Genomic DNA, 108,695 nt, shown 5'->3' on the forward strand with positions numbered 1-108,695 from the left:
TCACAGGCTCTGAGGCGCGCAGCCCATAGGGCGGAGCCTCGAAGGACACGCTCCAACGCTGCTCCTTGCATCCATCAGCGTCAGTGCACCCGCCCCCTCCTTCGAGGCCCCTTCGGGCCGCCTCAGGATGAGGCTCTCGTTGGCGTCGATCACCGACGCCGCCAGCGCCACCGGATATCCCGAGCACCTGCGGTTCCCTTGCCTCATTTTGCCGGCAATGGTATTGCAATCCCGCAACCTTTCGAGAAAGGAGGATCACGCAATGCAGTATTATTTCCGGTTTAATCGCCAGCGTGGTCCCGTCAACGCCCTGCAAATGCGTTTGCAGGGCTGACCAGAGACCGTTTCTCGACATCTCTTCCTGGTCTGCCCTCGTGGCCAATGCGGCGCCGTATCGTAAGGTTCGAGCGCGCATTCCTGTAATTTCCCGGGCCAATTACCCGCAACCCCGTGATGGCTGAACGCCCCGGGTCGCGCCCCGGTCAAGACCAGAGAACGATCATGACACTCATCAATATCCGCAATCTCGGCGTGACGCTGGGCAATCCGCTGTTTTCCAAACTCAATCTCGTTGTCAATTCCGGCGACCGCATCGGCCTTGTCGCCGCCAACGGGCGGGGAAAATCGACGCTGCTTGCCTGCATCACCGGCGCACTGGAACCGAGCGAGGGCGAGATCACCAAAGCGCGCGGACTGACCGTCGGCCACGTCGCCCAGAATGTGCCGCCCGCACTGTTCGACACGCCGTTTTACGATGCGGTGCTGCAGGCGCTGCCGGCCGATCAGGCCGAAAGCGAAAGCTGGCGCGTCGACGTGGTGCTGGAATCGCTTGAGGTGCCGGAGGTTATGCGCCGGCGGCCGCTGAAGCAGTTGAGCGGCGGCTGGCAGCGGCTCGCCATGCTTGCCCGCAGCTGGGTGAGCGAGCCCGACGTGCTGCTGCTCGACGAACCGACCAACCATCTCGACCTCGAAAAAATCGCGCAGCTGGAGGGTTGGCTGAATGGCCTGCCGCGCGACGTGCCGGTTATCCTTTCCAGCCACGACCGCGCCTTCCTCGACGCAACGACCAACCGGACGCTGTTTCTGCGGCCGGAGCAATCGCCGGTCTTCGCCCTGCCCTATACCCGGGCGCGCGCCGCCCTCGACGAGGCCGACGCCTCCGAAACCCGGCGCTATGAGCGAGACATCAAGGTGGCGGAGCAATTGCGCAAGCAGGCGGCGAAGCTGAACAATATCGGCATCAATTCCGGCAGCGACCTGCTCGTCGTCAAGACAAAGCAGCTCAAGCAACGGGCGGAGAAGCTGGAGGATGCGGCAAAACCGGCGCATCTCGAGCGCTCGGCCGGCGCCATCCGGCTTACCAACCGCGGCACGCATGCCAAGGTGCTGGTGACGCTGGAGGATGCGGCAGTGACGACGCCGGATGGAACGCTGCTGTTCAAGACCGGCCGGCAATTCATCTGCCAGGGCGACCGCATCGTGCTGCTCGGCCTTAACGGCGCCGGCAAGTCGCGGCTGGTCTTGATGCTGAAGCAGGCGATCGAAAGACCGGAGACCGCGCGCGACAGCATCAAGGCGACGCCGTCACTGGTTCTCGGCTATGGCGACCAGGCGCTTGCCGATCTTGCCGACACCGACACGCCGATCGGCACGATCATCCGCCGCTTCGACGTTGGCGACCAGCGAGCCCGCGCCCTGCTTGCCGGGGCCGGCATGACGATCGACATGCAGGCAAAACCGATCGGCCAGCTTTCCGGCGGCCAGAAGGCGCGGCTCGGCATGCTGGTGCTGAGGTTGACGGAGCCGAATTTCTATCTGCTCGACGAGCCCACAAACCATCTCGACATCGAGGGACAGGAAGCGCTGGAGAGCGAGTTGATGGCGCACGAAGCCAGCTGCCTGCTGGTATCGCACGATCGCAGCTTCGTGCGGACGGTGGGAAACCGGTTCTGGCTGATCGAGAGGAAGCGGCTGGTGGAGGTGGAGAGCCCGGAAGGGTTTTTTGCTTCGGTTCGGGGGTGATGGATGGTGCGATCCGGAGGGTGATTGTTGTTGGCGGCGTGCCGTGCAGCCCCCTCATCCGCCCTACGGGCACCTTCTCCCCGAGAGGGCTATTAGATTCACACATTGTCGAAAGCGGAGAGGAGGAGGTCTACGCCGCGCTTTGCGGCTTGGAACTGCTGCCATCCGTCGAGCATGACGATTGGCCCAGGCTTGCCGTAGTAGCCGGTCCATCCACCGAGGCGGGCGCAGACCCAGGCGGCATAGGCCAGCGACCCTTTGGGATGCGGGTTCTTCTGTTTGGCGGTGTTGCCCTCCAGCTTGGCGCAGAAAGCTTCCAGCAGCGGTCGGTCACTTGGCTGGAAGGCGTCTTCGATGGGACGCAAGGTGGAGCCGGGCGGAGCGCCGTCGCGGGCATGAACCAGTTGCTGCACGATGACGGCGGCGACGAAGGCAGCCGTCACCAGGTTGCTCAACGCCCCCTCGTCCTCGATGCGCAGGCCTTCGATATCGAAGCCTTGGGTCTTCAGGGTGCGGAACAGTTGCTCGATCGTCCAGCGGCGCGATAAAGGGCGATGACCGCCGCCGCCTGGTCGGCATCCGACACCGCATAGGTCGTTAGCAGCCGCCAATGGATCGGCGTCTCGCCCGGTGGCGGCGTGCTCTCGCGCACATCCACCAGATAGAGGCGCACCTCATCCGGGGTCTTCTTGTAGATACCGTTCTTCGGGTGCGGCAATGTCACCGCGCTGAAGCGGATCGCTAATTGCGTGTCGCGCTCCTTGCGGCCCGGCTTGGCCGGCAGGGTGAAGGCAAGGTTTGCCGCAACCGGCAAGGCATCGGCCATGGCAAACAGCGACGGCTGGTCTTTGCCGAAACTGCGGTCTTTGGCGGCGCGCACGACAAGGTCGACATTGGCAGGCTTTCGGGTGAAGGCCTCGTAGATATCGCTTTCGCGGTCGGCAATGACGGTGATGTGGCGCGCCGCCGCACAAACCTTTGCCGCCCGGTCGGCGCCCTCCAGCCAGCGATAGCTCTCCTTCTCCTCGATCGGACGCGCACGCTGGGTGCCGCGCTTGCCCTGGTCGCGGCTTAGAAACTGTCCGTGGATCGCCCCGACGATCGCGCCATCGCCGGCGTCGACCCCGATCATCGCATGCAGATAAAGGCCGCCACCGCCGCTGGAGCGGACCACCGTCGTATCCTGAATAGCCAGGATATGCCGATCCGCGCAGCGGTCCGCCGTGCGCAAGGCCGCTTCATCGATCATCGCCTGCGGATCGACCGCTCCATTGCGCAAGAACCGGGTCAAGCGGATCTCTCCGGCCCGATTGCCTCCGAGCTTGCGCACCCGCATTCCCTGGCCGGCCGTCGCAACAAGGCGCCCCAGCAAGAACGCCCCCCTTTTTCCAGGCGACGGTCGCCAAACCGCCCCAGGCTCAAATCATCCATCGCTCAATTCTCCTGCTTGCAGCAAGAGAATCAGAACACCATTCCATAGGCAATTCTAAATGTGTGAATGCCATAGCCCCGAGAGGGAGAAGGGGGAATCGAGACGTCGCCACGAGTCTCTTCTCCCCTCGGGGAGAAGGTGGCGGCAGCCGGATGAGGGGGCCTCACGGCACGTCGCCAACAATGCGTCAAAACCTACCGCTTCGGTGCGACCAGGCAGAAGAAGGCGCCTTGCGGGTCCATGGCCTGGATGATCCAGCTGCCGCCGGGGACCTCCATCGGGCCGTGGACGACCTTGCCGCCGCCGGAGGTGACGCGTTCAATCGCGGCATCGAGGGTCGGCACGATGAAATAATAGCTCCAGAACGGCATCTGGATGTTTTCCGGCTTGGTCATCATGCCGCCGATCTGCTTGCCGTTGTGGGCGAAGAGATAGTAGACGCCCATTGGACCCATGTCCATTTCGCTGTCCTTTGTCCAGCCGAACAGCTTGGAATAGAAGGCGACAGCGTCTTTGCCGTTGCCGGCATAGAGTTCATGCCAGCCGATATTGCCTGGCGCATCGGGGGCCAGTTCCGGCCAGGTTTTGTCCATCGGCGCCGGCGTCATGATGCAGAGCACTGCCCCATGCGGATCGGCGACGACGGCGAAGCGGCCGACACTCGGGATGTCGTCCGGCGGACGGCGGACCGAACCGCCATTGGCGGCGAAATCCCTGGCCGACTGGTCGACGTCATCAACGCCGACATAACCCGTCCAGTTCGGCGGGATGCCCTTGCCCTCGAGTTCGGCCGGAAATTCCATCAGGCCGGCGACGCCGATGCCGTTCGCCTCGAAGATCGTATAGGGCGGCATGCCCTCCACTTGCATATCGGAAGTGGTCCAGCCGACGACCGAGCTGTAGAATTTCGCGGCGGCCGATGTGTCGGGGGTCATCAACTCGCACCAGATGAACTTTCCATGCGTCGCAGACATCATACTCTCCCTTAAGACGCTTGAGCGCCGTGACTGTCAGATCTTGCGGGTGTAATGCGCTTCCATGAACTGTTTCCAGGCACCATCCGGCTGCCTGACGCTGGAGATGAAGGTGCGGTGATCGGCATCGACGAAGGCAATCTGCTCGCGGTAATCGGCAAGCCCTTCGCTATTGAAGTCGGGCCCTGTCGTATAGAGATCCAGAATGTTGCCCGAAGCGTCGAGCTCGCCGTCGTAGACCCACATATAATCCATCATGCTGCCGATCCAGCTGCCGACATATTTGCCTTTGGCGGCGTTGTAGCCGAGAGTCAGGATGCTGGTGCCTTGCTTGCCATCCGGCATGCGGCCGGTACCTTCGGCAACCCACCAGATGCCATGCAGCGAGCGGACGGTTTCGGTCCAGGGCTCGTCGCCGGACATTTCGGGTGCGGTGACGGTCCATTCGCCGATCAGTCTTTCCAGGAAGGAATGTTCCTTCAGCACTTCAGCGGTCTTCATCCTTCTCTCCCTTGCGTGATGTTGGCCTTATTTCAGTGACAGCAGGATGGCGCCTTGGCAGCCTCCTCATATTCGTCGTGGCGACGCACGAAATTCATCGTGCTGTCCTCGTTGCGGCCCTTCGGCGCCCGGTCGAGGATCATCAGGGTACCGATCAATTCCTCCGGCCCGCGGGCATAACTCGAATAGGTATGGAAGACTTCGCCTTTGTCGTTGCGGTAGAAGGCGCTGAGACCCGGCAGTTCGTCATTGGCATCAGCCGGCTGCATGGCAGTGAAATTGTAAAAGACCTTGTCTTTGGCAAGATCCCCCGGGCTGAAAGAGACGTGATAATCGAAATTGAAATCGCTGCCGAAGGAGGAGACCCAGGGAAATTGCCAGCCCATGCGGCTCTTGTAGGCGGCGATCTTTTCGAGCGGCGCGCGTGAGACGGCGACCCAGGTGACGTCGTGATGGTTCAAATGCGGCAGAGCGCCATCGACATGATCCGACAGGAAGGAGCAGCCGGCGCAGCCGGCATCCCAATCCGGGCCGAGCATGAAATGGTAGATCAGCAACTGGCTGCGGCCGTCGAAGAGATCGGCGAGCGACCTCCCGCCTTCAGGCGTTTCGAAGACATAATCCTTGTCGACCTTCACCCAGGGCAGCGCCAGGCGCGCGGCGTTGACGCTGTCGCGCAGCCTCGTCGCCTCTTTTTCTTTTGCCAGAAGGGCACGGCGGGCTTCGAGCCATTGCTCGCGGGAAACAACCTCATTCTGCATGAAATGCGCCCTCCTCCGGCGCCTGCCGGTGAAGCCGGCTCATCTCCTTCTCCTTGACTAAATACATTGATATCAATAGAAATGAAGCATGTCAAATTCGATCGAGATTCCCTTTTCCACGACGCTGCTGGTGCGCGACACCTGCCTCTGCCTGCATGTGCAGCGAGCGGCGCGGGCGCTTGCCCGGCTGTTCGACGATGCGCTGAGGCCGGCCGGGCTGACCAACGGGCAATTTTCACTGATGATGTCGCTGAACCGGCCGGAGCCGCCGCCGATGGGGCCGGTCGCCGCCCTGCTCGCCATGGACCAAACGACGCTGACAGCGGCGCTAAAGCCGCTGCAGCGCAAGGGCTGGGTGAGCGTGATGGAGAATCCGAAGGACCGGCGCGGCCGGCTGCTTGTTCTCACCAGCGAAGGCAAGGCGGTGCTGGCAAAGGCGCTGCCAATCTGGAAAAGCACACATGCGACGCTCGACAGCACGCTGCCAGAGGGCGGTCCCGCACGATTGCGACAGGATCTGCAGGCTGTGTCAGGGATGACGGCGGAGGTCCCGAAATCAAGTCGTTCGCCGCGCCGGCTCCGTCAGAGTGCAACAGCCGAATAGGACATCCCACTGCCCCACGAGATCGCGGCAGCCGATAGGGCTGCCGCGTTTCAGAGAAGATCAGGCAACCGTGACCGGCACTTCGGTCGAGGTGCGCATGGCGTGGCTGTAGGGGCAGACGATGTGGGCCGCGGCGGCGAGCTTTTCGGCTGTTTCGCGATCGAGACCGGGGATATTGACCGTCAGCGCCACTTCGATGCCGAAGCCGGTGCCATCTTCACGCGGGCCGATGCCGACCGTGGCGGAGACAGTCGTGTCCTCCGGAATCTTGACCTTCTGCTGGCCCGCGACAAATTTCAACGCACCGAGGAAGCAGGCGGAGTAGCCGGCAGCGAAGAGCTGCTCGGGGTTGGTGCCGGTCGCGCCATCGCCGCCGAGTTCCTTCGGAACGGTCAGCGTCACGTCCAGAACACCGTTTTCGGAAACGGCGCGGCCTGCGCGGCCGCCGGTGGCAGAGGCTTTGGTCGTATAGAGAATAGGCATGACGATCTCCTTTGATTGGCCCTTCGTTTGGGTTGGACTTTTAATATTGCACAATTAAATCGTACGCAAGTGAATTTTGCAAATTGCATTTCGAATTCGAAAAGAGGACAATCGGACCACTAGCGCATCGAGCTTTCCGAAAATCGAAATCGATTTTCGGAAAGCTCGATGCGTAGATTCAAAGTGTTACAGCGTCCTTCGCGTGTCTGAAAAGACGCGCGGCGCTGTAGGGATGATGGATATGAAAGCGCACACGATAAAGACGATGGAGATACCGCAAGAGGAAAAGCGGCTGGAAAAGCAGTTGTGCTTTGCGGTCTACGCGACGGCGCATGCGTTCACCCGCGCCTATAAACCGATTCTCGACAGGGTCGGCCTCACCTATCCGCAATATCTGGTGATGCTGGTGCTGTGGGAACGCGGCGAGCTGCCGGTGAAGACGATCGGCGAGCAGCTGGATCTCGATTCCGGCACGCTGTCGCCACTGTTGAAACGGCTGGAACAAAACGGACTGATCAAGCGCATCCGCGACCTGCGCGACGAGCGGCAGGTGATCGTGTCGCTGACCCCGAGAGGTGAGGCTATGAAAGGGGAGATCGATACGATCATGACGGCAATCGGGCAAGCCGCCGGCTGCACGCTCGAGGAAATGGCCGCGATGCGCGACATGCTGCATCGGCTGCGGGGCAATCTCGGCCGGGCCGGCACGAGCGGCGGTTGAGCGCATCCACCCCGTCAGCCTAAGAGGGTAGAACCTAACGGATTTGAGCCCGAGGATTACGGCCGCTTCGCAGCCGCCTTGGCCGGCGACCGGCGCTTCTTTGCAGGTGCCGCTTCAGGTCCGGCTTCAGCCTCTTGCTGCAGGCGCATGGCCTTCAACTTTTCCGTCTTCTTGTCACGGGCCGAGGCCTCGGCCGCGATAATGGCGCGCGCCGTGTGATCGGTCGCTTCCGCCTTGTCGCGAGACGAAAGCTTGGCGGGATTGAAAAATTCTCCCTTGGTGGCGGTCATGTGCCCCTTTCTCAGGTGATGACGGCTGAATTAGGCGTGATTCACGGCCGAAACCATGGTTGCCGCGATTCCGCGGCCAGGCCATGACCCTTACGGTTGGCCGCAATTCCGCGACCTGGCCGTAGATCTACAGTTAGCCGTGATTCAACGTTGGCCGCAATTCCGCGGCCGGACCGTGATTCCGGCCGGGTTAGCGGGCGCGGAGAACCTTCTTCGGCGCCGGCAGCAGGCCTTCGCGCTGCAGCTTCTTGCGGGCAAGCTTGCGCTGGCGGCGAATGGCTTCGGCCTTTTCGCGGGCGCGCTTCTCGGACGGCTTTTCAAAAGCGCTGCGCGCCTTCATTTCCCGAAACAGGCCTTCCCGCTGCATCTTCTTCTTGAGCACGCGGAGAGCCTGATCGACGTTGTTATCCCTGACGAGTACCTGCAAAGTGATATCCTTCCTGTCACGGCGGCGAGGCCGCACTGTCAATAATGAAACGGCGAAACTACTTGCCCGTTCTGATGCTCGAAAACGTCAGCCAGGGCTCGGCGCCGTCGGACTTGGCCGCCATCTCCGGAAGTGCCCTGGATGGCGATTCCCCGGTATCGATATCGGCCTCGGTAATGCGGCGTTCGAAATTTCTGCGTCGAAACGGACGCGATATTGCACATGCCCGTGATCGTTGGGCAGGATGCTGGCGATCCGGCAGCGCTTTACGGCCTTCGCCGTGCGGGTAAGACCGGATTTCAGCACGATCATATCGCCGATCTTATAGTTTGGCCTGCCCATTTCAGCGTCCCTTCGACTCTTCGGCTGCTCACTGGTCAATCAGAACGACCGAGGTCGTTCAAGAACGACCTGGGCCATTCGGAAAAGCCCAGCGATCAAAGCAAAAAGGCCGGGTTGGCACCCGACCTCTTCCAGTCACTCAGCCATTTCGCTGGCATTACGGCCAGCACAGGCGAATGACAAATCATGCGGCCTGAAGGTTGTCGGCCGAATTCTTGCCCGACTTCTTGTCGCGGACGAGATCGTAGCGGATCTTCTGACCTTCAACGAGTTCGCGCATACCGGCGCGTTCGACCGCTGAAATATGGACAAAAACGTCCGTAGAACCATCATCAGGCTGAATAAAACCAAAACCCTTGGTGCCATTGAACCACTTGACGACGCCTGAATTCATAACGATCTCCTTTTCAACCGTTTGTGTTTCGCCTGCGGAATGTCCGACAAGCCGTATCGATGTTGAGAGGATATCTGACGGAGCGCTTCAGCGCGTGGACAAAGGTCGCAAGCAATTCGATACGCACCATGTAGGATATTTAGCGAATTAAGCAATGGTTTTTTGAAAAATAAATCCCTCGCGGGCGCAAAATGGGCCGTTTCACCGGGGAAAACGGAGCAACCCGAGGCGGCCGGTTGACGGCCGCCTCGGCGACATTACTGCAAGACGACGATCGGCGCTTTCGTCGGAGCGCGATCGTAGAGATCGATGATATCCTGGTTCAGCAGCCGCACGCAGCCCGAAGAGACGGCCTTGCCGATCGAGCGCCAGTCGGGATTGCCGTGCAGGCGGTAGAGCGTATCTTCCCCATTCGAGAAGATATAAAGCGCGCGGGCGCCGAGCGGGTTCTTCAGGCCCGGCTCCATGCCGCCGTTCTCGATCGAATATTTGACGAGTTCCGGCTGGCGGGCGACCATCTCGTTCGGCGGCTTCCAGCGCGGCCATCTCTGACGCCACTGGATGACGCCTGAGCCCTGCCAGGCGAAACCCTCGCGACCGATGCCGACGCCATAACGCATCGCCATGCCGTCACCCTGGACGAGATAGAGGAAGCGCGACGGCGTATCGACGACGATGGTGCCGGGAGGCTGGCCGGTGGGATCGAGGACGCGCTGGCGATAATAGCGCGGGTCGATCTGCTCGTAGGGAACGGCGGGGATGAGAAAGCCGCCGTCCTCGACGGGGCCATACATGACGGCAAGCTCGGCCCCACTCGGCGCACTCGACGCTTCCGGGGACTGGAACAGGCGCATGGGCGAACGGTAGGTGATCGTCGTATCGCCCGATGTTACCGTATTGGCGGAAGAGGCACAGCCGGTAAGCGCGGATGCTGCGGTCAATGCCGAAAAGGAAAGAAAGCTGCGGCGGGAAAGATGTCTATCGAAGCTCATGACGCGGGACTGATTTCCTCTGATGCGGGAAGCTGGACGCGACGCCGGGTAAACCGGCGATTCGCCCGAAGCCGATAACAACAACATCAGAAGATCTATCGGCTTGCGCCAAATAAACCATAGCTTCACGCAGACGTGTCCGGCCTTGAGCAGACGATATCAGCGGCGCTGTTGCAGCGCTACATCACAACAATCTCCGCCTTAGCGGGAAGACGGTCATAGAGGTCGACGACGTCCTGGTTCAGCATGCGCACGCAGCCAGACGAGGTCGCCTTGCCGATCGACTGCCAGTCGGGCGTGCCGTGGATGCGATAGAGCGTATCCTGCCCGTCCTTGAAGATATACATGGCGCGGGCGCCGAGCGGGTTCTGGAGTCCCGGATTCATGCCGCCGTTTTCCGCGGCAAAGGGGCGAACCTCGGGCTGGCGCGAGACCATTTCGACCGGCGGCGTCCAGCGCGGCCATTTCTGCTTCCACTGGATGACGCCGCGGCCGGACCAGGCGTAACCATCGCGGCCGAGGCCGACGCCGTAACGCATCGCCTTGCCGTTCGCTTCGACGAAATAGAGGTAATGCGCCTGGGTATCGACGACCACGGTACCGGGGCGCTCAGTGGTCTGGTAGTCGACCTCCTGGCGCAGAAACTGCGGCTGCACACGACTTACCGGGATCGCCGGCAGGGTAAAATCTTCGTCGCGAAGCGCACCGTACATCGCCATGTGCACCGGATTGGTGACCGGCAAGCCGTAGGTCTGATGAAACTGGGTCTTGTAGAGTTCGCGCGTCTGCGGCACCGGTTGATCGGGGATCGGCCGTACCCGGCGCGGATCGACACCCGGCGGCTGATAGAAGACCGGTGAAGTTTCCTGAACGAAGCGGGCAGGCGAATCGGCGGCGACATCGGGAATGAGGATGTTGCAGCCGCTCAGCGACGCAACGACCGCCACCAGCCCGGCAATCGGCAAGACCCGGCGCAGAAAATTCATGGAACCACCCTTATCAACGATCGGCAAGACAGCGACATCTGCCAGGACGATGGCATTCGCGGCTGGCGCGAGGCTGGTGTTGAGGTGGAATCAGGAGACGAGCAGAACACCGTTGCCGTAGGCGGCAGCCAGATCGCGGATCAGGCGCATCAGATCACGCCGCCACCCCGTGGAAGAAGCGGATGCTCTGTTCGATCTCGGCCGGCAGCGCCGAGGTGTGATTGCCGGCGACGGTTTCGGTCTCGATATGGATGCCGGCGGCGCGGGCGCGGCGGGCCAGCAGATCGGCGCGGTCGTTGAAATGCGGCTCCTCCGTGCCGTGTACGACACGGACCGGACATTTGAAACTGTGGGCGTAACATAGCGCCGACCGCACCTCGAATTCATGCGTATTGCTGTCGTCGAAACGGATATCTTCAGGATAGCGGTTGAAGAAGCGGAACGCGTCGGGATTGCCCGATATCGGCGCGGCGGCACGGAATTTCTGCGTGCTCATCGCCGTCAGCATGGTCAGCGTGCCACCGATGCTGTGGCCGGCGATGAACAGGCGTTGGGGGTCGACACCCGGCAGATGCGCCAGGCGCTCGGTGGCGGCGAGAACGTCATCGACCTCGTCGTAGAAGCCGGAGAAATTGCCCATCTGACCGTTTTCGCCGCGCAGCGACGGCATCATCACGACATAACCGGCATCTATATAGGGTTTCATCAGCTGCCAGTGGCCGACCCCCATGGCGTTGCCGCCGTGCAGGAAGAGCACGGCCGGCTTGGCGGCGCGCTCGCGTTTGTATTTCGAGACCCAGGCGGCCAGTTCCAGCTCGCCGTAGCCGGAGCGATAGAAAATCTTGTCGGCATCGGCAGGCGCGCTCAACAGTTCGTACTTGTCGGGCGCCGGGCCCTTCAGCAAAAGCTTGGTGCGGAAATGGTGGCGAACCTTGGCATAATCGCGCTTGGCAAGCCGCGGTTCATCCGGAACATCGAACGCCGCCGCCATTTGTGGCAGGACGAGTGTGCCGGCAAGACCGGCCAGCACGGCACGGCGTTGGAGGAAAAAGGAATTCCGTTCATGCGAGCTCATAACGCAGCACCCAAATCATTTCCCCGGCACGCAAGATTTGCACCGGAAGATCGTTGCCGCCAATACACATCCTGTTGAAATTATGGGACTGCGGCATTGTTGCACAGGGGGATTTGTCCCTCACCCCGGCTTGGCGTCGATCATGGCGATCAGCGTGCGCAGCCGGTCGGCCTCATAGGTGGGTTTGTCGGGGCGAAGGCGGGCAATGCGGGGGAAGCGCATAGCGACGCCCGATTTATGCCGGGTCGAGCGATTGATGCCTTCAAAGGCCACTTCGACGACGAAGCCGAAATCCTTGTCGGCGCGCACCGCCCTCACGGGGCCGAAACGTTCGGTGGTATTGTTGCGCACGAACTTGTCGAGCACTTCCAGCTCGGCATCGGTGAAGCCGAAATAGGCCTTTCCCACAGGCACCAGCTGTTCGCCGTCCTCGTCATCGGCCCAGACGCCGAAGGTGAAATCGGAATAGTAGCTCGAGCGCTTGCCGTGGCCGCGCTGGGCATACATCAGCACAGCATCGACGTTGTAGGGATTGCGCTTCCACTTGAACCAGGGGCCTTTCATACGGCCGGCCTGGTAGATGCTGTCGCGGCGCTTGATCATCACGCCCTCGATGACCGGATCGGGCGGGGCGGCGCGGAGACGGTCGAGCTCATCCCACGACGAGAACGGCACGAGCGGCGACAGGTCGAAACGGTCGTGAGGCGCGCGGTCGATGATCTCGGTCAGCCGGTCGCGCCGATCGATATAGGGGCGGCCGCGCACATCCTCCTCATCGTCGAAGAGCAGGTCGTAGGTGCGGATGAAGGCGGGGTAATCGGCCAACATCTTTGCCGTCACCGTCTTGCGGTTCAGGCGCTGCTGCAGGTCGGAAAAGGTGCGGGTCGGGCTGTTGGAGCGGGCGGTGCCGCCGACCAGCAATTCGCCATCGACGACGCCGGAAAAACTGATTGCATCGAGAATATCGGGAAAGGCGCCGGATATGTCGTCGCCGGAGCGGGAATAGATCTTGCGCCGATCGCCGGAGCGGGAGAGTTGGACACGGATACCGTCCCATTTCCATTCGGCGGCGTAGCTGGCCGGATCGAGACTGGTGAGATCCCCCTCCTCCACCGGATTGGCAAGCATGACCGAGTGGAAGATCGCCGGTGTGGCCAGCACCGGCTTTTCGCCACCAGCCGCCAGCCATGCGAACAGCGTTTCATAGGGCGGCTGCAGGCCGTGCCAGAGGGTTTCGATCTCGGTGACGTCCTTGTCGCCGAGGTCGGCCAGCGCCTGCTTGGCAAGCCGGGCGGAAACGCCGATGCGCATGGCGCCGGTCGCCAGCTTGATGAAGGCGAAGCGGCCGGAGGAATCCAGCCGGTCGAGCAGGTCGCGGACGAAGCCGCGCACTTCGGTGCGGCCGAGTGCGTTCATGCCGGCGACCACCTCGCCGAGACGCGGCTGCGAAAGGGCCGCGCGGTCGATATCCCGCTCATTGTCCCAGACGAGCGAGATGGTTTCGGCGAGATCGCCGACATAATCGTAGGAATAGCGGAACAGCACCTCGTCGATGCGCTCCAGCACCAGCTCGCGCAGCATGGCGGGCTTGACGTTGCGCACCTCCAAGGTGCCGGCGATGGCGGCAAGACCGTAGCCGCGATCCGGGTCCGGCGTGTCGCGGAAATAATCGGTGAGCAGTTTCAGCTTGCCGTTGCGGCTGGGGGTGAGGACGAGGCGGTCGAGGAGGTCGGCGAAGGCTTTCATGCTGGCCTCCTCGTTCTGGGAGAAAACCCCTCCCCAACCCCTCCCCACAGGTGGGAGGGGCTACCCTGCGGCACTGCCCCGCCCTCTTTCGGCCTCCACGTTTTCGGCGATGATTTTGTAGTGGGACAGCGCGACACATTAAGCCCCTCCCCCTTGTGGGGAGGGGTTGGGGAGGGGTTTTGGCGCAGCACGCAGCTCATCTCAATCCGCCTCATCCTCATAACCCACCAGATGCAGCGGTTTGGCCTTGATGTTCTGCAGCTGGCACCAGCGTACCAGCGCCTCCTCGCGGCCATGGGTCACCCAGACCTCGGCCGGGTGCAGTTCCCGGATGGTTTCCGTCAGTTCCGGCCAGTCGCAATGATCGGAGATGACGAGCGGCAGTTCGACGCCGTGCTGTTTGGCGCGCTGGCGCACCATCATCCAACCGGAGGCGAAGGCCGGCAGCGGCTCGTTGAAGCGGCGAGCCCAGCGGTCGGCGAAGGCCGATGACGGGCCGATCACAACCGCACCCTCGAAAGCGGATTTGTCGCGGCTTTCGACTGTGGCCGGCAGCAGCTCGCCGAGAGCGATGCCTTGTTCGACATAATAGTCGCAGAGTTTTTCCATGGCGCCGTGGATATAGATCGGTTCGGCATAACCGGCATCGCGCAGCAACCGGATGACGCGCTGGGCCTTGCCCAGCGCGTAGGCGCCGACGAGATGGGTGCGCTCGGGAAATTGCCTGAGCGAGGCCAGCAGTTTGCCGATCTCATCCATCGGATCGGGATGGTGGAAGACCGGCAGGCCGAAGGTCGCCTCGGTGATGAAGACATCGCAGGGGAGCGGCTCGTAGGCGGCGCAGGTCGGGTCGGGGCGGCGTTTGTAGTCGCCGGAGACGACGATCCGGGTGCCATTCTTCTCGATGGCGATCTGGGCCGAGCCGAGCACATGGCCCGCGGGATGGAAGCTCACCTTGACGCCGTTGACCAGCAGCTGCTGGCCGAAGGCGGCAGCCTGCTCGCTGGCGCAGAAACCGTCGCCGTAACGCAGCCGCATGATGTCGAGCGTCTGGCGGGTGGCAAGCACATTCACATGGCCCGGCCGGGCGTGATCGGAATGCCCATGGGTGACCAGCGCCTGCTCAACTGGCCGCACCGGATCGACATAAAAGCCGCCTTCCGGGCAATAGAGCCCTTCGGGGGCGGGATAGAGCAGCGCATCAGGTCTCATGAAACGAGAGATAGCGGGAAATGGACGCGAGGCCAGAGGGCGAAAACAGGGATTGTCGAATGCGCCGGAAACGAGCAATGCACAAGCGCGTCTCGCTCGGACGCTGGTCGACATAATTCGGACAGTAACAAGAATGGCCGCCGTTCCTCAAGACGGCCATGATGATCTCCTTGGCGGTGACGCAAGCCGGTTGCTCAGACGACCGGCGTCATCAGCAGACTGGTTCTGTCGTGGCCAACCAGCATGTCCAGCGAGGTCCCCGCACGGACGTCTACCGGTTGCGGGAAAGTGTGAAGAACCTGGAGCCAGCCGCCACCATGATAGTCGTCGGGGTGATTGCTGAAAACCACGCCCTCGATCAGATCGACTTTCATCCACTGGACGACCCCGACGGCGGTGCCGTTTGCGTGAACCGGCACCGATATCTTGCGCAACGCGGCAGCATGTTTGCGAGCGGTGAGATCCACTGCAGCGATCTCGAAATCGTCCGAAAGCCTGGTCCAGTCGGTCATCGTGCCGTGAACCGGCAGACGCAGCGGGGCGAGCGCATTGAACTGCGACATGTCGAAGCCGGAGACTTCGCCGACTTGGGCATAGTTGGAGAGCGTTTCGCTGGCAACCAGGCAGCCCATGGCCGCGGCGGCGCGAGGAATGACGATGGCGTCCTCGCGGACCAGTCGGGCGTGAGCGTCCTCGAAGGTTTTCAGCACGTCTTCGGCCAGGAGATCGCTCGAAAGGATCTCGGAAATCAGGATATCGGCGCGAGCTTTCATCTCCTTGCCGACAGAAAGTTCGGTCGAGGGCTTTTCGAAGATGTCGATCTGTTCGCGATAGCCATTGGCGGCGATGATCTTTTCCGCGGCCTGCGCTATGACAGGCACACTCTCACAGCTCGCGATATTGGTGGCGCCGGCGCGCGCCGCCATCATTGACAGCAGGCCGCTGCCCGCGCCGATATCGAGGATCTGCGCATCGGCTCCGCGCAGCTCTATGGCACGGCGGATCGCCGCTTCGAAAGCGTCGTTGCGTCTGGTGTCGTTCATCATGGCGATGTGCCAGAAGGGCACGATCGATGAGGAGATACGCCTTATCTGATGCCAGGCATTGATATTGTCCGGCTGCAGCCGCAGAACATGACGAAACTCGGCAAGCGCCTCCGGCTGTCGGCCGGAATCGGCGAGCGCCACGGCGAGGTTGTTGCGCACGACAGGATTTTCGGGCGACAGGCCACGCGCCATCTCATAACAGCCGACCGCTTCCGCCGACCGGCCGAGCCCGCGCAGCAGCGCACCCTTTTCCATGAGGGCGACGAGATGGCCGGGATTGAGGCCGAGCAGCTTATTCCAGTAGTAGAGAGCGGTTTCGGCATCGCCTCTCTTTGCGACGACACCCGCCAGGAGCGGTAGAATATCTATCGTGCGATAGTCTTTGTGCAGGACTCTGACATAGGCTTTCTCGGCACTTTCGAGATCACCCGACGCCTGAAAACCCATGGCGTCGTTCAGCGATTTGCGCGCGATCGAAATTCTTTCTTCCATATCGATACTGATCATTCCGGCTCCCTGGCCTTCTCAAGTCAAGCGGGGGAGCCGCGGATCGAACACAGCCATCGAGCCGCATAATCCGCCCATGCATCGGAAGTCGCATGGGTGGACGGCGGCCCGAAGGTTTCCGTGAACGAACGACAAACGATTCCTTCCCAGAAGATCCTACGTTTGCGGTTCAGAAAAAGTTACTGAATTCTTAAGAAATTTCGCTGCCGCGGCTCAACGCCGCAAGCCTTGATTTTTTTGTGCGTCGATGCCGTCAAGGAAGTCGAGCACCGCGGCATTGAATTCCGCCGGCCGCTGCAGCGGCGCAAAATGGCTGACGCCGGTGAGATAGATCATCTCAGCGTCGGGAATGGCGCGGGCCAAATGTTCGGCATGATCGGACTTGATGAATTCGTCATGTTCGCCCAGCACGATGGCGACCGGCACCCGGATCAGGCCGAGGTCGGCAGCCTGATAATTCGGCTCCGTCCGCATCATCAGGCTGACCGCTTCGACGAAGAGGTGAAAATCGTCTGATGTTGCGGACAATGCGGCATAATCCCTGGCATGCCGGCTGAAACAGCGGTCGATGACCGGCGTCGGGACGAACTCCAGGGTGCCGCTCGGATCCATGTTGCAGGCGAAGAAGAACACGCCCTCGACACGTGCCGACGCCGTCATGGCGAGGGTCAAGGCAATGCAGGCGCCGTCGCTCCAGCCGACGAAGGCCGCCTTTTCGAGAGAGAGTTCGTCCATGACGGCAAGAACATCCGCCGCCATCAGCTCATAGGTATAGGGACGGGAATCGCGGGTGCTTCTTCCATGGCCGCGACTGTCGATCAGCACGACGCGGCGGCCGCTGCTGAGGAGCGCCGGCACCTGGTAGCCCCAGTTGCCGCTATGGCCGAGGCCGCCATGCAGCAGGATGACCGGCGGTCCGGCGCCATAGGTCGCATACCAGATGCGGGCGCCGTTCAGCCCAACATGACCTTCGACTGCAGCCGGCGGCAGAGGCGTCGCGCCATGCGCTTCGAAATGGATGAGTTCGTCGTCCTGTTGTTCCATGGCGATGACATCCTCTCCGGCCTCTCCGGCGAATAGGCCATTGGCATAGAAAAGCCGGAAAAGAGCCCAAGAACAACCAGAATCGCTTTCTAGCTGTTGAATCTCCAGGTGCAATCAGGAGGAGCGGCATTGGGCAGGAAGCTTTTCTATTGCGCCGGTGCAATCGCGCTTGCTGCGGCCGGCATCTACCTCGCCAATACCAGCCTTCTGGCGGAGCATCGTCCGGGAAAGCTTGAACTGCTCGCCCATCGCGGCATCGCCCAGCGGTTCGACGAGACCGATCTGAAGAACGATACCTGCACGGCAAGCCGTATGCTGCCGCCGAAACATGATTACCTCGAGAATACCATCCGCTCGATGCAGGCAGGCTTTGCGGCCGGCGCCGATATTGTCGAGATCGACGTGCATCCGACGACGGACGGCGCTTTCGCCGTCTTCCACGATTGGACACTCGACTGCCGCACCGACGGGCACGGCGTCACGCGCGAACATTCGATGGCGGAGATGCGAAAACTCGACATTGGCTACGGCTATACCGCCGATGGCGGCAAGACGTTTCCGTTTCGCGGCCGCGGCATCGGCATGATGCCGACGCTTGCCGAGGTGCTGTCGACCTTTCCGGATCGGCGCTTCCTCATCAACGTCAAGAGCCGCGATCCGTCCGAGGGTGAAAAGCTCGCGGGCGTGCTCAACGGGCTATCGGCCACAAGACGGGCTGAGATCATCGTCTATGGCGGCGACGAGCCGATCGATGTGCTGCGCCGGCTCGTGCCCGATCTCAAGACCGCCTCGCGCAAGAGCCTGAAGACCTGCCTTACCGGCTACATCGGCTATGGCTGGACCGGCGTGCTGCCGGAGGCCTGCAAACACGCCATGATGCTGGTGCCGATCAATATCGCGCCATGGCTCTGGGGCTGGCCGGACCGCTTTCTCAACCGGATGCAAGATGCTGGAACCGAAGTCTTCGTGCTCGGCCCCTATCGCGGCAGCGACTTTTCCACCGGCATCGACGACCCCGCGCTCCTGGCGCGGCTGCCGCCAAACTATGCGGCAGGCATTTGGACGAACGAAATCGAGGCGATCGGCAGGCTTGTGAGATAAGCCTCAGAGGTCTCGCGCCCGCAGCAATGCCGGAATTTCTTCTGGCGAAACCGGCTTGGAAAAACGATAGCCTTGCGCCTCCTCGCAGCGCGCGTGACGCAGGAACTCCATCTGGGCGTCGGTTTCGACGCCTTCGGCGAGAACCGAAAGCTTCAGCGTCTGCGCCAGCGAAATGACCGCCGATGCAATGGCGACGGCTGTTTTATCGCCAGGCAGGGCTTCGACCAGCGAACGGTCCATCTTCAGACGGTCGAAAGGGAAGGTCTTCAGTGCTGCCAGGCTGGAATAGCCGGAGCCGAAGTCGTCGATCGACAGGCGCACGCCGAGCGCCCGCAGCGATTCCATCATGGCGAGCGCGCGGTCGGCATCTTGCATCACCACGCTTTCGGTGACCTCCAGCTCCAGCCAGCGCGATTGCAGGCGGTGGCGCTCCAGCGCCTCGGCCACATGGGTGGCAAAATCCGGATCGGCGAATTGCTTGGTGGAGACGTTGACGGCGATCGTCAGCGGCGTCAGGCCCATATCCTGCCATTGGCGCGCCTGGCGGCAGGCCTCGTTCAGCACCCAGAGACCGAGGGGAACGATGAGGCCGGTCTCTTCAGCAAGCGGGATGAAATTGACCGGCGGCACCCTGCCCTTGGCCGGATGGTTCCAGCGCACCAGCGCCTCGATCCCGGTAATGCGGCCGGTGGCGACATCGACCTGTGGCTGGTATTGCAGGAAAAGCTGGTCGCCGGTGATCGCCTGGTGCAGTTCCTCTTGCTCGCCGAGCGGCATTCCCACAGGCGCACTGCCGCCATCGTGGTGCTGCAACGTGTTGCGGCCGAGCTCCTTGGCGCGGTACATGGCGCGGTCGGCATTGGCGAGAAGCACTTCCGAGGTGGCGCCATCGAAGGGGAAGGCGGCGACGCCGATGCTCGAAGTGACGGTGATCTCGCCGCCGTCGCTGCGGATCGGCCGGTTGATCGCCTTCTGCAACTCGCGCAGGCGACGCGTGATGCCGGCATCGTGGCTCGACTGGTGGACAAGCACGACGAGGAATTCGTCGCCGCCGAGGCGCACCACCATATCGGATGCCCTGACGCTGTTGGCCATGCGGGCGGCGGTTTCCTTCAGCACCTCGTCGCCGGCGGCGTGACCGCGGCCGTCGTTAATATCCTTGAAGTTGTCGAGATCGATATAGGCGACGGTCACCTTGCGGTTATGGCGACGGGCCTGGTCGAGGATACTGGCCAGCCGTTCCTTCAGGAAGGCACGGTTCGGCAGGCCGGTCAGATCGTCGTGATGGGCCATGAAGTGGATGCGGTCATCGACACGCTTGCGCTCGATGGCAATGCCGGCAATGTGGGTGGCGAGCGCCACCAGCGTCATCTCGTGCTCGGTCGGGCGGCGGACTTGTCTGGAATAGAGCGCGAAGGTGCCGAGCACATTATTCTGCGCGGTGGCGATCGGCGTCGACCAGCAGGAGCGGAAGCCGAACGGGGCAATCAACGCGCGGAAATCCTCCCAGAGCGGATCGCTCATCACGTCATCGACGATCACGGTCTGGCCGCGCCAGGCGGCGGTGCCGCAGGAGCCGACCTTGGGACCGATCGTGACACCATCGATCAGGCGGCTGTAGCCGCCGGGCAGGTTGGGCGCCGCGCCGTGGTAAAGTCTGGTGCCTTCGCTGTCGAGCAGCAGCACTGAGCCGTCGATATCCGTCAGTTGCTCCTCGATCATCAGCACGAGCGCCTCGAGGATCATCGGCAACGGCTCGTTGCGGGCGATCATTTCGAGCAGTTTCGCCTGACCGCGATGGAGATCCTCCTGAAGCTTGCGTTCGGTGATATCACGGGAGACGCCGATCAGGCCGATGATCTCGCCGCGATCGTTGCGCAGCGGTAACTTCGAGGTCAGCCTGCAGATCGGCCTTTTGCCGCCGGGCAGGACGTAGCTTTCCTCCATGTCGATGCGGGCTTGCCCCGTCGCCATGATCTGCTGCTCGATATCGAAATGGCGGCGAGCCGTCTCGAAATCGAACAGGTCGAAATCACGCTTGCCGGTGATCAGATCAGCGCTCTCGAGGCCGAGGCTGCTGGCGGTGACGGCATTGGCGAAGACGAAACGGCTGTCCCGATCCTTGACGTAGAGGAAATCCGGAAGTTCGTGGACGATTGCCTTGAGACGCAGGTTCTCGATGCCGTCGGAAAGGTGATGGGCGGTCGAGGCCATCATCGCCTCCGTCGCGGCGACGATGCGCCGCGTTTCGGCCGACAGGGCATCGGTCGATTCCCATCGGCTGGCACTCGGTTCCTGCATGCCGCCATTCTCCCCGGCGGGCCGAAGGCCCACACCCCGCATAATCACCCCGTAAATTTCCCTTCAAAGTAGTCCCCATTCCCTTCGGCTTGCTTAAATGAAAGGGTGAACAAGACGACAAAATCCGCGGCGATATCCTGCCGTTACCGATGGCCATAAGCGCAATTTGGGCCGCCTGCGCCAGAAAGAGACAGGCCCCCTGGCACGTTTCCTGCTATGGACATGAATGAACACGCCATGATCAGAAAGCCCTAGATGCCTTCACGCCGCGATATGCTGCTCTTTCTCGCCGCCTCAGCGGTTGCGGGCGGGGCATCGCGTGCGCTGGCCTCGCCGCGGACGGCGACAGCCGAGCCCAATCTGCGCGGGGCGATCGACGCGGCGGAATATCGCGCCATTCCCGAAAGCGGCGACCGCAAAAACCGCAACCTGGAGCAGATGATCAAACAGGCGGCGCGCGAAAACGTGCCGGTCTTCCTGCCGCCCGGCACCTACCGGATCTCCAACCTGGCCCTGCCCGACAATACGCGCATATCGGGCGTGCCCGGCGCCTCGCGGATCGTCTATACCGGCGAAGGCCAGCTGTTTTCGGCCGAGAACGTGCGCCGCATCGAGCTTTCCAATCTCGTCATCGACGGCGGCAATCGCTCGCTCGGCGACTACGCCGGCGGTCTGTTGCAATTTACCGGCGTCGACGAGGTGCTGATCGACAACTGCGAGATCGGCGGCAGCCGCAAACATGGCCTGCAGCTGGAGCGCTGCGGCGGGCGGATCGAGCGCAGCCGTATTTCCGGCGCTGCGCAATCCGGGCTTTATGCGGTCGATTCCGCCAATCTTTCGGTCACCGGCAATACGATTTCCGATTGCGGCAATGGCGGCATTCTGGTGCATCGCTGGAAGAAGGCGGAGGACGGCACAGTCGTTTCCGGCAACCGCATCTCCAACATTCGCGCCAATGACGGCGGCACCGGCGAAAACGGCAACGGCATCAATATCTTCCGTGCCGACGGGGTGATGGTGGTGAATAACCACATTTCCGACTGCGCCTTCACGGCGGTCCGCGCCAATTCGGCCTCGGACATCCAGATCAGCAGCAACCAGTGCCGGCGATCCGGCGAGACGGCGATCTATGTCGAATTCGCTTTCGAGGGCGCCGTCGTTTCCGCCAACATGATCGACGGCGCGGCAAACGGCATCTCGATCGCCAATTTCGACGAGGGCGGCAGGCTGGCAAGCGTCACCGGCAATGTCGTGCGCAACCTGACGCTGAAAGGGCCCTACCAGCACGAGGTCGGTTTCGGCATCGGCATCGCGGCGGAGGCCGATACGCTGATCTCGGGCAATGTGATCGAAGGCGCGCCGCGCTGGGGAATGCAAATCGGCTGGGGTCCCTATCTCCGCAACGTCGTCGTCAGCGGCAATGTGGTGCGCAAGGCGCCGGTGGGATGCGCCGTCTCGGTCGCAGATGGCGCCGGCACTGCCGTCATCACCGACAACATCTTCCAGGAAACCACGGAAGGCGCGGTTTTAGGCTTCCAGTGGGAGAAGAAAGTGTCGGCCGAGATGGCCGGCGGCGGCTCGCCCTATGCGCAACTGACCGTTGAGAGAAACCGCGTCTCGTGACGAGCTTCCCGACTCATGGAAATGTGCTCTATGCCGCGACCGACGTTGCTTAGTTTCGCTCGCAGATAGCATTCCTGACACGGACGTCAGCGCGGTGAGTGGTTCCTTCCCCCGCCCCTTGCTCCGTCATGCTCGGCCTTGTGCCGAGCATCTGCACCGTATCGATCAATCGCCACGGGCATAGATCCTCGGCACAAGGCCGAGGATGACGGAGGGTGGGGGCGCGATTCCGCCAAACTCGCACCGGCCGACAGCCCCCCCCGACTGGGTGCTTGTCAGGCACTCACCTCTCCTCCGGCCTGTGAAAACCGCCGCGCGGTTTGTGCAACTGAGCACTTTTTTACCGGAATTGCTTTGGCGCATCAAAAGCTTTCATCATCCCATAAGCGCCAGGGACTTCTCGCAGCCCGATCCGGCATTTACGGTCTTTGGACATATCGAGGGGATACGGTCATGCTGACAATCTACGGAGTTTATCGGTCACGCGCCTCGCGCGTCTACTGGATGGCGGAGGAGCTTGGGCTGGAGTTCCGCTCGGTGCCGGTGCTGCAGGCCAGGCGGCTCGCAGACCCGCTGGCATCAGAGGCGCCGCTCAACACCCATTCAGCGGATTTCGCCAACGTCAATCCGATGTCGCAGATCCCCAGCATCAGGGATGGCGAGCTCGTCATGCACGAGTCGCTGGCGATCAATCTCTACCTCGCCCGCAAGCATGGCGGACCGCTTTCCGGACAAACCGTCGAAGAAGACGGATTGTTGACGATGTGGTCGATCTGGGCGGCCTCGCAGGTCGAACCGGAGACGGTAAGAATCGTCCTGACCTATGATAACGGCCTGGAAAACAGCGACGAGGGCAAGCAGGTAATCGCCGCCGCCTGCCGCGCGCTGCGGCGGCCGTTCGCGGCTCTCGAAAGCCACCTTGCCGGCCGGCAGTGGATCGTCGGCGACCGCTTCACTGTTGCCGATCTCAACATCGCCGAGGTGCTGCGCTACGCCCAGAGCGAGGAGGCGGTTTTCAACGCGCATCCCAACATCAAGGCATGGATCGAGCGCTGCCAGTCTCGCCCGGCCTACAAGGCGATGCAGGCGGGCCGCAGCCAAGAGCCGGCCGAGGTCTGAGTTACCGGAACAGCGCCAGGGTACCGGCCATTTCCTCACGTATCCAGGCTTTGAAATCCCTCACCTTCTTCGGCTCGCGTGCGCTTTCGGCAGTGACGAAATAATGGCCGAAGCCGGTTCGGGCGCGAATGCCGAAGGGGGCGGCGAGCCGGCCTTCGGCGAGCGCAAAGGCGGCCAGCGTCTGCCAGGCCAGCATGACGCCCTGCCCGGCGATCGCCGCATCGAGGCAGAGCGAGGCGTCGTTGAAGACGTGGCGCGTCGCGGGTGTCGCGCCCGATAGCCCCGCCTCGCGCATCCAGACCTCCCAGGTGAACATGGCGCGGCCGTCGACGACGGCAGGCAGCGCCAGGATATCGGCAGGGTCTTGCAATCTCGCCGCCATCTCGGGAGAACAGACCGGAAAGACCTCCTGCTCCAGCAGAAGTTCGGCCTTCACATCAGGCCATTTGCCGGTGCCGACGCGGATGCCGATATCGACGTCGCAAAGTGCCGGGTTGACGAGATTGGTCGTTGCATCGAGCCGCAGCTTGATATCGGGATGACGCTCGGCAAAACGATCGAGCCGGTAGACGAGCCAGCGGGCGGCGAAAACCGGCGCCACCGAAATGGTCAGGATCGTATCGTCCTTGCGGCTTGCAATCGACACCGCCGCCGAGAGGCGGGCAAAACCCTCGTCGAGCGCCAGAAGCACCGGCCGGCCGGCTTCGGTGGCGATCATTCCCCGGGCAGTGCGCTCGAAGATCACCTGGCCAAGCTGGGCTTCGGCCTTGATCACCTGCTGGCTGACAGCACCGACCGAGACGCCGAGCTCATCGGCCGCCGCCTGCAGCGAGCCGAGACGACCGACGGCGTCGAGCGCCCTGAGGCCGTTGAGATGGATCGTGTTCAGATTCCGCATATAGTTTTTCTATAGCAGCGCCCTATTAATCTCAATTGAAAATCCGCATGGTGGAGCAGACATTACAGCCTGCGGTGACGAACCCCGCACCGCTGGAGAAAGCGAGACATGCCATGTCGTTGCTGAAGTTTTTCTTGAAGCCTGCTCTTGCCGTGAGCGGCGCGGACACTGCCCTGGCCTGGAAGCACGATCCGCTGCGGCATCCCGAGGTCGAGCGCATGTCGATGCGCGAACTTGCCGACCTGCCGCTCGAAACCGACACCGGCGTTGCCGCCGAGGCCAAACCGCCGCTGGCGAAATGCGCGTAACGGTGCAGCGGTTCGGGATAACGACATGCACAAAACAAAGGACTGAAGCGGGTCGCGTCACACGACTGACGCGACGCGCTTTGCTTGGGCGACTTGCCTCAGTCAATCGATGCCTGCCAGCAAATCACTGGACCGTCTTCCGGATCAATGCGCTCCCCGGTACGGATGAAGCCGTTGCGTTCGAGGACACGCTGCGAGGCGATGTTTCCCGCCACGGTATCGGCCGAAATGCATGTCACGCGGGGGTCGTTCCGGGCCCAATCGAGCAATTGCGCTATGGCGCGGGTGACGCATCCACGCCGCTCGCGGGTGGGCGCTACTCCATAGCCGATGTGGATTTCGCCGTTCTCAGGCATGCGGATGACGGAGCATAGTCCGACGATCTCGCCGTCCTCGACAATCATCCAGGCGGAGGGCGTGAATTCGGCGCCGACCGCGATCGCAATACTGGCCAGCATCTCGAGCACTTCCGGGGGCGCGATGGCGCTATCTGGAACCAGACGTGTATCTCCGGGCGCAGCGCCTTTCAGCAACGCGGCGAAATCATGAGCAGTGAGTTCGATGATCACATTCTTCTCGACATTGGGCGTGCGCCGCTTTGGCGCGTCAAGGCCGAGCAGCGAGACTAGAGCATTTCTTACAGATTCCGGACGCAAAACTGCTGCGCCTTTTGCTGGAACTGCTTGGCTAGTTGAAGCCGTGTCTGTCTCGCCCGCTCCGGCCGGTGCGTTCTGACTGTTTTGCGACGGCAAACAAAGGCATTCTCCTGTTAAACCCGGAACGGACCGGTGCGGATCGATACTGAAGCGGACCTGGGTGATTGTCCAGGCTTTGCAGATCGCCTGATGTGGTGTTCGCGATTGCGATGGCAGAGGGATCTGGCGATAGTTGCGAGGCTTGCCGCGCCGAATTGATCCGGCCAGCGAGGATTATCGCGAGCATCGGTGTCGGAATTTCGTTTCGCCAGCCGTCTTCAAGCCACTGCATGACGCCTTACATCTGGAGGAAGCGATGACGATTACCATTACCGCCTTTGAACGCTCGCCGGATCGCGGCCGGGGTCTGGCGCGCGACATGCGCGTTCGCTGGGCGCTCGAAGAGGCGGGGCAGCCTTACGAGGTTCGCCTTGTTTCGTTCAAGGCGATGAAGGAACCCGCGCATCTGGCACTTCATCCATTCGGGCAGATTCCGACCTATGAAGAAGGCGATCTCGCTCTGTTCGAGTCCGGGGCGATCGTGTTTCATATCGCCGAGCGTCATGCGGTCCTGCTGCCAAACGATGCCAATGCCCGGGCGCGCGCGATCGCGTGGATGTTTGCCGCACTCGACACGGTGGAGCCGCCGATCTTCGAGCGCAGCCTCGCCACGATCCTCGAGCGCGACGAACCTTGGTACGAGCAGCGCCTGCGCGTCCTCGGGGACAGCATTCGAAAACGGCTGGGGAGCCTTTCGGCTCGACTTGGTGATGCTGACTGGCTCGATGGTGCGTTCAGCGCCGGCGACTTGCTGATGGTGTCGGTGCTGCGCAGGTTGCAAGGATCTGGGATATTGGAGGAATATAAAAACCTTGCCGCCTATGTCGCCCGCGGCGAAGGGCGGCCCGCCTACAAACGTGCTTTCGCCGCGCAACTGGCGGTTTTCACCGCCGCGTCGGCCGGCTGACAAGGATCGGCTTCTGTCCGGAGCGGATGTAGTTCCAGGCTTCTGATCAATATGAGGGGATGGCGAGACAATGGCCGGCGACGTCGATGCAATTTTTGAGCGCCTCAAGCGGCTGGCTGCGGAAGCAGGTTTGCTCGATGTCGAGGAAAGCACCTCTTATGGCAACCCGGCGCTGAAGGTCGCCGGAAGGAGCTTCGTCGCGGTGAAGGACGCCGAGACGATTGTGATCTCGATCGGTCTGGACGACAAGGATCATCTGCTCGAAATGGCGCCCGATGTCTATTTCCAGACCGCGCATTATATCGGCTGGCCGCATCTGCCGGTGCGCGCCGCCGTGATCGGCGACGAGGAATTACGATTGCGGCTCATCGGCGCCTGGCTGTTCCGGGCGCCGAGGAAGCTTGCTGCCCGTTTCGGATATCAGCCCCGATCGTAGGCCAGCGCCCGCTGGACGGCCGGGCGCTGCAGCATGCGGGCGTGGTGGTCGCTCACCTTTGCGAAGCGGGCCGGATCGACGCCGTCGGACGGCAGCCAGCCGGCCATGACGAAAAGATAGGGATCGGCGAGCGAATAGGTCTCACCCATCACCCACGGGCCTTTGAACATCGTCTCTTCGATCAGGGTGAAACAATCCGCCATATTCTCAGGCACCTTCGCCTTCATCGCCTCGATTGCCGCCTGATCGTCGGCCCAGCGGGAACCGCGCGGGCGATGGGCATGGTTCACATGCACGGTCGAGCAGAGATAGCTGTTGAAGGATTGCAGCCGCGCCATTTCGAAGGCATCGCCGAGCGGCGCCAGTTTGGCGGCCGGCGCGCTTTCCGCGACAAAACCGAGGATCGCCGGTGTTTCCGTCAGCACGCCGCGCTCGGTAACAAGTGCGGGCACGCGGCCCTTCGGGTTGATCTTCAAATAATCCGGCGAACGCTGTTCGCCATTGGCGAAGCTGAGCTTCCTCGTTTCGAAGGCGAGGCCCGATTCCTCAAGGGCAATAAGGCTTGCGAGCGCGCAGGTTCCCGGCGCGTAATACAAAGTCAGCATGGTGGTCCACTCCCTTTCGGCACGTGATATAGCGCAGGGATGGGTGCGCCGGAACTGGGGAGATTGGGTTTTGTCTCTGGGTCGGGTCGCCCCTCATCCGCCTGCCGGCACCTTCTCCCCGTTCTGACGGGGAGAAGGGATTATGCCGCGCCCTCACAATCCCCCGCAAACCTCTCGCAGGGCACGTCCCCTCGCCCCGTTTACGGGGGTCCGAAGGACGGGTCGAGACGAGTGGCTCGACCCCGGTCGGGTTAGGGTGAGGGGCATCTTGCTGGCAAAAACTCGCGCCTTAACCGCAACCCGGCACGTCTTCCAGCCGGTGCCAGACCGGGATGCCGCGTTCCCTGGCGATGCGCACGTCGTTATCGGCGCCTTTGGAATCGCCCGGCAGACGAAGCACGCCTTCGCAGAGTTGCAGCAGCCGGCCGGCGACCGGGTGGAAGATCTCCTCGTAGAGCGCATCGCCGACCGACTTGCCGCCGGCGGCGTGCCAGATCGGCAGCGCCACCCATTCGCCGATCATCGGCACATGGCCGGCCGCAAACAGCGCGTGCGAGGGTTGTTCCAGCCGCTTCAGGTTGGCGGCCATTTTTTCCGGGTCATCGCCGGTTCCGGACCGATAGGGGCCGGCAATCAAAATCAACATCATCCACTCCATCGCTCCGCTTCTGCGGGAGCACTCCCGGCTTCATGCACGGGATTTCGTGAAAATGCACGATATTTCTTGAATGTCGAGTCAATTCGTGCAATATCGGGCTATTATGTTTAATTTCGTGCAAAGAACCCATGCTGACAACACAACGCAAAACCCTCATCCTCGACATATTGCGCCGTGACGGCCAGGTGGTCGCCAAGCGCGTCGCCGAGGATTTTTCTCTTTCGGAAGACACGATCCGCCGGGATCTCCGGGAAATGGCGGCGGAGGGGCTGTTGAAACGGGTGCATGGCGGCGCGATGCCGCTGGCGCCCGACCTGCCGGATTTCACCGCGCGGGCCAGCGTCTCCTCAGAGATCAAGGCCCGCCTCGGAGCTGCTGCTGCGGCGATGGTGAAGCCCGGACAGATGATCTTCCTCGACGGCGGCACGACGACGGCTGAGATCGCCCGGCACTTGCCGCGCGACATGCCGCTGACGGTGGCGACCCACAGCCCGACGATTGCCGCCGAACTCGAGCACCACCCGACGGCCGAGGTGATCCTGACCGGCGGCCGGCTCTACAAACATTCGATGGTGGCAACGGGCGCGGCAGCGGCGGCGGCGATCTCGCAGCTGCGCCCCGATCTGTTTTTCCTCGGCGTCACCGCTGCCCATCCGGTGCATGGGCTTTCCACCGGCGATTTCGAGGAGGCGGCGATCAAGCGGCATATCGCCCGCTGCTCGGCCGAGACGCATGTGCTGCTGACGGAGGAGAAGTTCGATCTCGTCTCGCCCTGCCCCGTTCTCGGAGTTTCGGAGGTGTCGGGGCTGATCGTGCCGGCGGAAATGGCGGACGAGCGGCTGAAGCCCTATCGCGATCTCAACGCCGCAATCGCCGCAACATGATGGTGCTGCGGGCCGGAGTATGCCCCACAGTGCGCGGAAAGAGGTTTGATGCAAGGGCCGCGATGAACAGCGCCAGCATGGCATAGGCCGGCGCCATGTTGCCGGTTCCGAGGGTGAGCATCGTCTGCAAGCGCGGCTGCGCCAGCGCGATGACGACGGCGAGGGCGGGCATATCGAACAGGGTTCCGGCTATTCGCGATAGTTCAGGCATGAAGGCTGTTGCGGCAAGCGCGCCATAGAGCGCCGTCAGGCGCACCGCAAGGCGCAGCGGTGCCGAGGCCGCGAGCGGGCGCGCGTTGCCATCCTCGAGGGGAACCATGAGACAGACAATGAAGGCCACCAGAAACAGGAGGGCAACGGGCAGCGCCGCCACGATAGCCGGCAGCGTCAAAGCCGCCGCATCGGCCGAGAGAAAGAGGAGGGTCGGCGTGGAGGCGACGAACCAGACGGCCACCACAGGCCCCCAGAACCAGATGAGCGACAGATAGTGAAGGCGGATGAACGTGGCTATGAAGAGCACGCCGATGGCGGTCCAGATGCAGGCGTGCTTGAGCACGCCCGATATCAACCGGATGGCCGGTTCGCAGGCGTCGGCCATATCACCGCAGCCTGACAGCTGGATAGTGAGCCAGGTGATATAATCGAGGCTCAACGCGGCGAACATGAAGATGCCGATGCCCATCAACATCCACCACAGATAGCGGCCTGCAAACATGCCCTGCCCCCACGGCTTTCAGGAGCGTGCTCACGTCGCCGCGAAGGGGCGCATCCGCGATCGCAGGACGTAGCTTCTTTTATATTAGGTAATTCTTATTTTTTAGTAACTTATATATGCGACTGGCAGTCACCCGGCCAATACCGAGGTGACATTGACATCGCCGACATGGATGCCGTTCCAATTGCGCATCGGCTTTGCAGCAAAACCCATCAAGGCCGCATGCACCTCGCCGCCCCTCTCGAAGAAACGCGCAAGCGTCGCCGCCACCATGGCTTCGGCGGCGCGGGTCGCGCCGTCCTCGCATTTCAGCGCGATGGCGATCCCCTTTTCCGGGATGGCAGCGCAGAAGACGCCCTCGGCGCCTGTTTTGGCGAAGATACGGCCGGGGGCGATCTGCATCAGCTCGGTGCAGGCCCGGCCGGAGCCCGCGACATAGAAGGGTTCGGCCATGCAGGCATCGACAAGGCGGCGGGAGGCCTTGGCGCGTGAGGATTGCAGGCCGTTGCCCGTCGTCATTTTCCCAAAACCGTGCGCAAGGCCGCGCAGAGGCACGGCATAGGTCGGAATGGAGCAGCCGTCGATGCCGCAATTATCGGTGCCGAGTGCTGCACCCGTCAGGCTTTCCATTACATCGCGAAGCTCAACTTGCAGCGGATGCTGGTAGCCGACATAACCTTTCGGATCGACGCCCTGATGGCAGCAGGCACAGACGAATCCTGCATGTTTGCCGGAGCAGTTGTTGTGCAGCGCGTTCGGCGCATCGAGCGTGCGGGCCTGATGGATGAGAGTCTTCTGGCTGGAAGACCAGTGAGCGCCGCATTCCAGCGTTTCGACATCTCGGCCGGCGCGCGCGAGCATCGAGGCTACGACCGTTACATGTTCGTCCTCGCCATTGTGCGAGGAGCAGGCGAGTGCCAGTTCCCTGTCGCCGAAACCATAGGCGTCGGCCGCACCGCTCTCGACGAGCGGCAGGGCCTGCATCGCCTTGCAGGCCGAGCGCGGGAAAACGGCGGCTTCGATATCGCCGAGCGAAAAGACCAGCTTGCCGTCGCCATCGACAACAGCCACCGAGCCGCGATGGCGGCTTTCAACGAGCAGGCCACGGGTGACTTCGACGGTGACGGGATTGGTCATGGGCTTTCATCCGGATGCTGAGGAACGAGGGAGGCATAACGCGTCATGCGGCGAAAGCCAACGGCATTCGCGCTTTGTCCCGGCTCGGGTGTCCGCGATCACAGCATCTAAGCACCCATCACACGAATTGACGGATGCGATCGAAAACTATCGTTTTTCTGATATGTCCGAAGCGGCTAAAGGTGGTGCATCAGGAACCGCCTCATGTCTTCCACCATTTCCTTGATCCTTCGCGACAGAAGGATCCGCATTCCAACCGTGACGCTCGTCGCGCTCGCCTTCACCTATGCTTCGACCGCGCCCTATCAGTCGATCATTGGGATCAACGAACTGGGCTTGAGCAACGGCACCTATTCGGCGCTGATCTTCTTCTCGGCGATCGTCAACGTGACGACGAGCCTGACGCTCGGCATCTGGTCGGATAGGCTGAAAGAGCGGCGACCGCTGGTGCTGGGGCTGTCGGTCGCCGGCATGCTCGGCTTCGGGTCGATCGCGATCTTTCACAGCCCCGCCGTCTTCATCGTTTCGACGCTGTTGCTGGTGCCGATGAGCAACTCCAGCTATTCGCTGCTGTTTGCCAGCCTGCGCGCCAGGACCAACCAGATGGATCGCGGCCAGGCGGCGGGGATCACCGCAACGGTGCGGGCGCTGTTTTCCGGCTCATGGGCGCTGGCGCCGGGGATGATCGGCCTCTATCTCGTCAACTCGCCGTCGATGACGCCGGCCTATGGAATTGCCGCCTTCGCAAGCCTCACCTGTTTCTGCCTGTATTTCTTCTTCGCGCCCGGAAACGGCACTGCCGGTCCCTCCCCCGATCAGCCCGGCTTCTTTGCATCGCTGAAGCGGATCTTCATGCCTTATGTGCTTTCGCGCGTCATCGTCATGGCGCTGCTCTTCGGGCTGCAGCGGCTCAACAGCATGCTGCTGCCGCTGATCATCACCCATGCGGCCGGCGGAAGCGTGGTCGATGTCGGCTTCATCGCCGGGTTGACGGCCTTTCTCGAAATGCCGTTCATGGTGATGTGGGGCATGGCGCAACGGCGGTTCCGTACCGTGCATGTGCTCGCCTTGGGCGCGCTGATCTACTGCTGCTACCTGCTGCTGCTCGGATTTGCCTCGGCGCCCTGGCACATCTATGCGCTGCTCCTCCTCAACGCCTGCGGAGCGGCGGCAATCCTCAGCGTGCCTATAACCTATCTCCAGGACCTGATCGCAGACCGGCCGGGTCTCGGAACCTCGCTGATCTCGCTCAATACCTTCATCGGCACTGGTATCGCCGCCGGGCTCTTCGCCTCCGGCACTGCGATCACCGATTATTCCGGAACCGCCTTCGTCGGCGCTGCCGCCGGTCTCGCATCGATCGCAACCTTGCTCTATCTCGAAAGCAGCAGGCGGCAGGCACGGCAGCCGGCTTGAAGCGCAAACGGCTTGCGAGCGGTATCGCTCAACGCGGCGTGATGCGATAGGCGCAGCGGCGGGCGCCGAGCAGGATGTGTTCGCTGCGCTCGACGTCGGCGCCGAGGGCGGTGCGGAAGGTTTCGAGTTCGGAGCGGCAGAAGCCGGCGCAGGCAGACGCGGCGGCGCAGATCGAGCAGTGGTATTCGACCAGCATGAAAGTGCCGTCCTGTTCTCGCCAGCTGTCGGCCATATAACCCTCGCGGGCGCTAACTTGGAAAATTATCCTTCGCCAGCAAAATATCGAGATCATCCCATGTCGGATATCGACCAGACCGCAACCATCCCCAACGCCAGCTCCCTCCTCCGCCTGTTCCTGCCCGAGCACCTGCCCGCAACATTGATCCTTGCCGGCGGCGTGACGCTTTATGCCGTCGAAACCTACATCATGGCGACGATCGCGCCCTCGATCGTTCGCGATATCGGCGGGCTTGCGCTGTTTTCCTGGGTCACCAGCCTGTTCGTGGCCGCAGCCGTACTCGGCTCGATCTTCGTTGCCATGCGGCCGCGGGGGATTGGCCTTCGCGGCGTCTATGTGATCGCCGCGCTGGTCTTCGGCGTCGGCAGCCTGATTGCCGCAGCTGCGCCGTCGATGCCGGTGGTGCTGATCGGACGCGCGGTGCAGGGTCTCGGAACCGGGGCGCTGGCGGCGCTTGGCTATGCCTTCATCCGCTTCGTCTATCCCGAGCCGCTATGGACGAAGGCGTCGACACTCTATGCGGCGATCTGGGGTGTGGCGACCGTCATCGGGCCGACACTCGGCGGCTTCTTCTCCGGCGGCAGCAACTGGCGCTATGCATTCATCGTGCTGGTGCCGCTCGGGCTGGTGATGGCGGTCATGGCGCCACGGCTGTTGCCCGAGGTCGAAGACGACCGCGAGCAGGCCAAGACCCCGCTGCTGCAGATCGGGCTGCTGCTTGGCGCTGTGCTGATGGTCAGCACCGCCGGCACGATCGAGACGACGGCGACGAAAATCGCTTTGATCGCGGCCTCGGTCGCCGCGGTCGGCGGCATGCTTATCATCGAGGGCCGAAGCCGCAACCGGCTGCTGCCCTCCGGCGCGGTCAGCCTTTCCAGGCCGATTGCTCGCGTCTACCTGACAATGCTCGCCATGACCGTCGTGCTCGTCAGCGACGTCTTCATCCCCTATTTCCTGCAGGTCCTGCACGGGGTGACGCCGCTCGTCTCCGGTTATCTCGTGGCGCTCGTCGCCCTCGGCTGGACGTTTTCGGCCTTCCTCAGCGGCTCGCTGGCCGGCCGGCAGGCGCGTGCGGCGATCGTTGCCGGTGCACTCATCGAGGCGGCGGCGACCGCCTGCCTCGCGATCTTCCTCGCCAGCGACAATCCGAATGCGCATGTGCTCGTCATCGTGCCGGCAGCGGCGGCCATGTTCATGATGGGCTTCGGTGTCGGGCTCGGCTGGGCGCATCTCGTTGCCATGGTCCTGACGCTCGTTGCCGACAACGAACAGGACAAGGCGTCGGCGGCGATCCCGACGATGAGTTCGCTCGGCGGCGCTTTCGGCGCCGCCTTTTCCGGCGTCATTGCCAATGGCGCCGGGCTGGTCGATCCGGGCGGCGTATCAGGAGCGCTTTCGGCGGCGCACTGGCTCTATCTGCTGATGGCGCTGCCCGGCGTGCTGGCGGTCGGCGTGTCGCTGACCTTGATGCATGTCGCCCGGAGCGCGGATAAAACGCTCAGCTGAGGCGCAGCACGATCTTGCCGACATGGCTGCCGTCTTCCATCAGCCGGTGAGCTTCGACGACCTCTTCAAAGGCAAAGACCTTGTGGATGACCGGGGCGGCGGTGCCGGCTTCCAAAAGCGGCCAGACCTCGGAGAGAAGATCGTCGCGGATGGCGCGTTTTTCTTCCGCCGTGCGCGGACGCATCGTGGAGCCGGTGACTGTCAGGCGCTTGACCATGATCGGCTGGAGATTGACCTTTTCGGCAACGGGCCCGCCGAGGAAGGCAATGATCGACAGGCAGCCGTCCTTCGCCAGCGAGGCGATGTTGCGCTCGAAATAGGAAGCGCCGATCATGTCGAGGATGATATCGACGCCGTGGCCGGTCTCAGCCTTGATCACCTCGGCGAAATCCTCGGTTCTATAGTTGATCGCGCGTTTGGCGCCGAGCTTTTCGCAGGCCTCGCATTTTTCCTTCGATCCGGCCGTGGCATAGACCTCGGCGCCGAAGGCACGGGCGAGCTGGATCGCCGTCGTGCCGATGCCGCTGGAGCCGCCATGGATCAGCACCGTCTCGCCTTCCGTAAGGCCGGCCATCTGAAAAAGATTGGCCCAGACGGTGAAGAAGGTTTCCGGAAGGGCCGCGGCCTTGACCGCGTCATAACCCTTGGGAAAAGGCAGGATCTGGCCTGCCGGCAGCAGGCAATATTCGGCATAGGCGCCACCATTGGCCAGGCCGCAGACCTTGTCGCCGAGGCGATAACCGCTGACCTCGGCACCGATCGCGACGATTTCGCCTGATAGCTCCAGGCCGAGGATCGGGCTTGCTCCCTTGGGCGCGGGATAGTTGCCTTGGCGCTGCGCGACATCGGGCCGGTTGACGCCGATCGCCTCGGCGCGCACGAGTACCTCGCCCTCACCCGGCGTGGGAAGCGGGCCTTTGCCGATCCTCATCACCTCCGGCCCGCCGAAAGACTTGAGATCGACGAAACGCATTTCCTGGGGCAGTGACATGGCGCAACCCTCCCTGAAGCATTTTTCAGGCATTCCGGATGCAAAACGGCTACACACTTTTGCTGGAAATGCTCTGCGCCAAGGAAATAAGTCAGGCCCGCCGGCTTGGGAAGACTTGATGTGGCAAGGGCGTCAATTCGCCTCGCCCACCGCAGAAATGCTACCTCGTCCTTTGTGCGTCTAAAGGAAGGTGCGGCGCTGTGGGAGGTGGAGGACGAGGCCTTCGTCGCTCTCCTATGCAGCGGCCGTGGTGCAGCCGGCGGCGCGGTCCGTCCGATCAAGTCAATGGGAAACGCGCGGAGCCCATATGCGCTCCGCGTTCATTCAATCTTGCCAATACCATCAGGCGCTTACTCAAGCGGAGCGCCGGCGCTCGGCCTCGTGGTCGGCAAACATGTCGGCGACGCATCTGCCACCGGATGGAGCGCCCTCCTCATCGAGGACCTCGGCCCGGAATTCGTTGAGCTTGCGGGCGGTATCCCACAGACGCAACGCCTCGCGAACGACCTCGCTGCTTGAGGCATAGCCGCCATTATCGACGGCAGCGCGGATGCCCGCGGCCTGTTGCGGAGAGATTGAAACGGTGACCATCGGCATGAACTTCCTCCCTTTCTCGATCGGGCAGAACCCTGCCTCTGGGGGACGCATGACCATTTTTGGTATTCTCGGCGATCTTGCCGGTCCTTAAATCGATGCCGATTAAGGAATTATGCGGTCGCGCATTCGCACTTCGGATGATCCCAGTAGGCCGGTAACCCCCCAAGTCTAATCCCCTGTCATCCGCTTGTCAAAAAGCCGGGTCACCATTCTCCACGGTTTCAACCCGGATGCCGAGACCGAAGGCAATCGTCGTGCAGCCCTGGACGATGAGATCGGCCGCCAGGAAAAGCCCGAGGATCCAGAGGCTGTTCACCGGCCAGCCGAGCACGATGACGAAACCGGCAAGGGCGGTGATGACGCCGCTGACGACGATCCAGCCCCAGCCTTTGGCCGGCTTCATGCGCCTGCCGACCCAGGTGCGGAAGACGCCGGCGATGAGAAGTGCAAGCGACAGAAACAGCGTCAGCGCCGCCGATGTCAGGATCGGGTTGATGAAAGCAGAGATGCCGGCAAGCACATAGAGCAGGCCGCTCAGCGCCCAGAACAGCACGTGATCCCAACCGCGCACCTGGAAGGCATGGACGAGATGGACGATGCCGCCAAACAGCATGAGCATGCCGACATAATAGACGGAGACAACGGTGGCGAGCATCAGATTGCCGAGCGCGACCAGACCACAGACCAGGAGCAGAATGCCGAGGCCGACGAACCAGATCCACTTCGAGCGCAGCTGGGATGTCGGTGTTCCCTCAAAGACATCGGCCATGATCCACCTCCTGCTTCAGCAATATGTTGCAGCAAATTTTCAAAGAAAGATCGGCGCCCGGCCAAATCGAGAAAGATTTTTATTGATTGATCAGTCAATCAAAAATAATCTGGCGCCGATTTCAGGGGAGATGTCCGTGCCGAAGGTCGGAATGGAGCCTTTGCGCCGCAAGGCGCTTGTGGATGCAGCGCTGCGGGTGATCGGCGATCACGGCTCGCTTGCCGTCACCATGTCCGATATCGCCCGCCAGGCCGGCGTGTCGCCAGCCCTTGCGCATCACTACTTCGGCAGCAAGGAGCAATTGCTGATCGAGACGATCCGCTCGCTTCTCCGACAATTGCGCAGCGATACGGTGGCGGCGCTGAGGGCGGCCAAAACGCCGCGCGCCCGGCTTTCCGCCGTCATCCGCATCAGCTTCCACGCCGACCAGTTTGCGCCCGACACGATTGCCGCCTGGCTTGCCTTTTACGCCGAGGCGCAGCGCTCGGAAGAGACGCGGCGCTTCCTGGTGATCTATGCCAGCCGGCTGCGCTCGAACCTGCTTGCCGATCTGAAAAGGCTCGTGCCCGCTGACGCCGCAGAACGCATCGCCGAGGGCGCTGCGGCGATGATCGACGGGCTCTACATCAGGCAAAGTCTGAAATCCGCGCCGATCGGCATCGAAGCCTCGATCGCGCTGACGGAGGATTATCTGAATGCGCTTCTGGCCAGCGTCTCCCCTTCTCCCCAGCGGGTGAAGGCCGAGACTGCCGCCCCCTCATCCGGCCCCACGGGCCACTCCGGGGTCGAGCCACTCGTCTCAACCCGTCCCTTGGACCCCCCAGGGGAAAGGGGAAAACCACATCGCACCACCCAAGGACAAATGACATGAAAGCCCAACCGAAAGCCTCGCACTTCATCGACGGCGAATATGTCGAGGATGCCGACGGCACCGTCATCGAGAGCCTCTACCCGGCCACCGGCGAGGTGATCGCCCGGCTGCACGCGGCAACGCCTGCGATCGTCGAGAAGGCGATTGCGGCCGCCAAACGCGCCCAGCCGGAATGGGCGGCGATGAGCCCGATGGCGCGCGGGCGCATTCTCAAACGCGCCGCCGACATCATGCGCGAGAAAAACCGGGCGCTGTCGGAACTGGAAACGCTCGATACCGGCAAGCCGATCCAGGAGACTGTTGTCGCCGACCCGACGTCGGGCGCCGATGCCTTCGAATTCTTCGGCGGCGTTGCGCCGGCCGGGCTCAACGGTTCGCACATCCCGCTCGGCCAGGATTTTGCCTATACCAAACGCGTGGCGCTTGGCGTCTGCGTCGGCATCGGCGCCTGGAACTATCCGCAACAGATTGCCTGCTGGAAAGCGGCTCCGGCGCTGATCTGCGGCAATGCCATGGTGTTCAAGCCGTCTGAGAATACCCCGCTTGGCGCTTTGAAGATTGCCGAGATCCTGCATGAGGCGGGGCTGCCGAAGGGACTCTTCAACGTCATCCAGGGGGACCGCGATACCGGGCCGCTGCTCGTCAACCACCCCGATGTCGCCAAGGTGTCGCTGACCGGCTCGGTGCCGACCGGGCGCCGGGTGGCGGCGGCAGCGGCTGGCAACCTCAAGCATGTGACGATGGAACTCGGCGGCAAGTCGCCGCTGATCGTTTTCGACGACGCCGATCTCGATTCGGCGGTCGGCGGCGCGATGCTCGGCAATTTTTATTCCACAGGCCAGGTCTGCTCGAACGGCACGCGCGTCTTCGTGCAGAAGGCTGTCAAGACCGAATTCCTGAAGCGGCTGAAGGCGCGCACCGAGGCGATGCTGATCGGCGATCCGATGGACGAGGCGACGCAGGTCGGGCCGATGGTCTCCTGGGCGCAGCGCGAGAAGGTGATCTCCTACATCGAGAAGGGCAAGGCCGAGGGCGCGACACTGATTGCCGGCGGCGGCATTCCGAACAATGTCTCCGGCGAAGGTTATTACGTGCAGCCGACGGTGTTTGCCGATGTCACCGACGAGATGAGCATCGCCCGCGAGGAGATCTTCGGGCCTGTGATGTCGGTGCTCGATTTCGACGATGAGGACGAGGTGATCGCGCGCGCCAATGCCAGCGAATTCGGCCTCTCCGGCGGCGTCTTCACCGCCGACCTCACCCGCGCCCACCGCGTCGTCGACCGGCTGGAGGCCGGCACGCTGTGGATCAACACCTATAATCTCTGCCCGGTGGAAATACCCTTCGGCGGCTCGAAACAATCCGGCTTCGGCCGGGAGAATTCGCTGGCCGCGCTGGAGCATTATTCCGAGCTGAAGACGGTTTACGTCGGCATGGGGCCGGTGGTGGCGCCTTATTAAATTGAAAAACATGCCCTGCATTTGCCCCTCACCCTAACCCTCTCCCCGCTCGCGGGGAGAGGGGACGTGCCCAAAGCAGCGTCGAGGCTGAGGAAGGCGGTGCGGCATATCCCCTTCGCCCCGTTTATGGGGAGAAGGTGCCGGCAGGCGGATGAGGGGCAGGCTCTGGGAAAAACAAGAAGCAGCCGGATGACGGCAGCTCGAGGGAAGACAAAACCATGCAAGCAGATTTCGTTATCATCGGCTCCGGCTCGGCAGGTTCCGCCCTTGCCTATCGCCTCTCCGAGGACGGTAAGAATAGCGTCCTTGTCATCGAGGCGGGCGGAAGCGATTTCGGGCCGTTCATCCAGATGCCGGCGGCGCTTGCCTGGCCGATGAGCATGAAGCGCTACAATTGGGGTTATCTGTCCGAGCCGGAGCCAAACCTCAACAACCGGCGCATCACCGCGCCGCGCGGCAAGGTGATCGGCGGCTCTTCCTCGATCAATGGCATGGTCTATGTGCGCGGCCATGCCGAGGACTACAACCGCTGGGAGGAGCTCGGCGCCAGCGGCTGGGCCTATGCCGATGTTCTACCTTATTTCAAGCGGATGGAGCATTCGCATGGCGGCGAGGAAGGTTGGCGCGGCAGCGACGGGCCACTGCATGTCCAGCGCGGCGGCTTCACCAATCCGCTGTTCCACGCCTTTATCGAGTCCGGCAAACAGGCGGGCTTCGAGACGACCGAAGATTATAACGGCAGCAAGCAGGAAGGGTTTGGGCTGATGGAGCAGACCATCTTTTCCGGCCGCCGATGGTCTGCCGCCAATGCCTATCTGAAACCGGCGCTGAAGCGGAAAAATGTCGGGATCGTCTACGGGCTGGCGCGCAGGATCGTGATCGAGGACGGGCGGGCGACCGGCGTCGAGATCGAGCGCAACGGCAGGATCGAGGTGATCAAGGCCAATCGCGAGGTGATCGTCTCGGCCTCCTCGTTCAATTCGCCGAAGCTCTTGATGCTGTCGGGCATCGGTCCCGGCGGCCATCTCCAAGACATGGGGATCGAGGTGAAGGCCGACCGGCCGGGCGTCGGCGCCAATTTGCAGGACCATATGGAATTCTACTTCCAGCAGGTGAGCACCAAGCCGGTGTCGCTCTATTCCTGGCTGCCCTGGTTCTGGCAGGGGGTGGCGGGTGCGCAATGGCTGCTGTCCAAGGGCGGGCTCGGCGCCTCCAACCAGTTCGAGGCCTGCGCCTTCCTGCGCTCCGCACCCGGGCTAAAGCAGCCCGATATCCAGTATCATTTCCTGCCGGTGGCGATCAGCTACGACGGCAAGGCGGCGGCCAAAAGCCATGGCTTCCAGGTGCATGTCGGCTACAATCTATCGAAATCGCGCGGGAGCGTGAGCTTACGCTCCGCCGATCCCAAGGCCGACCCGGTGCTGCGCTTCAACTATATGAGCCATGCCGAGGACTGGGAGAAATTCCGCCACTGCGTGCGCCTCACCCGCGAACTCTTCGGGCAAGCGGCCTTCAACGACTATCGCGGCCCGGAGATCCAGCCCGGAGAAGGCGTGCAGAGCGACGAAGAGATCGACGCCTTCCTGCGCGAACACCTGGAAAGCGCCTATCACCCCTGCGGCACCTGCAAGATGGGCGCCAAGGACGACCCGATGGCGGTGGTCGATCCGCAGACCCGGGTGATCGGCATCGAGGCCTTGCGCGTCGCCGACAGCTCGATCTTCCCGCACGTCACCTACGGCAACCTGAACGGCCCGTCGATCATGACCGGCGAAAAGGCCGCCGACCATATCCTCGGCAAACAGCCGCTGGCGCGCTCGAACCAGGAACCCTGGGTCAATCCAAGGGCGGCGGTGAGCGATCGATAAGAAGCGAGCCGTCCGACGTTACTTTGTCCGTCTATGCAGGTACCGAAAGGCTTCGACGGACGCGGAAAAAGCCAGCGACCGAGGCGTTCGTCAGCAAGATCGCCGCACGGCCCAACCCGTCTGACGTGAGGCGCGATGTCTGCGATATCGCAACCATGAATCAGAGGGCTGTGGTTTGTCTTTTAAAGCAAGGAGACAAGGGCCCTCAACGCTGGTCGAGAGCCCCGATCACTCAGGCCGTGCGGTACGATGCGAGCCAATGTGCGTAAGGGGCAGGCAATGTCCAGGACGGACGCTCGACACCGAGCTTGCGCGCGGCTTCGTAGGGCCAATGCGGATTGGCGAGCATCGCTTTGCCGATCATAACCAGGTCAAGCTGCCCGCTTCGGATGAGTTCGTCCGCTTGCTCCGGCTGAGTGATGTTCCAACTTGCGGCACCGGGGAGGCCAGTGGCCTTGCGGACTTGATCGGCGTAAGGCGCGATGAACCCTGGACCCCAGGGAATATTGGCGGCTGGGGTTGAGAAGCCGAGGCTGACGTCGATGAAGTCGAGGCCTGCCTTCTTGAATTTTCCGACGAGATCGATCGCGTCCCGCAGGGTTTCCTGGTCGCGACCGTCAAACTCGATGACGCCGAAGCGAGCCGTCAGCGGACGATCCTCGGGCCAGATCTCACGAACGGCCGCCAGCGTCTCCAAGAGGAAGCGTCCGCGGTTATCGGCGCTGCCGCCATACTCGTCGTCACGCTGGTTTGAATGCGACGAGAAGAAGCTTTGGCCGAGGTAGCCATGCGCAAAATGCAGCACGAGCCAGCGGAATCCGATGTCGCGCGCGCGGATCGCCGCAGCGACGAAGTCGCCACGGACGCGATCGATGTCGGCCTTGGTCATGGCGCGCGGCACCTTCTTTAGGCCGCCGCCGAACGCGAGGGCGGACGGTGCGATGGTTTCCCAGCCGCGCGGGTCGCTATCGGCGATATGATCGTCGCCTTCCCACGGGCGGTTTGCACTGGCCTTGCGGCCGGCGTGGCCGATCTGGATTCCCGCGACCGCGCCGGCTTTTTCGATGCCGGCGACGATCGGCGCAAAGGCCTCTGCCTGGTCATCATTCCAAAGACCGGTGCAGCCCGGCGTGATCCGCCCCTCCGGAGAGACGGCGGTGGCTTCGACGTTGACGAGGCCAGCGCCGCCGCGCGCCAAGCTTGTGAGATGGACGCTGTGCCAGTCGTTCGGAACGCCATCCGTTGCGGAATACTGGCACATAGGGGATACCGCGATGCGGTTTCGGAGGATGACGCCTTTCAGCGTGAATTGGTCGAACAAGCTGGGCAATGGAATCTCCTTAAAACGAATATCAATCAACCGCACGGATCTGCCGACGCCGCTGGCGTACGGGTTAATCCGTGCGCTTGATCCTTCGGGTGTCTAGACGGCGCGGTAACGGGGCGCAGGTTCACCGGTCTGCGTCGCTGCGAACAGTGTGGATCGGGCTTCGTCGAACTTGTCCCAGAGAGTGGCGTCGGCAACGGATGGCAGCGTGATGTCTTCGCCCTTGTCGAACCCGGCCAGGGCTGCATCGACCAAGTTTTCGGATGTCATGACGGTCGCCTGGTTGAGCGATGCCAGCGGCACGCCCGACAAATCCCAGAGTTCGGTCGCCGTGGCCGCCGGCATGACGAGTTGCAGGCGGACATTGGTCTCAGCCAGTTCCTGCTGCAGACCGCGGCTGAAGTTCATCACATAGCCCTTGGTGCCGCTATAGATCGCGCTGATCGGCAGGGCATGAAAGGACAGGACCGAAGCGACGTTGATGATCGCGCCGTGGTTGCGGCTGAGGAATGCAGGCAGAATGGCGTGTGTCAGCCGCGTGAGCGCAGTGACGTTGAGTGCGATCATCGCGGCCGCGTCTTCCTCAGCGGTCTTGGCGACCGGAGCCAAGGTCGAGTTGCCGGCGTTGTTGACGAGGAGCGTGATCGCTGAATTTTCTTTCAGCAGCTTTTCGACGCGGGTGACGTCGGCGTCTCTCGTCAGGTCGGCTTCCACGACCTCGACTTTCGTGCCGTGGGCAGCGCCGAGCTTGTCCGAGAGCGCCTTCAGACGATCGGCCCGCCGGGCGACGAGGATGAGGTCATACCCCTTTTCGGCGAGACGCGCGGCGTAGATGGCGCCGATGCCAGCGGAGGCGCCGGTGACGAGGGCGACGGGCTTGAGCGATGATGCAGACATGTCAAAATCCTATTTGGTTGAGTGCTCAAGTTTACGTATGGTCGCGACGTCCTCTTGTCAATGGATGAGCCCTCAACTATTTTACTAGGATGGGCAAGAAACTTTCGATTGGCGATCCAGGGGAGGAGTTGCGCGCGGGCAGGCTGAGCCCGCCGGAGCTCCTGGCCGAACTCGTGTGCACAAACACCGCCCTTCGACGCGCGTCACGGCGGTTGGGGCAGATTTATGATGACGCGGTGGCGCCAACCGGCCTGAAGGCCACTCAAGTCGGACTTCTGACCCAGATAGCAGCGTCGCACGAGGGCAGCCATGGATGGCCAACCTTGCTATCGCTCGCCGAGCGCGTTGCCGTCAGCATTTCCGCTTTGACCCACGCACTTCGCCCGCTCGTCCGGGACGGACTGATCGAACTCATGCCGGACGAACATGATGGCCGCACGAAGCACGCAATGCTGACGACGCTTGGCGAGCAACGCCTGCACGAAGCATTGGCCCTATGGGCTGATGCCAATCAGCGCGTCGAGGTGGTGCTGGGTCCTTCCGCTTCTGCGCTTCGCGCGCTGGCCGATGACGTCGCCTCTCCGGAGTTCCTGGAAGCTTATGAGGCGCGGCGCGTGCTGAGAGGCTGATCGTGGGATGGGCGCGGCAGAGGATTCGGGCGATGAATTCGAACAAGCATTTTGAACCCGCAGTGCCTCGGACGGGCGCGTCGCCGACAGCTCGCTAATGCCTTAAAGAAACCCGATCCACCGTCCGGCGATCACGGCGGCAATCCAGATGGCGGCAGACAGGGCGGCGGAGAAGCGCAGGTCAGGCCGGACGATGCCGAGGGAAAGCACCATTTTCCACCCTTGCCCGAGATGCACAATCGACAGGTTGAGAATGCCGAGGGCAATCAGCCCGAGCTTGGTAAGGAAGGCGGGATTGCCGGCATATTCGACTGCCCGGACGCTGAAGAGGCAGAAGCCGGTTAGAATAGCCGCGGCAAGGCCGACGCCGGCGGAGCGTGACAGAAACGGCGCGACGATCTCAACCGGCACCTTGCGGAAGAAGCCGGCGAGCCTCAGATCGAGCGGCAGGATGGCGCCGAGCAAGAGGCCGATCGCCAGGATATGGGCTGCGTTGACGAACATGTAGAGTGTTCCGGAGCGCCGGAGCGCGACCGCGGGAGTCGTCGCCGACAGCCATTCGAGAATGTCGATCACAGCTCAGTTCGCCCAGAGGTCAGTTCGTCTTGATGCGGTCGGGATAGATATCGTGGCGCTTCTCGCCGATGGTGAGACGCACCGCCTTCAGCCGCTTCTCTTTTCGATCCTGCGAACGGTTTCCAAGGACCACCACCTGGTCGCCGGGCTTGGCCACGCCTTCGACGAAACCGGAGCGTTCCGTCTGGCGCGGATTGCCGAGTTCGACGAGCCAGACGCCGTCATCGGCGGTGGCAATATCGAGCGTTGGATGCGGCCCGCCCATGGAGATCTTCTCGATGGTGCCGCGCAGTTCAATCTGGTCCGCCTCGGCCCAGGACCAGCCGTGATGGGCAATTGCACTGGTGGCAAAAGCCATAGACAGCATGGCCGCAGCCGCTATCCGCCGTGCTGAAATTATAGACATGATATCCTCCCTACCGCATGGGCAGGCAGGTGGAGCATCGCGGGGCGAAGAAAAGGTATTTCACCAAATCTTGAAGAAGGCGACCCCGTCGCCGGTTTTGGAGAAGCCGCTCAGGCGAGCAACCGGGTGACTTCGGCGGTGCGCGCCGGCTGGGCGGCGTCGGCGATGGTCGTCGAAAACAGCACCTTGCGGGTGGCGTCGGCCACCTTGGCGAAGACGTGGCGGATCTGGCAGTTCTGCTCGCCGTCGCAATCGTCGCACTTTCGATAGGCGGTGATCGACAGGCAAGGAAGCGGCGCGAGTGGACCGTCGACGATGCGCAGGATCTCGCCGAAGGTGATGGTATGGGCGGGCTTCAACAGGAGATAACCGCCCTGCTTGCCGCGCCGGCTGACGACGATGCCGTGATGTTTCAGGTCGAGCAGGATCTGCTCGAGGAACTTCTTCGGGATCTTCTGCTGCGCGGCGATGTCGGAAATCATCACCGGTTCGTCGGCATCGGCATCAGCCAAGACCGTCAGCGCCCGCAGCGCATATTTCGCCTTTTGCGTAATCATCTCAGACCATCGACACACACAGGCGGCGCGAATCTTCGCACCGCTACGGAAGTACCTTCGCCTCTATGGCACAGCCAGCATGAACGGAATTTGAACGCGCCGAGAAAACCCTTGAGGAACAAGCGCTTTGACCTTGTTTTTTATTCTTGGCCTAGCGCCCTTAATTTATGCCAAAACCGCGCCTTCTGCATCATTTTCGGCATCACTTCAGATTTCCGGTTGACAGGCGGCGTGTAATAACACTACCATTTCTATAGACATTAAGCTGCCTGTGTGGATTTCATCCGCAGGCGGCTGCTTTTCTGCATCGCGGCAGCTTCGGAGAGATATTTGCTCCTGTGGCCGCAGCTTTCGAAATCCCTTTTTCTGTCCGATCCATGCTCAAGCTGCGATACTCCGGTCAACAAAGGACAGGATTCCATGACTGTTAACAATCCGATTGCTGAAGCCGAGGCGCTCAACGACACGCTGGCGGGTCTCGACCTCGCCGGACGTCTGTCGCTGGTCTCCGGCCTTGGCGGCCGCGTGGTGTTCACCACCTCGCTCGGCATCGAGGACCAGGTGATTACCGCCGAGATCGGCACACACCGCCTGCCGATCGATGTCGCGACGCTGCAGACCGGCCGGCTGTTTGCCGAGACGCTGTCGCTGATTGCAGAGACGGAAAGCCAGTACGACATTCAGATCCGCCGCTTCGAGCCGGAAAAGGTCGATCTCGACGCCTATGCGGCGCAATACGGCCTCAACGGTTTCTACGAGAGCGTCGAGGCCCGGCATGCCTGCTGCGGCGTGCGCAAGCTGAAGCCGCTGGCCCGTGCGCTGGAAGGTGCCGCGATCTGGATCACCGGCCTGCGCCGCGGCCAATCGGCCAACCGCGCCGAAACGCCGTTTGCCGAATACGACGCCGAACGCCACCTCTTGAAGGTCAATCCGCTCGCCGATTGGGACCTGGAGGCGATCAAGGCCTTCGTGTCCGACAACGGCGTGCCGGTCAATCCGCTGCATCAGCGTGGCTATCCCTCGATCGGCTGCGAGCCCTGCACGCGGGCAATCAAGCCCGGCGAGCCGGAACGCGCCGGCCGCTGGTGGTGGGAGCAGGACGAGACGCGCGAATGCGGCCTGCATGTCGCCGAAGAAGCCGCCGTCATCGCCGCACAATAATCAACTTCACGGCTTACCGAACGAGGGCGCGGCCACCGCCGCAGCCTTGGAGAAGCCAGCATCAGGAACTGCTTTGCGGCACACCGCAAAGGATCGACAGTCTGGAGTAAAACATGCCCGATAACCGTCCGGATACGGAACTCAGCAATCCCCAGAGCGCCAAGGCGCCACTCGACCCGCATCTGAAGGCGCTGGAAAACGAATCCATCCACATCTTCCGCGAGGTTGCCGCCGAATTCGAGCGTCCCGTCATGCTCTATTCGATCGGCAAGGATTCGTCGGTGCTGCTGCACCTGGCGCGTAAAGCCTTTTATCCCGGCCGTGTGCCCTTCCCGCTCTTGCATGTGAACACCGGCTGGAAATTCCGGGAGATGATCGCGTTCCGCGACGCGACCGCTAAGAAGTACGATCTCGATCTGATCGAGCACATCAATCCGCGCGGTGCGGCCGAAAACATCACGCCGTTCACCCACGGTTCGGCCGCCTTCACCGACATCATGAAGACCGAGGGACTGCGCCAGGCGCTCGATGCCGGCCAGTTCGATGCGGCTTTCGGCGGCGCGCGGCGCGATGAGGAAGCCAGCCGCGCCAAGGAGCGAATCTATTCCTTCCGCACCCCCGACCATCGCTGGGATCCGCGCAACCAGCGGCCGGAACTGTGGAACGTCTATAACGGCATGATCCGCAAGGGTGAGAGCGTGCGCGCCTTCCCGCTGTCGAATTGGACGGAAGTCGATATCTGGCGCTACATCCAGGCCGAGGACATTCCGCTGGTGCCGCTCTATTACGCCAAGACGCGGCCGTTCGTGGAACGCGACGGCATGATGATCCTGGCCGAGGATCCGCGTTTGGAATTGCTGCCCGGCGAAGTCCGCCAGGAAGGCATGATCCGCTTCCGTACCCTCGGCGACTTCCCGCTGACCGGCGCCATCCGCTCACAGGCAACCACCCTTGAAGAGGTGATTGCCGAACTCGAAATCGCAACGGTGTCCGAACGCCAGGGCCGCGCCATCGACCGCGACCAGTCCGGCTCCATGGAAAAGAAGAAGCGTGAAGGATATTTCTGAGATGACCGCAGCCCAAACCGCCGTCTCGGCCGCCACCGTCGTCAGCCTGCCCGCCGCCGAGCCGCTAAAGGCCCAGCGCGACACGCGCCCGCTGCGGCTGATTACCTGCGGCAGTGTCGATGACGGCAAGTCGACCCTGATCGGCCGCCTGCTCTGGGACACCAAGGCGGTCAAGGAAGACCAGGCCGCCACGCTGCAGCGCGATTCCACCGGCAAGCAGAACGATCTCGGCCTGCCCGACTTCGCGCTGCTGCTCGACGGCCTGCAGGCCGAGCGCGAACAGGGCATCACCATCGATGTCGCCTATCGCTATTTCTCGACCGACAAGCGCTCCTTCATCGTCGCCGACACGCCCGGCCACGAGCAATATACCCGCAACATGGCGACCGGCGCCTCGACTGCCGATCTCGCCATCTTGCTGGTCGATGCGCGTTTCGGCATTCTGGAACAGACGCGCCGTCACGCGACGATCGCCTCGCTGCTCGGGATCAAGCAGTTCGTACTTGCGGTCAACAAGATCGACCTGACGGGCTACGATCGGGCCGGCTTCGACAAGATCACTCATGAATTCCGGGAATTTGCGCTGTCGCTCGGCGTCAAGCAGATCACCGCCATTCCAATGTCGGCGCTGAAGGGCGAAAACGTCGTCTATTCCGGCCAGGCGGCCATGCCCTGGTACAGCGGCCCGACGCTGGTGGAGACGCTGGAGCTTGCCACCGTGCGTTCGTCGCAGACGGTTGGCTTCCGCCTTTCGGTCCAGCGCGTCTCGCGTCCGGGCGAAAGCTTCCGCGGCTATCAGGGCACGGTTGCCGGCGGCTCGGTCAAACCTGGCGACAGCGTCATGATCCTGCCGTCCGGCATGGTCGCCAATGTCTCCAAGATCGTCACCTTCGATCTCGTCCGCAACGCGGCCGTTGCCGGCGACGCGATCACGCTGGTGCTCGACCGCCAGGTCGACGTTGCGCGCGGCGACATGATCGTCTCGATCGACGCCCAGCCGCAGGTCGGCCTTGCCTTCGACGCGCAGATCGTCGCTCTGCAGCCGGAGGGCATCGAGCCTGGAAAACGCTACTGGCTGAAGAGCGGTTCGCGCCGCCAGCGCGTTCAGGTGCAGCCGCTCAGCCAGCTCGAGCTGAAGACCGGCAGCTGGACTGCAGCCCAGCGGCTCTACATGAACGCCATCGGCAAAGTCCGGCTTGTCTTCGACGAAGCAGCGATCTTCGACCCCTATGAGCAGAACCGGCTGTCCGGCTCGTTCATCCTGATCGATCCGGAGACCAACAACACGGTCGCCGGCGGCATGGTGACGGGCAAGCGCACCGAACTCGGCGGCCTGCACAATGGTGAAGGCCGCGTCATCCTTTCGCTCCCTGCCGATCTTGCCGAACAGATCATGGCCAGCGAACTCTTTGCCAGCCGCAGCCACGAGGCCGAGGTGCGGCGCATGACGGCAGCCGAAGCTGCCGATCTCTGGTCGAGTGCTGCAAGCGATATCTGATAGGGATTGAGGGGCCGGGCTGCCCCTCATCCGCCTGCCGGCACCTTCTCCCCGTTCGGGGCGAAGGGGAATAGCTGCGACCTCTCAGTTTCCCGCTAACGTCTCGCGTGGCACGTCCCCTCGCGCCGTTTACGGGGAGAGGGTTAGGGTGAGGGGCAGCCATCACCTCGGCAGATACTGTTGGAAACCTACCGCGTCGAGCCGCGCGGGATGATCGTAAAGCCGACATCGGCCTTGTCTTCACCAGCGGGCTCGTCGCGGACGGCGTGCAGCAGCATGTCGGCGGCGCGGTAGCCGATATCGTAGCGCGGGATGTGCACCGTCGTCAGCGACGGCTCGGTGAAGGCAGAGAATTCCAGATCGTTGAAGCCGCAGATGCCGACATCCTCCGGCACGCGGATACCGCGCGCTTTGCATTCGATGAGGACGCCAAGTGCCATTTCGTCGCTCTGGGCATAGACCGCATCGATATCCGGCACGCGCTGCAACAGGCTGGAGAACAACTCCCTGCCGAGGCCGGTGCGGCTTGGCGCATCGCCGCCGATGATCAGATCGGGGTCGAAACGGCCGGCTTCCCGCATCGCAGCCTCATAACCTTCGATACGGCGGCGCGAGCGGACATCCGCGCCGCGGCCCATGAAAGCGATCCTGTTATAGCCCCTCGACAGCAGGAAACGGGTGGGTCCGGCGCCGGCCGCATAATGATCGAGACCGACGACCAGCGTTTGCGGCTCCTGGCTGAGGTCGGCGATATGGGCGATCGGACAGGCCGCACGCTCGATCAGCGGCAGAAGATCACGATAGGATTCGGCGCCGGCGATGATGACGCCGGCCGGCTTCTGCGTCAGGAAGGATTTCAGCAGGCCAGCCTCCCCCTCGACATGGCGCAGCGTATTGGAATATTGCACGGTGAATTCGGTGTCGCGGAAGCGGTCCTCGATACCGATCATCAGGTCGGTGAAGCCGTATTGGTGCAAGGCGGGCGTGATGACGCCGACGGTGCCGTTGTGGCGGCCGGCCAAGGCGCGAGCCGCAAGATTGGGGATATAGCCCATCTCGCCGACCGTGCGCAGGACCACCTCGCGCAGATCCTCCGAGACGATCTGGGGATTGCGAAGCGCACGCGAGATGGTGATCGGGCTGACGCCCACCTTCTTCGCCACATCGCTCAACGTCACATGCACACCGCGCTTGCCGTTGCGCCCCTGCCCTGCTGCCTTGCTCATCGCCCCTCATATGCCACCGCGAAACCCGCCGATTCGCAGTCTTTACTTTCTGAAGAAGAAATAATTTAGAGTCTACTAACATTTTATATTCGCAACAGGTTTCGGAACGACAATTTCCAGAAACAGCAGCGTGATCGTCTGCCGGCAAAATTACGGGCGCACGCGATGATCGGATCACCGCCTCCGGGAATAAGTCCGTTTATTTTCGAATGAAATCGCTGCGGAGAACGCGCTGCGAAGCCAAACCTCGGCGGGACGTTCCGGCGTGCGGCACCCGGTCCAAAAATCTTCGGCGCGAAGATTAAACTCCAGTAATATCTTACAAATCGGCAATATAAACATGATCAATATTTAATTTGTAAATCCGCCGGCCGCGATCATATGAATCTCGAGCGCCAATTCTTCCATTCGCCCGGTCGCCACTCCAACGACTGCGATGAGAAGCATTGGCGCCAAATGCCATCCGACGCCAGGTCCCAAGACATAAACTACGACGCCATGGAACCCCGACGCCATTCAAAGCCAACACTCTCGCAAGGGACCATCACCATGTCACACATCTTGAGCAAACATCGCGCTGCAGCGCTGGTCGGGGCTGCGATCATCGCCGGCGCGGCCTGCCTTCCCTTCACCATCAACGCGCCCAACGCCGTTGCCGCACCAGCTGATAGCGGCGGCGTTCTCGCTGCGAGCGGCTCCTTCGCGTCCATCGTCGATGCCGACAAGCCTGCCGTCGTCACCATCACCACGACAATGAAGGCGACCGATGTCAGCGCCGACCAGCAGGGCTTGCCGATGGACGAGCAGTTCCGCCAGTTCTTCGAGGATCAGGGCATCCCGCTGCCGCGCCAGGCACCGAAAAACCACCCTGCGCAGCAGGCGATGGCGCTCGGCTCCGGCTTCATCATCAGCCCGGACGGCGTTGTTGTCACCAACAACCATGTCATCGACAATGCCGTCGACATCAAGGTAACGCTTGATGACGGCACGGAACTGCCGGCCAAACTGATCGGCACCGACCCGAAATCCGATGTCGCCGTCGTGAAGATAGAGGCGCCCAAACCGCTGCAGACCATTGCCTGGGGCGATTCCGACCGGTTGAAGCTCGGCGACCAGATCCTGGCGATCGGCAACCCTTTTGGCATCGGCACCACGGTGACGGCGGGTATCGTCTCGGCGCGCGGTCGCGACCTGCACAGCGGGCCTTATGACGACTTCATCCAGATCGACGCGCCGATCAACCATGGCAACTCAGGCGGACCGCTCGTCGATCGCAGCGGCAATGTCGTCGGTATCAACACCGCGATCTATTCGCCGAACGGCGGCAGTGTCGGCGTCGGCTTCGCCATTCCTTCCGACGAGGCCAAGGCGATCGTCGCCAAGCTGCAGAAGAACGGTTCAATCGATCACGGCTATCTCGGCGTGCAGATCCAGCCGGTGACGAAAGACGTCGCCGATGCCGTCGGCCTCGACAAAACAGGCGGGGCGCTGGTTGCCGCCGTCACCGCCGATACACCGGCGGCGCAGGCCGGCGTCAAGCCGGGCGATATCATCACATCGGTCGGCGGCGACAGCGTCAAGACGCCGAAGGATCTGTCGCGGCTGGTGGCCGACCTTTCGCCGGGCGCCAAAAAATCGCTCAGGGTCTGGCGTGACGGCAAGGTGATCAATCTTAACGTCACCGTCGGCGGCAATGAGGATGGCCAGAAACAGGCGGCCGCCGAAAGCTTGGACAGCAAGGGCGAGGCCAGCGGCCAGCCGAGCCTCGGCATCGGCCTTGCCGACCTGACGCCCGACATGCGCCAGCAGCTCAACCTGCCGCGCTCCATCAGCGGCGCAGTGGTCGCCAGCGTCAACCCGGACAAGTCGGCCGCTGCGGCTGGCATCCAATCGGGCGATGTCATCGTCTCCGTCAACGACCGGCCGGTTCACAACACCCGCGATGCCAAGACGGCGATTGCCGAGGCCGGCAACGCCGGCCGCAAATCGGTGCTGCTGCTCGTCGAACGCGACGGTAACAAGACCTTCGTCGCCGTGCCATTCAACGCGGCTTGAGAGCCGCTTCTGGTAACAAGACCTTCGTCGCCGTGCCATTCAGCGCGGCCTGACGGCTCGAATCCAAAAGAAAAGCCTGCTTGCAGCGGGCTTTTCGGCCGGCCGGAGCGAATGCACCTGGAACCGGCCTCCCCGGTTTGTCGGCTGTTTGTCGCATCGGATCGGCCGCGCCCTTTTATCTGACCGCACTTCATCGCCGGCCGCCATTGATAACGCCGTGGCCAGACCCATTTGGAGGCATGAGGAGCGCATCATGCATTCAACGGTGAAGCGATCCTCGGATTTTCGCTGATCGCTGGAAGGCGCCGCGCGGCGGCGAACCGAAACGGCCGTCGTGCTGCTGCCGGATGAGACAAGGGGGAAGCAAAGCATATGGTTTCCACACGATACCGCCGGCAAGACCTGAAGCTCGCCCGTTGTCATATCGTGGAGGCTGCGCACCGCATCGCCAGTCAGGAAATGTTGATCAGGAAACTGGAGCTCAAAGGCAGCCCCGTCGGACCGGCCTACGAGCTATTGGACAGGCTCTACGACAATCACCGACGACAATTCGACCGCCTGAAGCTGATCGAAGCGATGCTGCGGGAAAGCATGGTCCTTCCCCTTCACCCGGCCCGCCATCAGCCCGGCAAGACCACCGCGCATCTGCGCCTGGTTTCTCCTGCCGCAGCAAACCGGGAGAACCCGGATCGCGATTGACATGGTATCGCGGAGGCAAGTGGTTTATGGTGCCTCCTTCTGACCTGCCGCGCCGCATCCTCGATTCGTAGGGCGGCGTTGCTGCACGCTATATGGAACTCCAGACAGACACGGCTAAACGCTGTCCGACACCAGCCTTCCCATAGGGGCGCGGATTGCTTGATGCTTTTTACCAACGCGGCTTGCTGAACCAGCATCGCGTTTAATGGCACGCGACCACCGATAGGAAAAACGATGAACCACGCACCCGAGAACGACGCGCTTTTCAACATCACCGGCCACTTCGTACAGGAGTTGAAGGCCGTTCTTCAAAGCGAGAGCATCGTCGAAGGCTCCGACTACGAAAACAGCGCGTTTGACGAAAAACGACGGGCGGAAGGACTGCACCTGTTGCGCTTCCACAAGACCGGCACCGCAGCTCAGGCAACCCAGATCTGGGAAAAACATATGACGGCCCGGTCTCATCGCTAATCCGGAACGAAGCCCATCCGGCTGACGTTGATGTGATACCGGCTCTCTAAACCTGCTGAGACGATGCAGCTGGCGCGTCCTGACGTGACGCGCCACTCAGCTCAACATTTCCATGAAAGGAAAAATCATGACCAATGACAAAACGAAAAAAGCCACCGCGACCGACGGACCCTATGACGTCATCTACTTCGCGAAGAAACACCGCATTTCCAACGAGGATGCCAAGCACATCATCGAAAAGTATGGCGCCGATCGCAAAGAGGCTGACAAGGCCGGCCGCCGCATCAGCGTCTGAACCAGGATATGGACTTGCCGGCGTGGAGCTCGAACGGCTCCCGCCTCTGCATCTTGCGATGCCATGATGCAACATCAGCGGACGAATTAACCCTACTGGCTTACCTTAATATCAGCATGCGCTTGTATACATCGGGCCCTGTGCCATCCTATCATCAGGATAGCATATCTGGTTCCTGAAGCAGCTCGCCGGAACCGTGGCCCGCCTCTTGGCAGAGAGGCCGGCTTCCATGCACAGGGGCCGAGCTCGATCATATGGAGGGTTAGCCATGAGCAACGTCTTGGAATTTCGTCCCAACTGCGCGCATGTCGACAGTCTGGCCGACTGCCGGGAAGCGCTCGAACCTGCCGTGATGAGGATCCTCAGCGAGGCGATCGGCAGGGGATATCCGCCGGCGGAAGCCGCAATGGTGGTCGCCGATATCGCCGACGACTACATCCTCATGCTGGCGCGCCAATTGCGGCGTTGATCCACTTGCAAGGCTCGCGCACCGTCGCCCGGGCGGTTGAACGGGCACCGACCGAAATCGTTGCGGTTCATCGCCGGGGAGGAGAGCGTTTCCGCGATATAAGATGAGAGAGTGGACCGCACAGCATCTGCAGGGGTAGCAGCAGTGGTACAGGAGACGAGACCTGCTGCACGGTCCGTCGGCCACAACTCCGGTCGTTAATGGAAGTTCCGCGAGTCACGGCACCGAAATAGGCCCGCGTGCGCGAACATCCGGTGGAGGGACAAGCCACAATTGTTCCCCTCATGTTCTAATCGTTAGACTGGTGTTCTTCTACCCCGGGGAAGATAGAGAACTTTATCACCGGGCCAGCAAAAACCCCGCCGAAGCGGGGTTTTCAGCGAGTCGGATGGGTCAGGAGCGTTATCGGTTACCTGGGAAGCCCGCTAGCGGGATTTCTCTCCCTCGCCTCCGGGGCTCGTTGCTCCGTTCCCTCACTCTTTGAATCATCGTCGTAACGCGGCGTGAGAAGCGACGCGGTCGCTATCGCCACCGCGGTTGCCGCGGTGGCGCATTCGCCTGGATCTCATGCAGTGGCGCGCGCGACCCGAGAAGTTTCTTCAGCTTCTTCTCCTCCGCCGGGCCGATCCCGAACTTGCGGCGATGCTCGGCGACATCATGCTCCCGTGGGCCGGGAATGCGAACTTGGCGATGGTTCATACTCTTCATGACTGTTTCCTCCTAAGAGGAAAACCAGCAGGGCGTCGTTTTGTTCGTTAGCAAAGTCTAAAATTATGTTTTGCTGACTCACCTCTCGGAAAGAAGATGCTGCAGAACGATTTGATGGAACATCGAGCCCGCACCGAATAACGGTGAGCGATTGCTCAACTGATCTTCAACCAATGCCTCAGCGCCGCCACCGCGCCATCGCTGGCATAGGCAATCATTCCCCCGATCGTCAGCCCGGCAAAGGCAATCAGCCCCGATATCCCGTACCCGATCGATTTCATCCGTTTCCACTCTTCCAGCGCCGGCGCCACCGCCTCCTGGTTTTTTTCGACGGTCTCCTTGAGGCTCTTGATCTCCTCGCGGATCCGGGCGTCGACACCGCCGCTGATCGCCACTCTGGTATCGAGATTTGCGATCTGCCTTGCCTGCTCGTCGAGCCGGGTGTGGATCACGGCGCGGCTGTCGTGCGCGTTGGCCTTCTCGTCGCTGACCTCGTTGCGCAGCAGCGCCACGTTTTCCTCGATACCGGTCAGCCTTCCCTCGACGCGCCCGAGAGCGCGGAGAATATCGTCATTGGATGTCATCTCTATCGCCGCTCGCTGTATCCTGTTCTAAATTAAATAGTTAGAGCATGATGGCGTCCGAAAACCGCACACACTTTTCGGCATCATGCTCTAGGGATAAAATTTCAGCTTCTCGGATTGCGGAATACGGCCGACCGTCCTCAGTATCCCGTGAAGAGCCGGGTGGATGAAATCCGAATTCATGCCGTGGGCCAAGACCGTCGCATTGTCCTGGACGTTGGTGGCAAAGATCTCGGAGACCTTGTAGTCGGCCGTCCCGTCACCATTGTCCGTCCTGCCGATCAGCGTGCGCGAGGTCCAGAGCCCGGGCTGGTATTCGAACATGATGCGGGAGCCGAGCGGCACTGCAGCCGGCAGCTTCATGGTGTCCCAGTTGGTGACGCCATCCTGGTTGCCGGGGTGCCCCACCACGTTGCCGAGCGGAAACAGCTCGGCGGCCGGGCCCTTGGTCGGATCGGCGTCCGACATGAAGGCCGGCACCATGTCGATAACCCTGGTGTAACGTGTGCTGGCCTTGATGCTGGTGTTGACGGTGGCAAGCGTGCCGGTCACGGCGTTCCACAGAGTGGCCACCGAAAAGCCTGCGACGGTGCGGCCTGCATCGCTGGAGGTAAAGGTGGGCATAAGGGTGATGCCGACCACATGGGTGCCTGCCCCATAGCGGGCCTTCACGCGGTCCACCAGGCCGAACTTGGTGTTGGACCAGGTGGATGCGGTGGCGTTGTTGTCGTTGCGGCCCGACTGGTCGAATGCAAAGGTCCAGATATCCTTGCCGCCATTATAGGTGGTTTTGATGGCATCGATCATGCTCCAACGGAGAGTGGCCGATGTCGCCAACTCCTGCACCGACTTGGCGCCTGGACCGCCCATGACGAGGGGAACGAGGCTTCCCCAGACAGGATCTCTCTGGTCGAACCAGCGTCGCCAGATACCCATGTTGCGCCGGGCATCAGCGGATGCGGCGATCTCCTGGCGCTCAACCAGGCTATCGGCAAGCACCAGGGGAACCGGCCTGCCATCCCAGCCTTTGGCAAGGATCAATGCCGGCCCATAGGCGAGCGGCTGCGAATTGCTGACATTCCCGACCGTGTTGTAGAAGGCATCCGGGTCACGGTCCGGAGTACTGGGCCCATTGGCGCTCGCAAGCGCCTGCACGGAGACCAGATCGGTTGCCGCCCAATATTTCTCGCCGCGGTGGCGCTGGCAGCGGTAACCGCCGATATAGGTGTTGCCGACAGTGCCGTGCCAAACCGTGCGGATCCCGAAGACGGACCAGGCCGGCAGCGCTACGGGAAGCGTGACCTGGCCATAGACGATGCCCGTCGCAGCCGTGACGGTCGCCGCTGCGGCCCCGCCGAAAAGCACCGGATATTCGGTGCCGTCGGGATGAATGAAGAAGACCTCGTCGATCTCGATATTGGCATTCGGGTTCACCGTTTCCTGAGGCGCATTGCCGCCCTCGGTCAGGCCGAAGCCGGTAAAGGGGATAAGGAAATCATTGGCCGGATAATCCGGCGAGCCGAAGAACAGCTTCGAGCACTGGTAATTCAGCCCTGCCGCGTAAGTCTGTGTGAAGCCGGCCGGCCAGCGGGTTCCGGTCGCGGCCGGCATATAGCGGTTGGCATCCGGCACCCATGGCGGCGGCGCCAGCTCAGCTCCGCCGATCGGGCTTGTCAGGGCAAGCGAAATCGCATTCATCATCGGCGTGTTCCAAATCTGCTGGTGAGGTCGGCATAGAAGCGAACGGTGCGTCCCTGGCGGGCATTGGCGCGGTCGAGCGCCTGGCGCTCGCGGGCGAGGATGGCGATGACCGGCTCGCCTTCGACGACAGGCGCATGCGCTTCCTGCCTCAGGAGATCATCGGGCAATGGCGGCAGCACGATGCCGGCCGCCCCCTGCCCCTTCACCACCGCCGCCCTGTTCAGCCGCTCAGTGGCGGAGCAGCCACTGACGATCAGCAGCAGTGACAGCGCAAGCGCGGTTCTTTTCCGAAAGCTGGAGTTCATAGGATTGGATCTCGATTTCGAGTGTGTCTTTGGCGGCCTGCTCGGCGCCTTCCGCGGCCATAAGGCGCTTGCGGTGCTCTTCGGTGGCCTCGGCCGCCGCATTGCGCTGGCGCTCCATCTCGGCGGCTTTCGCATCGGCTGCGCTCTTTTCGGCCAGCAGGATATAGCCGGCGCGCGCCTCGCGGGCGGCCGAGGGGTAGCCGATCGAAACGGCATAGAGGTGATAGAACATCAGCCCGGCGGCAATGCCGGCGCCCAGCTTGAGCGTATCGAGCAGGGAGAACATCAGATGCCCTCCAGGCAGAATTGGCGTTCCTTCTGCCGGCGGCGCGTCAGGCCGGGAAAGGTGATGCCGGCGGCGCGGTTCCACTTCAAAAGCGCCTCGCAGCCCTCGGCCGTCCGCCCCTGGTTGATCAGCTTGACCGCGCTCGAGCCGCAGGCCGCCGTAACGCCGACATTATAGGCGAATGAGGTCAGCGCCACGAAGCGGGCATCCGGCAGGGGTACACGCACGCAGCTTTCGACGCCGCTCGCATAGGTCTTCAGCTCCAGCGCCAGTAGCGCCTTGCACTGCTCCACCGTCTTGTGATCGCCTGGTTTGACGCCATTGGTGCTGCCGTAGCAAATGGTCCACGGCTGCCCTCTCGTGGCTGGATCGGGATAGGCATTCTGGCGCAATCCCTCGAACGAGCCGACCAGCGCCACAGCCATGGCGGCGGCGGCACTACCCTTCTGCAGGCGGTTTGCCATTCAATTCTCCTGAGATTTTCTGCTGAACGAAGATGCGGGCGACGATCGCCGCCACGGCGAAAAGCCCCGTTGCCGCCGACATGGCGAGCTGGATGTAGAGGTTGCGCGACACCCAGGTTGCGGCGACGAAATTGATGACGGGCTCAAGGACAATGAAGAGCAGCGCCAGGACCATGAGGCGGACGGACCAGGCGTGCTTGATCACCGCGCGCCAGTTGTGGACGAGCATGGGTTGGGCTCCGGGTTGTGTGGGTGTCGGGGGTGCCCGGCTCCCGGGCAGAGAGCCGCGTAGGGGCTGACTTTTCGGGCGCAGCAACACAATATAGGTACCACGAGGTACACTAATAGTTGTCTCTTGCTAAAGTTTTCGCTTAACGGTTACGTTAGCGAAATGCGATCATTTCCACTTTCAAATAGAATCGAAGGCCTGGATACCGTCAGAGCAGTCGCCGCTCTGTCTGTTGTGTTTGCGCATTTGCTTGGGCCGTCAATGCCAGGCATTTCGCGATACATCTTTACCGGCCACCCCGCCGTCATAGTCTTCTTTGTCATCTCGGGGTTCTGCATTCACTTTCCGTTCCGAACGGCGGAAATGTCGGCGTTGGCTTTTCTAAAGAGGCGTTACCTCAGGATCATGATTCCAACCGCTGTGGCGCTGGTTCTGGCGCAGTGGGTTGGACTTCGTGCTTACAACCCGGTCGACGGCTACATCTTGTGGTCCGTGGTTTGCGAGGTCATTTACTATTCGCTCTACCCACTGTTCCTTCCAATTTCACGGAAATTCGGCTGGCCGGCGATGATAGTCGTTTCCATTATCATCTCCTACCTCACCGTCATCAGTTTGGGCTCTGATAAGTTTGGCAGCGCGCAGATCTACGGCCCGTCACTGAATTGGGTGGTCTCTCTGCCAGCCTGGTTCATGGGCTGTTACATCGCCCAGACCTACCGGACGGGGCTGTATCTCGGGAACATCTGGCTATGGAGAGCGACAACCGCGACCACCGCCTCCATTCTCTATTGGGCGACGATCAACACGTCGGTCGGGTTCTATCTGACAATGATCCCTTTCGGTGCTCTCGCCTGCGGATGGATACTTTCCGAGGCTGCGAACGCTGAGCGTGGTAACGCGTCTGCGATCATGGAGAAAGTTGGCGAAGCTTGTTTCTCGATTTATTTGATCCACGTCATCGCCGCGGCGGCGATAGAGCGGCTTGGCATCACCAACTCAGTCATTGTCTGCGCCGGTTCCCTTCTGCTCGTCGTCCCGTTCTTCTATTTTGTGGAAAAGCCTGCCCATGAACTTTCTCGCCGTCTGGGGAGGCGAATGGTGGCCGGAACGTCTCATTCTTCATGAGAAACCGTGCACCGTTGCGGAAGGATTCCAGGCTAGCCGGAAGGCACAGACAGGTTTGTGAGCACCGAAGCTGAAGCAGCGAAAAAAGCGCTTTCGAACGGAAGACGTATGTGGGCGCCTCACTTTAAATCGATCACGAGCCGATCTGACACTATTCTCGAAATTTGACGACCTTCGCGGGAGAGCCAACAGCAATCGCATATTCCGGGATATCATTTATGACCACGGCGTTCGCCCCAATCACCGCACCATTGCCGATTTTGACGTTCATTAGGATCCTGGCTCCTGCCCCGATCCACACATCATCGCCGATTTCCACCGTGCCGATTTGCGCTTTCTGAAGCCTGATCGGCGTATCACGCTTAGTGCCGTGGCTATGATCGATGATCTGTACATCTGAACCGATCAAAACGTCACTGCCGATCCTTATTAGGTTCTTCGCCGTGATGATATTACGCCGGCCGATCACCGTGTTATCCCCGATGAAAACCTTTGGGTCTGGCATCGTAAGCTGGAAGAATGACTGATCTTGGATCGTGACATTGCTCCCGACCTCAAGAACCGCGTGCTTCACCATCCGGAATTCGGCGCTGCGCTTGACAACCAAGTTGGAGCCGGCGTGGCTGAAGTAGCGAAATCGCTTGTAGGCGGTAACGAGACGCTGAAGAATTCCTCCGCGATTCCGGTACGACGCTTTATCGGTTGCCATGATTTCCTCCGAGTCCGGAGGTCACTAGCTCACGACGTCGTTTATTGCCAGAGATCGCGTGCGTAATCCTCGCTAAAAGCTCCCGGGTACGCGCCTTTGCACTATCGCTCGATGGAAAAACGGCGCTATGCACTCCTCCCGCACGGGAAAAGAAACCCGTCGGTCCACACCCAGATATTGCCGGCAGCGCCGGCGACCTGCCTGACTTGCTTGCTCGTGTTCGTCCAAACATCCTGGCTGCCTATGGCATAGTTGCTTGCAACCTGGACGGCGCCTAAGTTGCCACCATCACCAGAGATGCCGGCAGTAAGAATGCCCTGCGCCGGATCGTGAATCAGTGCAGCATTGGTCGTCGCGCTCGATGTGAGTTCAAACCGGAGCTTGGCCTTGACCTTCACCCCGTTTGGCACTGTGAGCGCAAGGAGTGCGGAAGTCGTAGAGATAGCGCCATTGACAGCGTCTTTTGCGGGTGCCACGAAAGTATATTCGTCACGCGGATACATGACAAATTGCCGGATAAGCGAGCCGGCATCGGTCAGCACCACCCCAATGCATTTGACGATGGTATAGCCGGTGAGCAGCGTTGTGGTGACGCCGCCGATCGTCGCCGAGATCGAGAGCACCACGTCGAAAGACAGGTCTGCGTCCTTGCGCAAAGCATATGCGAAGTAGGTCGCATTCGCTGCAACGGCGCCGGCATCGAGACCGCCAGCACCGGTGCCAGCCGCAAATGTTCCCGTCACCCGCTTCGTCCATGACGATGCGCTGGAAACGAAGCTTGCCGCCGTTCTGGCAGATCCTGCGGCAAAATCGACATGGGTGTTCGGGCTGCCGGCGTTGTTGGAAAGGGTGAGCCCGACAATGAAATCGCCGACAGCCGAGCTATCGGCTTTACTCTGTATCCTGGCGAAGAGCTTGTTGGTGAAGAAAGCAGCACCAGAACAGATGATTTCGACGCTGTAGCCATCCTTGATGACGAGCGTTGCCGCGCCATCGATCGTCTCCGAAGCGTTCGGATCAATCGTCACATCCCCGCCATCGGCAATGACACAATAGTGCCAGTTTGCGCCGAGCGTTGCCGCTGCGGTCAGGGTGAGCGTCGCTGCCGCAGTAAAACGGTGGACGGCGTTGTCGTCGGAGGCGAGCGCGGTGTAATCGCCTGACTTGGCCGCATAGACCAGATCCTGATCGAAGGCGACCTCAACGCCGTTCTGCGCAAAGCCGAGCAGGCCGCCGCCCTTTAGATAGAGGCCGGTCTGCGGGGTCGAGGCAAAGCCGACGCCCGGCGCGGACACGGTTCCGCCCGCGGCTTTGAGGGGCGCGATCATCGGCGCGGAGCCATCGCGCGGCAGCGAATTGGTGATTTCGTTGCCGAGGTCGGTCGTCAGCGCGTTCCACGGCGCCGGGTCGATGACCTGGCCGACGGAGGGTGTCGTGCCGGCGGGTTTGGAATAGACGCCGGTTGATGGGTTTCTGGGCATTTACCTTGCTCCGAAAGGAAAAGGCCCCGCGATTGCGAGGCCATTGTGGTGTGTGTAGCGAAGGCGGGCGCATGAGCGGCCGTATTTTGCAGGAGTTGAGCAACCAGAGATCGACAACCTCGATCGGCCACTCAATTGTCCGTTTGATATCCGGTAACCGGGCTTTCCATTGCAATAGAAAAGGCGGCCCGAAAGAGCCGCCTCTGCTTTCCGCTTTCGCTTATGACCTACGTCCGACTATCGTCTCTTGAATAAGAGGTCGGCTCCGTAAACTTTTCCGCTGGTGCCAGTAACGCCGCTATTCCGATCTTTGACGCGAGCCACAAGATCAAATCCCGCCTTGTCAGCTATCTTAATCACAGTCGGTTCCGAAAGTGTCTGGTGTGGGTAGAAAATGGGCATGTCTTCGAAGCCTTCCGGCACTGGGCCGGCGCCGTTGTCGAAAAGCCTTGAAGTCTGGACCGTGAACCTCTTCCTCCTGGAAAACGCATTGCGTGCCAGGTATGCGTACCTCAATGTTCTCGAAAGAGCCTTCCGCCACACCTCGTCCGGATTGCCAAGGTACTGCAAGGTTCCGCTACTGTAGAAAACGTCGAACTCGTCTGGCATCTCATCTAGAAATGATATCGACGGGCGGAGAATCTGCGACGCCGAGGCCATTGCTGCCGTCTCGACCACAGCAAAGGACCAGGCTGGAAATCTCCTTTGCAGAACTGCGCAGATTTCACCTGCAGATCCGCCGAAATCCACAAACCGGCCAGTGGTAAAGTTCAACGCGGAAAGCAGTTCAGAAGACGGTTCCGCGAAAAGCTCTTCTCTCCCGACTATCTGTCGAGAACGCTCCAAGCGGAACGCTGTCAGATCCCGGTCGGAATAATCACCTTCTGCCGCCGCCGCCGCTCGCGTCCACGACCAGTAGGTCGTTTCACGCTTGCGCCATTGAGACACAGCGGCTCTTACAGACACTGGCAAAATTGCTCTTACTAGCTGTTTACCTTCCTCGTCCTACAGGCGCAGACGAGCATCTACAGCTTTGCCGAGAGATTTAAAAGCAACCCCAGTAATTCGAACTGAGCGATCTGCTTTTTCAACGGGCGACGGAGTGCGCGTCGCGCGTTCGCTGGGGATTGCTATTTTGTGGGAAGACATGCGGGGTAGGTTACCAGCCACCACCACCGCCGCCGCCGCCGCCGCCGCCGCCGTTTCGACCGCGTACTCCAAGAAGCGCGCGTGCAAGAGCAGCCTTCGCGCCGGCTCTACGACCACCTACGGTATCGGCTTCGGCCGGCATCATAACGCGTCCCTTTAAAGCATCCATACCGAGTCCTTTCAAAGCCTCTTCTCGAGCGCCACGAAAGGCCTGCTCGGCTCGGTTGCTGAAACCACCTTCCCCGTTCCCGAAACCTTGAACAGCAGCGAGCCCGATGTCGGTCATCCTCCCTGGCGGCAACTTAAAAACTCGGTCAGAAGCCAAACCTCCGGCGCGCTGCAGCGTTTCGGAGACATAGGGATGCTGTTCGTCGAAGGCTCTGTCCATCCCGCGCTGATTGGCGAGTGCGTTATCATACCGCTCTCCAAACGTTTCGCCCGGCAGGGGCGGAAACAAAAAATCGGGCAACAGTGGGTCAGCATAGGGCGCCAGAAATGCAGCTGTCCCAGCGTCCATTTCATCGAGATAAGGACCGACGACAGTGCCGCGGCTGATGGCGCGTATGGCATTGTTAACCGAGAGGTCGCCGGAATGCCCCGCATAAGGGTCATTTCTAAGCTCGGCAACTTTTCTCGGTGGTACAACCGGTGTTCTGTTGTCTGGCATTATGATCTCCTGTGGATGGTGATTGGGTTCGACAAGGCTTCCGAGCAGCAGCTTGGAAGCCTGCCTCAGTCTTAGGATGCCGGAGCGAAATGAGCCGCACGCCGGCTTCTTCACTCGTGCAAGGACGGCGTGCGCCACGGTGGGACGTTCGCGATGGCAATGGCCTTCAGAAGGGCCGAGTTCGCAGGCTGTTCATCGGAATTCGGTTTGAAGGAATGGCTACTGTCCGTTCGGCAAAAAGGGCCGACAACAGCAGGTGGAGCCTAAATGGCGGGCGCTAGCGAAAAGGGCTCCGGCGTTGTCATGGAACACTGCGCTGGCCGCCGAACCATGACGACAGGAAGCCGGGAGGCTTCGCTGGCGGAATGGCAGGCACGCCGGGCGGAGTAGCAGGCACGACCCTCGGCGCCGCGGGAGCCTTCGCCACAGCAGCCAGCCGCTCCTGATCCTGCTGCCTAATCGCCAGCCCGCCCATCAGCGCCTGCGCCAGCCGCGCCGCCCCTTGCCAGGGCGATTGCACCGGGCTCGCGTCCATGCCTTGCTGCAGCATGGCGTAGGCCAGTTGCTTGCGCTTGTCGTCGATGTCGCCCTGTGTCTTGCCGGTATTGGCGCCGAAGATCGTTGGGATCATGCCACTGCCCTTTCGTAGAAGACGCGGTCGAAGCCGTCGGCGTGTTCGAAGACGGCGTCCGGATGGATTTTTCGCACATCGTCGGACATCAGGCCGATCTGGGTCGGGCCACCGTGCTTGTATTTGAAGGCGTAGACCGGCAGGCCGTTGTCGAGTGTGCCGACGCGTTTGATGTCCTCCTTCAGCCGCCGGTCGGACTTCGCCCAGCCGCCAAGGAGTGTTCCGCCGAGGCCGAAGAGGCCGCCCATCGCCGCGTTCGATTGGGCGACCTGGCGGTCGTAGAGGCCCATTTTCTGGTTGAAATTGTCATTGATCAGGCCGGCCTGGTCGACGTTCGGCAGCTGCGTCGTCGGCGTGTTGACATAGCTCGGCTGATGCACCTGCGATCCCGACATCAGCGCCGAAATCTCGTTCAGCGGCTGGTTTCGCTCGGTCAGGATCGCGTTCTGGGCATTCGAATACATATCGCCGAGATACTGGTCGGAGGCGGCCTGCTTGCGGGTGGAAAAATCGCGCAGCGCGTTGTCGTAAGCCGCCGAGCCCATCGAGATGCCCTTGTCGGCGAGGCTCTGGTCGAGGCTCGCCTGATCGCGATCCCACTGGTTGTTGAAGCCGGACTGCCAGTGGTTATTGACATATTTGTCGACATTGCCGGCGCTCAAATCGACATTGGTGCCGAGCACACCGGAAATCTTGCCGGTCTGGTCGTTGGCGAGCCTGGCAAGGCCGAGCTGCGTCTGCTGCGTCTGGTCGTAGATCGCCTGGTTTTCAGGCGAATAGGTCTGATAGGCCGAATAGGTCGGCAGCTGGTAGCTCTTGCCGTTCTGGTCTTTCATCGTCTGGTAGCCGCTGACCTTGTATTCCAGCGAACCATCCGGCGTGTACTGGTTGGTGTGGCTGAGGCCGGCATTGGCGATGGCGGTGTCGACGTTGGTGGCCGTCTGGGCCGCCGCGGTCTGGGTCGGATCAGGCGCCTTGGGGGCCTTCGGTGTCGAGACCATAGGGGAAATCCTCCTTCATGATTGCGTAAAGCAGGCCGTCGCAGTCGCCGAAATAGGCTTTCTGGCGGCCTTCCAGCCGGGCGCCGAGCCTCGCGAGCATCGTCTGGGCGTCGAAATTGTCGGCCCGGGTCCTGGCCGTTGCGCGCCGGCAGCCGAGCTGATGCACGACATAGCCAAACACCGATCGCATCACCGTCAGCGTCAGCCGGTCGGCGGCCAGCGAGATCTCGACGTCATGCGCGGTCCAGACGTTGAAGACGAAGCCGGCGATGATCCGGCCCCGGTCGACATGGGCAAGCGTGGTGTAAGGCGGGTGGAAGCTGACGCCGATCCGGCCGCCGACCCAGGCGGCGATTTCCGCGCGCGGTTCGGAGACGATCAAATCGGCGTGCCTTTTTCATAAAGCACCGAGCCGCCGACGACGGCGGCTTCCGAGACGGAGCCGGAGGAGCCGGAAATCAGCGCGCGGATCGTCGGCGCCAAGGCCGAACCGGCGCCGCCGGCGGAGGCGAATTTGCGCACCAGCGAAACGCCGGGGAATTTCGAGACACCCCAGACCGCCGCCCCCCATTTCGCCGCCGCGTTGTTTTCGATTGACGACAGCAGCGCCGTGGGAATCTTGGTCTGGTAATCCACCGAGATCCCGCCATACATCAGCGAGGAAACGCCGATCTGCGCCGTCACCCCGATCAGCTTCGAGAGCTTGGTCGAGAGCCCGTCGCCATAGCGGCTCCAGGCGCCGACCATCAGCGCGTCGATCGCCACACCATTGTCGTTGGCGCCGACCTCGGCCTCGTAGACCGTGCCGGCGCCGGCGCCGAAGAACAGCCGGTCCTGCCAAGTCGCCCAGCAGGAGGCCGGCATGCCGACGAAGCGGCACCAGGCGCCGGTCTCGGTGTTCATCACATATTGATAGGGGCCGAAGGAGGACGGCAGGTTGACGATCGCCATCTGCCGGGCGGGGAAGCTCGAAAGCTGCCATTCCTGCGAGGTCGTGCCGGTTGCCGCCACCGTCTCGCGCCATGTCGGGCCGATCCTGGCGGTAATGGCGCCAAGGCTGGTGGCGCCGCGGTCGAGCTGTACCGCCTTGGTGATCGGCACGATGCCATCGGTGGTCATGATCGCCAGATCGGCGCCGACCGAGAGCAGGCATCGGTCGCTGCCGAGCGGCCGGCCGAGCTTGAAGGTGCCGATCAGCCCCCAGTTCGAAACGCTCGAAGGATCCGAACCCTGGAAGACGATCACCTCGCCTTCCGAGGAGATCAGCACCAGGCATTGCTGCAGGCCTGTCGAAACCGGGATCGTCCAGACGTTGATCGCAACCAGCGTGCCGCCATATTTCATGTTGCCGCCGACCGGCAGCACCGTCGCCGCGCCGCTGACGGCATCGGTGGCGAGATACCAGACATTGGTCGAATTCTTCTCGATGAACCACAGGCGCGAGCGATAGGCGGTGACCGCGATCAGCAGCGAAGCATCGGGAATGCCGGTGATCATCGTCGAGGCAACGTAGGGTGTGGCGACCACGCCCTTTTCCAGCTGCGCATTGGTGACCGTTCCCGTCACGGTAGCGACCAGCGTGCCGGCTGCCGGCGTGAAGGTGAGCGACACCCGGTTGTTGACGCCGGTGCCGGTCAGCGTGCCGGCGAAGGCACCGGAGAGCGTAATAGAACCGGTGCCGAAGAAGCTCAGCGTATAGGGCGTGTTTTTGACGGCAACGTTCTGAGTGGCGAGTGCTGCGGTGCCCACCAGAAAATTGTTGGTCCAGGAGGTGCCATTGAAGAGCAGCGGCGTATCCAGGCCGTTGACGAGGCGCAGGAATTCCTGGCCGGCCGGGTTGGTATATTGCTGCACCGACCAATGGGCGCTGGCCATGCCGGAGACGACGGGCGCACCGGCAGCACCCCCCACCGTCACGTCAAAAATCTTGTCGCCGGCGGCGGCAAACAGCCTGTTGCTGACGCCGGAATAGGGGATGACCGTCTGCACGTCACCGCCGAGGCCGGTTGAGAAGGCGAGGAAACCATAGCGGGCGCGGACGCGGTTGGCCTCGGGAAAGAAATTGTCGAGCTGAAACGCCGCATCCGCGGGCATATCCGCCATCTCGACATCGGTTCGCCAGCCGCCGATCGGCGCGATCCAGTCTTTGCTCGGCGAAACGCGGCCGGTGCGGCCGTTTGGGGGGACAGGTCTGCGGGTCATGGATTCCCCCCCGTGATCGTGCCGGGCCAATAATTCTCGGGCGCCAGGCCCCGCGCCGGCAGCGAGAGGTCGACGGGGCTTGCGGCCCGGTCGGCGCCGATCGCCGCTTCCTTGGATCGCTCGAAACTGGCGAGCTCCTCGCCATAATCGAGGCCCTTGGCCCGCTTCCAGCGCCAGATCAGCGAGAGTTCGAGAAGGTCTTCGGGGAAACGGGCGGTATCGGTGTCACCAGCCCAGGTGCCGGCCGTGGTCGCGCCGCCATTCACCGCCACCCAGAAGCCGGAGATATAGGCATATTCCACCGTCTCGCCTGGAGCGTTCGGATAGATGTCGAGCTTGCCGCCGGCCATGCGCCAGATCTGCGGCACCGGGTTGGAATTGAGGATCGTCTGGCGCTGCCAGGTCTGCGGCTCGACAGGACCGTTCAGCTGCCAGAGGCGCGAGGAATTCCAGATCTTGGCATTGGCGGCGAAGCGGTTCCAGTCATCGGGCGGCTCGGCCGGTTCCGGATTTGCACCCGTCGCCACGAACTGCCGCCGCACCATCAGCGCCGACCAGTCATGCTCGCGCACCAGGTCGCGGCCGGCGCGGGTGGAGAGGATGCGCAGCTGCATGATCTGCGGATCCGCCGAGGACATGACGGCCGTCGGCGGATCGAGATCGATTTCCGCGCAGACGTTCTGAATGATGGTCAAGAGCGACATGCGGGGGTCTCCGGTTCAGCGCGTTGGCGTGGCGGGTGAATTTGCGTGAAGGTTGTGCCGTGTGGCCCCCTCATCCGCCCTACGGGCACCTTCTCCCCGAGGGGAGAAGAGGGAACCGAGACCTCGCGGCATAACCCCTTCTCCCCAGCGGGGAGAAGGTGGCCCGAAGGGTCGGATGAGGGGGCTGCTTGCGTCAAGCCTTCTTCAGGCTGCTTGCCGACCGCGGCTCTTGCCGCTTTCGCTTTCGAGCGCCTCGAAGCGCGAGGCCATCTCCCGCATCTGCTCCTGCAGGCGGGTCACCTCATCCTTCAGCCGCTCGTTTTCAGCAGCGAAGGCCGAGGCAGCGCTGGAGTTTTCGGCGGTCGCGAGATAGGCCCGGGCAGCGGCGGCAAGCTCGTTGGCGCCCATGCCGATCTTCTGCTTGGCGGTGTCGGAAAGGGCGGCGAGCTGCTCGACGGTATAGATATTGACCGCCTCCATCTCCTTGATCTGGCTGGGCTTCAGATAAGGCCATTGCGAAAGCGGCGTGCCGGTCAGCTGCTCGCGCGCCTCAGCCCCCTCCTTGAACCGCTTATAGGCGTCGGAAAAGCGCTGTTTGTCGTTGTCGGTCACCTCGCGGTAGACCTCGGTATGTTTGTCGCCGGCGATGAAAATCCGAACGAATTCCTTATCGGCAAAGATCGGCCGGCCTTCCTTCTCAGTCAGAAAGGTCTGTTCGACCGGTTCGAGGCTGAAGGAGGCATAAATTCCGGTGTTGTCGGGCATGTGCTGGTCTCGCTGTTGATGGCGGGGGAAGGGAAACGGGCGCAGAAGCGCCGCTGTGATATCGTGCCGGTGGCTGCCCCTCACCCTAACCCTCTCCCGTAAAAAACGGGGAGAGGGGACGTGCCCTGCTGAACGTTGGCGAGGGACGGAGACGTAGCGGCTTGCCCCCTTCTCCCCGTTTACGGGGAGAAGGTGCCGGCAGGCGGATGAGGGGCAACGCCACGTATGAGAGGTCGACGAAACGGGCGCCGAAACGCCCGTTGGCTTGCTTTAATTCACCTTCGACAGAAACGGCCGCATCAGCGTCGCCTCGAGCACGCCGGTCGCGGTGACGGTGATGCCGGTGCCGTTGGCCGTCGCATTGGCCGAAAGCGTGATGCTCTGGACGACGCCGTTCGGGCTGTAGGTGATGCCCGCAATCGTCGTGCCGCCCGGAATACCCGTGCCGGCGACGGCGGCGCCGATGAACGGGCCGGAACCGGCATTCAGACCGGCAATACCCGAAAGCAGGTTGGAGCCGTTGACGGTGACTGCCGTAAACGTCTGGTTGGCGGCGGCGAAGTTGACGTTGGCGATCGCCTTGGTGGTGGCCGTGGCCGAGGCCGGGGCGCTGGCCTGGCCTGCGGTGGTGGTGGTTTCGGCAACGACGAGGGCCGCCGTTGCGGTCGCCACCTGCGACGGCGCCTGGCCGTTGCGCTGCAGCCAGAGGTAATAGGTGCCGGCTGCAAGAGTCACGGCGCCAACCGGACCGCCGGTCAGCGTCGGCGGCTGGGCAGCACCCGAAAAGACGCCGCAGCGCTGGCCGACGACGGCGGCCGCCGTGGTCAGCAGCGAAGCGACATAATCCCGGGTCCACTGGAACCACTGGCCGGGCTGAAGGGTCGTCTGCGAGGCCAGCACCAGCTGGCAATAGACCCATTCGGATTCACGGTCCCCGCCGGCGATCGCGCCGAGGGAGAAGTTCGGCCCGGGAATACCGGAGCCGGAAACGATCGGGCCTTCGACGACGAACGGGTTCGCGCCAAGACGATCGGACTGGATTGTTGCGACCGACATTTGCTGTGTTCCTTTCGTGGACGATCAGGCGAACAACACGCCCTGCAGGAAGGCGTTGTTCATGGTGAGGTTGCCGGCAAAGCCCATCAGCTGGACGAAGGCATCCTGGTTGGTGTTCATGCGTTCATCGCCGATCGGCGCCATGTCACGGTCGCGGTGCGGGCGGTAGAACAGGTATTTGGTGTTCAGGAAGAACATCTGGTTGAGCGGCGCGCCGCCGCCGAAGCCGCCGTCGAAGATCACGTCGGCGCCCATGTATTGCAGCGACTGGAAGCCGGCCATGCCCTTGTCCGCCGAGGTGATGCGCTGGATTGCCTGCAGCGATTCCCAGTAGAGGCGGAAGAAGTTGTTGTCGGCGACGACGAGATCGGGCGCGTCGGAGCCGCGCACGCAGGACATATAGAGCCGGTTCATATAGCTCTGGATGTTGGCATTGGTGGCGGCGGCACCACCATCGGCCGAGGCCGAGAATTTCTGGTTGCGCCAGAAACCCCAGGTGGCGCGCGAAATGCCGCCGACGGTGCCGGAGGTCGGCGAGGTCGAGATCAGCAGCTGCAGGCCGCCGATCTGCCGCCCGCCATCGGCCGTGCCGTCGGAATAGCAGTCAAGCGCGATGTTGTTTTTCAATGTGGTTTCGGCATTCTCGATGCGCTGCTCGAGCAGGTCGAGGATCGCATCCTCGCCGGAGTTCTGCAGCTGTTCGAGGCCGGACATGGAGACGGCGACCGCGGCCTGCTTCAGATCGTATTCGGCCGCGGTGATGACGTCGGAGGGCTGGACGTTGAGGATATCGTAGCCGGAATAGCGCTTGAAGGTGCTGTTTTCCTGGTACTGCAACTCCTGGACGATAGTGCGGCCGCCGGAGATCGGCTTCTTGCGGCCGCGGCTGTTCAAACGGTTGAGAAGGCCGTTGTTCTTCGTCACGTCGTCGGCGACCGTGCCGCTGCGGTTGCGCAGCGTGGTGGTGACGATTTCAGAGAGGTTGGGCGAAATGGGCATCGATCATTCCTTTGCTCAGACTTGGCCTTTGATCAGACTTGGCCGCGCGAAAAACGCATGGCGTCGCGCAGCGAGTCTCGGATGGAGGTGGGCTGGCCTCTTGCCGCATCGCGGGTCGGGCCCGGTGCGGAGGAGCCAGAGATGGATCGCGAGGCGCGGCGGGCTTGATCTGCCGCTGCTGCCCTCTGGGCTTGGAATTGTGGGACGGGCGCCTGCGCAGTCTGGCTGATCAACTGCTGGCGAATGTCCGGGCGCATCCAGCATGCGGCGTCGTAGGCGTCCTGGAGTGACGTTGCCCGCCCTGCGTTGACGAGGGCGATCATGTCGTCAAGCACGTCGTCGGCGTGCGCGTTTGCCGGGTCGGAAAGGAAGGCATCGACTTGAGTTTCGGTGTCTCTTTTCCGCAAAACATGTTCGACCGTGGCCTCGACATTGATGGATCGAGGCTGCGGCCCTGCCTGTTGTGATAGGGCCTGCTGCTGGCGCTGCAGGATCTCTCCCGTCTGACCATTGACCAGGGCGTGAAGGTTGACCCCGGCCATTCTGGCGACGTGAACGACGGTGTTGACGGGATCGTGGATCAGCGCCTTCTCCCAGTCGATCGCCCGACGCATGACATCGGCATGGGTCATGCCGGCCTGGCGGACGATCGGGGTGAATTCCTCCAGCCCCTTGTAATCCTGCAGGACGCGGAAGCCGTTATCGACCTCCTGTTCGCGCTTGGCGATTGCCGCCTGCACTTCCCCGGGAAGGCTGCCGAATTGCGCCTTGGCTTCCGCCGACCAGCCGGGCGGAACCCGGCTGCCGATGGCTGCCGGCTGTTCGCGGCTCTGCATCTGCAACGTCTGCTGCTGTGCGGACGTCGCATTTGCCGCGGGCGCCTGCCCTGCCCGCTGAGCGGCGGCGGCCTGCTCCTGCCCCTTGGCCATGAAGCGGCCGTTTTCGCCGTCGCGCGGCTGGGCCGAGATCTCGCCCGGCCCCTGGCCTTCGACCGTGTCGATCGCCGCTTTCAAACTGTCGCGGATGCTGACGGGCTTATCATCGAACGCACCAAAATCTTCGCTGCCGTTGCCGGCCTCGTTCAGGTCTTCCATATCCATTGGGAAATTTCCTATGTCGGGGATTGATGCCCGTGAGAGCTTTTATGCATGTCGTTATCCCCAGCTGCACACTTCCGGGCGACCTGCATTAGGCGTTGTACTCGGCGTAAACGCGCCGCAATTCGTTGCGGATCGCCATTCGATCCGTCTTCGGCTTGTCGATCGGCTGCGGTTTTTCGTTGCCGATCTCGATCACCCCGGCCGCGCGGTACTCGGAACGCAGCCTGGCTTTCGAGGTGTAATGCTGACCGTCATGCATCGAGCGGATGTCGATGCTGTCGCTGACGAAATGCGGCGCGGGCAGATGCGACTGCGCGGGGTTTTGCGCCGGCAGGCAATCGTGCGGCCATTGGTCGAGCTGGTGCCAGCCGCCGCAGACGCGGCAATAGCGTTCTCTCATGCTGTTGCTCCCGGCAAACCTATTGATAGGGGGATTGGGCGGCGCGCATCCGATCGATCGCTTGCGCCGCCATCTCATTACGAGCGTGCTCCACCGTGGCGCGATGTTCGATCTCGGCCTCGGCGACACTGAGCTCGGCTCTGCGCTGTTCCGCACCGGCCTTCACCTCTGCGGTCTTCAACTTCAGCATCTCGCCGGGCGAAGGCTGCGGCTCCGGTTTCGGTGCGCTTGCTGCCTGGGAAAGCTGGGCTCCCACCTGCTCCAGCGTGCTTTCGAGCTGGCGGCCGGCCCGGAAGCCGCGGGCGGCAAAGAGCAGCGTCTCGACCATCACCGGCACCAGCATCGGCGACTGCTGCGCCATGGCGCCGGCCTGCTGCATGAAGCCGCCGACCATCTGGACGAATTCCATCCGGCGCTGCTTTTCGGCGTCCTCGTCGGGCTCGATGGTCGAATCCGTCTCGATCTCGATCTGGAAGCCGCGAATGCTGTCATTGCGCAAGAGCTGCATCACCTCGTCGATCGTCGGCTGTTGCATCATCTGCTGCAGCTGCGGCGGCATTTCGGGTGGCGCCATTCCTGGGGACGACTGGGCTGGCTGGCCGGTCTGCTCAGCCCGCATGGCCGCCTGCTGTGCCGCCATCTGCATCTGTTGCATCTGCATTTCGACCTGCTGTTTCTGAGCCATCGTCGGCAGCCGAATGCCGCTCACCAGCATCAGCGTTTCCGGCTGGAACTGGTCGCAGATGATTTCGCCGGCAAGGCGGATGATGTCGCGGGCAAAGCGGGCCAGTTCGGCCTGGCGATCGCGGATGCGGATCGAGCCCCACTGGCTCTTGATGCGCTGCGCCGTCGCCGTCTCCGACGCCTGGGTGTCGCCGCGCACGATGTCGGAGATGCCGGTGATCTGGTAGACATCCTCGATCAGCTGCTTGCGGGCCGTCATGCAGGCAATCAGAACCTTCTGCACCTCGTCGATCGGCAGCGTCACGATGGCTTTCGAGCCGCCCTTGTCGGTAAAGGCCGCCCATTCCGGGATCGGCACCATGACCATGTCGTTCTCAGGCCGCATCGCCTTCTCGATCGCCGGCGAGATCGCGCCGTCGCCGGAGGGATAAAACACCTTCAGGCGCAGCTGATCGGTCAGCTTGTTGATGCGCTTTGTGAGAAGATCGATCTCGTCGCATTGCTGCTGGTAATAGACATAGTCGGGAACCGGGATCAGCGAGCTCGTCGACATCGTGCCATAGGCCGGGCGCGGGCAAGGCCAGAAATGGGTCAGGTCCAGCGGCGGTTCCGAAACTTCCAATGCCACCGGCGCGCCGTCGGCGATCCAGACGGTATAGTTTTCGCTCTTGCACCAGATCTCCCAGACATGGGTCTTGCCCTCATTCTCCAGGCGCTCCGCCTGGCTGGCGCCCCTATTGCCGGCCGTGCCTTCCGCTGCCCGCGATGCCATGGCCTCAGCGCCGAAGCGCTTTTCCATCTCCTCGTCGGTCATCGGAACGCGCCTGGCCACCCAGGTCACGTCCTTCCAGCGCCGCGCCGGCGAGTGCAGGAAATCCGACCAGTGGACGTAATCGATGCACACACGCTCGTCGCTGATCGCTTCCGGCTGAGCACCGCCCATCTCGCCGGGGAAACCGTCCGCCGCCGGGTCCGAGGGCTGGACACCCATATCGAGCGGCTCGAAATCCGCTTCGTAGCGCAGCCACACCGTGCCGCGGGCGCAGAGCAGGAAATCGTCGCGCACCGCCCGCATGATCGAGTCGATATCGGCCTCATCGCCGGTATAGGCAAGATTGCGCTCGACCAGCTCCGAGGCGATGCGCGCCACCGGCTGCGCGTCCTTGAAGCGGCGCTCGACGACCGGCTGCGGCACCCGGGCATAGACGGCCGGCTGCAGCACCGAGGTATTGGCCCAGAGCATCGGAAACCGGCGCTTGGCGGCGCTCGTCTGGTCGGACTGCTGGTCGAGATAGATCTTCTCGATCTTGACGCAGCGGTCGTGCCAGGATTTGAAATAGCGCTGGGCGCGCTCGAGCTCTTGCTGCCAATGGGCGCCGACCTTGGCCGGATCCCAGCGCTGGCCGCTCTCTGAAGCCGTTATCTCGTCTTCCATCAAACACGCTCGCTTTGGGTGGGGGTGGAATCGGCAAATTCGTTGAAAGTCATCGTCTGGAATGTCGGCAGCGACTTACGCTCCGGCTTCAGCGGTTCGGGCGCCAGTCCGGTGAAGATGATCGCCAGGCCGCCGAAAGCATCGGCGCCGTGCGATGCCCAATTGTGCAGCGGCTCGTCGCGGAAGACGCTTAGATCCTCGTCCCAGTCCTTGCGGTAATTGCGCAGGCACTTGATGCCCTCGATGCAGCCGGCCTGATCGAACTCGATCCTGGCCAGCATGCGCCGGGTGGCGTTGATGCGGTCATGCACATAGGCGCGCTCGACCTTGCGCACCGTGCCGAGACCGCGCGCCCTCACCTCTTTCAGCATGACTTCGATGCGGGTCATGCCGCCGCGTGTCCACTCGCGCACCTTGATGTCATGCGGCATGTTGTGGACACCGTAGATATAGCCGTGCTCGTTTGCGCGCCGCTCCAGCTCGTCGAGCATGCCGTCCATGCCGCTGCCGGTATGCTCGAAATAACCGATCATCCGGACCCGGCCGGGCAGCACCTGAAACAGCCACACGCTGTTGGCATCGTCCATGCCGATGTCGGAAATGGTGTGGACCGGATAGCCTTCGACATGCTGGAAAACCCCGATGCGCTCCTCGGCGTCGGCGACCGCCATCTGCTCGGCATAATAGGCGCCTTCGACACTCGCCTCGAAGGCCTCGGCCGATGTCGAGGGATATTCGCGCTTCATGTCGCCGAGCTGGGTTTCGGCCTTCTTGACGTACCAGGCCTTCTGCCCCTCGGTCAGGGTGATGCCCTGGTCCGCCAGATTACGAAAATATTTGGCGAAAGCATCGCTGACAATGACGCCTTGAGGCGTGATCGCATATTGCGGCTCCTTCCACCACGGGAAGAAATGGAACTTGAAGTCCAGTTCGGTCAGCTCTAGCGCTTGCCGCTGCTTGACCTTGGCATCCTCGCAGAGCGTATAGAAATGCCCTTCCTGGCCTTCCGCCGTGCTTTCGATGAACACCAGCTGGCCGGCCTGCACCGTATTCAGCGCGCCGGTGCGCACTTCCCGCGCCTTGTCGGGATATTTGGCGCACAGCTTTCCATATTCGGAAATATGCAGATATTGCAGCGTGCCCGAGCGCAGCGACGTGCCGACGCGGATGCTCGAATTGTTGGCAAGCAGCAGTTCGGCCTGGTTGCCCCTGACGACGGGCACGGCGTTGCGGATACCATCCGGAAGATTGTCGTAAGGGTATTTGACCTTGTCCCTGAAGATCGTCTGTACGTCGCCGAGCGTATGGGCGATGGTGCCGGCCCTGATATCCCGGTTGAAGACGCAGGCGTCGAGCATGAAGATCTGGATGAAGGTGGTCAGACCGAGCTGGCGGGCCTTCAGCAGCACGTTGAGATAATGCATCTCTTCGAAAAACGTCATCTGCGTCCAGTTCATCTCGAACCTGACGCGCCGGCCCGACTTGTCGGTGATCCAGTAGAGATTGTTCAGACGCCAGCGCCAGTCGGAAAACTGGTCAACCGCCGTTTGGAAGTCCGCGGGTTTTGCCATTGATATCTTCCAGCAATTGCGAGACTTCGCCGGTCACGCCCTGTTCGGGCTCGATCTTCGAACCGTATTTCTTCGGCTTCAGCTTCTCGGCGACCCATTGGCGGGTGGCGATGCGCAGCTGCGATCGGCGGATCGCCTCGCCATTCTCCTGCCAGCCGGTGGTCTCGCCGCTAGCGTTCTTCTTTTCGATCCAGTCGTTGCTGCGGTCGTCGGCGATCTCGACCAGCTCGTCGACGAAGCCGTCGGCGAGTATCTCGCGCGCCAGCGCATAGCGCGCCCGAAACGCCGCCTTGCCGTCATCGGCGAGCCAGGAGAGCACCGTCGATTTGGCCGGCATGTCCTCATCCCGGCAGATCGACCGCAGGCTTTCCCGGTCGGCGATGCGCTCGCAGATCTTCTCGGCCAGCGCCTGGGTGAACTTCGTCGGTCTGACCATGGGATCTGCTTCTGAGAGGCTCAGAACAATGCAATGATGTTCGACGCCGTCGTCCCGGTCAGCGCCACGATCGCCGCATGCACCGGCAGGATCGTCCCGGCCGGCACGCTCTTGAAGATCACCGGATCCATATCCCGCCGCGGCGCAATCGCCACATCGCCGGCCGTGCCGATATAAAGCGCCCGCGCGCCGACAATCGCACTGTCATTCGGAGTTACCGCTGCTGCCCGCGAGGCCGGAGCAATCGAAGGGTCCATGGTGGTTCTCCTTGTCAGGGGTGGATGTCCATGCCGACGCGGCTCGATCCCGATGTGATCGGAGATGAGAGGTCAGGGGAAGAGGCTGGCGGGATCAACGATGATCCGAGGAAGCGCGACACCGACTTGATCGTCGACAATCCCTAGGGATTCAAATTTCGCAACTTGGATTTACGGTAGTCTTAAATGATCGGCCGGGGGGTGATCAAGGGCTGATTGTGGGTGTCAGTCAGTCTAGATTCTGCCCCTCGCCCTAACCCTCTCCCCGTAAACGGGGCGAAACGGGGAGAGGGGACGTGCCCTGCGAGAGGTTGAGGCGAATTGAGAGGCTGCGACTTGCCGCCTTCGCCCCGTTCACGGGAAGAAGGTGCCGGCAGGCGGATGAGGCGCCTGCGCCGACCTGATTCAAATTTCGCAGCTTGGATTTACGGTAGTCTTAACTGATGCGTCAGGGGGTGATCAAGGGCTGATTGTGGGTCTCACGCCAACTTCAAATCAAGCCTGTGCAATCACGAATACCATCCGCTGTCACGGCAAGTTTGGCAAAACGTACTCGCCAATCTCCGTCATCCCAGGCACTTGTGCCGAGGATCCATGCCCGCTCCTGATGGAGACCAGAGTGGATCCTCGGGTCAAGCCCGAGGAAGACGGAGCAAGGGGTTAGCTACCGGCAGAACCTCACCCGCTTTGCCAAGCTCCAGCTCCGGCGTACAATTGCCAGCCTGTCGGTCAAACGGTGGAGGCGTCAGTGAAAACCGCGAGACTTTTACTTTGCCTTATCGCTTGTCTTGACATCACGCTCCCCGAAAACCGGGCCGATGCCGACGAATTGGTGCGGTTTGAAAGTGTTCCCGTCAAGCTGAGCCCCTTCCGGATACGCAAGGCTGGCGAACAAGGAGAAATTCTTTCGCAACCGCAAGGCACACCATTGCTGGGCTATTTATCCCGCCCCAAGGGTCAAGGCCCCTTCCCGGCCATCGTCATCATGCATGGATGCGATGGCCTGCGTTTGAGCATCAAAGACCTTTGGCCGAAACGGCTGGTCTCCTGGGGTTACGTCGTGCTGGTCGTCGACAGCTTCACCACCCGCAATATCAGGGACACCTGCCAAAGCACTCTCCCCGACCGGGTCTTCGACGCCTATGGCGCTTTGGATTTCTTATCGAAATCGAGCTTTGTCGACGCCGAGCGCGTCGCGCTGATGGGATTTTCGGCGGGCGGCACCACGGTGCTGGAGGGAACGAAAATCGAAGGTAACGAACAGCTGATGGATCATAAATTCAGGGCGGCGGTTGCCTATTATCCGGTCTGCGCAGCCAGTCAGGGCGATGCGACAGTGCCGATCCTGATTTTGATCGGCGACCGAGACAATTGGAGCCCAACGGAACCATGCCGGAAGAGGCTTGCCAATCTAAGTGACGATAGTCCGCCGATCGAGCTGAATATCTACAAGGGTACCTATCACGATTTCGATGCCCCGGAGTTCCCGGTGGGACGAAGGGTGTTGGGGCATATCGAGAAATACGATCCCGACGCCGCAGTAAAATCCATCCGCAGCGTTTACGCGTTCCTTCGAAAGTCCCTCGCGAACTAAAGGGAAACCTCGGGACTTGGTGTGGTGATGCGCCAGCGGCGGGTGTGGCACCAACACACCCCCAATCTCAGTCATTCCAGGCCTTGAGCCTGGAATCCATGGCCGCTGGGATGGATCCTCGGGTCAAGCCCGAGGAGGACGGAGGGTGGGGTGAGCCTGCGGTAAATCACGACGTATGGCGGAATATGAGCGCAATTACGCCTCGCGATCGCCCTCGCAGCACGCGCCGGCTGCCTGCCGGCCGCGCGCCCCTTTATCCCAAGATTTAAATGCTGCTCGGCCGCGTCGACGTGGTGGAATTGCTCGCCGAAGACAAAAAGTCCTCTTCGGCGGTCGGCAGCTTACCCTGCGGGGTCAGGTCGTCGACGGCCTTGGGGAGATCGCGGCTCAGTCGGCCGAGGATCTCCTCGTGCGAAAGGCCGGTATTTTGAGCGATTTCGTTCAAAACGTCTGGACCGAGGGCTTCGGCGAGCTGGCCGTCATTGATCTCGGCATTCTGACCGGGCTGGACCCAGGAATCGATCTTGTCGCCGTGGCCGTTCTGCTGGAAGGTCTTGAGGAGATCGCCGAGACCGCCGCTGACGATGCCGCCGGAGGTGAGACCGCCGAGAAGACCGCCCAAACCACCCGAGCCGCCCAGTCCGCCGAGGATGCCGCCGAGCCCGCCCGGCTGCTGGCCACCGGGGCCGGCCTGCTGCGGGTTCTGCATGCCGCGCAGGAGTTCTCCGATCTTGTCTCTGTTCTGGTAGCCGGCAACGGCAAGAACGGCGAGAAGCGCCTTCAATTGACCGCTCATCATGATGGATCCTCCCAATGGTTCCCAAAAAGACTGCAGCTGACCCAGGTGGATTGCTGCATGGGCAGCAATGTCCGGCGCGCCTAAAAGTTCCATAGGAATACCGGCGGCCCTCGCTTTATCCGAAGGCTCTGCCGTCCGGCTTGCTGCTCACGCCGCAGATCAGATTTCCGGGCAGCCGCGCCGGTTTGCGAAGGTCATCCGTTCCGGTCCACGGCGCGTCATCCCCTGGACGACGATTGCGCGCGGCGACATGCGGACGACCTGCGCCCGGCGAAGACCTTCGCCGCGGGCGATGTCGAGCGCATCGTTCGGATCGCAGCCGCGCGGACCGCGGCGGTCATATCCGTCATAGCGGCCGCGGTCGCGATCCCGATCGTAGATACCGACGCCGCCGGGGCCGACCCGCAATTCCATATCCTGCGTGGCGGCAATCGTCGGCGAGATCGTCAAGCCGGTCATGGCCGCCAGGCCGACCAGGATGAACTGAAGAGATTTATGCATGAGTTTCTCCCAGAGGTTTGTGCTGTATCGCAAACCCAACCTCGCTATGCGGATTTTGTTCCGAAAGCAGAGGGTCCGGGCATTTAGTCGGAATGTGCAGCAAGACTTACCAATGCGGGGATGTGCGAGAGCTTTTGAGCCCTGACACGATGCACCCTCCCCTGCACACGGCGGCGGCGGCGAAAAACCCGCCCTTAACCCTGCCTTGCAGACCTTGAGCGCTGATCGCGCCCTACGGTCCTTTGACGACCGAAGTCTCTACCCACGCATTCGAAACATCCTGCGGCGTGCCACTGTTTGTGACCACCACCGTCATCCATGCGTTGTGCCCCTCCACCAAATAGGCCATGCCGCTTTGCTTGCGCTCTTTCGTTATCTGACCCAACGAAGTTGCAGAAAGCCCAGCTTCGAAGGCTTCAAGCTCAGCGTTCGAACAACGCATCCCTTCCTGCCCACCCTTGCCCAAAGCTGAGAGAAAATCGAACGAGCAGGTGGCAGAAAAGAAGTTTCGGTATTCCTGGTAATGCATGGCGAATTGCTGCCCGCTTGTCATCGTGTAAACCTCGCTGCCGGTTCGAGGCTCCAAGATTGCCTTGGGGGAAGACCTAATCGCGTCGACTTTCCAATCGCCTCGATCGACGCCGCTGTGCAGGGCAGCCAGGCTTCGACCATTCAACACGCAGAGCTTCAAGGTATCATCGAGGGGGCAAGCAATCGCCCCCACTTGGCTCGATGTGATGATAACCGCCAAAGCTGCAAAGAAACGCACGCGTCACTCCCCAAATCACTCTATCGGCACCGTAGTTTGGATGCTGGCGAAAGCAAGCAGCGCCCCGCGTCCGAACCCGGCCGATACCAGCCCGATGGTGACCTACACGCTTAGAGGCAAGCAGAATCCGCAACCTAATCGTGGGCAGGCCGCCAATGCGGATAGGTGACGAAGGCGGTGAGCGCGCCCTCCTCGTGCGAGCGGATGGTCACCGTTTCGCCGTTGGGCATGTAGACGATCTCGCCCGGCCCAGCAGTGACGGTTCCGGCGTCTGACGACACCGAAAGATGGCCTTCGAGGATGATCATGACGTCGTCGACTTCCATCGTCTCGGTGAGGCTCTGGCCGGGGGCGTAGCGTCCGTAACCGATGCTGACCGGTCCCCCTTGCCGCTCGTCGACCAGGTTGCCGACGAAGACGTCTGCCTCTTGCCCCGGGGAACGCTCCAGCGAAGCGTCGGCGATCGTGAACCTGCGAAGTTTCATCATCTACCTCCATGCCGGGTGCAGAGGTAGCGCTGAAATGTGCCGTGCCAAGACGGATGACAGCTCTTTGGGAGGACGTAGCGCGCTCAAGGCCTCCGCGTTGAAGCCATCCGGCGCGACAACACGGAGCCCGCGCGCGCCCGTGAAGGCGCGCGCATCACTGAATTCCTAGCGAAAACCGCCGCTGGCAGCCAGCCGTTCGCCGGTCAGCCAACGGGCGTCGTCGGAAGCGAGGAAGACCGCGACCCCTGCAATATCGTCCGGTTGGCCGACGCGGGAAAGCGGCGTCTGGGCGACGATGGCCTGCTCGAAATCCGAGCCGATGACGCCGGCCGTGTGCGTCCCCTCGGTCTCGACCATTCCCGGCAGGATGGCATTGACACGGATTTTGCGCGGGCCGAGCTCCTTGGCAAGCACGCTGTTGATGCCCTCCACGGCTCCCTTGGTGCCGGTGTAGACCGCAGAGGTCGGCGGCGCCATGCTGGTGACCACCGATGAGATGTTGATGACGCTGCCGCCCTCGCCAAGATGTTTGACCGCCGCCTGGGTGGTCAAGAGAACGCCGAGAACATTTACGTCGAACATGCGGCGGTACTGTTCCTCGGTCACCTCTTCGAGCGGCGTGAACTCATAGACGCCTGAGTTGTTGACCAGGACGTCGAGCTTGCCGAACTCTTTGACCGCAGCATCGACCAGGCCCTGCGCCTGCTCGGCCTTGGAAACATCGCCCTGGACCGCGATCGCCTTGCCGCCGGCGGCGCTGATCGCCTCAACCACGGCGTCTGCTCCGGCCTTGCTCGAAGCGTAGTTCACCACCACTTGCGCACCTTCTGCCGCAAAGGCCTTGGCAATCGCGGCGCCGATGCCTTTGGAGGCCCCGGTGACCACAGCGACCTTTCCCGTGAGCTTAGCCATATCCAATTCCTTCTGACCGGACTGCCGTCGACACTGACGGCCTTGTTCCGTAGTTCAGAAATTCGGAACTGTTGATCTTAATGTCAAGGGTCGCTATATAAAATTCATGAGACCGCTCTTTCACCCAGCATTAGAGGACATCCGTCCCGAAGCCATCCTTTATGCGCTTTCCGATCCGGAGCGCGCCGCAATCTACGCGCAGCTTGCCGGGGCTGCCGGTGGCGGCACCTGTTCGGCGCTGGGCCAACTCGGCGACCGGGTCATCCCGAAGTCGTCGCTGTCGAACCACTTCAAAGTGCTGCGCGAGTCCGGGCTGATCCTCAGCGAGCGCCAGGGCGTGGAGATGCGCAATCAAACCCGCTTCGCCGAGCTGGATGAACGCTTCCCGGGCCTGATCAAGGCCATCCTGATTGCTTACGGGCAGATCCCCGAGCAACCGAAGGCGGGCTGACGGGCGAACTGTCCGAGCTTGCGCCGCCACTATTCCAGCCATCCTTATTCCAAAACGACGACGGCTTCGATCTCGAAGAGCATAGGATCAATGGCCAGCTTGGGAACGGGAATCAAAGTCTGCGCCGGCAGTGCCGCGCCGAACATTTCCTTGACGTTGCTGGTCAGCACCGCAAGCTTCGACATATCGTGATCGACCACGAAGACCGTCAGCTTGGCGACCTGATCCGGCCTGGCGCCAAGCGCATCGAGGGCGGTGCGCAGATTGGCGTAGGCCTGCTTCACCTGCACGGCGAAGTCTGGCGACAAGGCGCCGGTGCTGTCCTGGCCGCCCTGTCCGGAGATATAGGCCAGCCGGCCTTGCCGCGGCACGATCACCGCCGTGCTGTAGCCGTTCGGCGAGGGATCGTAGAGGTTTTTCGGATTGACGATGGTCAGCTTGAGATCGTTCTCATTGGCTGTCGTCGTAGCGGGAATTCCAATGGTCATGATGATGATCCCTCCGATGAGCAGATGGTTGATGCGTGACATGATTTCTCTCGGGCTTTGAGGGCTGCGGGTACTCCCGCGGTCAGCATGATCAAGCTTTGACGTGTCGCCCCCATGATGCACTCGTACAACGTACGATTAATTCGCATCGTACATTGTACGAGTCAATCCGTCAGGATCGACATTCGCCGCATTGTCGGCTTAAATCGACGCTCTGTTCAGTTAGGAGATCGGATGGCAGCCAAACGCAGCGGCGCTGGGAGCAAGCAATCTCGACGGAAAACTCCGTCGCCCCCGGCCGGGCCGGAGCCGGGCAATGAACCGGCTCTTTCTCTCGAACGGATCGTCGCGACCGCGGTCGAACTGCTGGATACCGACGGGTTGGACGGATTGAAGATGCGGCGGCTGGCCGATCGCCTCGGCGCCGGCGCAATGAGCCTCTATTGGCACGTCGGCAACAAGGAGCAGGTGTTTGATCTGGCGCTCGACTCGGTGCTCGAATATCGCGGCCCGGCGCCAATCGATACGTCGAAAGACTGGCGCGGCGACGTCGTTCATATGCTTAAAGACTGGCGCGCCGGCATGCTGCGCCATCCCTGGTCGGCATTCCTGCTGCCGCGCCGGGCGCTCGGCCCGAATATTCTAGCGCGCCTGGAACTGTTGAGCCGGACCCTCTCCAGAGCCGGTGTTGCCGACGCCGATTTGAACGTCGCGATATGGTCGCTGTGGAACTATGTGATCGGCGCCACCACCACAAGGGCAAGCTTCGAGCTCTCCGACGAGGACAGAGCCGCCGCGCAGCAGCGCCTTGCAAGTCTCAGCCAACACTACCCCACAATCGAACGCTCTCGCCTGCTGCTGGACAATGATTGGGACGGCGCCTTCAGCAAAGGCCTCGACTTCCTGCTGGATGGCCTCGTTCCCAAACTGTGAAAACCGTCGCCACTTCCTGCGGGGTTTAGGACGGTCATTGCAGAAGACGCGGCGCAGGCCTAGGCTTTGTTAATGTCAGACAAGATCGAAATTCGGCGCGCCATCGGGAGCGACGCCTCTGCGATAAGCGAGCTCGTCAGACATACGATCCGCATCAGCAATTCGGCGGACTATCCCGCCAGCATCATAGAGAGGGTCGTCGGTAACTTCTCTCCCGACGCGATGCTTCGGTTGATGGACAGGCGGATCGTCTGGCTCGCCCTTCAGGATGGCGAGCCGGTGGGAACCGCAGGACTTGACGGGGATACGGTCAGGACGGTCTTCGTATCGCCTGCGGCTCAGGGGCGCGGCATCGGAAGACGCCTGATGCAGACAGCGGAAACCGCCGCCTCTGCAAACGGCATCAAGGCTTTGCACGTTCCGGCCTCTATTACCGCGAGGAATTTCTATGCCCGCCTCGGTTACAACGAGGTGCAGGAGATTCTGTCAGGCGAAGAACGTATTTTCTTGATGGAGAAGCAGATCAATTGACAGGCGGACCTGATGGTGTCGGCGGCGGCGGGTCTGGTGAAACCGCGCCCCCGATCTCCGTCTTCCCAGGCCTTGAGCCTGGGATCCATGGCCCCGCTGGTAGGGCCAGCGTGAGCTCATTGGCAAACGCAGCGACGGCCAGCTTGTGCAAGCCTCCAAAAAGCGGTTAGCTGGCAACGTTGGGTAGCGCATGCTGGACAGGCATTGCGCTATACGAGACGTGTCCGCATTTCGGGGGAAATCGCGTGCGCTGGTCCAAACCGCTCAGACTGCATCTCGGCGTCCTGGTCGTCGCGTCGCTGCTGTGCACGTCGGCGCCGATCATCTGGATGGCGTTCAGCCACGGAAGCGATGCTGCGGTCAGCGCCGGCGCACAGCAGATGCGCCAGATGAGCTTGCGGCTGATCGAGGGATACCGCAATACGCTGCAGGGCGGCACCGAGGCGGTGGCGCTGGCCTCCACGCTGCCGCAGCTGGTTTCCCCGCCGCCTGAGGATATCAAGGCAAAACAGCAGTTCTTTCAGGAGGTTTTGCGAAACGTCCCGAACGCCACCAGCGTTTACGCCGGCTATCCCGATGGCTCCTACCTGCAGGTGATCAATACTGCCCGGCGCGACGTTCGCCAGACGCTTGCCGCACCCGATGACACGGCTTTCGCAATCCGAATGATCGCACGGGGAAACCCGGCCGATATCATCTCGACGCTGGCTTTTCTCGACAAGGATGCACTGATGATCGGGGAGCGGAATGTCGAGGATACATCCTTCGATCCGCGGCAACGCCCCTGGTATCAATCCGTCATTCAAGACGGCGTGCCGGTTTCCGTCGGACCCTATATTGCCGGAACGCTGAATGTCCCGACGCTGACGATCGCAGCCCCGATGCGGGACGATGGAAAGGTGGTCCTCGGCATCAACATTCACCTGCAGACCGTCAGCCGGCTGCTCGACGCAGGGGAGATTTCGCCGCGGGCGCGGGCCTACATCATCGATGCCGGCGGCAATCTCGTCGCCCATTCCGACCCTGATATCATGAGCAGGATCATCGGGTTATGGTCGAGAACATCAGGCGCCTTCGCCGCGACGGCAAACAGTTTCGACCCGAGCCTCGAAACCGTGGTGCGGCTCAGTCGCGACCCGGCCTTTGCCGGCGGCGGCCTGGCACGGGTCGATTTCGATGGCAAAGCCCATCTGGTGCAGATCGCCCCGGTCAGCGTGTCCGGCCTGTTCACGGGCAGCGTTGCGGCCATCGTCGTGCCGCTGGAGGATCTGGTGGCCGAGGCCAATCGGCTGCTCCGGCGCAATCTCTTCATTGCCGCCGGTTTCGTGCTCGCCGGCGTCGCCGCATCGGTCATGCTGTCGCGCATGGTCAGCCGCTCTCTCTACCGCCTGGCCGACGAGGCGCGCAGGATCGGCGATCTCGATGTCGGCGAGAAAGGCGGGGCGCATTCGTGGATATCGGAGATCAACACGCTGGCGAATGCGCTGGCCGCCAGCCGCCATGCCATCGGTCAGTTTGCCCTTTATGTTCCGCGTGAAGTGGTCCGGCAGATCGTCAATCCCGAGACACGAGAAATCGTCAGGGCGAAGCGACAGGATGTGACCGTGCTGTTTACCGACATCAAAGACTTCACCACCATCTCCGAACAACATTCGCCCGAGGAGGTGGTCGACACGCTTTCGGCCTATTTCGAACTGCTGAACACCATCGCCGAGCGCAATGGCGGCACGGTCGTGCAATATCTCGGCGATTCCATTTTCGTCATGTGGAACGCCCCGGTTGCCGATATCAGCCATGCCGAACACGGCTGCCGATGTGCGCTGGCCATGAAAGCGGCGATCGACGGCTTGAACGAAGCCAATCTCAGGAACGGCCGCCCCGAACTCCTCACGCGATTTGGCTTGCACACCGGCCCAGCCGTCGTCGGCAGCTTCGGCGCGATTTCGCGTCAGCAATACACGGCGATGGGCGATACGATCAATGTCGCGTCACGGCTGGAAGGCATGAACAAGGATCTGAACACGTCGATCCTGGTGAGTGCGGCCACCCGCGATGCCGTCGCCGACCGCTTCACCTTCCGCCCCTTCGGCCTGGCCGCGGTCAAGGGACGCGCCGAGAAGGTCGACATTTGGGAGCTTGTCGGGGAGTAGGTCTTGCGCCATGCTGCTTTCAGGATAGACTGATCGTCGTTGGCACTGTGCCGTGTGGCCCCCTCATCCGACCCTTTGGGCCACCTTCTCGCCGCTGGGGAGAAGAGGGAGAATGCCGCTTCGCCATGGACTCCATTGGATGGAGTGCCTCGGAAAAAGCGGGTTCGTTGGGCAGTGTCGACGCGCCTTGCTCCCTCTTCTCCCCTCGGGGAGAAGGTGGCCCGCAGGGTCGGATGAGGGGGCCGCACGGCACGCCTTCCATTAGCGCAGACGACAGGGCACCAACGGCCCCTTCGCCTATCTCCCCCCAACATCACCAACCATTGGAGCCCGAGACAATGATCTCAGCTGCATATTGCCGACTCATGGCCCGTTACAACACTTGGCAGAACACCTCTCTCGTCACTGCCGCCGATGGGCTGACGCATGCGGAGCGCTGGAAGGATCGAGGGGCGTTTTTTCAATCGATCGCCGCGACGTTGAACCATCTTTATTGGGCCGACGGCCTGATCGTGGAGCGATTGAAGGGCAATGAGCGCCCCGAGGAAATGATCACGCACTCGCTGACAAGCCCATCGGAGTGGGATGAGTTCAAGAGACTGCGTTTGCAACGCAATGCGGAAATCGAAGCGTGGGCCGCAGGATTGCGCGACGCGGAGCTCGACGGCATGCTTGTCTGGTATCCTGGGGACGGTGCAACGCGGGTCGAGAGGCCAAAGGCGCAGTGTGCCGTCGAACTCTTCAACCACCAGACCCACCACCGCGGTCAGGTGCACGCGATGTTGACGGCAGCCGGTGCAAAACCGGAGCCGACCGACCTTTCGCTGCTGCCATAGCCTGTCCCGTCACGGGCTCGACGAACTTGGCGAGACGCGCCCTCGCCTAAACCTGCACGTTGCAGAATGTGTCGTTTTCGCATCACTTTCTGTCAGGTTGTAAATTCCCGGTTGGCAATGGCGATCACCTTCGCTACAAGAGGCTCACCGCGTCAGATCAAACATAAGGGAGGCGTTGCATGCGATCAGCAGAAACCAAATTCCTCCCGTGTGGAATGTCCCGACACTAGGTCATTTTCATTCGCGGCCCGCCTCTAGCGCGCCCGACATGCGGTTTCCACTCTCTCTTCATAGCCCGATTGATCTGACGGGATCATTTCGTCTCCCGTTCGGGCTGTGCCATTTAACTCTCGTTTTTGAGGACCGGTTGCCGATATGCGGCCGGGTTGGTTCAAATGACTCGCAAGAAGCTCGATTTCCGCGCCGATGCCTATCGCAACGTGCTCGGCTTTGTCTTTCATCATTGGACCCACCGTCCTGGTCTGGTGGGGCTGATCGTCGTGCTGGTGGTAGCAAGCACGCTGGCCGAAGTCATGGTGCCGGTCTTCTCCGGCCAGATCGTCGATGCCATTGCCGGCAGCAATCCGGCTGACAGCGCCCTCAGCGCCTTCGTCATTGTCGTGGCTCTGGGATTCAGCAGCGTGGCGCTGCGCTATTTCATCTTCAACGGCATCATCCGGCTGACGCTGCGCACCATGGCGGATGTCACCAATGGTGGGTTCCACAAGGTGCAGCGGTTCTCCACCGACTGGCACGCCAACAGCTTTGCCGGATCGACGGTGCGTAAGATTACCCGCGGCATGTGGGCGCTGGATTCGCTCAACGACCTGTTGCTGGTCGCACTTTTGCCGTCGATCGTCATGCTGGTCGGCGCCAGCATCGTGCTCGGCAGTTATTGGCCGATCATGGGACTGATCGTCAGCCTGGGATCGCTGATCTATATCGGCGTCACCGTGGCGCTTTCCATGGGCTTCGTGTCGCCGGCGGCAAGGCTTGCCAATGCCTGGGATACCAAGCTCGGCGGCGCGCTGGCGGATGCGATCAGCTGCAACTCGGTGGTCAAGGCTTTCGGGGCCGAAAACCGCGAGGAGATCCGGCTCGGCCACGTGCTTGGCCGGTGGGACAAACGCACGCGGCGGACATGGAAGCGCGGCACATTGAGCGGCACGATCCAGGGCTTCATGATGGTTTCCATGCAGGCCGGCATTCTGGGAACCGGCCTCGTCATGTGGCAGCAGGGGCTGGCGACGCCTGGCGACGTCACCTTCGTGCTGGCGATGTTCTTCGTCCTGCAGGGTTATCTGCGCAATGTCGGCCAGGACATCCGCAACCTGCAACGGGCCGTCAACGACATGGAAGAGCTGGTGCTGCTCGACAAGATGCCGCTCGGCATCGAAGACAGGCCGGACGCCACGCCTATCCGGATTGGCAAGGGCGAGATCGTCTTCGATCGCATCACCTTCCAATATGGCGCGCATCCCAGCCCGCTTTATGACGATTTCTCGGTCGTCATCGAGCCCGGCGAGCGTGTCGGCCTAGTGGGGCATTCGGGCTCGGGCAAGACGACCTTCGTCAAGCTCATCCAGCGCCTCTATGACGTCAATTCGGGCTCGATCCGCATCGACGGGCAGAATATCGCCCGGGTCGAGCAAGCCAGCCTGCGCGGCCAGATCGCCATCGTGCAGCAGGAGCCGATCCTGTTTCACCGCACGCTGGCCGAAAACATCGCCTATTCCAGGCCGAACGCCTCGCGGCGCGAGATCGAGCAGGCGGCGAAACAGGCGAGCGCCCACGACTTCATTCTGAGCCTTCCGAAGGGCTATGAAACCATGGTGGGAGAACGCGGCGTCAAACTATCGGGCGGCGAGCGGCAGCGCGTCGCCATCGCCCGGGCGTTCCTGGCCGATGCACCGATCCTGATCCTCGACGAGGCGACCTCCAGCCTCGACAGCGAGAGCGAAGTGCAGATCCAGCAGGCGATGGAACGCCTGATGGACGGCCGCACCACCCTGGTCATCGCCCATCGGCTGTCCACGGTGCGAGCGCTCGACCGGCTGCTGGTCTTCGACAAGGGCAAGATCGTCGAAGAGGGCGACCACCAGGCGCTGATCCGCCGCAGCGACGGCATCTATCGCCGCCTGTTCGAGCGGCAGGCGCTGGAACTGACCAAGGGCCTGGTGGCCTGAACCGAAACGCCAGGGTTTTGCTCTGGCGTTTCATTCTTGCGGATTTGGCGAATAGTGGCTGCGCTGACGGCTGGAGGGAGGTGGAGATCGCCTGGACATTGCCGCTTACCACTTGTTGACTCATCCGCGGTTGAGCAATACCTTGCGAACTCGGTCGTTAGGCTTGTCCTCACATGACGGATCAATCTCTTCAGCGTCGCCTTGCTGCCATCGTCGTTGCCGATGTGGTGGGATATTCACGCCTGATGGAGGCTGATGAAATCGCAACGCTTGATAACCTCAGGGAACTCCGTTCTGGCGTTATCGAGCCGGCTGTGATGCGCCACCACGGTCGCATCTTCAAGGTCATGGGCGACGGATTTCTGATCGAATTCGGTAGCGCATTGGACGCGGTCGCAGCAGCGTTGGAAATGCAACGGGCCACCACTGCTGTTGAGGCTTCCCGAGACCGGCGCCTGCTTTTGCGTGTAGGCGTCAATCTGGGAGATGTCATTGACGACGGTTCGGACGTCCTCGGCGACGGCGTCAATGTCGCGGCGCGCCTCGAGGCGCAGGCCGCACCGGGAGGTATCTGCATTTCAGCCAAGGTTCACGGCGAGATCCTCGGCAAGATCGACGACCGGTTCTTTGATGCAGGCGAACGCTACCTGAAGAACCTGAGCCGCCCGGTCCACGTGTGGCATTGGCCGGATGCGCTGCAGAGCATATTGCCGCTGCCCGAATGTCCCTCGATCGCGGTATTGCCGTTCACGAATATGAGTGGGGATGAAGCGGACGCGTCTTTCGTCGACGGCTTGACCGAAGACCTGATCACCGACCTTTCCCGCACGGCTGGCCTGTTCGTCATCGCGCGCAATTCCATGTACGGCTACAAGGGCAGACCGGTCAACGTACGGCTGGTCGCCCAGGAACTCGGCGTCCGCTACGTGCTGGAGGGGAGCGCCAGACGCGCAATGGGCCGGGTCCGCATCAATGCCCAATTGGTCGACACGCTTGAAGGCCAGCACGTGTGGGCCGACCGGTTTGACAGGACGGTGGAAGATGTTTTCGAGTTACAGGATGAAGTTAACGCCAAGATTGTCGAAGCCCTCGTCGGCCGGCTGACCATCCCTGCGCCGCGCAATCGGCCGAAGAACTTTGAGGCGTACGATCTGTGTGTGCGCGCCCGCCTCCTGACGGAAGAGTCACCGCAAGCTGAGCGTGAGGCCTATATGCTGCTCCAACGCGCGGTTAAGCTCGAGCCATCCTATGCCGAGGCGCTCGGTCTGCTCGCCTATAACCGTTGGCTTGCCTGGGCTCATTTCGGCGAGCCCGAAGATCCTAACCGTCGGATGGCGGTGACATCAGCGCAGAAGGCGGTCGACCTGGATCCCAACGATGCCGGCTGCCGTTACGTTCTGGGGACCATTCTGGCTTATGAGCGGCGATGGGAGGAATCGGAGGCCGCCTTCGCCAAGGCCCTGGAGCTGGACCCCAACCACGCCGACACCTGGGCCGCCATGTCGGACATGTCCGTGCTGGACGGCAGGGTTGCCGACGGACTGGCGCAGATCGAAAAAGCTCTGCGGCTCAATCCCTATCCCACCTGCTGGTATCTTTGTCATCTTGGGCAGGCGCAGTACGCCGGGCGTGACTATGAGGCGGCAGCCGCTACGCTCCGCAGGAAAGACACATATCGTACCAACTCACGCAAATTCCTGGCTGCTACGCTTGCGCAGTTGGGCCACAGCGAGGAGGCGCGGCGAGAAGCAGAATTGTTCCTGATCGCCCACCCTCATTTCACCATCGGCCATTGGCTCCGCTCCCAGCCGCTGCGCGATGCATCGGTACGAGACCACTTTGTCGACGGCTTCCGAAAGGCCGGCCTGCCGGAGATGTGACAGCGGGTGGAGACAATCCCGACGCGTTCGAGCCACGCATTGCCGTTCTGATCAACAATGGGCATCGTGAACCGACCTTTAACCGCATCAACCAAGGTTTCGAGTCCCAGTTCGGCATTGAGATAGGAACGAGCAAGGGGTGAACGGATGCAGCCCGCGCTGGCATCGGTTCACCCCGTCTGGGTCAGGCAAGCTCGGATAAGGTAGCTGGGTCGAACCCCTTCAATTCTGCATGATCGCCATTCTCCACTTTGGCGACCCAATTTGGATCGGTGAGGAGCGCGCGACCTACGGCAATGAGGTCGAACTCATTGCGGTCCATGCGGTCGATTAAGTGATCGATGCTAGCTGTGGTTGAGCCCTTACCGACAAAAGCGCTTGCAGTCACGTCGTTGTCGAGGCCAACCGAGCCGACAGCGATTGTCGCTGCACCCGTCACTTTCTTTGCCCAGCCCGCGCCGTTGAGGCCGCTCTCGCCATCAATTTCCGGGAATTCCGGTTCCCAGAAGCGGCGCTGCGACACGTGAAGGATATCTACCCCTGCCTCAACCAACGGCAGCAGCCAAGTCTCCATCTCGGCTGGTGTTTCTGCGAGGCGCACGCTGAAATCTTGCTGCTTCCATTGACTGACGCGCATAATGATCGGGAAATCAGGTCCCACCGCTTCGCGTACGGCGGAAATGATCTCGCCAGCAAAGCGCGAGCGCTCCTTGATCGTCGGTCCGCCATACCGGTCGGTGCGCAGGTTCGTGCCCGACCAGAAGAATTGATCGATCAGATAGCCGTGCGCGCCGTGGATTTCAACAGTGTCAAAGCCGAGCCGCTTGGCGTCTGCCGCCGCTTTGGCGAATGCCGCGACAGAATCGGCGATATCCTCTTCAGTCATCGCAACGCCGCGAGCCTCACTGGGCGCGTTGAGGCCAGACGGGCTTTCCACCGGGGCATCGGGCTCCCAATTGTTGATGTAGCGAGTCGCTCCGGTGTGCCAGATCTGTGGCCCCATACGACCACCAGCCCCATGAACTGCGTCGATCACATTTTTCCACCCTCTGAGCGCCGCATCACCGTGGAAAAACGGAATCCCACCGTCGTTGCGGGAGGCCGGGCGATCGATCACGGTCCCTTCAGACAATAGCAGTCCGGCACGACCTTCTGCTCGGCGCCGATAGTAGTCAGCATTTGCCGGCCCCGGCACGCCTTCGGGCGCAAACAGGCGGGTCATTGGCGCCATAACTATACGATTTTTCAGTTCAAGCGACCGAATGGTGAAAGGTCGAAACAGGCTGCTTGTATCGGGATTGGGCATGAGGAGAACTCCGTTGCGTAAAACGGAGTTCTAGGTATACGATGTAAACCTAGCGTCAATCAGGCACCTGAAGTCGCCTAGGTATATTGAAGGAAACCGACATGCTCGAACTTGAACCGCTCTGCTTTTCTTCCGAATGCCCGAGCCGGGCTCTATTCGATCAGATCGCTGACAAGTGGTCGATGATGGTGATTGCGGTTCTCAATGAGGGACCTCAGCGCTTCAACGCCATCCGCCGCCGTTTGCAAGGGGTGACGCAGAAGGCTCTCACTCAATGCCTTCGCCGCCTCGAGCGCAACGGTCTCGTAGCGAGAGAGGTGATTTCACTTTCTCCGGTCGCGGTTCAATACCACCTGACGCCACTCGGTCACACGTTGCGGGAACCCCTTCAGGAACTGCACAAATGGACGCTGGTAAAACTGCCGGATGTCACCGCAGCGAGAGAGGCTTTCGACAGTGCCGATGGTGGGAAGAAGGGGGATCGATCGCTGATTCAGCTCCGCCTCTGACGCGAACCGCGCGCGGAGCTTTCATAACCAGGTACCCCGCTGCGCTGCAGATTGCCACGTAGTTCGACGGACTTTTCACTCGTGACGAGAAGGCCGCCTGGGTTGATGCCATGACCGGTCTACGGCATGGAAGGTTCGGAGCGCTTGCGCTTCCTGCGCGAGCCGGTTATAACACTGAACTAAATGGTTCAGTATGTAAGCCCTCCCCTCGATCTCTCGTTTGCGGCGCTGTCCGATGCGACCCGCCGCGGCATCATCGATCAGCTTGGACGAGGGAACGCGTCGATCACCAGTCTCGCGGACAAGTTCCAGATGACGCTGACCGGCATGAAGAAGCACGTCCAGGTTCTCGAGCGGGCGGGGCTCGTCGTCACACAGAAGGTCGGACGGGTGAGAACCTGCAAGCTTGGGGAACGCGGCCTCAAGGCGGAGGCCGAGTGGATCGAGGCGCATCGCAAGCTCTTCGAGGCCCGCTTCGAAGCATTGGACGAAATCATCAGCGAAATGAGACAGGAGGGACGCGATGACTGAACAAACGAACAGTGCAGGTGGTGCACAGAACCGCACGTCAGTCGAGCGCAGAGGAGATCGCGAACTCGTGGTAAAGCGGACATTCGATGCACCGTCGAGCACGGTTTACAGGGCGTGGAGCCAGCCCGAGCTGTTTCAGCGCTGGTGGGTACCAAAATCGGCATCCGGCGTTTCGCTCGTATCGTGCGATATGGACGTCCGTACCGGCGGCAAATATCGGCTGGAATTCGGCGCCGGCGGCTCGGACACCATGGCCTTCTATGGCAAGTATCTCGAGGTGGTGCCAAACGAACGCATCGTCTGGACCAATGACGAGGGCGAAGAGGGCGCGATCACGACCGTGACCTTCGAGGACCGAGGCGGGAGGACATTATTGACTTTCCAGGAAGTCTATCCGTCCAGGGAGGCGCTTGAGGAAGCACTCCAGGGCTCGGCGGTCGCATTGCCGGAGCAGTTGGAGCAGCTCGACGAATTGCTTTCCAGCATCGGCAAGTAGCGCAGGTCGGGAAATCGCCTCGAGGGAGCGTCTGCTCTTGGGACGTGGCTCCAGCGGCCTTTCTCGCTGAGCATACCCAGGTGGAGTGTCTTCTCGCCGGATTGAAGGCCGTGATAAAATGATCCCATGGGCATCAAGAACTATCTGATCGAGGGCGGTTCGGGCACTGGAAAGACGTCTGTCGCTACCGAACTAGAGCGTCGGGGCTACCATGTCATCCATGGTGACCGCGTTTTGGCCTATGTCGGCGACCCCGAGACCGGCCAGGCGCTCGCAGGACCACCCGAAGGGGCAGACCGCATCGCTTGGGGATATGCTCACTGGATCTGGCCTGTCGACAAGGTCCGAGCTATAGCTGCCGACACCACCCGTCCTGCGACGTTCTTTTGTGGCGGTTCGCGCAATTTCCACAAATTCCTGGACCTGTTCGATAAGGTTTTCGTACTCGACATCGACGTTGAGACGTTGAACCGACGACTGGATGGGCGGCCGAATGAGCCGGGCTTCGAGCCGGCCGAGCGGGAGCTGGTCCTCCGCTACCATCGTAGCCGGGAGTATCTTCCTGCCGGCAACAATATCGACACGGCCAATACCGTCCCAAGTGTCGTCGACGATATCCTGGCTCAACTCACCTGAAGCCCGGCAGGTTTGTGTTCGGGAGGCAAGCAACTGATTATTGCGAAAAAGACGCTGGCTGCCGTACGGTTCGCTGGCCGGGCTGTCGGTTTCACCGGAAGTTCTAAGAATGACAAACCGAACGTCCTAACGGCCGTCTTGAGGCGCGAAGCAGTCTTTAAGTGATCGGACCTTGGATGGCTGCTTCAGGCCGGTACGAGACGTCGGTCGAAGCCCCTGCCCCTTGCTTCATCCCACAACGCGCAGCGCATCGACGATGACCTTGAAGGCGGGGGAATTCTGCCGGCGGCTGGGGTAATAGAGGTAATAACCGGGAAACATCGGCGACCAGTCGTCGAGGACTTGAAGCAATCGGCCGGAGGCGATGTCTTTTTCCACGAGATCCTCGGGAAGATAGGCAATCCCGTAACCATTCGCGGCGGCTTCGATCATCGGGTAGGAGGTGGCGAAGGTGAGCTGGCCCTCGACGCGGACACGAAGCTCCTTTTCATCCTTTTCGAACTCCCAGCTGTAGAGCCCACCCGATCGGGACTGGCGATGGTTGATGCAATTATGCGCGACAAGCTCCTGCGGTGATCGGGGCGCGGGGCGCCTGGCGAAGTAGGCTGGAGAGCCGACGGCGACAAGGCGCCAGTCCGGCCCGATCCGGACGGCGATCATGTCCTTGTCGACGCTCTCGCCCAGTCTCACCCCGGCATCGAACCGGTCTTCGACGATATTCCTGAAAGCATTGTCGGTGTTAAGTTCGACCTTGATATCAGGATAGTCCTTTATGACAGGACACAGCTTTGGCCAGACGACGCTTTCCAAAGCGTGATCGGACAGCGTAATCCTGACGGTTCCGGATGGCGTATCGCGGATCTCCATCAGCTGGTCGATCTCGCCCTCGATCTCTTCGATGCGCGGCGCCAGCGAGCGAATGAGCCTTTCACCGGCTTCCGTCGGCGAAACACTCCGCGTCGTCCGGGTGAGCAGTCGCAGGCCCATGCGCGCTTCGAGGTTTTTGATCGTGTGGCTGAGCGTCGACTGCGACGTACCGAGCTTTGCCGCAGCCTTGGTGAAGCTGCGTTCCTCGGCGACCGCCAGGAACCACAGCATGTCGTTCAGGTCTTCTCTTTTCACCTACACCTCCGCGCAATTTATGTCAGGTTCCGATAAGTCCATCCTAATTGCAACGGCTAATCAGTGAAGTCGGCCTGCGGTAGTTTGCGCTCATGACACAGCAAACACTCGCACTCGCTACCGACAGGGTGGTCACCGACCACACCCTGTTGCCCCTGTCCGGCAGCGGACATGTCTCGATACCCGCAGCCTGGGGGGCGGTGTGCTCCATGGCGCTCTGCGTCGCAGTGCTGATCGCATCCGAGTTCATGCCGGTCAGTCTGTTGTCGCCGATCGCGACAGATCTTGGCGTCACGGAAGGTCATGTGGGCCAGGCGATCTCGATCTCGGGCATATCAGCGGTCATCACCAGCCTGTTGGTATCGTCGCTCACGCGTCGCTTGGACCGCCGCCTGGTGGTGACGTCTCTCACGCTTCTTCTGATCGTCTCCGGAACGATCGTGACCTTGGCGCCGAATTATCTGGTGCTGATGGCCGGCCGCGCCCTGCTCGGCATCGCCATCGGTGGCTTCTGGTCGATGTCGACAGCCATCGTCATGCGCCTGGTGCGGGAAGATTCGGTGCCGAAGGGACTGGCGATGCTGAACGCCGGCAATGCCATCGCGGCGACGATTTCCGCACCGCTGGGCAGCCTGCTCGGTTCCTATATCGGCTGGCGCGGCGCGTTCTTCGCCGTGGTGCCGCTCGCCCTTTTTGCACTCGTCTGGCAATGGATCAGCCTTCCATCGCTTCCGCCGCGCCGCAAGAATGGCTCTCCGAGCGTCCTGCGCCTGCTTGTCCGTCCGCAGGTGGCAATCGGCATGGCCTCCGTCATGCTGCTGTTCATGGGTCAGTTTGCGCTGTTCACCTATCTCCGACCGTTTCTCGAAACCGTGACCCGGGTGCCGATATCGACGCTGTCCCTGCTGCTTCTGCTGATGAGCCTGGCGGGCATTTTCGGCACCTATTGTGTCAGCGGCCTGCTTCAAACGCGGTTGTTCGGCATCCTCGGATCGATCCCGCTGGTGATGGCCGCAATCGCTCTGTTGCTGATTGCTTTCGGCACGTCGCCGGTCATCACCGCGTTGCTGCTGGTTGCCTGGGGCCTGTTCGCAACGGCTGCCCCCGTCGGTTGGGGAACATGGCTGAGCCGAACCATGCCCGACGATGCGGAGGCTGGAGGCGGTCTGCAGGTTGCCACGATCCAGCTTGCGATCACCATGGGCGCGTCGCTTGGCGGTGTTCTGTTCGACGCGACAGGCTGGTGGACGACCTTCGCCCTCGCCGCCGTGCTGCTGATCGGTTCGTCCATCCTGGCCGCGGTGGCATGGCGCTATAGGACAGGATGATTTAGGCCCGGCTGGCCTAAAATCTGAATCCTGTTTTAAATTAGAGAGTTAGAGCATGATGTCATGAGAAAACCGCGCACACTTTTCGGCATCATGCTCCAGCCGGAGCATCTGACATGGCTTCGAAGTCGCAGACACTCAACCGCCGTGCCGTTCTTGGGGCGATGATGGTGACAACGATCTTCCCGCCGCTGGCCCGAGGGCAGCAAGGCAATGATCCAGCAAAGCAGGAGCCGAGCAAGGTGAAGATCTCGATGACGTTCAACGGCCAGACGATGATCGCGACCCTCTACGACAATGCCTCGGCCCGCGACTTCGCCTCCCTGTTGCCGCTCGAGCTGAAGATCGAGGACTACTCGACCAACGAGAAGATCGCCAACCTTCCCCGCAAGCTGACGGAGGCAGGAAGCGGCCCCTTCCAAAACGAGCGTCCAGGCGACCTCTGCTATTTCGCGCCCTGGGGCAACCTGGCGCTTTTTCATGGCGGCTACCGCTACTCGTCCGGCCTGATCCGACTTGGCCGTTTCGACGATGGCTTCGAGCCCTTGCTGATGCGCGGCGCCTTCCGGCTTCGCATCGAGAGGGTCTGACGACGCCGGCCTTTGCATCACCTTCCCTCACCGCACGGAGACACGACGATGAACGACAAGAACGACATCGATACCTCGCTCGAAATGCCCGCAGGCATCGACCGACGTAACCTTCTGAAAATGACCGGCGCAGGCATGGCTGCGGTCGGAGCTGCCTCTCTGCTCGGCTTTTCCTCGGCAATGGCACAGGACATGTCCCGTGGCGCTGCCAATTTCTACACCAGCGACAAGGTCACCCTGCAGAAGGTAACCTTCAAGACCCAGTACCAGACGAATGTGGCCGGCAGCCTGTTCACCCCGAAAGACCTCGCTCGCAATGGCAAGAGCCCGGCGATCATCGTCGGTCATCCCATGGGAGCGGTCAAAGAGCAGAGTGCCAACCTTTATGCGACGAAAATGGCCGAGCAGGGCTTCGTGGCGATGGCGATCGACCTGCCGTTCTGGGGTGAGAGCGAAGGCGCGACCCGCAATATGGTCTCTCCCGACGTCTATGCCGAAGCCTTCAGCGCTGGCGTGGATTTCCTTGGAAGCCAGGATACCGTCGATCGCCAGCGGATCGGCGGCATCGGGATCTGCGGTAGCGGCAGCTTCATCATCAGCGCAGCCAAGATCGACCCTCGCCTTCGGGCCATTGCCACGGTCAGCATGTACGACATGGGCGCCGCCTTCCGCGATGCCCTCAATCACGCGCAGACCGTCGAACAGCGGAAAGCATTCATCGCGACGGCGGCCGAACAGCGCTGGGCCGAGTTTGACGGCGGGGAAACCCAATACATCGGCGGCACGGTTCTCGAACTGACGGCCGACACCGATCCGATCCAGCGCGAGTTCTATGACTTCTACCGCACGCCGCGCGGTCAGTTCACCCCCGCCGGCGCGACGGTACAGACGACGACGAAGCCGACGATGACCAGCAGCGTCAAATTCATGAACTTCTATCCGTTCAACGATATCGAGACGGTCTCCCCTCGCCCGATGCTCTTCATCAGCGGCGACCAGGCCCATTCGAAAGAATTCAGCCAGGACGCCTACAACCGCGCCGCCGAGCCCAAGGAACTGGTCTGGGTCAAGGGCGCCGGGCACGTCGACCTCTACGACCGCGTGGACCTCATTCCATTCGACAAGCTGTCCACCTTCTTCGATCAGCATCTCGCCGCGTGATTCAGCGCATCGCCCGCGATATGCAGAGGCCCGGAAAGGAAATCCGGGCCTCGATCCGTATGCGTTGGAAACGGGCGTCCATTAAAAACAAAAAGTGCCATCAAACATTTGCAGTGTTGATGCTTCAGGATAGAGGGATCATCGTTGGCACCATGCCGTGTGGCCCCTCATCCGACCCTTCGGGCCACTGCCAGGGTTGAGACCGGCGGCTCAACCCTGGCAGTGGCCCGAAGGGTCGGATGAGGGGGCCGCACGGCAAGCCTTTCATTATCGCTCTTCAGCTGCTTCCATCGCCGTCAGCGCGATCCAAATTGCCCGATCAGCCAGGCACATAGGTCAATCTGATCGCATCCCCGCCGATCCGATCGCTGGCGACGAGGCGGAGCCGCGGCCGCGGGCCGGAGAAGAAAGGCTTGCCGCGGCCGAGCACGACGGGGTGGAAATAGAGCCGATATTCATCGATAAGGCCAAGCTCGGTCAGGCTGCCTGCAAGGCCCGGCCCGCCAACGTGAATCTCGCCTGTAAGCCCGGCCTTCAGCCCGAGGACCACCGCCTCGACGTCATCGGCGACAAGCGTGGCATTGGGGCCGACCGAGGTCAACGAGCGCGACACGACCCATTTCGGCTGGCTTCGCCATGCCGTTGCGAAGTCGCGCAAGTCGGGCGTCCACTCGGGATGGTCGTCGTCCCAGTAGCGCATGACCTCATACATCTGGCGGCCGTATATGCTCCCCGTCGCATCGCGCACTTGCTCTATCCAGTGGCGAAAGAGGGCGGCATCAGGGCCAAATTCCTGGTGGTCGACATAGCCATCCAGAGACAGGTTCGATCCGAAGACGAGCTTCGCCATGCCATATCCTCCATCCCAGGTTCTTCAGGATAGCTTAAGCCACTGTTGCGTGTAAGTGCGCTTCAATCGATAGCGAACAGTCCTCGCAAGTTGACCACGTTCGATGCTGAGGCGACAGTTGCAACGGCCTATAGCCGTTGCAAATTATTTCATATCAAGAACGACCGCCTTGTCAGCCGCCTCCTGAGGATTGGGGTGGGCGATCCGTCATACTCCCACTGGGTGAATTGAAACGCTCGACAACCGGAGTAACCTCCCTGCGCAGCTCAATTTCAACCTTGGGGAGGGAGTCATGGAAAATCGTCTGCATCGCCCACTTCGCCTGGCGGCAGCGACGCTACTGATTGCGCAGCTGGCAGCAACCACGGTTTGGGCAGATTTCAAATTCGACGGCGGCGGTCAGCCTGCGCCGGCCGCCGAAATTCAGAAGTTCTTCTCGGGAAAGTCTTGGCTCTGGCCCTGCAAAGGCTGCGGCGCCTACTTCGCTCCCGATGGAAAATTCACTGCCGTTTGGGCAGGCGACAAGGGCGACTTTCAGACCGGACACGGCACCTGGACAAGCAAGGACGGCGCGCTTTGCTGGTCGAATGATGTCAGGACCAGCACCGGGATGAAGGACCCGACAACGGATCGCTGCTGGGAGGCTCGCTTCGGACCAGGCACCGAGGGTGGCAAGAAGAAGGTCAAGCAAGCCCTTGGACTGAAGATGCAGAAGAAGCCTGACTATTTCTGGGTGTGGAAGGACGGGAGTGTTTACGACAAAGAGTTCAAAACGGGTGACAAGATCAGCGCGACCGCGACAAAGATAGAAGCGAAATTCCCTGCGCAATAACAAGCCTCGGGTCTCACTGCCGCAGTTTGTGACTGCTCTCACTTCCGAATTTGCCCCGCCGGTGCGCGGGGCATGCTTTTTTGAGTAGCCGATACGCCTCGAACGGCCAGAGGTCGATCCCGGGTCCGGGCCGAATGCCATGGTGACGCAGAGGCCGGCTGAACGTGGCTGTCGCAAAACTCCCTATCCTGTGATGTTGCTGGCGTCGGTAAAATCTATGCCGCTTTGATCGGGATCTTGCGAGGGAAAGGCAATCATAGCGACATGGAGGAAAAGAAACGCTGGACCAACCATAGTCAGATGTCCGATCCAATCCATCACCGGGCCTTGATGGCGGAATTGCCGAACGAGGTCGGGCGACTGAATGATATTATCCAGGGCGTGCTCGTACACGCCGATTGGGCAGAAGAATACGGTCTCGACCAAACACGGTTGGACGCATCGGCGAGAAAGACATTGCCGATCGCTGCACGTTTCGACGATGTATTCGCCAGAGACCCTCAGCCGCTCCACCGCCGGCGGCCCGCGGAGAGACGATCCACTGGCACGTGCCGCGATTTCGCACTCGCATTGTCTTCGATCCTGCGCAGCAAAACTGTTCCTGCACGCGTGCGCTGTGGCTTCGCCTCCTACTTCTCGGCGGGATGGGAGGATCATTGGGTCTGTGAATATTGGAACGCGGCAACCAGACGCTGGCATTTGAGCGACGCGCAAATCGACCGGATGCTGAAAGAGAAGAAACAGATCAAGTTCGATCCGGCCAACGTACCGCGTGACTGTTTCCTGCCCGCAGGAGAAGCCTGGCTGAAATGCCGCCGAGAGACGGTCGATCCCAATGCATTCGGCCATGGCGAGGTGAAGGGCCTGTGGTTCGTGAAGATCAATGTCGTCAGAGATCACTACGTGCTGAATGGCCGCGAAACCTCCGATTGGGATCGGTGGCGCGAAGCAGATTTTTCCGAAAGGCTGATACGACCGCAAGAACTGCCGCTGCTGGACAAACTCGCCAGTGATCCCGCGCAGGATTTGATCGAGGTTTTACCGGACTGGCTGCCATAAAAGGCCGGAAGCCGGCTATGCTGTTGGTTGGTTGATCTCAAGGTAGAGCCGCCGTGCGCATGTAGCGCACTGTCGCGTAGACAACCGTCGCGATGATGGCGATGAGGAAACCGAGGCTGGTGGTGACGGTGCCGAGGCCAAGGCCGCCATATTCCATCGGCTGGGACAGGAGGTCGCCGAAGGATGCGCCGAGCGGGCGGGTGAGGATGTAGGCCAGCCAGAAGGCGGTGGTGGCATCCAGCCTGAACTTGTAATAGGCCACGGCGATCAGCGCGATGATGCCGCCAAACAGAAGGCCGGTGTTCAAGTAGCCCAGTTCAAAGCGTTCCGCGACCTGGTCGCCGGCCGAGGTGCCGAGGGCAAAGGTGAACAGGATGGCAAGCCAATAGAAGCTCTCGCGCCGTGGCGTCAGGATCGAGTGGATGGAGAGCGTGCCTTCAACGCCATACCAAATGGCGAAAGTGACGGCGAGCGCGATGCTGAAGCCCACCGTGGTGGTCATCAGCGAGACCCCGAAATTGTCAACGAGGTTATCGGTTACAAGGGTGCCCACGACGCTGATCAGGACGACCGTCAGCCAGTACGACCACGGAACATACTTGCCCTGATAGAACTGGATTGCAAGCGCGCAGAGAAATACGCAGGCCATGAAAATCGACGTGGCGGTGAGTCCATAACCGAGGTTGACGTTGAGAAAGTCTGCTGCGGTCTCCCCCATGGTCACCGCCAGCAGCTTGATCAGCCAGAAGTCGACCGTGACCTCGGGGACGCGGCTGGCAGGTTGACGGAAGCCGTGTGCGGATGATGCACTCATCTTGGTATCTCCTGAGATCACGGGCGCGGCTTACTTGCCAAGAAGCTTCATGGCGTCCATCAGGAACTGGTCGGCACGCTTGTCGTCATCGGCATTGCAGCGCTCGACCGCCTTTGCTTCCAGTTCGTCGGCCTTCTTCATCACATCGGCTGACACCTTGGCGGCCCCCTTGGCCGCGCGGTATTCCTTCAATACGTCCTCGCACGGGCGCAAGGCTGCATGGGCCTGTGCGACGAAGGCTGCGGAGCCGAGCGTGAGAGCAGCGAAGATCAGTTTGGCGGAACGGTTCATGGTCTCTGTCTCCATTGGTTTGTCGTGCACCTGTCGGGGGTACACTCAAAGCATGGGGCGCGAGGCTTAGGAGAAACTTAGGAACTCCGGATCAGGCGAGAGGCCATTCGAAAACGACGCGCAGGCCGCGTCCTGCAGGATTGTCCACCAACTGGATGGTGCCACCGTTGCGGCCGACCAGATTGCGGGCGATCGCAAGGCCGAGGCCGCTTCCATCCGTTTTGGACGGATCGATACGGTAGAAGCGGTCGAACACGCGCTCGCGGAGTTCGGCCGGAATGCCCGGCCCGTTGTCGGTCACGGAAAGAACCGCGTGATCGTTGCGTGTCAGCACGGCAAGATCCACTTGCCCGTGGTCCGGCGTGTAGCGCAGCGCATTGTCGACGACGATATCGAGGATGGCGGCCAGTTCCACGGGGTCGCCCCTGACCACGCAGGGAACCGATTGTACCATGCCGAGGTCGATCGCTTTTGCGTCGGCCGCTGCCAGGAACCGCCCCAGGCACTCTTGAAGCGCTTCGCCGAGATGGATCGTGGCCGCCTCGCGGCCGGACCGCTCCCCGCTCTCGCTGCGGGCCAACCGGAGAAGCTGGGTAGACACCTGTGTCGCCCTGCGCACGCCGGCCTCCAGGTCGGCGACCGCCGCATCGCGCTCCTCCGGCGGCCCAGCCTGCCTGAGATTATCGATCTGGAGGGAAAGCGCCGTGATCGGGGTCCGGAGCTCATGGGCCGCATCTGCAAGGAAGGCACGCTGCTGCTCCAGCGTGGCGCGGACGCGGTCAAAGGCGCGGTTGATCGCCAGCACCAGCGGACGTACCTCCACAGGAGCATCCGTGACGGAAAGAGGGTCGATGTCCTCTATGACGCGGCTTTCCACCCGGCCTGCCAGGATATGGAGACGCTCCATGATTGCGCCCACCAGCCAATAGGCGGCCAGCCACGACAGGGGTATGGCCAGCAGAAACGGCCATGCGGTGTTCCAGGCGGCGTCCGCCGCAAGCTCATCGCGCTCGGCCGTGCGCTGGGCGACCATGACGGTGCGGGCTGGATCGCCCTTATCGGTAAAAAGCCGCCATTCCTCCCCATCCGCAAGAAAGGTGGAGAATCCGCCAGAGGCGGGCGGTGGGAAAACCACACGCGGATCGTTCGTCCGGGTCGCCCGCGCATCCGCGAAGGTGATCCTGACAGCCACAATCTCATCGCTCGAGGCTCCTGCGCCCGCCAGAGGGGCAAGACCGCTGCCATCGCCGACCACATGAGCGATCTGCTGGAGCTGGAAGTCTAGGATGCTCCACGCCTCAAGACGTGCGCTGTAATAGGAAAAGGCTGCGGCAAAGGCTGCAAGGGCCGTTAGAAGCGCGGAGAAGACGAGAATGAACGAGCGGCGGAGCGACATGTCAGGCCTTCGGGATCATCCAGCCGGCGCCGCGCACATTGCGGATAACATCCTTGTGGAAGCGCTTGCGGATATAATGGATCAGAACGTCAATCGCGTTGCTCTCGATTTCCTCGCCCCAGCCGTAGATACGCTCTTCAAGCTGACTGCGCGAGAGGATCAAACCCGGTCGCTCCGCAAGTGTCCGCAGAAGCGCGAATTCCCGCGCAGACAGGGTTTCCGTTGCCTCCCTGAACGTCACGGAATGCGTAGCGAGATCCAGCGTCACCTCTCCTGCCTGAATCAGCGACTGGGCATGCCCGGCCTTGCGGCGCATCACCGCCCGGATGCGGGCCAGCAGTTCATCGAGCTCGAAGGGTTTCAGCACATAGTCGTCGGCGCCGAGGTCAAGGCCCTTCACACGGCTTGGCAGATCGTCGCGTGCCGTGAGGATCAGGATGGGCACACCTTTGCCTGCCTTGCGGATCGATTCCAGCACCTGCATGCCATCGATCCGGGGCAGTCCGAGATCGAGCAGGACAACGCCATATTCCGCGAGGTCGACGGCTTCCAGCGCCGCCTTTCCGTCCGTCACCCAGTCCACGGATATGGCATGCCGCCCCAATCCTTTTAGCAGGGCTTCGGCAATCATCCGGTCATCTTCGACAAGCAACAATCTCATATATCGAGCGTAGGCGGTCCGGTGAAACTTGTCTTCTGCCGACTTGAGTAGACGACAAGCATGAAACCATACAGATCGAATTTTTGGGTAGCGTCGTCTGCCGAGGACGTCCCCGCCCCCACCTTACAAATCCGTAAGTTGTCGCCAAAGCGCCTTCTCAGCTAGAGTGCTTTAGGGCATGCCGGGAATGATCGGGCTGATGCGGATCCTGCTTATCGAGGACGATCGGAAGACGTCCGATTATATCGCCAAGGGCCTTTCCGAGGCAGGCCATGTCTGTGACGTCTTCGGCGACGGCCGCGATGGGCTGTTTCAGGCGCAGCGCGAAGCCTATGACGTCATCGTTGTCGATCGCATGCTGCCGGGACTGGATGGGCTGGCGATCGTTCGCTCGCTGCGGGCGGCCAAGATCGGCACATCGGCGCTGTTCCTGACCTCGATCGGCGGCGTCGACGACCGGGTCGAGGGGCTGGAGGACGGCGGCGACGATTATCTCACCAAACCGTTTGCCTTCTCCGAGCTTCTGGCCCGCGTCAATGCGCTTGGCCGCCGGCCGCCGGTGCAGGAGCAGAAGACGGTGCTGAAGGTTGCCGATCTCGAGCTCGATCTGATCCGGCGCGAGGCCCGCCGCGCCGGCCAGGCGATCGAGCTGCAGCCGCGCGAGTTCACCCTGCTCGAGGTGTTGATGCGCGGCGAAGGCCGGGTGATCACCAAGACGATGCTTTTGGAGCGGGTCTGGGATTTCCACTTCGATCCGAAGACCAGCGTCGTCGAGACCCATATCAGCCGCCTGAGGGCGAAGGTCGACAGACCGTTCGAGGCCCAGCTTCTGCACACGGTGCGCAACACCGGCTACAGCCTGCATGCGCCGCGCTGAAACCGGATGATCTCGGGCCGCACCCATCTTTCGGCATCGTTTTCCAGCCTGCGCCGGAGCACGCCGTTCCGGCTTGCCGTCACCTTCGGCGTGCTCTTCGTCGTCACCTTCTTTTTGAGCGGCGCGATCATCTATCACATGCTGGACCTTGGCCTCTCCCGCGATCTCGAACAGTCGCTCACCGAGATGAATTCGCTGATCGTTTCGACCTACGAGCCTGGTGACACCGGGGATCTGGTCAACACGCTGAACAATTATGCAAGCTTCCAGTCGACCTCCGACGGGCTTTATTCGCTGACCGATCATGCCGGCAACAAACTCGCCGGCAATTTCGCCGCGCCGCCGATCCCGAACGGCGTCTATACCGTCAGCTCGCACGATGTCGGGCTGAAGGGGCATGAACGCTACCGGATGCAGGTGTCGACGATCGGCCCCTACAGCCTGGTGGTCGGCGACAACTTCAACGATGTCGACGAGATGCTGAGGATCGTGCTGGTGAGTTTCGAATGGGCGGCGGCGATCGTCGTGGCGACGGCGATCGGCGGCGGCGCCTTTCTCGCCGTCCGCGCCCAGGCGCGGCTGGACAGGGTGGCCAACACGATGAACGAGGTCTCCCACGGCGCGCTTGACGCCCGCATTCCGATCAGCGGCAGCGGCGACGATCTCGATACGGTGGCGATCCAGATCAACGCGGCGCTGGTGCGGCTGCAGACCTTGGTCGAAAGCATGCGGCAGGTGAGCACCGATATCGCCCATGATCTGAAAACACCGCTCAACCGGCTGCGGCTGACGCTCGATGCCGCGGTGGCGGGCAACGACCGGCAGGCCGATGTCTCAGCCCTTCTCGACGAAGCACGAAACGAAAGCGACCGGATCAACGCCACCTTCGAGGCGCTGCTGCGCATCTCGCAGATCGAGGCCGGCGCCCGCAAGGAACGTTTCCAGCCGACCGATCTCGATGCCGTGCTTGGCGTTATTTCCGAAGTCTATGTCGATGTCGCTGAAGATGCGCAGAAGTCGCTGCGGATCGCGGCGCGCGTTCCCGCCATCATCCGCGGCGACCGCGATCTGCTGACTCAGATGATCGCCAACCTGGTGGAGAATGCAATCAACCACTGCCCGGCCGGAACGGCGATCACCATTTCGCTGCGCCGCCAGCGCGATCACGCCATCCTCTCGGTCGCCGATAGCGGCCCCGGCATTCCCGCCGGCGAAAGGGACAAGGTCTTCCGGCGGCTCTACCGGCTGGACAAGAGCCGGACGACGCCTGGAAGCGGGCTCGGGCTCAGCCTCGTCAAGGCGATCGCCGAGCTGCATGCGGCCGAGATCACCATGGCCGATAATCAACCAGGCCTCAGCGTCTCGATCGCCTTCCCCCTACTCTCGGGAGAGCGGTCCTGAGCGCTCGTCCCGGCGGAGCGCTCCTGACCTTTCATCCCGGGCGAGCGGTCCTGACCGCTCAGCCTCGACGCCGCGAGCCGGCTGAAGCGGGCGGTAAAGCGGCGTATTTCGGCCGCCGCGCGATAGGGCAATACGCTCCACGGCCGGCGGCGGCCAAGCCGGTAGGCCGAAAGCCCTGCCTGGATCTGCGAGCATGAATCCGCCCTTTGGCTGACCGGCAGCGGATCGACGAAACAGGCGCTTAAGCCCTCGTCGAACTCCAGATCGAAGGCGAGATCATAGGGTAGCCGCATCGGCAGCAGCGCGCCGACAATCCAGGAGGCCGCCCTGCGGTTGATCAGATAGGCGCCGGAACCCTTCTCGCGGGTCAGCGCGATGGCGAGCGAGCGCGATGCCGTCAGCGCCGCCACCTGGTGCTTGCGCCCGGTGCTGACGGTGGAGAGACGCAGGATGTCCCAGCGCTCTTGGTGCTGCAGGGCGGCCTCCAGCACATCGGCGAGATCGTCGTCGAAATCGAGGTCGTCTTCCAGAATAAGGGCGAATTCGGCATTGTCGGAGAGCAAGCGCCAGGCGCATTCGACGTGGCTGAGATAGCAGCCGATCTCGAAAGGGTTCGGCCGGCGGCCATGCCGGCTGAGATAGGCGGCTTCGTCGAAATCCGGATGCGGCAGGCTGAGCGCCGCGCCATCCACTGCCGCCACCCGCTCGAAGGCAAGGCCGATACCGGAAAGCAGGCGCTCCATCCGAAACCGCCGCAATGGCGCCCGGTCGAGATTGATCAGATAGGTGTTGACCCGCAGGTTGACCGGATGGACCGCCGGCATCAGGGCGGCAGGTGTGGCGCGCATGTTCATGAGTGAGCTGGCCTTCGACTTGGCAATAACTGCGCCAAGCCTGCGCTCCAAATCTCACCGGCACCTCGCCGGGCCTATACATTTTGGTAAGGTGGCGCGTTGCATTGCCGAGGCTGAAGTGCGGGTGTCCCCGGACGAGACATCCGGCAGCGGTACCCGGCCGATAGATGCGGATCGCGATCCTCAATCGCATTTGCAGCCCTTGGAAATCCCTCCGATTCGAGACAAAATCATCCGGCTCTAACTCTTGGGGACAATCTGATGGAAAATCACGAGCCGTTTTTGCGCGAGGCGATTGCGCTCTCGAAATCCGCGATGGACCGAGGCGACGAACCGTTCGGCTCGGTGCTGGTGAAGGATGGCGAGGTCATCCTGCGCGCCGAAAACAGCGTGTTCACCGGCCACGATATGACCAACCACGCCGAGATGAACCTGGTTAAATCGGCGGCGCAGCACTACGACACCGATTTTCTCGCCGGCTGCACGCTCTACACCAGCACCGAGCCGTGCGCGATGTGCTCCGGGGCGATCTACTGGTCGGGCATCGGGCGTATGGTGTTTGCCTGCTCCGAAACCCGGCTTGGCGAGATCGCCGGGATCGGATTGAATGTGCCGAGCCGGGCGGTGCTGCAGACCGGCGCCCGCGTCGTCACCGTGGTCGGTCCGACGACCCTCGAAGACGAAGCCGCCGAAATGCATCAGGAATTCTGGCCGAAGCATCTGGGCAAGGTCTAGCCTCAGCCGGGAGTTTGGCGAAAC

At 61.8% G+C, this 108,695-nt stretch carries 118 protein-coding genes and 2 pseudogenes; 47 read left to right on the top strand and 73 right to left on the bottom strand.

Translation table 11 applies throughout. The features are described 5' to 3' along the window. Positions 1-139 precede the first annotated feature (139 nt). Positions 140-334: a hypothetical protein gene (locus tag RCCGE510_RS34630; RefSeq protein WP_157179860.1), complete on the top strand. Its 195-nt coding sequence runs from the start codon at positions 140-142 to the stop codon at positions 332-334. 167 nt (positions 335-501) lie between these two features. Then, complete coding sequence (locus tag RCCGE510_RS02660; protein WP_007626898.1) at positions 502-2,022, top strand: ABC-F family ATP-binding cassette domain-containing protein; 1,521 nt, start codon at positions 502-504, stop codon at positions 2,020-2,022. 98 nt (positions 2,023-2,120) lie between these two features. On the opposite strand, the gene RCCGE510_RS35440 is transcribed toward RCCGE510_RS02660, so the two are convergent. The 5 genes from RCCGE510_RS35440 to RCCGE510_RS02680 all read right to left on the bottom strand — a co-directional run bounded on the left by RCCGE510_RS35440 (position 2,121) and on the right by RCCGE510_RS02680 (position 5,690). Continuing rightward, positions 2,121-2,477 carry a hypothetical protein gene (locus RCCGE510_RS35440; RefSeq protein WP_007626900.1) on the bottom strand — a complete coding sequence of 119 codons (357 nt, stop codon included), beginning with the start codon at positions 2,475-2,477 and terminating at the stop codon, positions 2,121-2,123. A 50-nt stretch (positions 2,478-2,527) separates the two neighbouring features. Beyond that, positions 2,528-3,313: an IS4 family transposase gene (locus tag RCCGE510_RS35445; RefSeq protein WP_240539616.1), complete on the bottom strand. Its 786-nt coding sequence runs from the start codon at positions 3,311-3,313 to the stop codon at positions 2,528-2,530. A 335-nt stretch (positions 3,314-3,648) separates the two neighbouring features. Next, positions 3,649-4,428, bottom strand: coding sequence for a VOC family protein (locus RCCGE510_RS02670; protein ID WP_007626903.1), 780 nt, complete (start codon positions 4,426-4,428; stop codon positions 3,649-3,651). A gap of 36 nt (positions 4,429-4,464) precedes the next feature. Further along, a complete protein-coding gene (locus RCCGE510_RS02675; protein ID WP_007626905.1) occupies positions 4,465-4,929 on the bottom strand; it encodes a DUF1579 domain-containing protein in 465 nt (154 codons plus the stop codon). 32 nt (positions 4,930-4,961) lie between these two features. After that, positions 4,962-5,690 carry a thioredoxin family protein gene (locus tag RCCGE510_RS02680; RefSeq protein ID WP_007626907.1) on the bottom strand — a complete coding sequence of 243 codons (729 nt, stop codon included), beginning with the start codon at positions 5,688-5,690 and terminating at the stop codon, positions 4,962-4,964. 88 nt (positions 5,691-5,778) lie between these two features. Between RCCGE510_RS02680 and RCCGE510_RS02685 the strand changes: the two genes are divergently transcribed. Next, positions 5,779-6,294, top strand: coding sequence for a MarR family winged helix-turn-helix transcriptional regulator (locus RCCGE510_RS02685; RefSeq protein ID WP_007626909.1), 516 nt, complete (start codon positions 5,779-5,781; stop codon positions 6,292-6,294). A 60-nt stretch (positions 6,295-6,354) separates the two neighbouring features. Here RCCGE510_RS02685 and RCCGE510_RS02690 read toward each other — a convergent pair whose 3' ends face one another. Next, the gene (locus RCCGE510_RS02690; protein ID WP_007626911.1) at positions 6,355-6,777 is read right to left on the bottom strand and encodes an organic hydroperoxide resistance protein; all 423 of its coding nucleotides are present in this window, start codon (positions 6,775-6,777) and stop codon (positions 6,355-6,357) included. Positions 6,778-7,009: 232 nt separating this feature from the next. Between RCCGE510_RS02690 and RCCGE510_RS02695 the strand changes: the two genes are divergently transcribed. Then, positions 7,010-7,498 carry a MarR family transcriptional regulator gene (locus RCCGE510_RS02695; protein ID WP_007626913.1) on the top strand — a complete coding sequence of 163 codons (489 nt, stop codon included), beginning with the start codon at positions 7,010-7,012 and terminating at the stop codon, positions 7,496-7,498. 56 nt (positions 7,499-7,554) lie between these two features. Here the strand turns inward: RCCGE510_RS02695 and RCCGE510_RS02700 are convergent, their stop codons facing one another. The 3 genes and pseudogenes from RCCGE510_RS02700 to RCCGE510_RS33045 all read right to left on the bottom strand — a co-directional run bounded on the left by RCCGE510_RS02700 (position 7,555) and on the right by RCCGE510_RS33045 (position 8,557). Then, positions 7,555-7,788, bottom strand: coding sequence for a hypothetical protein (locus tag RCCGE510_RS02700; RefSeq protein WP_007626915.1), 234 nt, complete (start codon positions 7,786-7,788; stop codon positions 7,555-7,557). Positions 7,789-7,978: 190 nt separating this feature from the next. Beyond that, entirely contained in the window at positions 7,979-8,215 is a 237-nt protein-coding gene (gene rpsU / locus RCCGE510_RS02705) for a 30S ribosomal protein S21 (protein ID WP_003569533.1), read from the bottom strand. 58 nt (positions 8,216-8,273) lie between these two features. Next, positions 8,274-8,557: pseudogene (locus tag RCCGE510_RS33045) on the bottom strand (cold-shock protein). Between RCCGE510_RS33045 and RCCGE510_RS35085 the strand changes: the two are divergent. After that, a complete protein-coding gene (locus RCCGE510_RS35085) occupies positions 8,438-8,737 on the top strand; it encodes a hypothetical protein (protein ID WP_007626922.1) in 300 nt (99 codons plus the stop codon). The pseudogene RCCGE510_RS33045 and the gene RCCGE510_RS35085 overlap by 120 nt on opposite strands. A gap of 4 nt (positions 8,738-8,741) precedes the next feature. Here RCCGE510_RS35085 and RCCGE510_RS02715 read toward each other — a convergent pair whose 3' ends face one another. The 8 genes from RCCGE510_RS02715 to RCCGE510_RS02750 form a co-directional block, all read right to left on the bottom strand. Further along, complete coding sequence (locus RCCGE510_RS02715; protein WP_003546468.1) at positions 8,742-8,951, bottom strand: cold-shock protein; 210 nt, start codon at positions 8,949-8,951, stop codon at positions 8,742-8,744. Positions 8,952-9,208: 257 nt separating this feature from the next. Continuing rightward, complete coding sequence (locus tag RCCGE510_RS02720; protein ID WP_007626925.1) at positions 9,209-9,943, bottom strand: L,D-transpeptidase; 735 nt, start codon at positions 9,941-9,943, stop codon at positions 9,209-9,211. Between the two features lie 179 nt (positions 9,944-10,122). After that, the gene (locus tag RCCGE510_RS02725) at positions 10,123-10,929 is read right to left on the bottom strand and encodes a L,D-transpeptidase (protein WP_007626927.1); all 807 of its coding nucleotides are present in this window, start codon (positions 10,927-10,929) and stop codon (positions 10,123-10,125) included. Positions 10,930-11,083: 154 nt separating this feature from the next. Next, positions 11,084-12,004 (bottom strand): alpha/beta fold hydrolase, encoded by a 921-nt coding sequence (locus tag RCCGE510_RS02730; protein ID WP_007626929.1) that lies wholly within the window; start codon positions 12,002-12,004, stop codon positions 11,084-11,086. A 120-nt stretch (positions 12,005-12,124) separates the two neighbouring features. Next, positions 12,125-13,750, bottom strand: coding sequence for a cisplatin damage response ATP-dependent DNA ligase (locus RCCGE510_RS02735; protein WP_007626930.1), 1,626 nt, complete (start codon positions 13,748-13,750; stop codon positions 12,125-12,127). Positions 13,751-13,951: 201 nt separating this feature from the next. Next, complete coding sequence (locus RCCGE510_RS02740; RefSeq protein WP_007626931.1) at positions 13,952-14,962, bottom strand: ligase-associated DNA damage response exonuclease; 1,011 nt, start codon at positions 14,960-14,962, stop codon at positions 13,952-13,954. 194 nt (positions 14,963-15,156) lie between these two features. Beyond that, positions 15,157-16,515: a 50S ribosomal protein L11 methyltransferase gene (locus RCCGE510_RS02745; RefSeq protein WP_007626932.1), complete on the bottom strand. Its 1,359-nt coding sequence runs from the start codon at positions 16,513-16,515 to the stop codon at positions 15,157-15,159. Between the two features lie 213 nt (positions 16,516-16,728). Beyond that, the gene (locus RCCGE510_RS02750) at positions 16,729-17,559 is read right to left on the bottom strand and encodes an alpha/beta hydrolase (RefSeq protein WP_007626933.1); all 831 of its coding nucleotides are present in this window, start codon (positions 17,557-17,559) and stop codon (positions 16,729-16,731) included. A 129-nt stretch (positions 17,560-17,688) separates the two neighbouring features. Here RCCGE510_RS02750 and RCCGE510_RS02755 point away from each other — a divergent pair, with 129 nt between their 5' ends. Further along, positions 17,689-18,660: a glycerophosphodiester phosphodiesterase family protein gene (locus tag RCCGE510_RS02755; RefSeq protein WP_007626934.1), complete on the top strand. Its 972-nt coding sequence runs from the start codon at positions 17,689-17,691 to the stop codon at positions 18,658-18,660. Positions 18,661-18,663: 3 nt separating this feature from the next. Here the strand turns inward: RCCGE510_RS02755 and RCCGE510_RS02760 are convergent, their stop codons facing one another. Further along, positions 18,664-20,961 (bottom strand): EAL domain-containing protein, encoded by a 2,298-nt coding sequence (locus tag RCCGE510_RS02760; RefSeq protein WP_007626935.1) that lies wholly within the window; start codon positions 20,959-20,961, stop codon positions 18,664-18,666. A 255-nt stretch (positions 20,962-21,216) separates the two neighbouring features. Here RCCGE510_RS02760 and RCCGE510_RS02765 point away from each other — a divergent pair, with 255 nt between their 5' ends. Beyond that, entirely contained in the window at positions 21,217-22,584 is a 1,368-nt protein-coding gene (locus RCCGE510_RS02765) for a TIGR03808 family TAT-translocated repetitive protein (RefSeq protein WP_007626937.1), read from the top strand. 453 nt (positions 22,585-23,037) lie between these two features. Further along, positions 23,038-23,703: a glutathione S-transferase family protein gene (locus RCCGE510_RS02770; RefSeq protein ID WP_007626939.1), complete on the top strand. Its 666-nt coding sequence runs from the start codon at positions 23,038-23,040 to the stop codon at positions 23,701-23,703. Position 23,704: 1 nt separating this feature from the next. Here RCCGE510_RS02770 and RCCGE510_RS02775 read toward each other — a convergent pair whose 3' ends face one another. After that, positions 23,705-24,601 (bottom strand): LysR substrate-binding domain-containing protein, encoded by an 897-nt coding sequence (locus tag RCCGE510_RS02775; protein ID WP_007626941.1) that lies wholly within the window; start codon positions 24,599-24,601, stop codon positions 23,705-23,707. Between the two features lie 113 nt (positions 24,602-24,714). Between RCCGE510_RS02775 and RCCGE510_RS02780 the strand changes: the two genes are divergently transcribed. Beyond that, positions 24,715-24,909 carry a hypothetical protein gene (locus tag RCCGE510_RS02780; protein ID WP_007626943.1) on the top strand — a complete coding sequence of 65 codons (195 nt, stop codon included), beginning with the start codon at positions 24,715-24,717 and terminating at the stop codon, positions 24,907-24,909. Between the two features lie 98 nt (positions 24,910-25,007). Here the strand turns inward: RCCGE510_RS02780 and RCCGE510_RS02785 are convergent, their stop codons facing one another. Next, positions 25,008-25,529, bottom strand: a complete 522-nt coding sequence (locus tag RCCGE510_RS02785; RefSeq protein ID WP_052029468.1) for a GNAT family protein — start codon at positions 25,527-25,529, stop codon at positions 25,008-25,010. A gap of 391 nt (positions 25,530-25,920) precedes the next feature. On the opposite strand from RCCGE510_RS02785, the gene RCCGE510_RS02790 reads away from it, so the two are divergent. Together RCCGE510_RS02790 and RCCGE510_RS02795 are read left to right on the top strand one after the other, a co-directional pair. Next, positions 25,921-26,571 (top strand): glutathione S-transferase family protein, encoded by a 651-nt coding sequence (locus RCCGE510_RS02790; protein ID WP_007626953.1) that lies wholly within the window; start codon positions 25,921-25,923, stop codon positions 26,569-26,571. A 70-nt stretch (positions 26,572-26,641) separates the two neighbouring features. Then, complete coding sequence (locus tag RCCGE510_RS02795; RefSeq protein WP_007626955.1) at positions 26,642-27,007, top strand: hypothetical protein; 366 nt, start codon at positions 26,642-26,644, stop codon at positions 27,005-27,007. Here the strand turns inward: RCCGE510_RS02795 and RCCGE510_RS02800 are convergent. Next, entirely contained in the window at positions 26,992-27,612 is a 621-nt protein-coding gene (locus RCCGE510_RS02800) for a glutathione S-transferase family protein (protein ID WP_007626957.1), read from the bottom strand. The two genes, RCCGE510_RS02795 and RCCGE510_RS02800, sit on opposite strands and share 16 nt — an antisense overlap. Positions 27,613-27,901: 289 nt before the next feature. Beyond that, positions 27,902-28,258 carry a hypothetical protein gene (locus tag RCCGE510_RS02805; RefSeq protein ID WP_003580304.1) on the bottom strand — a complete coding sequence of 119 codons (357 nt, stop codon included), beginning with the start codon at positions 28,256-28,258 and terminating at the stop codon, positions 27,902-27,904. A gap of 140 nt (positions 28,259-28,398) precedes the next feature. On the opposite strand from RCCGE510_RS02805, the gene RCCGE510_RS02810 reads away from it, so the two are divergent. After that, on the top strand, positions 28,399-29,154 hold the full coding sequence (locus RCCGE510_RS02810; RefSeq protein ID WP_007626962.1) for a DeoR/GlpR family DNA-binding transcription regulator: 756 nt from the start codon (positions 28,399-28,401) through the stop codon (positions 29,152-29,154). Here RCCGE510_RS02810 and RCCGE510_RS02815 read toward each other — a convergent pair. Together RCCGE510_RS02815 and RCCGE510_RS02820 are read right to left on the bottom strand one after the other, a co-directional pair. Further along, the gene (locus RCCGE510_RS02815) at positions 29,129-29,869 is read right to left on the bottom strand and encodes a hypothetical protein (protein ID WP_007626964.1); all 741 of its coding nucleotides are present in this window, start codon (positions 29,867-29,869) and stop codon (positions 29,129-29,131) included. The genes RCCGE510_RS02810 and RCCGE510_RS02815 overlap by 26 nt on opposite strands. A gap of 129 nt (positions 29,870-29,998) precedes the next feature. Then, the gene (locus RCCGE510_RS02820) at positions 29,999-31,006 is read right to left on the bottom strand and encodes an asparaginase (protein WP_007626966.1); all 1,008 of its coding nucleotides are present in this window, start codon (positions 31,004-31,006) and stop codon (positions 29,999-30,001) included. Positions 31,007-31,210: 204 nt separating this feature from the next. On the opposite strand from RCCGE510_RS02820, the gene RCCGE510_RS02825 reads away from it, so the two are divergent. After that, positions 31,211-32,422 carry an MFS transporter gene (locus RCCGE510_RS02825; protein ID WP_007626968.1) on the top strand — a complete coding sequence of 404 codons (1,212 nt, stop codon included), beginning with the start codon at positions 31,211-31,213 and terminating at the stop codon, positions 32,420-32,422. 28 nt (positions 32,423-32,450) lie between these two features. Here the strand turns inward: RCCGE510_RS02825 and RCCGE510_RS02830 are convergent. Next, positions 32,451-32,666, bottom strand: a pseudogene (locus tag RCCGE510_RS02830) (MarR family transcriptional regulator); the annotation flags it as partial. A gap of 51 nt (positions 32,667-32,717) precedes the next feature. Here RCCGE510_RS02830 and RCCGE510_RS02835 point away from each other — a divergent pair. Further along, positions 32,718-34,166 carry an MFS transporter gene (locus tag RCCGE510_RS02835; protein ID WP_007626971.1) on the top strand — a complete coding sequence of 483 codons (1,449 nt, stop codon included), beginning with the start codon at positions 32,718-32,720 and terminating at the stop codon, positions 34,164-34,166. Here RCCGE510_RS02835 and RCCGE510_RS02840 read toward each other — a convergent pair. From RCCGE510_RS02840 to RCCGE510_RS02850, 3 genes are all read right to left on the bottom strand, one after another. Continuing rightward, entirely contained in the window at positions 34,159-35,157 is a 999-nt protein-coding gene (locus RCCGE510_RS02840) for an NAD(P)H-quinone oxidoreductase (RefSeq protein WP_007626972.1), read from the bottom strand. The two genes, RCCGE510_RS02835 and RCCGE510_RS02840, sit on opposite strands and share 8 nt — an antisense overlap. Before the next feature lie 354 nt (positions 35,158-35,511). Beyond that, complete coding sequence (locus tag RCCGE510_RS02845; protein WP_007626974.1) at positions 35,512-35,754, bottom strand: type II toxin-antitoxin system ParD family antitoxin; 243 nt, start codon at positions 35,752-35,754, stop codon at positions 35,512-35,514. A 190-nt stretch (positions 35,755-35,944) separates the two neighbouring features. Further along, positions 35,945-36,523, bottom strand: coding sequence for an HdeD family acid-resistance protein (locus RCCGE510_RS02850; protein ID WP_007626976.1), 579 nt, complete (start codon positions 36,521-36,523; stop codon positions 35,945-35,947). Between the two features lie 151 nt (positions 36,524-36,674). Between RCCGE510_RS02850 and betI the strand changes: the two genes are divergently transcribed. The 3 genes from betI to betA all read left to right on the top strand — a co-directional run bounded on the left by betI (position 36,675) and on the right by betA (position 40,722). Then, a complete protein-coding gene (gene betI, locus RCCGE510_RS02855; protein ID WP_037077618.1) occupies positions 36,675-37,394 on the top strand; it encodes a transcriptional regulator BetI in 720 nt (239 codons plus the stop codon). After that, positions 37,391-38,854 (top strand): betaine-aldehyde dehydrogenase, encoded by a 1,464-nt coding sequence (betB, locus tag RCCGE510_RS02860; protein ID WP_007626978.1) that lies wholly within the window; start codon positions 37,391-37,393, stop codon positions 38,852-38,854. The genes betI and betB overlap by 4 nt, the downstream gene beginning before the upstream one ends. 218 nt (positions 38,855-39,072) lie before the next feature. After that, positions 39,073-40,722, top strand: a complete 1,650-nt coding sequence (gene betA / locus RCCGE510_RS02865; protein ID WP_007626980.1) for a choline dehydrogenase — start codon at positions 39,073-39,075, stop codon at positions 40,720-40,722. 232 nt (positions 40,723-40,954) lie between these two features. Here betA and RCCGE510_RS02870 read toward each other — a convergent pair whose 3' ends face one another. Both RCCGE510_RS02870 and RCCGE510_RS02875 read right to left on the bottom strand, forming a co-directional pair. Continuing rightward, positions 40,955-42,052, bottom strand: a complete 1,098-nt coding sequence (locus RCCGE510_RS02870) for an NADH:flavin oxidoreductase/NADH oxidase (protein WP_007626982.1) — start codon at positions 42,050-42,052, stop codon at positions 40,955-40,957. A gap of 93 nt (positions 42,053-42,145) precedes the next feature. Next, positions 42,146-42,946, bottom strand: coding sequence for an SDR family oxidoreductase (locus RCCGE510_RS02875; protein WP_007626984.1), 801 nt, complete (start codon positions 42,944-42,946; stop codon positions 42,146-42,148). Between the two features lie 89 nt (positions 42,947-43,035). Between RCCGE510_RS02875 and RCCGE510_RS02880 the strand changes: the two genes are divergently transcribed. Beyond that, on the top strand, positions 43,036-43,575 hold the full coding sequence (locus RCCGE510_RS02880; RefSeq protein ID WP_007626986.1) for a MarR family winged helix-turn-helix transcriptional regulator: 540 nt from the start codon (positions 43,036-43,038) through the stop codon (positions 43,573-43,575). A 102-nt stretch (positions 43,576-43,677) separates the two neighbouring features. Here the strand turns inward: RCCGE510_RS02880 and RCCGE510_RS02885 are convergent, their stop codons facing one another. The 3 genes from RCCGE510_RS02885 to RCCGE510_RS02895 all read right to left on the bottom strand — a co-directional run bounded on the left by RCCGE510_RS02885 (position 43,678) and on the right by RCCGE510_RS02895 (position 45,114). Beyond that, positions 43,678-44,151, bottom strand: a complete 474-nt coding sequence (locus tag RCCGE510_RS02885; protein WP_007626988.1) for a DUF6644 family protein — start codon at positions 44,149-44,151, stop codon at positions 43,678-43,680. Between the two features lie 19 nt (positions 44,152-44,170). After that, complete coding sequence (locus RCCGE510_RS02890) at positions 44,171-44,557, bottom strand: DUF6152 family protein (protein WP_037077580.1); 387 nt, start codon at positions 44,555-44,557, stop codon at positions 44,171-44,173. Positions 44,558-44,667: 110 nt separating this feature from the next. Further along, positions 44,668-45,114 carry an Rrf2 family transcriptional regulator gene (locus RCCGE510_RS02895; protein WP_007626992.1) on the bottom strand — a complete coding sequence of 149 codons (447 nt, stop codon included), beginning with the start codon at positions 45,112-45,114 and terminating at the stop codon, positions 44,668-44,670. Between the two features lie 420 nt (positions 45,115-45,534). Between RCCGE510_RS02895 and RCCGE510_RS02900 the strand changes: the two genes are divergently transcribed. The 3 genes from RCCGE510_RS02900 to cysN all read left to right on the top strand — a co-directional run bounded on the left by RCCGE510_RS02900 (position 45,535) and on the right by cysN (position 48,840). Further along, entirely contained in the window at positions 45,535-46,275 is a 741-nt protein-coding gene (locus RCCGE510_RS02900) for a phosphoadenylyl-sulfate reductase (protein ID WP_037077620.1), read from the top strand. Positions 46,276-46,388: 113 nt separating this feature from the next. Next, positions 46,389-47,342: a sulfate adenylyltransferase subunit CysD gene (gene cysD / locus RCCGE510_RS02905; protein ID WP_007626996.1), complete on the top strand. Its 954-nt coding sequence runs from the start codon at positions 46,389-46,391 to the stop codon at positions 47,340-47,342. 1 nt (position 47,343) lies between these two features. Further along, positions 47,344-48,840 carry a sulfate adenylyltransferase subunit CysN gene (gene cysN / locus RCCGE510_RS02910; protein WP_007626997.1) on the top strand — a complete coding sequence of 499 codons (1,497 nt, stop codon included), beginning with the start codon at positions 47,344-47,346 and terminating at the stop codon, positions 48,838-48,840. Positions 48,841-49,028: 188 nt separating this feature from the next. Here cysN and RCCGE510_RS02915 read toward each other — a convergent pair whose 3' ends face one another. After that, positions 49,029-50,066, bottom strand: coding sequence for a LacI family DNA-binding transcriptional regulator (locus RCCGE510_RS02915; RefSeq protein WP_007626998.1), 1,038 nt, complete (start codon positions 50,064-50,066; stop codon positions 49,029-49,031). A gap of 549 nt (positions 50,067-50,615) precedes the next feature. Here RCCGE510_RS02915 and RCCGE510_RS02920 point away from each other — a divergent pair. The 5 genes from RCCGE510_RS02920 (at position 50,616) to RCCGE510_RS02940 (ending at position 54,055) form a co-directional block, all read left to right on the top strand. Further along, positions 50,616-52,121 carry a DegQ family serine endoprotease gene (locus RCCGE510_RS02920; protein WP_007626999.1) on the top strand — a complete coding sequence of 502 codons (1,506 nt, stop codon included), beginning with the start codon at positions 50,616-50,618 and terminating at the stop codon, positions 52,119-52,121. A 372-nt stretch (positions 52,122-52,493) separates the two neighbouring features. Further along, the gene (locus RCCGE510_RS02930) at positions 52,494-52,820 is read left to right on the top strand and encodes a hypothetical protein (RefSeq protein ID WP_007627001.1); all 327 of its coding nucleotides are present in this window, start codon (positions 52,494-52,496) and stop codon (positions 52,818-52,820) included. 234 nt (positions 52,821-53,054) lie between these two features. Further along, complete coding sequence (locus RCCGE510_RS02935; protein WP_007627002.1) at positions 53,055-53,291, top strand: hypothetical protein; 237 nt, start codon at positions 53,055-53,057, stop codon at positions 53,289-53,291. Positions 53,292-53,418: 127 nt separating this feature from the next. Next, a complete protein-coding gene (locus tag RCCGE510_RS33050; protein WP_007627003.1) occupies positions 53,419-53,586 on the top strand; it encodes a hypothetical protein in 168 nt (55 codons plus the stop codon). Positions 53,587-53,854: 268 nt separating this feature from the next. Next, positions 53,855-54,055 carry a hypothetical protein gene (locus tag RCCGE510_RS02940; RefSeq protein ID WP_007627004.1) on the top strand — a complete coding sequence of 67 codons (201 nt, stop codon included), beginning with the start codon at positions 53,855-53,857 and terminating at the stop codon, positions 54,053-54,055. 522 nt (positions 54,056-54,577) lie between these two features. On the opposite strand, the gene RCCGE510_RS02945 is transcribed toward RCCGE510_RS02940, so the two are convergent. From RCCGE510_RS02945 to RCCGE510_RS02975, 7 genes are all read right to left on the bottom strand, one after another. After that, on the bottom strand, positions 54,578-54,763 hold the full coding sequence (locus RCCGE510_RS02945) for a hypothetical protein (RefSeq protein ID WP_007627005.1): 186 nt from the start codon (positions 54,761-54,763) through the stop codon (positions 54,578-54,580). A gap of 155 nt (positions 54,764-54,918) precedes the next feature. Further along, complete coding sequence (locus tag RCCGE510_RS02950; RefSeq protein ID WP_007627006.1) at positions 54,919-55,347, bottom strand: hypothetical protein; 429 nt, start codon at positions 55,345-55,347, stop codon at positions 54,919-54,921. A 90-nt stretch (positions 55,348-55,437) separates the two neighbouring features. Further along, on the bottom strand, positions 55,438-57,048 hold the full coding sequence (locus RCCGE510_RS02955; protein WP_007627007.1) for a hypothetical protein: 1,611 nt from the start codon (positions 57,046-57,048) through the stop codon (positions 55,438-55,440). Further along, positions 57,045-57,257 (bottom strand): hypothetical protein, encoded by a 213-nt coding sequence (locus tag RCCGE510_RS02960; RefSeq protein WP_007627008.1) that lies wholly within the window; start codon positions 57,255-57,257, stop codon positions 57,045-57,047. Before RCCGE510_RS02960 ends, RCCGE510_RS02955 begins: the two co-directional genes overlap by 4 nt. 19 nt (positions 57,258-57,276) lie before the next feature. Further along, positions 57,277-57,639 carry a hypothetical protein gene (locus RCCGE510_RS02965; RefSeq protein WP_007627014.1) on the bottom strand — a complete coding sequence of 121 codons (363 nt, stop codon included), beginning with the start codon at positions 57,637-57,639 and terminating at the stop codon, positions 57,277-57,279. Continuing rightward, entirely contained in the window at positions 57,639-58,103 is a 465-nt protein-coding gene (locus RCCGE510_RS02970) for a lysozyme (protein ID WP_007627018.1), read from the bottom strand. The genes RCCGE510_RS02965 and RCCGE510_RS02970 overlap by 1 nt, the downstream gene beginning before the upstream one ends. Beyond that, positions 58,078-58,332: a hypothetical protein gene (locus tag RCCGE510_RS02975; RefSeq protein ID WP_007627019.1), complete on the bottom strand. Its 255-nt coding sequence runs from the start codon at positions 58,330-58,332 to the stop codon at positions 58,078-58,080. The genes RCCGE510_RS02970 and RCCGE510_RS02975 overlap by 26 nt, the downstream gene beginning before the upstream one ends. A 162-nt stretch (positions 58,333-58,494) precedes the next feature. Here RCCGE510_RS02975 and RCCGE510_RS02980 point away from each other — a divergent pair, with 162 nt between their 5' ends. Then, entirely contained in the window at positions 58,495-59,457 is a 963-nt protein-coding gene (locus RCCGE510_RS02980) for an acyltransferase (protein ID WP_037077622.1), read from the top strand. A gap of 151 nt (positions 59,458-59,608) precedes the next feature. On the opposite strand, the gene RCCGE510_RS02985 is transcribed toward RCCGE510_RS02980, so the two are convergent. The 18 genes from RCCGE510_RS02985 to RCCGE510_RS03070 all read right to left on the bottom strand — a co-directional run bounded on the left by RCCGE510_RS02985 (position 59,609) and on the right by RCCGE510_RS03070 (position 76,704). Next, positions 59,609-60,166, bottom strand: a complete 558-nt coding sequence (locus RCCGE510_RS02985) for an acyltransferase (RefSeq protein WP_007627024.1) — start codon at positions 60,164-60,166, stop codon at positions 59,609-59,611. Between the two features lie 125 nt (positions 60,167-60,291). Further along, positions 60,292-61,647 (bottom strand): hypothetical protein, encoded by a 1,356-nt coding sequence (locus RCCGE510_RS02990; protein ID WP_007627027.1) that lies wholly within the window; start codon positions 61,645-61,647, stop codon positions 60,292-60,294. A 237-nt stretch (positions 61,648-61,884) separates the two neighbouring features. Beyond that, entirely contained in the window at positions 61,885-62,613 is a 729-nt protein-coding gene (locus tag RCCGE510_RS02995; RefSeq protein ID WP_240539619.1) for a hypothetical protein, read from the bottom strand. 193 nt (positions 62,614-62,806) lie between these two features. After that, positions 62,807-63,463: a hypothetical protein gene (locus tag RCCGE510_RS03000; RefSeq protein WP_037077585.1), complete on the bottom strand. Its 657-nt coding sequence runs from the start codon at positions 63,461-63,463 to the stop codon at positions 62,807-62,809. Positions 63,464-63,764: 301 nt separating this feature from the next. Further along, positions 63,765-64,094: a hypothetical protein gene (locus RCCGE510_RS03005; protein ID WP_007627032.1), complete on the bottom strand. Its 330-nt coding sequence runs from the start codon at positions 64,092-64,094 to the stop codon at positions 63,765-63,767. Next, positions 64,091-65,095 (bottom strand): tail fiber domain-containing protein, encoded by a 1,005-nt coding sequence (locus RCCGE510_RS03010; protein WP_007627033.1) that lies wholly within the window; start codon positions 65,093-65,095, stop codon positions 64,091-64,093. The genes RCCGE510_RS03005 and RCCGE510_RS03010 overlap by 4 nt, the downstream gene beginning before the upstream one ends. Beyond that, positions 65,061-65,477 carry a GNAT family protein gene (locus RCCGE510_RS03015; protein WP_007627034.1) on the bottom strand — a complete coding sequence of 139 codons (417 nt, stop codon included), beginning with the start codon at positions 65,475-65,477 and terminating at the stop codon, positions 65,061-65,063. Before RCCGE510_RS03015 ends, RCCGE510_RS03010 begins: the two co-directional genes overlap by 35 nt. Further along, positions 65,474-67,297 (bottom strand): hypothetical protein, encoded by a 1,824-nt coding sequence (locus RCCGE510_RS03020; RefSeq protein WP_007627036.1) that lies wholly within the window; start codon positions 67,295-67,297, stop codon positions 65,474-65,476. Before RCCGE510_RS03020 ends, RCCGE510_RS03015 begins: the two co-directional genes overlap by 4 nt. Further along, the gene (locus RCCGE510_RS03025; protein ID WP_007627038.1) at positions 67,294-68,001 is read right to left on the bottom strand and encodes a hypothetical protein; all 708 of its coding nucleotides are present in this window, start codon (positions 67,999-68,001) and stop codon (positions 67,294-67,296) included. The genes RCCGE510_RS03020 and RCCGE510_RS03025 overlap by 4 nt, the downstream gene beginning before the upstream one ends. Before the next feature lie 204 nt (positions 68,002-68,205). Further along, positions 68,206-68,766 carry a hypothetical protein gene (locus RCCGE510_RS03030; protein WP_007627040.1) on the bottom strand — a complete coding sequence of 187 codons (561 nt, stop codon included), beginning with the start codon at positions 68,764-68,766 and terminating at the stop codon, positions 68,206-68,208. Between the two features lie 270 nt (positions 68,767-69,036). Beyond that, complete coding sequence (locus RCCGE510_RS03035) at positions 69,037-69,822, bottom strand: hypothetical protein (protein WP_007627042.1); 786 nt, start codon at positions 69,820-69,822, stop codon at positions 69,037-69,039. A 24-nt stretch (positions 69,823-69,846) separates the two neighbouring features. Beyond that, positions 69,847-70,821 carry a phage major capsid protein gene (locus tag RCCGE510_RS03040; RefSeq protein WP_007627044.1) on the bottom strand — a complete coding sequence of 325 codons (975 nt, stop codon included), beginning with the start codon at positions 70,819-70,821 and terminating at the stop codon, positions 69,847-69,849. A 32-nt stretch (positions 70,822-70,853) separates the two neighbouring features. Next, positions 70,854-71,921: a hypothetical protein gene (locus tag RCCGE510_RS03045; protein WP_007627046.1), complete on the bottom strand. Its 1,068-nt coding sequence runs from the start codon at positions 71,919-71,921 to the stop codon at positions 70,854-70,856. Positions 71,922-72,009: 88 nt separating this feature from the next. Next, positions 72,010-72,321, bottom strand: a complete 312-nt coding sequence (locus RCCGE510_RS03050; protein ID WP_007627050.1) for a hypothetical protein — start codon at positions 72,319-72,321, stop codon at positions 72,010-72,012. 19 nt (positions 72,322-72,340) lie between these two features. Continuing rightward, positions 72,341-74,440: a hypothetical protein gene (locus tag RCCGE510_RS03055; protein ID WP_007627052.1), complete on the bottom strand. Its 2,100-nt coding sequence runs from the start codon at positions 74,438-74,440 to the stop codon at positions 72,341-72,343. Continuing rightward, on the bottom strand, positions 74,440-76,011 hold the full coding sequence (locus tag RCCGE510_RS03060) for a hypothetical protein (RefSeq protein WP_007627054.1): 1,572 nt from the start codon (positions 76,009-76,011) through the stop codon (positions 74,440-74,442). The genes RCCGE510_RS03055 and RCCGE510_RS03060 overlap by 1 nt, the downstream gene beginning before the upstream one ends. Then, positions 75,977-76,447 (bottom strand): hypothetical protein, encoded by a 471-nt coding sequence (locus tag RCCGE510_RS03065; RefSeq protein ID WP_007627055.1) that lies wholly within the window; start codon positions 76,445-76,447, stop codon positions 75,977-75,979. The genes RCCGE510_RS03060 and RCCGE510_RS03065 overlap by 35 nt, the downstream gene beginning before the upstream one ends. A 20-nt stretch (positions 76,448-76,467) precedes the next feature. After that, positions 76,468-76,704, bottom strand: coding sequence for a hypothetical protein (locus RCCGE510_RS03070; RefSeq protein ID WP_007627056.1), 237 nt, complete (start codon positions 76,702-76,704; stop codon positions 76,468-76,470). 748 nt (positions 76,705-77,452) lie between these two features. Here RCCGE510_RS03070 and RCCGE510_RS03075 point away from each other — a divergent pair. After that, entirely contained in the window at positions 77,453-78,298 is an 846-nt protein-coding gene (locus RCCGE510_RS03075; RefSeq protein WP_037077588.1) for a dienelactone hydrolase family protein, read from the top strand. Between the two features lie 265 nt (positions 78,299-78,563). On the opposite strand, the gene RCCGE510_RS03080 is transcribed toward RCCGE510_RS03075, so the two are convergent. From RCCGE510_RS03080 to RCCGE510_RS03100, 5 genes are all read right to left on the bottom strand, one after another. Beyond that, positions 78,564-79,097, bottom strand: a complete 534-nt coding sequence (locus RCCGE510_RS03080; RefSeq protein ID WP_007627058.1) for a YidB family protein — start codon at positions 79,095-79,097, stop codon at positions 78,564-78,566. Between the two features lie 159 nt (positions 79,098-79,256). After that, positions 79,257-79,598, bottom strand: coding sequence for a hypothetical protein (locus RCCGE510_RS03085; protein ID WP_007627059.1), 342 nt, complete (start codon positions 79,596-79,598; stop codon positions 79,257-79,259). Between the two features lie 232 nt (positions 79,599-79,830). Beyond that, entirely contained in the window at positions 79,831-80,367 is a 537-nt protein-coding gene (locus RCCGE510_RS35450) for a hypothetical protein (protein ID WP_007627060.1), read from the bottom strand. Positions 80,368-80,501: 134 nt separating this feature from the next. Next, positions 80,502-80,852 (bottom strand): AraC family ligand binding domain-containing protein, encoded by a 351-nt coding sequence (locus RCCGE510_RS03095; protein ID WP_007627061.1) that lies wholly within the window; start codon positions 80,850-80,852, stop codon positions 80,502-80,504. 168 nt (positions 80,853-81,020) lie between these two features. Then, positions 81,021-81,767, bottom strand: a complete 747-nt coding sequence (locus RCCGE510_RS03100) for a glucose 1-dehydrogenase (RefSeq protein WP_007627062.1) — start codon at positions 81,765-81,767, stop codon at positions 81,021-81,023. A gap of 106 nt (positions 81,768-81,873) precedes the next feature. On the opposite strand from RCCGE510_RS03100, the gene RCCGE510_RS03105 reads away from it, so the two are divergent. Next, the gene (locus RCCGE510_RS03105) at positions 81,874-82,218 is read left to right on the top strand and encodes a helix-turn-helix domain-containing protein (RefSeq protein ID WP_007627063.1); all 345 of its coding nucleotides are present in this window, start codon (positions 81,874-81,876) and stop codon (positions 82,216-82,218) included. A 44-nt stretch (positions 82,219-82,262) separates the two neighbouring features. On the opposite strand, the gene RCCGE510_RS03110 is transcribed toward RCCGE510_RS03105, so the two are convergent. Beyond that, positions 82,263-82,748 (bottom strand): RidA family protein, encoded by a 486-nt coding sequence (locus RCCGE510_RS03110; protein ID WP_007627064.1) that lies wholly within the window; start codon positions 82,746-82,748, stop codon positions 82,263-82,265. Positions 82,749-82,940: 192 nt separating this feature from the next. On the opposite strand from RCCGE510_RS03110, the gene RCCGE510_RS03115 reads away from it, so the two are divergent. The 6 genes from RCCGE510_RS03115 (at position 82,941) to RCCGE510_RS03140 (ending at position 91,222) form a co-directional block, all read left to right on the top strand. Beyond that, the gene (locus RCCGE510_RS03115) at positions 82,941-83,639 is read left to right on the top strand and encodes a TetR/AcrR family transcriptional regulator C-terminal domain-containing protein (protein ID WP_007627065.1); all 699 of its coding nucleotides are present in this window, start codon (positions 82,941-82,943) and stop codon (positions 83,637-83,639) included. 72 nt (positions 83,640-83,711) lie between these two features. After that, positions 83,712-84,170, top strand: a complete 459-nt coding sequence (locus RCCGE510_RS03120; protein ID WP_007627066.1) for a GNAT family N-acetyltransferase — start codon at positions 83,712-83,714, stop codon at positions 84,168-84,170. Between the two features lie 245 nt (positions 84,171-84,415). After that, positions 84,416-86,320: an adenylate/guanylate cyclase domain-containing protein gene (locus tag RCCGE510_RS03125; RefSeq protein ID WP_007627067.1), complete on the top strand. Its 1,905-nt coding sequence runs from the start codon at positions 84,416-84,418 to the stop codon at positions 86,318-86,320. Between the two features lie 338 nt (positions 86,321-86,658). Then, positions 86,659-87,156 (top strand): DinB family protein, encoded by a 498-nt coding sequence (locus RCCGE510_RS03130; RefSeq protein WP_037077592.1) that lies wholly within the window; start codon positions 86,659-86,661, stop codon positions 87,154-87,156. 395 nt (positions 87,157-87,551) lie between these two features. Next, positions 87,552-89,342, top strand: a complete 1,791-nt coding sequence (locus tag RCCGE510_RS03135; protein ID WP_007627071.1) for an ABC transporter ATP-binding protein — start codon at positions 87,552-87,554, stop codon at positions 89,340-89,342. Between the two features lie 173 nt (positions 89,343-89,515). Further along, entirely contained in the window at positions 89,516-91,222 is a 1,707-nt protein-coding gene (locus RCCGE510_RS03140) for an adenylate/guanylate cyclase domain-containing protein (RefSeq protein ID WP_037077595.1), read from the top strand. Positions 91,223-91,406: 184 nt separating this feature from the next. On the opposite strand, the gene RCCGE510_RS03145 is transcribed toward RCCGE510_RS03140, so the two are convergent. Then, a complete protein-coding gene (locus RCCGE510_RS03145; protein WP_037077597.1) occupies positions 91,407-92,528 on the bottom strand; it encodes an NADH:flavin oxidoreductase in 1,122 nt (373 codons plus the stop codon). A 101-nt stretch (positions 92,529-92,629) separates the two neighbouring features. Here RCCGE510_RS03145 and RCCGE510_RS03150 point away from each other — a divergent pair, with 101 nt between their 5' ends. The 4 genes from RCCGE510_RS03150 to RCCGE510_RS03165 all read left to right on the top strand — a co-directional run bounded on the left by RCCGE510_RS03150 (position 92,630) and on the right by RCCGE510_RS03165 (position 94,700). Next, positions 92,630-93,037 carry a helix-turn-helix domain-containing protein gene (locus tag RCCGE510_RS03150; RefSeq protein ID WP_007627078.1) on the top strand — a complete coding sequence of 136 codons (408 nt, stop codon included), beginning with the start codon at positions 92,630-92,632 and terminating at the stop codon, positions 93,035-93,037. A 183-nt stretch (positions 93,038-93,220) separates the two neighbouring features. After that, positions 93,221-93,568, top strand: a complete 348-nt coding sequence (locus tag RCCGE510_RS03155) for a helix-turn-helix domain-containing protein (RefSeq protein ID WP_007627080.1) — start codon at positions 93,221-93,223, stop codon at positions 93,566-93,568. After that, the gene (locus RCCGE510_RS03160) at positions 93,561-94,064 is read left to right on the top strand and encodes an SRPBCC family protein (protein ID WP_037077601.1); all 504 of its coding nucleotides are present in this window, start codon (positions 93,561-93,563) and stop codon (positions 94,062-94,064) included. The genes RCCGE510_RS03155 and RCCGE510_RS03160 overlap by 8 nt, the downstream gene beginning before the upstream one ends. A gap of 126 nt (positions 94,065-94,190) precedes the next feature. Then, a complete protein-coding gene (locus RCCGE510_RS03165; RefSeq protein WP_007627084.1) occupies positions 94,191-94,700 on the top strand; it encodes a hypothetical protein in 510 nt (169 codons plus the stop codon). 228 nt (positions 94,701-94,928) lie between these two features. Here RCCGE510_RS03165 and RCCGE510_RS03170 read toward each other — a convergent pair whose 3' ends face one another. After that, on the bottom strand, positions 94,929-95,822 hold the full coding sequence (locus tag RCCGE510_RS03170) for a LysR substrate-binding domain-containing protein (protein WP_007627086.1): 894 nt from the start codon (positions 95,820-95,822) through the stop codon (positions 94,929-94,931). Positions 95,823-95,914: 92 nt separating this feature from the next. Between RCCGE510_RS03170 and RCCGE510_RS03175 the strand changes: the two genes are divergently transcribed. The 3 genes from RCCGE510_RS03175 to RCCGE510_RS03185 all read left to right on the top strand — a co-directional run bounded on the left by RCCGE510_RS03175 (position 95,915) and on the right by RCCGE510_RS03185 (position 98,901). Next, positions 95,915-97,150, top strand: coding sequence for an MFS transporter (locus RCCGE510_RS03175; RefSeq protein ID WP_157179861.1), 1,236 nt, complete (start codon positions 95,915-95,917; stop codon positions 97,148-97,150). A gap of 116 nt (positions 97,151-97,266) precedes the next feature. Next, complete coding sequence (locus tag RCCGE510_RS03180) at positions 97,267-97,740, top strand: cyclophilin-like fold protein (RefSeq protein WP_007627091.1); 474 nt, start codon at positions 97,267-97,269, stop codon at positions 97,738-97,740. Positions 97,741-97,788: 48 nt separating this feature from the next. Beyond that, positions 97,789-98,901 (top strand): alpha/beta hydrolase, encoded by a 1,113-nt coding sequence (locus RCCGE510_RS03185; protein WP_007627093.1) that lies wholly within the window; start codon positions 97,789-97,791, stop codon positions 98,899-98,901. A 319-nt stretch (positions 98,902-99,220) separates the two neighbouring features. Here the strand turns inward: RCCGE510_RS03185 and RCCGE510_RS03190 are convergent, their stop codons facing one another. Beyond that, a complete protein-coding gene (locus RCCGE510_RS03190) occupies positions 99,221-99,751 on the bottom strand; it encodes a dihydrofolate reductase family protein (RefSeq protein WP_007627094.1) in 531 nt (176 codons plus the stop codon). A gap of 292 nt (positions 99,752-100,043) precedes the next feature. On the opposite strand from RCCGE510_RS03190, the gene RCCGE510_RS03195 reads away from it, so the two are divergent. Then, positions 100,044-100,583: a DUF995 domain-containing protein gene (locus RCCGE510_RS03195; protein ID WP_007627095.1), complete on the top strand. Its 540-nt coding sequence runs from the start codon at positions 100,044-100,046 to the stop codon at positions 100,581-100,583. Between the two features lie 264 nt (positions 100,584-100,847). Continuing rightward, a complete protein-coding gene (locus RCCGE510_RS03200; protein ID WP_007627096.1) occupies positions 100,848-101,642 on the top strand; it encodes a transglutaminase domain-containing protein in 795 nt (264 codons plus the stop codon). A 37-nt stretch (positions 101,643-101,679) separates the two neighbouring features. On the opposite strand, the gene RCCGE510_RS03205 is transcribed toward RCCGE510_RS03200, so the two are convergent. The 4 genes from RCCGE510_RS03205 to RCCGE510_RS03220 form a co-directional block, all read right to left on the bottom strand. Continuing rightward, on the bottom strand, positions 101,680-102,456 hold the full coding sequence (locus RCCGE510_RS03205) for a membrane protein (RefSeq protein ID WP_007627097.1): 777 nt from the start codon (positions 102,454-102,456) through the stop codon (positions 101,680-101,682). 30 nt (positions 102,457-102,486) lie between these two features. Continuing rightward, positions 102,487-102,747 carry a hypothetical protein gene (locus RCCGE510_RS03210; RefSeq protein WP_007627098.1) on the bottom strand — a complete coding sequence of 87 codons (261 nt, stop codon included), beginning with the start codon at positions 102,745-102,747 and terminating at the stop codon, positions 102,487-102,489. A gap of 91 nt (positions 102,748-102,838) precedes the next feature. Then, positions 102,839-104,143: an ATP-binding protein gene (locus RCCGE510_RS03215; RefSeq protein ID WP_007627100.1), complete on the bottom strand. Its 1,305-nt coding sequence runs from the start codon at positions 104,141-104,143 to the stop codon at positions 102,839-102,841. 1 nt (position 104,144) lies between these two features. Next, on the bottom strand, positions 104,145-104,804 hold the full coding sequence (locus tag RCCGE510_RS03220) for a response regulator transcription factor (RefSeq protein WP_037077604.1): 660 nt from the start codon (positions 104,802-104,804) through the stop codon (positions 104,145-104,147). Between the two features lie 199 nt (positions 104,805-105,003). Here RCCGE510_RS03220 and RCCGE510_RS03225 point away from each other — a divergent pair, with 199 nt between their 5' ends. Continuing rightward, positions 105,004-105,681, top strand: a complete 678-nt coding sequence (locus RCCGE510_RS03225; protein WP_007627104.1) for a winged helix-turn-helix domain-containing protein — start codon at positions 105,004-105,006, stop codon at positions 105,679-105,681. A gap of 6 nt (positions 105,682-105,687) precedes the next feature. Next, positions 105,688-107,082, top strand: a complete 1,395-nt coding sequence (locus tag RCCGE510_RS03230; RefSeq protein ID WP_007627106.1) for a HAMP domain-containing sensor histidine kinase — start codon at positions 105,688-105,690, stop codon at positions 107,080-107,082. Here RCCGE510_RS03230 and RCCGE510_RS03235 read toward each other — a convergent pair. Further along, entirely contained in the window at positions 107,025-107,936 is a 912-nt protein-coding gene (locus tag RCCGE510_RS03235; protein ID WP_007627108.1) for a glycosyltransferase family 25 protein, read from the bottom strand. The two genes, RCCGE510_RS03230 and RCCGE510_RS03235, sit on opposite strands and share 58 nt — an antisense overlap. 261 nt (positions 107,937-108,197) lie before the next feature. Here RCCGE510_RS03235 and RCCGE510_RS03240 point away from each other — a divergent pair, with 261 nt between their 5' ends. Further along, complete coding sequence (locus tag RCCGE510_RS03240; RefSeq protein WP_007627111.1) at positions 108,198-108,671, top strand: nucleoside deaminase; 474 nt, start codon at positions 108,198-108,200, stop codon at positions 108,669-108,671. Positions 108,672-108,695 lie beyond the last annotated feature (24 nt).

Origin of the sequence: Rhizobium sp. CCGE 510, from assembly GCF_000292525.1 — a bacterium.
In the GTDB taxonomy this organism is placed as follows: Bacteria; Pseudomonadota; Alphaproteobacteria; order Rhizobiales; family Rhizobiaceae; genus Rhizobium.

Bases quoted from the DNA above. Each gene is read 5' to 3' on its own strand.
- RCCGE510_RS02680 (WP_007626907.1), bottom strand. From the start codon at position 5,690: ATGCAGAATGAGGTTGTTTCCCGCGAGCAATGGCTCGAAGCCCGCCGT.
- RCCGE510_RS02970 (WP_007627018.1), bottom strand. From the start codon at position 58,103: ATGGCAAACCGCCTGCAGAAGGGTAGTGCCGCCGCCGCCATGGCTGTG.
- RCCGE510_RS02720 (WP_007626925.1), bottom strand. From the start codon at position 9,943: ATGAGCTTCGATAGACATCTTTCCCGCCGCAGCTTTCTTTCCTTTTCG.
- RCCGE510_RS02670 (WP_007626903.1), bottom strand. From the start codon at position 4,428: ATGTCTGCGACGCATGGAAAGTTCATCTGGTGCGAGTTGATGACCCCC.
- RCCGE510_RS03200 (WP_007627096.1), top strand. From the start codon at position 100,848: ATGGAGGAAAAGAAACGCTGGACCAACCATAGTCAGATGTCCGATCCA.
- RCCGE510_RS02895 (WP_007626992.1), bottom strand. From the start codon at position 45,114: ATGATTACGCAAAAGGCGAAATATGCGCTGCGGGCGCTGACGGTCTTG.
- RCCGE510_RS02975 (WP_007627019.1), bottom strand. From the start codon at position 58,332: ATGCTCGTCCACAACTGGCGCGCGGTGATCAAGCACGCCTGGTCCGTC.
- RCCGE510_RS03140 (WP_037077595.1), top strand. From the start codon at position 89,516: ATGACGGATCAATCTCTTCAGCGTCGCCTTGCTGCCATCGTCGTTGCC.
- RCCGE510_RS02770 (WP_007626939.1), top strand. From the start codon at position 23,038: ATGCTGACAATCTACGGAGTTTATCGGTCACGCGCCTCGCGCGTCTAC.
- RCCGE510_RS03145 (WP_037077597.1), bottom strand. From the start codon at position 92,528: ATGCCCAATCCCGATACAAGCAGCCTGTTTCGACCTTTCACCATTCGG.
- RCCGE510_RS03055 (WP_007627052.1), bottom strand. From the start codon at position 74,440: ATGGAAGACGAGATAACGGCTTCAGAGAGCGGCCAGCGCTGGGATCCG.
- RCCGE510_RS02930 (WP_007627001.1), top strand. From the start codon at position 52,494: ATGGTTTCCACACGATACCGCCGGCAAGACCTGAAGCTCGCCCGTTGT.
- RCCGE510_RS02845 (WP_007626974.1), bottom strand. From the start codon at position 35,754: ATGCCGATGGTCACCGTTTCAATCTCTCCGCAACAGGCCGCGGGCATC.
- RCCGE510_RS02660 (WP_007626898.1), top strand. From the start codon at position 502: ATGACACTCATCAATATCCGCAATCTCGGCGTGACGCTGGGCAATCCG.
- RCCGE510_RS02990 (WP_007627027.1), bottom strand. From the start codon at position 61,647: ATGCCCAGAAACCCATCAACCGGCGTCTATTCCAAACCCGCCGGCACG.
- RCCGE510_RS03135 (WP_007627071.1), top strand. From the start codon at position 87,552: ATGACTCGCAAGAAGCTCGATTTCCGCGCCGATGCCTATCGCAACGTG.
- RCCGE510_RS02695 (WP_007626913.1), top strand. From the start codon at position 7,010: ATGATGGATATGAAAGCGCACACGATAAAGACGATGGAGATACCGCAA.
- RCCGE510_RS02685 (WP_007626909.1), top strand. From the start codon at position 5,779: ATGTCAAATTCGATCGAGATTCCCTTTTCCACGACGCTGCTGGTGCGC.
- RCCGE510_RS03205 (WP_007627097.1), bottom strand. From the start codon at position 102,456: ATGAGTGCATCATCCGCACACGGCTTCCGTCAACCTGCCAGCCGCGTC.
- RCCGE510_RS02890 (WP_037077580.1), bottom strand. From the start codon at position 44,557: ATGTCTATAATTTCAGCACGGCGGATAGCGGCTGCGGCCATGCTGTCT.
- RCCGE510_RS03155 (WP_007627080.1), top strand. From the start codon at position 93,221: ATGGTTCAGTATGTAAGCCCTCCCCTCGATCTCTCGTTTGCGGCGCTG.
- RCCGE510_RS03230 (WP_007627106.1), top strand. From the start codon at position 105,688: ATGATCTCGGGCCGCACCCATCTTTCGGCATCGTTTTCCAGCCTGCGC.
- RCCGE510_RS03180 (WP_007627091.1), top strand. From the start codon at position 97,267: ATGGCTTCGAAGTCGCAGACACTCAACCGCCGTGCCGTTCTTGGGGCG.
- RCCGE510_RS03120 (WP_007627066.1), top strand. From the start codon at position 83,712: ATGTCAGACAAGATCGAAATTCGGCGCGCCATCGGGAGCGACGCCTCT.
- RCCGE510_RS03160 (WP_037077601.1), top strand. From the start codon at position 93,561: ATGACTGAACAAACGAACAGTGCAGGTGGTGCACAGAACCGCACGTCA.
- RCCGE510_RS02840 (WP_007626972.1), bottom strand. From the start codon at position 35,157: ATGTCACTGCCCCAGGAAATGCGTTTCGTCGATCTCAAGTCTTTCGGC.
- RCCGE510_RS02945 (WP_007627005.1), bottom strand. From the start codon at position 54,763: ATGAAGAGTATGAACCATCGCCAAGTTCGCATTCCCGGCCCACGGGAG.
- RCCGE510_RS03105 (WP_007627063.1), top strand. From the start codon at position 81,874: ATGAGACCGCTCTTTCACCCAGCATTAGAGGACATCCGTCCCGAAGCC.
- RCCGE510_RS02780 (WP_007626943.1), top strand. From the start codon at position 24,715: ATGTCGTTGCTGAAGTTTTTCTTGAAGCCTGCTCTTGCCGTGAGCGGC.
- cysD (WP_007626996.1), top strand. From the start codon at position 46,389: ATGCCCGATAACCGTCCGGATACGGAACTCAGCAATCCCCAGAGCGCC.
- betB (WP_007626978.1), top strand. From the start codon at position 37,391: ATGAAAGCCCAACCGAAAGCCTCGCACTTCATCGACGGCGAATATGTC.
- RCCGE510_RS33050 (WP_007627003.1), top strand. From the start codon at position 53,419: ATGACCAATGACAAAACGAAAAAAGCCACCGCGACCGACGGACCCTAT.
- cysN (WP_007626997.1), top strand. From the start codon at position 47,344: ATGACCGCAGCCCAAACCGCCGTCTCGGCCGCCACCGTCGTCAGCCTG.
- RCCGE510_RS03085 (WP_007627059.1), bottom strand. From the start codon at position 79,598: ATGCATAAATCTCTTCAGTTCATCCTGGTCGGCCTGGCGGCCATGACC.
- RCCGE510_RS02750 (WP_007626933.1), bottom strand. From the start codon at position 17,559: ATGGAACAACAGGACGACGAACTCATCCATTTCGAAGCGCATGGCGCG.
- RCCGE510_RS02725 (WP_007626927.1), bottom strand. From the start codon at position 10,929: ATGAATTTTCTGCGCCGGGTCTTGCCGATTGCCGGGCTGGTGGCGGTC.
- RCCGE510_RS02850 (WP_007626976.1), bottom strand. From the start codon at position 36,523: ATGGCCGATGTCTTTGAGGGAACACCGACATCCCAGCTGCGCTCGAAG.
- RCCGE510_RS02880 (WP_007626986.1), top strand. From the start codon at position 43,036: ATGGGCAAGAAACTTTCGATTGGCGATCCAGGGGAGGAGTTGCGCGCG.
- RCCGE510_RS03095 (WP_007627061.1), bottom strand. From the start codon at position 80,852: ATGAAACTTCGCAGGTTCACGATCGCCGACGCTTCGCTGGAGCGTTCC.
- RCCGE510_RS03065 (WP_007627055.1), bottom strand. From the start codon at position 76,447: ATGGTCAGACCGACGAAGTTCACCCAGGCGCTGGCCGAGAAGATCTGC.
- RCCGE510_RS03070 (WP_007627056.1), bottom strand. From the start codon at position 76,704: ATGGACCCTTCGATTGCTCCGGCCTCGCGGGCAGCAGCGGTAACTCCG.
- RCCGE510_RS02825 (WP_007626968.1), top strand. From the start codon at position 31,211: ATGTCTTCCACCATTTCCTTGATCCTTCGCGACAGAAGGATCCGCATT.
- RCCGE510_RS02900 (WP_037077620.1), top strand. From the start codon at position 45,535: ATGACTGTTAACAATCCGATTGCTGAAGCCGAGGCGCTCAACGACACG.
- RCCGE510_RS02765 (WP_007626937.1), top strand. From the start codon at position 21,217: ATGCCTTCACGCCGCGATATGCTGCTCTTTCTCGCCGCCTCAGCGGTT.
- RCCGE510_RS02915 (WP_007626998.1), bottom strand. From the start codon at position 50,066: ATGAGCAAGGCAGCAGGGCAGGGGCGCAACGGCAAGCGCGGTGTGCAT.
- RCCGE510_RS03150 (WP_007627078.1), top strand. From the start codon at position 92,630: ATGCTCGAACTTGAACCGCTCTGCTTTTCTTCCGAATGCCCGAGCCGG.
- RCCGE510_RS02955 (WP_007627007.1), bottom strand. From the start codon at position 57,048: ATGATGAATGCGATTTCGCTTGCCCTGACAAGCCCGATCGGCGGAGCT.
- RCCGE510_RS02820 (WP_007626966.1), bottom strand. From the start codon at position 31,006: ATGACCAATCCCGTCACCGTCGAAGTCACCCGTGGCCTGCTCGTTGAA.
- RCCGE510_RS02700 (WP_007626915.1), bottom strand. From the start codon at position 7,788: ATGACCGCCACCAAGGGAGAATTTTTCAATCCCGCCAAGCTTTCGTCT.
- RCCGE510_RS03220 (WP_037077604.1), bottom strand. From the start codon at position 104,804: ATGAGATTGTTGCTTGTCGAAGATGACCGGATGATTGCCGAAGCCCTG.
- betI (WP_037077618.1), top strand. From the start codon at position 36,675: ATGGAGCCTTTGCGCCGCAAGGCGCTTGTGGATGCAGCGCTGCGGGTG.
- RCCGE510_RS02935 (WP_007627002.1), top strand. From the start codon at position 53,055: ATGAACCACGCACCCGAGAACGACGCGCTTTTCAACATCACCGGCCAC.
- RCCGE510_RS02965 (WP_007627014.1), bottom strand. From the start codon at position 57,639: ATGTTCTCCCTGCTCGATACGCTCAAGCTGGGCGCCGGCATTGCCGCC.
- RCCGE510_RS03165 (WP_007627084.1), top strand. From the start codon at position 94,191: ATGGGCATCAAGAACTATCTGATCGAGGGCGGTTCGGGCACTGGAAAG.
- RCCGE510_RS03030 (WP_007627040.1), bottom strand. From the start codon at position 68,766: ATGCCCGACAACACCGGAATTTATGCCTCCTTCAGCCTCGAACCGGTC.
- RCCGE510_RS03025 (WP_007627038.1), bottom strand. From the start codon at position 68,001: ATGTCGCTCTTGACCATCATTCAGAACGTCTGCGCGGAAATCGATCTC.
- RCCGE510_RS02950 (WP_007627006.1), bottom strand. From the start codon at position 55,347: ATGACATCCAATGACGATATTCTCCGCGCTCTCGGGCGCGTCGAGGGA.
- RCCGE510_RS03010 (WP_007627033.1), bottom strand. From the start codon at position 65,095: ATGGTCTCGACACCGAAGGCCCCCAAGGCGCCTGATCCGACCCAGACC.
- RCCGE510_RS02745 (WP_007626932.1), bottom strand. From the start codon at position 16,515: ATGATCAGTATCGATATGGAAGAAAGAATTTCGATCGCGCGCAAATCG.
- betA (WP_007626980.1), top strand. From the start codon at position 39,073: ATGCAAGCAGATTTCGTTATCATCGGCTCCGGCTCGGCAGGTTCCGCC.
- RCCGE510_RS02815 (WP_007626964.1), bottom strand. From the start codon at position 29,869: ATGTTTGCAGGCCGCTATCTGTGGTGGATGTTGATGGGCATCGGCATC.
- RCCGE510_RS03190 (WP_007627094.1), bottom strand. From the start codon at position 99,751: ATGGCGAAGCTCGTCTTCGGATCGAACCTGTCTCTGGATGGCTATGTC.
- RCCGE510_RS03130 (WP_037077592.1), top strand. From the start codon at position 86,659: ATGATCTCAGCTGCATATTGCCGACTCATGGCCCGTTACAACACTTGG.
- RCCGE510_RS02690 (WP_007626911.1), bottom strand. From the start codon at position 6,777: ATGCCTATTCTCTATACGACCAAAGCCTCTGCCACCGGCGGCCGCGCA.
- RCCGE510_RS03215 (WP_007627100.1), bottom strand. From the start codon at position 104,143: ATGTCGCTCCGCCGCTCGTTCATTCTCGTCTTCTCCGCGCTTCTAACG.
- RCCGE510_RS03185 (WP_007627093.1), top strand. From the start codon at position 97,789: ATGAACGACAAGAACGACATCGATACCTCGCTCGAAATGCCCGCAGGC.
- RCCGE510_RS03115 (WP_007627065.1), top strand. From the start codon at position 82,941: ATGGCAGCCAAACGCAGCGGCGCTGGGAGCAAGCAATCTCGACGGAAA.
- RCCGE510_RS03045 (WP_007627046.1), bottom strand. From the start codon at position 71,921: ATGGATATGGAAGACCTGAACGAGGCCGGCAACGGCAGCGAAGATTTT.
- RCCGE510_RS02730 (WP_007626929.1), bottom strand. From the start codon at position 12,004: ATGAGCTCGCATGAACGGAATTCCTTTTTCCTCCAACGCCGTGCCGTG.
- RCCGE510_RS02835 (WP_007626971.1), top strand. From the start codon at position 32,718: ATGTCGGATATCGACCAGACCGCAACCATCCCCAACGCCAGCTCCCTC.
- RCCGE510_RS02800 (WP_007626957.1), bottom strand. From the start codon at position 27,612: ATGCTGACTTTGTATTACGCGCCGGGAACCTGCGCGCTCGCAAGCCTT.
- RCCGE510_RS03110 (WP_007627064.1), bottom strand. From the start codon at position 82,748: ATGTCACGCATCAACCATCTGCTCATCGGAGGGATCATCATCATGACC.
- RCCGE510_RS02985 (WP_007627024.1), bottom strand. From the start codon at position 60,166: ATGGCAACCGATAAAGCGTCGTACCGGAATCGCGGAGGAATTCTTCAG.
- RCCGE510_RS02760 (WP_007626935.1), bottom strand. From the start codon at position 20,961: ATGCAGGAACCGAGTGCCAGCCGATGGGAATCGACCGATGCCCTGTCG.
- RCCGE510_RS03210 (WP_007627098.1), bottom strand. From the start codon at position 102,747: ATGAACCGTTCCGCCAAACTGATCTTCGCTGCTCTCACGCTCGGCTCC.
- RCCGE510_RS35085 (WP_007626922.1), top strand. From the start codon at position 8,438: ATGCCCGTGATCGTTGGGCAGGATGCTGGCGATCCGGCAGCGCTTTAC.
- RCCGE510_RS02740 (WP_007626931.1), bottom strand. From the start codon at position 14,962: ATGAGACCTGATGCGCTGCTCTATCCCGCCCCCGAAGGGCTCTATTGC.
- RCCGE510_RS03240 (WP_007627111.1), top strand. From the start codon at position 108,198: ATGGAAAATCACGAGCCGTTTTTGCGCGAGGCGATTGCGCTCTCGAAA.
- RCCGE510_RS03000 (WP_037077585.1), bottom strand. From the start codon at position 63,463: ATGCCAGACAACAGAACACCGGTTGTACCACCGAGAAAAGTTGCCGAG.
- RCCGE510_RS03235 (WP_007627108.1), bottom strand. From the start codon at position 107,936: ATGAACATGCGCGCCACACCTGCCGCCCTGATGCCGGCGGTCCATCCG.
- RCCGE510_RS02775 (WP_007626941.1), bottom strand. From the start codon at position 24,601: ATGCGGAATCTGAACACGATCCATCTCAACGGCCTCAGGGCGCTCGAC.
- RCCGE510_RS03100 (WP_007627062.1), bottom strand. From the start codon at position 81,767: ATGGCTAAGCTCACGGGAAAGGTCGCTGTGGTCACCGGGGCCTCCAAA.
- RCCGE510_RS03020 (WP_007627036.1), bottom strand. From the start codon at position 67,297: ATGACCCGCAGACCTGTCCCCCCAAACGGCCGCACCGGCCGCGTTTCG.
- RCCGE510_RS02795 (WP_007626955.1), top strand. From the start codon at position 26,642: ATGGCCGGCGACGTCGATGCAATTTTTGAGCGCCTCAAGCGGCTGGCT.
- RCCGE510_RS02980 (WP_037077622.1), top strand. From the start codon at position 58,495: ATGCGATCATTTCCACTTTCAAATAGAATCGAAGGCCTGGATACCGTC.
- RCCGE510_RS03035 (WP_007627042.1), bottom strand. From the start codon at position 69,822: ATGTCGGTCGCAACAATCCAGTCCGATCGTCTTGGCGCGAACCCGTTC.
- RCCGE510_RS03195 (WP_007627095.1), top strand. From the start codon at position 100,044: ATGGAAAATCGTCTGCATCGCCCACTTCGCCTGGCGGCAGCGACGCTA.
- RCCGE510_RS02810 (WP_007626962.1), top strand. From the start codon at position 28,399: ATGCTGACAACACAACGCAAAACCCTCATCCTCGACATATTGCGCCGT.
- RCCGE510_RS02715 (WP_003546468.1), bottom strand. From the start codon at position 8,951: ATGAATTCAGGCGTCGTCAAGTGGTTCAATGGCACCAAGGGTTTTGGT.
- RCCGE510_RS02790 (WP_007626953.1), top strand. From the start codon at position 25,921: ATGACGATTACCATTACCGCCTTTGAACGCTCGCCGGATCGCGGCCGG.
- RCCGE510_RS03175 (WP_157179861.1), top strand. From the start codon at position 95,915: ATGACACAGCAAACACTCGCACTCGCTACCGACAGGGTGGTCACCGAC.
- RCCGE510_RS02735 (WP_007626930.1), bottom strand. From the start codon at position 13,750: ATGAAAGCCTTCGCCGACCTCCTCGACCGCCTCGTCCTCACCCCCAGC.
- RCCGE510_RS03060 (WP_007627054.1), bottom strand. From the start codon at position 76,011: ATGGCAAAACCCGCGGACTTCCAAACGGCGGTTGACCAGTTTTCCGAC.
- RCCGE510_RS03005 (WP_007627032.1), bottom strand. From the start codon at position 64,094: ATGATCCCAACGATCTTCGGCGCCAATACCGGCAAGACACAGGGCGAC.
- RCCGE510_RS02675 (WP_007626905.1), bottom strand. From the start codon at position 4,929: ATGAAGACCGCTGAAGTGCTGAAGGAACATTCCTTCCTGGAAAGACTG.
- RCCGE510_RS02805 (WP_003580304.1), bottom strand. From the start codon at position 28,258: ATGTTGATTTTGATTGCCGGCCCCTATCGGTCCGGAACCGGCGATGAC.
- RCCGE510_RS02875 (WP_007626984.1), bottom strand. From the start codon at position 42,946: ATGTCTGCATCATCGCTCAAGCCCGTCGCCCTCGTCACCGGCGCCTCC.
- RCCGE510_RS03050 (WP_007627050.1), bottom strand. From the start codon at position 72,321: ATGAGAGAACGCTATTGCCGCGTCTGCGGCGGCTGGCACCAGCTCGAC.
- RCCGE510_RS03225 (WP_007627104.1), top strand. From the start codon at position 105,004: ATGCGGATCCTGCTTATCGAGGACGATCGGAAGACGTCCGATTATATC.
- RCCGE510_RS02940 (WP_007627004.1), top strand. From the start codon at position 53,855: ATGAGCAACGTCTTGGAATTTCGTCCCAACTGCGCGCATGTCGACAGT.
- RCCGE510_RS03040 (WP_007627044.1), bottom strand. From the start codon at position 70,821: ATGCCCATTTCGCCCAACCTCTCTGAAATCGTCACCACCACGCTGCGC.
- RCCGE510_RS03080 (WP_007627058.1), bottom strand. From the start codon at position 79,097: ATGATGAGCGGTCAATTGAAGGCGCTTCTCGCCGTTCTTGCCGTTGCC.
- RCCGE510_RS02920 (WP_007626999.1), top strand. From the start codon at position 50,616: ATGTCACACATCTTGAGCAAACATCGCGCTGCAGCGCTGGTCGGGGCT.